This is a genomic window from Paraburkholderia sp. J94, from assembly GCF_905220285.1.
GTDB lineage: Bacteria > Pseudomonadota > Gammaproteobacteria > Burkholderiales > Burkholderiaceae > Paraburkholderia > Paraburkholderia tropica_A.
Genome location: NZ_CAJMZH010000008.1, coordinates 225814 through 339512, shown reverse-complemented (window position 1 = coordinate 339512; position 113699 = coordinate 225814). Strand labels below are relative to the sequence as shown.

Sequence of the window (113699 nt, the reverse complement as noted above, 5' to 3'; positions counted from 1 at the left end):
GCGCGGGGTGATGGCGCACGAACTCGCGCACGTGAAGCACCGCGACATTCTCATTTCGACGATCTCGGCCACCATGGCCGGCGCGATTTCGGCGCTCGCCAATTTCGCGATGATCTTCGGCGGCCGCGACGAGAACGGCCGTCCGACCAACCCCATTGCGGGCATCGCCGTCGCTTTGCTGGCGCCGATCGCGGGCGCGCTGATCCAGATGGCCATTTCGCGCGCGCGCGAATTCGAGGCCGACCGCGGCGGCGCGGAAATTTCGGGCGATCCGCAGGCGCTGGCGTCGGCGCTCGACAAGATCCATCGCTACGCGCAGGGCATTCCGTTCGCCGCAGCCGAGCAGCATCCGGCCACCGCGCAGATGATGATCATGAATCCGCTTTCGGGCGGCGGCATCCAGAATCTGTTCAGCACGCACCCGGCCACGGAAGAACGCATCCGCCGTCTGATGGAGATGGCGTCGGGCCAGCGCTAAGCCGGGCGCGTTCGCGCGCAATCACGAAAAACGCCTCTTTTGAGGCGTTTTTTTATGCCTGCGAGATCCCGATGTGCGGCGGCGGGCTCCTGTGGCCGAGCTTGCGCAAGGCGCGCTGACGCATCGAGATGGCGAGAAAGAGACCGTAGACGCTCAGGATCCACATCAGGTCGAGGAAGAGGAAGACATGCGTGAGCCGCGACATGAACCACGCCGCCGCGAACGCAACCGGCACGACGTAGGCGATCACACGTTGAGCGCGATCCTCGGGCCGCGTGCTCTGGAACAGCGAGATATAGCAGCACGCGAACAGCGCGCCGATGTCGTATTCCTTCAAACGCGGATTCAGGATGATCGCGAAGGCGATCACGTAGAACAGCTTCCCCGATACGTCGTTGAACGCCAGCGTGCGCGGCTCGCGCAGCGGATTGATCCCATAAAGGAATAGCGCGACGACGATGGCTTCGTGGATCAGCACGTCCTCGATCGCCGAGAGGCTCTCGACGCGCTGTTGCAGGATGCCTGAGAGCACGAGGCCGGAGTCGTGCTGCGTGATCACTTGCCAGCGCAGGCGGGTTTCGAACGCGGCCCACAACTGCGGCTCCAGCAGCATTTGCGCGGCGTCCACGCACGCGACGCAAATCGGGATGGCGAAGAAGTAGCGGATGCCGTTCGGCAGAAACAGGAACACGAGCGCGTAAGCCGCGAAGTAAATCTTGATCGACGCGAACAGCACGATGACCAGCGCGGCCACGGCATAGCCGAGCACTGCGCGGCGCTCGCTGCGCGACGCCGAGTACAGCAGCGCGACGATCAGCAGGTGCGAAAAGATCGCGAAATTGGCCGTGAGCAGCGCACCCACGCCGGCGCCGCCCGCGAGAAAGCCCACGGTGGCGGGCCAGACGAAGTCCGACTTGCGCACGCTATAGACCACGTACGCGAGCGTCGCGAGGGTGAACAGCAGATAGACGGTGAGAAACGGCACCTTCGCAAGCAGATTCAGGAAGATCGGCGGATAGACCAGCGGAAACTCGGAGGCGGGCACGCCGTACGGGTCGCCGCCCTGGTTGAAACGCATGAGCGCGGCGCTATAGCTGCTGTAGTCCCAGAATGGCGCGAGCAGCTTTTGGGGGCCTTGCCCGAGCACCGCGAACACCACGACGCCGACCAGGAACACGAGATCGAATTTTTTCCCGAACAGTTTCATGGCGGCCTTCACGGGTCGTGGCGGGGGCGCTTGCCATTTTGCAGCGGAATCTCAGGCGAAATCGGCGGTTCTCTAGTGCTCGACCGCCGCGCTTTACCCGTCCTTCCCGCGTCCCCTGTGCCGCATGATCAGCGTTGCGCCCACGCCACGCTACAATGGCTTGCTTGTGATTTGCTTATGCTCGTACGCCGCACCACGCGGCTCGGATCCGGTTTTCCCATGACATCCAGCCATTCCCGCCGCCCGTCCGGCAAAGCCGGCCAGACTCGCGCAGGCCGTTCCACGCGTTCCGCTTCGCCCGCCCGGCAGTCCGGCGCGCCAGCGGCGCTGCCGCCCGTGCATCTGGCCCCCGACTCGCTCGGCTTCGCGCTCGATCAGGCCGCGCAAGCCGTCGGCGCGGTGCGGGCCGGCGCGGCGTTGCCCGCCGCACTGTCGAGCGTGTTCGCCTCGTTGCCGCACGAGCTGGCCTCGGTCGCGCGCGGCGCGGTGCAGGACATCGCATACCGTACGATGCGCCGCCTCGGCACGGTCGACTGGCTGATCAAGCAGCGCGTGAGCAAGGCGCCGCCGGCCCATGTGACGAACCTGCTGGCCTGCGCGTTCGCCCTGCTCGTCGACGACGAGGCGCACGCCGCCTACACGCCGTTCACGGTCGTCGATCAGGCCGTGCGCGCGGTCGGCGCGCGCCGCGAAACCGGTTTTGCGAAGGGACTCGTGAACGCCGTGCTGCGCGGTTTCCTGCGCGAGCGCGAACAGGCGCTGGCCGCCGCGCAAGCCGACGAAGTCGCGCGCTGGAACTATCCGCAATGGTGGATCGACGCGGTGCGCCGAGCGTGGCCCGCGCAATGGGAAGCGATTCTCGCCACGGGCAACACGCACGGTCCGCTCACGCTGCGCGTGAACGCGCGCCGCACGAGCGCCGCCGACTACGTGCAGCGCCTCGCCGACGAAAACATCGCCGCGACGCAGATCGGCACGCACGCCGTGCGGCTGGCCGCGCCGCTGCCCGTCGATCGCATTCCGGGCTTTTTCGCGGGCGATGTGTCCGTGCAGGACGCGGGCGCGCAGATCGCGGCAGACATCCTCGGCGTGCGCGACGGCATGCGCGTGCTCGATGCGTGCGCGGCGCCCGGCGGCAAGAGCGGCCATCTGCTCGAACTCGCCGACATCGACCTGATCGCATTGGAGAGCGACGCGTCGCGCGCGTCGCGCATCGGCGAAAACTTCACGCGTCTCGGCTTCGCGCAGGACGATGCCGCGCATCCGCTGCGCCACGCGCGCGTGGTGATTGGCGACGCGGGCGAGCCGCAAGCGTGGTTCGACGATGAAGGCGACGGCCAGTTGTTCGACCGCATTCTCGCCGACGTGCCGTGCTCGGCCTCGGGCATCGTGCGGCGTCATCCCGATATTCGCTGGCTGCGCCGCGCGAGCGACATCGCCGCGCTCGCGCAGGAGCAGCGCCGCATCGTCGAGGCGCTGTGGGGTTTGCTCAAGCCCGGCGGCGAACTGCTCTACGTGACCTGCTCGCTGTTCCCCGAGGAAGGCGAGGCGCAGGCGGCCTGGTTTGAAAGCAGCCACGCGGATGCGGTACGATTGGACGCGCCGGGGCAACTGTTGCCCGCTGCGGCCGACGGCGCGCCGGCCGATCGCCCCGCAGATCACGACGGATTCTTCTACGCGCGCTTCCAGAAACGGTGACCATCAAACGCTTCTTCCCGCTGCGCTTCGCGGCCCTGCTCTGGGTCGCGTTGTTCTTTGGCTTCATGGCCGCCGCGCCGGCGCGCGCCGATTCGATCTCGGTGCAGCGCGCCTCGTTGCAGGCCGACGGTTCCGGCTGGAGCCTCGACGCCCGCTTCGATTTCGATCTCAACAGCAGCCTGGAAGACGCGGTCAACAAGGGCATTCCGCTCTACTTCACCACCGATTTCGAACTCACGCGCCCGCGCTGGTACTGGTTCGACGAACAACCCGTGAGCGTGTCGCAAAGCATTCGCCTCTCGTTTCAGCCGCTCACGCGCGAATACCGCGTATCGAGCGGCGGTCTCCAGCTCGGCTTTTCGACGCTGGCGGATGCGCTCGCGGTCATCAAGCACGTCACGTCGTGGCACGTGATCGAGCGTAACCAGGTGCATCCGGGCGAGACCTACACGGCTTCGGTGCGCATGCAGCTCGACGTCGCGCTCATGCCCAAGCCTTTCCAGATCGACGCGGTCAACAACCGCGACTGGAACCTTGCTTCCGACTGGAAGCGCTTCAGCTTCACGGTGACCGAACGTGCTAAATAACGTGCGCCGCGCCACCGGAGGCAGTGTCAGCAGCTTCGTCGTCCGACTGCTGGTGTCGACGGTCGCGTTCACCGCCGCGCTGCTGCTCGTGCTGCTCGCCGCCGCGAGCGCCAACACCGAATTCTTCGACCGCTACTACGGCTGGCTTTACGCGGCCAATATCGGCGTCGCGATCGTCTTCATGTCGGTGGTCACGGCGCTCGTCATCGTGATCGTCGTGCGTTTGCGGCGCGGCAAGTTCGGCACGCGATTACTCGCCAAGCTCGCGTTCTTCTTCGCGCTCGTGGGCGTGGTGCCGGGCGGCATCATCTACATCGTCTCGTATCAGTTCGTGTCGCGCTCGATCGAATCGTGGTTCGACGTGAACGTGGAAACCGCGCTCACGGCGGGCCTCAATCTCGGGCGCGGCATGCTCGACGCTTCGCTGTCCGACCTGCAAACCAAGGCGCGTCTGATGGCCGAGCAGATCGCGAGCGGCGACGCCGCGGGCACGACGCTCACGCTGCTGCGCGCGCGCGACCAGTTCGGCGTGCAGGACGCGACCATCGTCGAGCCGGTGCGCAGCATGTCGGGCGCGGCGCCGGACATGCACGTGGTCGCGCAGGCGTCGAGCAACTTCTCCTCGCTGATGCCGGCCGACTTGCCCACCACGCTGATGATCGATCAGGCGCGCGGGCGCGGCTACGCGGCGATCGAAGGCGAAGTCGACGGCGATCCGCATCTGCATGGCCCGAAGGGCGCGTTGCGGCTGCGCGTGGTCACGCGCATCCCCGATGGCAACACGACCGATCTACAACCCGCCGAACGCTTCCTGCAGCTCGAACAGCCGGTGCCCGCCGCGCTCGCGCGCAACGCCGACGCCGTGCAGCGCGCCTATCGCGAGTACCAGGAAAAGGCGCTCGGCCGCACGGGCCTGCGCAAGATGTACATCGGCACGCTCACGCTCGCGCTGTTCCTCGCGACTTTCGTCGCGATGATGCTCGCGCTCGCGCTCGGCAACCAGCTCGCGCGGCCGCTGTTCCTGCTCGCGCAGGGCACGAAGGAAGTGGCCGAGGGCGACTACACGCCGAAGCGCGAAATCAAGTCGCGCGACGAACTGGGCTTCCTCACGCAGTCGTTCAACGCGATGACGCGTCAGCTTTCCGAGGCGCGCCAGGCCGTGGAGAAGAACCGCGTCGCGCTCGAACATTCGAAGGCGTATCTCGAAAGCATCCTCGCGAATCTCACGGCAGGCGTGTTCGTGTTCGACCGTCAGTTCCGCCTGACCACGGCGAACCCCGGTGCGGAACGCATCTTCCGTCATCCGTTCCAGACGCAGGTGGGCTTGCCGATCGATCATGTGGCCGCGCTCGGCGACTTCGCGGCGATGGTGCGCAAGGCCTTCGCCGATCAGGAAGCGTCGCGCATGGGCGGCGACAACGGCGGCGTCGATCGCGGCCACTGGCAGCAGCAGTTCTCGGTGCCCGTGCCGGGCGAGACCGATCCGCTGACGCTGCTCGTGCGCGGCGCGCGGCTCGTCTCCGACACGGGCCGCGACGCGGGCGACATGCAGACCTCGGGCTACGTCGTGGTGTTCGACGACATCTCCGACGTGATCTCCGCGCAGCGCTCGGTCGCATGGGGCGAAGTCGCGCGGCGTCTCGCGCACGAGATCAAGAATCCGCTCACGCCGATTCAGCTGTCCGCCGAGCGCCTGCAAATGAAGCTCTCGGACAAGCTCGCGCCCTCGGACGCCGAAGTGCTCAAGCGCGGCGCGACCACCATCGTCAATCAGGTCGCGGCCATGAAGCAGATGGTCGACAACTTCCGCGACTATGCGCGCACGCCGCCGGCGGTGCTCGCGAGCCTGCAGCTGAACGAACTCGTGAGCGAAGTGCTCACGCTTTACGGCGCGGAAGAAGGCAAGAGCGCGATCAAGGTCGAGCTCTCTTCGTTGCCCGTGATACGCGGCGACGCGACACAATTGCGCCAGGTCATCCACAACCTCCTGCAGAATGCGCAGGACGCCGTGGCCGATGTGGCGCAGCCGCGTGTGACGCTCGAAACGCGGGCCGTAGAATACGGCGATGCGGATGCAGAGGGCCACACGCGCGTCGCGGTGCGGCTCACGGTCTCGGACAATGGTCCGGGTTTTCCGGCACGCATCCTCACGCGTGCCTTTGAACCCTACGTGACGACCAAGGCCAAAGGAACAGGACTCGGGCTTGCGATGGTCAAGAAGATCGTCGACGAGCACGGCGCGCGCATCGACATTCGCAATCGCATGAAAGCGGGCGATGTGATAGAAGGCGCGCAGATATCGATTCTCTTTCTCCAGCTCGCCGATGACGTCGACCCGGACGCCAACGGAAACGCACGTTCAAGCGTTACAGCTGAGCAGGGATCAAAAGCAACAGTGCAGACAAGGGCAGCGTAAATGGCAACCATCCTGGTGGTAGACGATGAAATGGGCATCCGGGAATTGCTCTCGGAGATCCTCAGCGACGAGGGACACGTCGTGGAGCTCGCGGAGGACGCGCAACAGGCGCGGGAATTCCGTCAGCGTCAGGTGCCTGACCTGGTGCTGCTCGATATCTGGATGCCCGACACCGACGGCGTTACGCTGCTCAAGGAGTGGGCCGCGCAAGGCCAGCTCTCGATGCCGGTCATCATGATGTCGGGACACGCGACCATCGACACGGCGGTCGAGGCGACCAAGATCGGCGCGCTCAACTTCCTCGAAAAGCCGATCGCGCTGCAGAAGCTGCTGAAGGCGGTCGAGCAGGGTCTCGCGCGCGGCACCGCCGCGCCGGTGCCGGCCGGGGGCGCGCCTGGCGCGAAGCCGGTGGCGGGCGGCCCGGCCGTGGTGGCCTCGGCGGCGGCGCTGCCGGTGCTGGGAGCGGACGGCGTGGCGGGCGTCAGCATGGCGCAGACGGCTTCGATCTCGTTCGACATTCCGTTGCGCGACGCGCGCGACGCGTTCGAGCGCGCGTACTTCGAATATCACCTCGCGCGCGAGAACGGCAGCATGACGCGCGTGGCCGAGAAAACCGGTCTGGAGCGCACGCACCTGTATCGCAAGCTCAAGCAGCTGGGCGTCGACCTCGGCAAGAGCAAGGGCGAATAACGCGACCGCCCCGGCTGCTGGCTTCGTGCCCGCCCTTTTTCAGAATCTTTTGAGAAAGGGCTTGCGCAACGCTGGAAAGCTCTCTATAATTTCCCTTCTTCGTTGGCCCGGTAGCTCAGTTGGTAGAGCAGCGGATTGAAAATCCGCGTGTCGTTGGTTCGATTCCGACCCAGGCCACCAGAATGCAGAGCCCCAGGAGATCGTACGATTCCTGGGGCTTTTTCATTGGAGGGCGCGAATCGCCCGGCGTGATTGTGGTCTGTGCGGTTGCACGATGTGCACAGAGCGCGCAGAGACGCACGATCTGCGCCTCGGGCAGACGCCAGCGCGCGCAATCAGGGCTAATGAGCGGTATAAAGTGGCGCCGATACCCCTCGGGAGGGCGCGCCCTATACTGCATGGGCCGGCGCCGGATCGAGCCGGTCCGCCCGGCGGGTTTCGACAGCTTGCGACCGCGCGGAACCTCACACACGGAGTTTCACGGTGACTCGAACAGAAACCAGGAACGGCGCGCTCGTGCTGTTTTCCGGCGGCCAGGACTCGGCAACGTGCCTCGCCTGGGCGCTCGACCGCTACGATACCGTCGAGACGCTCGGCTTCGATTACGGCCAGCGTCATCGCGTCGAACTGGAATGCCGTGAGGGCTTTCGCGCCGCGGTCGCGAGCACGTTCCCCGAGTGGGGCCAGCGCCTCGGCGACGATCACACGATCGACCTCTCCGTGCTCGGCTCGATCAGCGACACCGCCATGACGCGCGAAATCGAGATCGAAACGGCCGCGAACGGCCTGCCGAACACCTTCGTGCCGGGCCGCAACCTGATGTTCATGCAGATCGCCGCCGCGATCGCGTATCGACGCGGGCTCAAGGTGCTCGTCGGCGGCATGTGCGAGACGGATTTTTCGGGCTATCCCGACTGCCGCGACGACACCATGAAGGCGCTGCAGGTCGCGCTCAATCTGGGCATGGACAGCCGCTTCGTGCTGGAAACGCCGCTCATGTGGCTCGACAAGGCCGACACGTGGCGTCTGGCCGAAACGCTCGGCGGCGAAGCGCTCGTCGAGCTGGTGCGCGTGGAAACGCATACCTGCTACGTCGGCGAGCGCGCCGAGCTGCACGCATGGGGCTTTGGCTGCGGCGAATGCCCGGCATGCAAGCTGCGCAAGCGCGGCTACGAGGCTTATCTCGCGGGCGAGAACGTAACGGAAGCGCCGGTCTGATCCGACGACGGGCGCGCGCCGCGCAGGCAGTGCTCTAACAGACTGCGCGGCATTTGGAACGCGGCAAGAGCGAAGCGGCGCACGGGCGGCGCGCCTCGCGACGCGACGAGCGAGCTGAAAAGCTCGATGAGCGCCCGCCATCATGACGGCTCCCCACGAGCCCCGAGTCGATATCAGGCAGCAGCATGACTTACGCGGTAAAGGAAATTTTCTACACGTTGCAGGGCGAAGGCGCGAACGCCGGGCGTCCGGCCGTGTTCTGCCGGTTCGCCGGCTGCAATCTGTGGTCGGGCCGCGAGGAAGATCGCGAGTCGGCGCAATGCCGTTTCTGCGACACGGATTTCGTCGGCACCGACGGTGAGAACGGCGGCAAATTCCGCACGCCCGAGGAACTGGTCGCGAAGATCGCGTCGCTGTGGCCCGAAGGCGAGAACAACCGCTTCGTGGTCTGCACGGGCGGCGAGCCCATGTTGCAGATCGACCCGCCTTTCGTCGATGCGCTGCACGCGGCGGGCTTCGAGATCGCCATCGAAACCAACGGCTCGCTGCCGGTGCTCGACACCATCGACTGGATCTGCGTGAGCCCGAAGGCCGACGCGCCGCTCGTGGTCACCAAAGGCAACGAGCTCAAGGTCGTGGTGCCGCAGGACAACCAGCGTCTGGCCGACTACGCGAAGCTCGATTTCGAGTATTTTCTCGTGCAGCCGATGGACGGTCCGTCGCGCGACCTGAACACGAAGCTCGCCATCGACTGGTGCAAGCGTCATCCGCAATGGCGCCTCTCGATGCAGACGCACAAGTACCTGAACATTCCCTGAATTTGCCCCGGAAGCGCCGTGCTGACGATCACCCGAAAACTCGAATTCGACGCGGGTCACCGCATCCCCGACCACCGCAGCCAGTGCCGTAACCTGCACGGCCATCGCTACGTGCTCGAAATCACGCTGCAGGGCGACACCGTCGAGACGGAAGGCGCGCCCGACCGCGGCATGGTGATGGATTTCGCCGATGTGAAGTCGCTCGCGAACCAGCATCTCGTCGATCTGTGGGACCACGCGTTCCTCGTCTTCGAAGGCGACACGCAGGTGCGCGGCTTCCTCGAAACGCTGCCGGGCCACAAGACCGTCGTGATCGACCGCATCCCGACCGTGGAAAATCTCGCGGCCATCGCGTTCGAGATCCTCGCCAACGTGTACGACGCGCATTACGGCGTGAACCTGCAGCTGCACAAGGTGCGCCTGTACGAAACGCCCAACTGCTGGGCCGAAGTCGTCCGCGACTGATTTTCCGCTGATCCTCCGCTGATCTCCGCCGGCGCCCGCGCGCGCCGCGCAAGACGGGTTTTCCGTCCGTCCCCGCCTACTTTTGTCGCGGTATGATCGCTCCGGCAAGGCCTGCGCAGCTCGCGCGGCCCGACAACACAACGGAGCGAGACTTGCCGGCTGCCGCGCCGCCGGGCCACGAGGCCCGCGCGTGACGCGCGCATCGCGCACGCTCGCCGGGAGCACGGCGATGAGTACCTTCACCAATCCCCTCAAGGAACGCCTCAAGGACGGCGAGCCGCTGTATGGGCTATGGCTGTCGATGGGCAGCGAAACGGCCGCCGAAGCGCTCGCGCACGCCGGCTTCGACTGGCTGCTGATCGACATGGAGCACACGCCCAACGACAGCGGCGACACCATCGCGCAACTGCGCGCGATCGCGGCGGCGCATCTGCCGACCGAGCCCGTGGTGCGCGTGGCGGCGAACGAGCCGTGGCTCGTCAAGCACGTGCTCGACGCGGGCGCGCGCACGGTGATGTTCCCGAATATTGCCTCGGCGGCCGAAGCGGCGCGCGCGGTGAGCACCACGCGCTATCCCGACGCGCAGTCGCCGGACGGTCAGCGCGGCGTCGCGGGCGTGGTGCGCGCGGCGGCCTACGGCATGCGGCGCGACTATCTGCACGGCGCGAATGCGCAGATCGCCACGCTCGTGCAGATCGAATCGGCGGCGGCGCTGGCCGAGGTCGAGCAGATCGCGGCGGTGCCGGGCGTCGATTGCCTGTTCGTCGGGCCTGCGGATCTCGCGGCGAGCCTCGGCCATCTCGGCGACTCGAAGCACCCGGACGTGGTGGCCGCGATGACGCGCATCGTCGCCGCGGCGCGTGCTGCGGGCGTGGCGGCGGGCATCTTCGCGATGGACGCGGCGCAGGCGAAGCAGTATCGCGAGATGGGTTTCTCGTTTATCGCGCTGGCCGCCGACGTGATCTGGCTCGTGCGCGCCACGCGCCAGGCCTTGCAGGAGGCGCGCTCATGAGGCGTCCGAAGGGATGGGGCGAGTGTGCGGCGCGGATCGCGTTGGCGACGTCGGTGATGCTCGCGGTGTCTTGCTTCGGCAGCGCGGCGTTCGCGGCCGATAACGGTGCGAAGGTGGAAGCGAAGCAGGACGCGAAGCAGGACGCGAAGCAGGACGTGAAGCCCGCCACAAAATCCGCAGCAAAGCCCGCGATTTCAACCGCCGCAGCGGGCGCCGAAGACGATCCGCAGACGGCCAGCGCCGTCGCCGACTACAACGCGGGCAATCTCGCGGCCGCGCGCAAGGAGTTCCAGGCCGCGGCGGCGCGCGGCAACCGGCTCGCCGAATTCAACTACGCGATGATGCTCGTGAACGGCGAGGGCGGTCCCGCCGATGTGAGCGAAGGCCGCAAGTGGCTGCGCAAGGCCGCCGACGCGAACATGTCCCACGCGCAATACGTGTACGGAAAAATGTACGACGACGGTGACTTCGTCGAGCGCAATCCGGTGGAGGCGCATCAGTGGTTCCTGAAGGCCGCGAAGCAGGGCCACGTGCAGGCCGAACTCGCGCTCGCGAACCAGTTCCTCGACGGACGCGGCACCACGCGCGACAACAAGCAGGCGTTCTACTGGTACAAGAAGGCGGCCGAGGGCGGCGACATGACCGCGCAATACGTGACCGGCTCGTTCTACGAACGCGGCGGCGACGGCGTGCCGAAGAACCTCAACGTCGCGCGCGCGTACTACGCGGCGGCGGCGGCGCAGGGCGATCCGGTGGCGCGCCTCAAGTTTCAGCAGTTGAGCGAGCAATTGATGAAGTCCGCGCCCGCGCAGCCGCAGTGAAGTCGTCGTGAATCCACGCTAATTCGCGCCCAGAAATGACAAACGCGCCGGTGAGAACCGGCGCGTTTTGCTTTCTGCGTTTTTTGCGGTGCGATCAGCTTTGCATCAACCGCTTCTGGCGCCCGACGCTCATGATCAGCCCGATCGCGATGCCGAGCGTCGTCAGCGCGGTGCCGCCGTAGCTCATGAACGGCAGCGGCACGCCCACCACGGGCAGGATGCCGCTCACCATGCCGATGTTCACGAACGCGTAGGTGAAAAACGCCATCGTCAGCGAACCGGCCAGTAATCGCCCGAACAGCGTCGCGCCGTTGGCCGCGATATAGAGCCCGCGCGCGATCAGACACATGTAGAGCGTGAGCAGCACGATGCCGCCCGCCATGCCGAATTCTTCCGAGAACACCGCGAAAATGAAGTCGGTGTGCTTCTCGGGGATGAACTCCAGGTGCGACTGCGTGCCCTTGAGCCAGCCCTTGCCGAGCGGCCCGCCCGAGCCGATCGCGATCACGGCCTGAATCGTGTGGAAACCCTTGCCGAGCGGGTCGGAGGTCGGGTCGAGCAGCGTGCAGATGCGGTGCTTCTGGTAGTCGTGCATCAGCGGCCAGTTGACCTGCGGCTGGCAGATCTTGTCCTGGAACGCCGCGATCGAGGCCACCGCGATCACGCCCGCGATCAGCACCGGCACGATCAGCTTGAACGAGAGCCCCGCGAAATAAATCACGAACACGCCCGAGGCGAACACCAGCACGGCGGTGCCGAGGTCGGGCTGCTTGGCGATCAGGGCGACCGGCACGAGCAGGATCGCGAAACCCACCACGAAGTCGTACCAGCGCGTGACGCCCTCGCGGCGCTGGTAATACCAGGCGAGCATCAGCGGCGTGGCGATCTTGAGAATCTCCGACGGCTGAATGACCACGCCCACGTTGATCCAGCGTTTCGCGCCCTTGCGGGTGAGCCCGAATAGCGCGACCGCGATCAGTAACGCGATGCCGAAGGTGTAGATCGGCACCGCGAAACGCATCAGCGTATTGGGCGGCACGTTGGCGAGCACCCACATCAGCACGAAGGTGAGCATGATGTTGCGCAGCTGGTCTTCGACGCGGCCCGGCACATCGAGACTCGCGCTGTACAGCGTGACGATGCCCACGCACAGCAGCAGAAACACCGTGAGCGCGAGCGGGCGATCGAAGCCCAGGAACATCTTGCGCAGCGTGTCGAGCACGGCGCGCTTGTCGATCTTGTCGAACTGGAGGAGAGGCATGGTGTGTCCTTACTCGTCGGCGTTGCCCGTGGCGGCCTTGGGCGGCGGCGCGAGCGTGGCGTTGCCGGACTCGCCCGCATGGCGGCGCGGACGATGCGGGCCGGGGCCGAAATGGCGCGGCAGCGAGGCGGCGGCGGGACGCGCGGCGGCGCCGTCGTCGGCGACCGAGGTGCCGCCGTTCACGGCGTCGGCGCTATTGACGCTATCGGCGTTCGTGCCGGTGCCTGCGCTGTTGCCCGCGCTATTGCCTGCATTGGCGCGCGGGCTGGCGGTGTTGCCGGGCGCGGCGGGTTTGGCTTGCGGCGCGGCCGGCGCGCGCGCGCCGCTCGCGGCGGAGGCGTTCGACGCCGTCTCGGCGCTGGCGGCAGCCGAAGCCGCCGCAGCGGCCGATGCCGCTTCAGCCGCCGACGCCGCGCCGGGGAAGGGCAGCGGCGTGAAGCCTGCGGCCACCTTCACGCTCGACACGGGCGCGCTGGCGGGCGCGGCAGCCGAAGCGCCGCTCGCGCCCGAGGCGGCGGCAGCGCCGGATGCACCCGCGGCGCCCGCGACACCCGACGCCTCTTGCGCCTCGCCGCCGATCACGGGCGCGGACGCGTCCTGCGTCGCCGACGCGGCAGCGGCCACGGCCGCCTGTTCCGCACCCGGCTTCAGGCGGTCGACGAGCCAGTAATCGAGCACGCGGCGCGCGATCGGACCCGCCGACTGCGCACCCCAGCCGCCGTTTTCGACGATCAGCGCGAGCGCGATCGTGGGCTTGTCGGCGGGCGCGAAGGCCGTGAACAGCGCGTGGTCGCGCAGATGCTCGGCGACCGCGTGCGCCTGATACTTCGCGCCTTGCAGCGAGTACACCTGCGCCGTGCCGGTCTTGCCCGCCGAGGTGTACGGAGCGTTGCGGAACAGCTGATACGCGGTGCCCGACGGGTTCATCGTCACGTTTTCCATGCCGCGCTTCACGACGTCGATATCGGCCTGCTTCACGTCGAGCCGTCCGCTTTCGGCGGGCACGGTCAGATGTTCGGCCTTCGTGATCGGGTTCTCGATGGCCTTCACGAGGTGAGGCTTCATCAGAATGCCGTTATCGGCGAGCGTGGCCGTGGCGTGCGCGAGTTGCAGGATCGTGAACGAGTTGTAGCCCTGACCGATGCCGAGGCTGACGGTCTCGCCTTCGTACCACTTCTGCTGCTCGGGCTTGCGATAGGCCTTCCTCTTCCATTCGGTCGAGGGCAGGATGCCGCGCGCCTCGCCCGAAATGTCGATGCCGGTGAGCTGGCCGAAGCCCAGCGGCTTCATGAAGTTGGCGATGGCATCCACGCCCAGGTCGTGCGCGAGCATGAAGAAGTAGGTGTCGTTCGACACCATGATCGCCTTGTTCATGTCGACCCAGCCCTGGCCGGAGCGCACGTCGTTGTTGAAGCGGTGGCCGCCGAACATGTAGTAGCCCGGGTCCGAGAAACCCCATTGCGGCGTGCGCTTGTGCAGCGTGAGCGCGGCGAGCGCCATGAACGGCTTGTAGGTCGAGCCCGGCGGATAGGTGCCGTGCAGCGGACGGTTGAGCAGCGGGTGATCGGGCGAGTTGTTGAGTTCGTCCCAGGTTTGCTGGTCGATGCCGTCGACGAACGAATTCGGATCGAAGCTCGGCGCGGAAACGAAAGCGAGAATGTCGCCCGTCGACGGCTCGATCGCCACGAGCGCGCCGCGCTTGCCCGCGAAAGCCTGCTCGGCCACCTGCTGCAAGCCGATATCGATCGACAGCACGAGGTTGTTGCCCGGCGTGGCCTGGGTGCGCGAGAGCGTGCGCACCGGGCGGCCGCCCGCCGTCACTTCCACTTCCTCGAAGCCGGTCAGGCCGTGCAGCTCGGTTTCGTAGCTCTGCTCGACGCCGATCTTGCCGATGTAATCGGTGCCGTTGTAGTTGTTCGCATCGAGACGCGGATCGTAATGCTCGGGATCGCTGTCGTTCTTGTCGCTCATGTCGTCGATCCGTTCCTGGTCGCGCTGCGAGATGCGGCCGATATAGCCGATCACGTGCGCGGCCGTCGGACCGAGCGGGTATTGGCGGAACAGGCGCGCGCGCACTTCCACGCCGGGGAAGCGGAAGCGCTGCGCGGTGAAGCGTGCGACTTCGTCGTCGGTGAGGCGCGTGCGGATCGGCAGGCTCTCGAAGTTCTTCGAATCTTCGAGCAGCTTCTTAAAGCGGCGGCGGTCGCGCGCGTCGATCGGGATCACGGTCGAAAGCTGGTCGATCGTGTTGTCGAGCGTATCGGTGAGCTTCGACGGCGTGATTTCGAGCGTGTACGCGGAGTAGTTCTTCGCGAGCACGACGCCGTTGCGGTCGGTGATGATGCCGCGGTTCGGCACGATCGGCGCGACCGAGATGCGGTTTTCGTCCGCTTGCAGCGAGTATTTGCTGTGGTTCCAGACCTGCAGATAGAGGAAACGGAACGCGATCAGCCCGAAGCAGACGAACACGAACAGGCCCGCCGCCGCAACGCGCAGGCGGAACTTCGTGAGCTGCTGCTGAGTGTCCTTGAATTCGGTCATGCGATCAGGCGACGAGGCCCGCGCCTCGCGCGAGCGCTGCGGCGGGCCGGTAAGAAGAGTGAGTCATCGGGCGTCTTGCAACGGCGAGCGGCGCGCGGCCGCTCAGATGGGCCGCGTGTCGTCGGGATCGACGGGGCGGCGCTGCGGCAGCAGCAGCAGCACGCTCGTGACCGGCCACAGCACGGCCTCCACGAAACCGCTGATCAGATAGCCCCAGCCGGGGAACGACGCGCCCATCAACAGGCGGATCACGAACGGCACGACCTGCGCGCCCACGAGCAGCGGCGTGACGGCGAACATCTGCAGGCCGATCGACATCCACAGCACGCGGCGGTGGATCGTGATCGCGCCGAACGAGAGCAGCGTGTAGGCCAGCGCGTGTTCGCCGAGCAGATTGGCGTTGTGCACGTCCATCAGCAGGCCGAGGCAGAACGCGATGCCCATGCCGACCTTGCGCGGCTGATGGATGTTCCAGAACAGCAGCACGAGCGCGACGAAGTCGGGCACGCCGGGCAGCTTGCCCCACGGCAGCAGGTTCAGCAGGAACGCCGCCGCGAGACTGAACGCGATGAAGTACGGATTGACCGGTTGAAGAATGTATTGCGGACGCGGCATCAGTGACTGCCCCCTTGTGCGGCAGGCTTGGCCGGCGCGGGTGCCGGCGATTTCGCAGGCGCGGGCGCGGGTGCTGACGATTTCGCGGGCGCGGTGTTGCTCGTGGCGGCCGCCGCACTTGCGCCCGCGCCGGCGTTGGCGGCGGGCTTGGTGTCGGCTTTCTTGTCAGCGCCCTTGGCGGCCTTCTTCTTCGCTTCCTTGGCTTCCTTCGCGGCTTCGGCGGCAGCGGCATCGGCGGCTTCCACCGGATTCGGCGGCAGTTGCGCCGTGACATGCAGCACCAGCACCTGACGCGCGCCGCGCACGGCCGCGAGCGGCACGCACACCACGCGCGCGAAGGCCGTATCGGCCTGCTTGTCGACGCGCAGCACCTTCGCGACCGGCAGACCTTGCGGATACACGCCGTCGAGGCCGCTCGTGACGAGTTCGTCGCCGGCCTGCACGTCGGCGCTGATCGGCACGAAACGCAGATCGAGCAGATCGCCGCGCGCCGTGCCGTAAATCACGCTGCGCAGGCCCGTGCGGACGATTTCCACCGGCACGGCCTGATCCTTGTCGGTCACGAGCGTGACTTCGGATTGCATCGGGAACACGCGGGTGATCTGGCCGATCACGCCGTCTTCGGTCACCACGGGCGAGCCGTTCTGCACGCCCTGTTGCGAGCCGCCGCCGATCACGACCTTCTGCGTGAACGGATCGCGCGTGTCGTACTGGATTTCAGCGGGCGTGGTCTGCGCGCCGATGCGCTGCGACAGTTGCAGCAGCGCGCGCAGATGCGTGTTTTCCGCCGCGAGCGAGGCCGCCTCGTTGGCTTGCTGGGCGAGCTGGAGATTGCGCGTGTGCAGCTGCGTGTTGTCCTGACGCAGCGAGGCGCTCGTGACCGCGAGGTCGGCGGCGCCCATGAACAGGTCGCGCGGCACAAGCGCGGCGCGCTGCAACGGATAGAGGCCCGCGCCGAGCACGCCGCGCACGACTTCGAGCGTCTTGAAGCGGGCGTCGGAGACGAGCAGCGCGATCGACAGCACGACGAAGAACAGCAGTCGTGCGAGTGCCGATGGGCCTTGTTTGAACAGAGGCGGCGGACTGTATTCCATGGTCGGCGCCGGGGGCGTGAGCGGTTCGGTGAAACTAACGGTGAAACTGGCGGCGCGACGGCCGGGCCGTGAAGCGCGGCGCGAACGCCGCCTCAACACGGGCGGCGCGAACGGCACGGTCAGCGCGGACGGTGGAACGGGGCAGGGGCTGCCGCCACCGAACCGTCAACCGAGCGACAGTTTCACCCACTGCGGCGCGATAAGTCGCACCAGATGCGGCGCCAGATGTGACACCACATTCAGCGCCAGGTTCCAGAGCTGGGGCGCCGGATCGCAAATGCGCCGTTGCGCCCGCAGCGTAGGGCTGCACGCTTACTCGTACGAGAAGATGCTGCCGAGCTTGTCCATGCGCTCGAGCGCCATGCCCGAACCGCGCACGACGCAGGTGAGCGGATCTTCCGCCACCAGCACCGGCAGGCCCGTTTCTTCGGCCAGCAGACGGTCGAGGTCGCGCAGCAGCGCGCCGCCGCCCGTGAGCATCATGCCGCGCTCGGCGATGTCGGCGCCCAGTTCCGGCGGCGTTTGTTCCAGCGCGATCTTCACCGACGACACGATCTGGTTCAGCGGATCGGTGAGCGCTTCGAGGATTTCGTTGCTCGAAATCGTGAAGCTGCGCGGAATGCCTTCCGACAGGTTGCGGCCCTTGACTTCCATTTCCTTGACTTCGGAACCCGGGAAGGCCGAACCGATTTCCTTCTTGATGGCTTCGGCCGTTTGCTCGCCGATCAGCATGCCGTAGTTGCGGCGGATGTAGTTGACGATGGCTTCGTCGAACTTGTCGCCGCCCACGCGCACCGAACCCTTGTAGACGATGCCGCCCAGCGAGATCACGCCCACTTCGGTCGTGCCGCCGCCGATGTCGACGACCATCGAGCCCGTGGCTTCCGAAACCGGCAGGCCGGCGCCGATTGCCGCGGCCATCGGTTCTTCGATCAGGTAGACCTGCGAGGCGCCCGCGCCGTGCGCGGCTTCCTTGATCGCGCGGCGCTCGACCTGGGTCGAACCGCAGGGCACGCAGATGATGATGCGCGGCGACGGCGAGAACATGCGCGATTCGTGTGCAGTCTTGATGAACTGCTTGATCATCTGCTCGGTGACGGTGAAGTCGGCGATCACGCCGTCCTTCATCGGGCGGATGGCCTCGATGTTGCCCGGCACCTTGCCGAGCATCTGCTTGGCTTCCTTGCCGACTGCCTGAATGGTCTTTTTGCCGTTCGGGCCGCCTTCCTGGCGGATGGACACGACCGAGGGTTCGTCGAGGACGATGCCCTTGCCGCGCATGTAGATCAGGGTGTTGGCGGTGCCGAGGTCGATCGCGAGATCGTTGGAGAAGTAGCTACGCAGAAAACCGAACATTCAAAAATCCTGTCTCGCTGGTGGCCGACCTGTGGGACGAGCGGGTCACGGGCGGCAGCGGAAAAAATAACAGCCTCAGGACGGGCGGAAAGTGCCGCCGCGAGGAGCCTGAAACTGCGGGAATGGTGACCGGAGGCAACCCCGTTGCGCGCCTGCTGAGCACAAATTGCTGCGATCAGGGTTGAAAGGCGGGCGCAAGGCGGTCCGGGTTTGAGTCGAACGCGTAATGATACCTTATAATTTTGCCTGTTTTGCAGGATCCGAAGGTCAGTTTTTGACCGCGTCGAAGCTTTCTTCCACTGCCGGATCCGGCGCGATAAACCGCTGTTGCAGCACCGAATTTTCCGCACTGCTTCAGCCTCATTTTTTCCGGTGACCGCATGGCCCTGACCCTGACCGATGTGAAGCGCATCGCGCATCTCGCGCGCCTCGAACTGGCCGAAGCCGAGGCTGGCAATACGCTCGAGCGCCTGAATAACTTCTTCGGGCTCGTCGAGCAGATGCAGGCCGTGGATACCACGGGCATCGCGCCGCTCGCGCACCCGATCGAGCAGATCGAGGATGTCGCGCTGCGCCTGCGCGAGGACGCCGTGACCGAAACCGTGGACCGCGACGCCTTCCAGCGTCCCGCGCCCGCGGTGCAGGACGGACTGTACCTCGTTCCGCGCGTGATTGAGTAAACACGCTGGCATTTAGCGTCAATTTCGAAGAAATCCGAGTTATCGGACTTTAACTTCGCGGACTTTAACTTCGCGGACAGTCAGTTCCGCGAACGGCGGCACACCCGAAAGGCCGGGCGCGAGGCGCACCGGCGCGCAGCGCCCTCGCGGCGCGGCACGGAATGCGAAGCGCCGCCACGTTCTTCCAGGAATCACGCAATGCATGACAAAAGCTTGACCGAACTGCGCGCCGCGCTGGCTGCGAAGGAGTGCTCCGCAGTCGAACTGGCCCAGCATTTTCTGGGCCGGATTGAGGCGCATCAAGACCTGAACGCTTTCGTCGACGTCAATCCCGACGCGACGCTCGCCCAGGCCAAGGCCGCCGACGCGTTGCTGCATTCGGGCCACGCAGGCCCGCTCGCCGGCATTCCGCTCGCGCACAAGGACGTGTTCGTCACGCGCGGCTGGCGCTCGACGGCCGGCTCGAAGATGCTTGCAAACTATGTGAGCCCGTTCGACGCCACCGTGGTCGAGCGCCTCGAGCGCGCGGGCATGGTGACGCTCGGCAAGACCAACATGGACGAATTCGCGATGGGCTCGTCCAACGAGAACTCGCACTTCGGCGCCGTCAAGAACCCGTGGGACAAGAACGCGGTGCCGGGCGGCTCGTCGGGCGGTTCGGCCGCCGCCGTGGCCGCGCGTCTCGCGCCCGCCGCAACGGGCACCGACACCGGCGGCTCGATCCGTCAGCCCGCGTCGTTCACCGGCATCACGGGCATCAAGCCCACGTATGGCCGCGTGTCGCGCTACGGCATGATCGCGTTCGCCTCGTCGCTCGACCAGGGCGGTCCGATGGCGCAGAGCGCCGCCGACTGCGCGCTGCTGCTCAATGCGATGGCCGGTTTCGACGAGCGCGACTCGACGAGCCTCACGCGCGACGACGAAGACTACACGCGTCACCTCGGCCAGCAGTGGGGCGCGAACGCGAGCGCCGACAAGCCGCTCGCGGGCCTGCGCATCGGTCTGCCGAAGGAATACTTCGGCGCGGGCCTCGCCGACGACGTGCGCGCCAGCATCGACGCCGCGCTCAAGACCTACGAGTCGCTGGGCGCGACGCTCGTCGAAGTCACGCTGCCCAAGACCGAACTGTCGATTCCCGTTTATTACGTGATCGCGCCGGCGGAAGCCTCGTCGAACCTCTCGCGTTTCGACGGCGTGCGCTTCGGCCATCGCGCGGACCAGTACACCGACCTGCTCGACATGTACAAGAAGTCGCGCGCGGAAGGCTTCGGCCCCGAAGTGAAGCGCCGCATTCTGGTGGGCACTTACGTGCTTTCGCACGGCTACTACGACGCGTACTACCTGCAAGCTCAGAAGATCCGACGCATCATTGCGCAGGACTTCCAGGAAGCGTTCAAGCAGTGCGACGTCATCATGGGTCCGGTCGCGCCGAGCGTGGCGTGGGATCTGGGCGCGAAGGGCGACGATCCGCTGCAGATGTACCTCGCGGACATCTACACGCTGTCGACCAGCCTCGCGGGCCTGCCCGGCATGAGCGTGCCGTGCGGCTTCGGCGCGGGCGCGAACGCGCAACGTCCGGTCGGTCTGCAGATCGTCGGCAACTATTTCAACGAGGCCCGCATGCTGCAGGTCGCCGACGCTTTCCAGCGCGCGACCGACTGGCATCGCAAGGCGCCGGCAGGGGTGTGAACATGGCAACACAATGGGAAGTCGTTATCGGTCTTGAGACGCACGCGCAGCTGTCGACGGTCTCCAAGATCTTCTCGGGCGCTTCGACGCAATTCGGCGCGGCGCCCAACACGCAGGCCTGCCCCGTCGATCTCGCGCTGCCGGGCGTGCTGCCGGTGATGAACCGCGGCGCTGTCGAACGCGCGATCCAGTTCGGCCTCGCGATCGGCTCGACGATCGCGCCGCGCAGCATCTTCGCGCGCAAGAATTACTTCTACCCGGATCTGCCGAAGGGCTATCAGATCAGCCAGTACGAGATTCCGGTCGTGCAGGGCGGTCAGATCACGATCCAGGTTCCGGCCAACGAAAAGGCCGGCAAGGAAGCCTACGAGAAGACCGTCAACCTCACGCGCGCGCATCTGGAAGAAGACGCGGGCAAGTCGCTGCACGAAGACTTCGCGGGCATGACGGGCATCGACCTGAACCGCGCGGGCACGCCGCTGCTCGAAATCGTCACGGAACCTGAAATGCGCAGCGCGGCGGAAGCCGTGGCCTACGCGAAGGCGCTGCACACGCTGGTCGTGTGGCTCGGCATCTGCGACGGCAACATGCAGGAAGGTTCGTTCCGCTGCGACGCGAACGTGTCGGTGCGTCCGGTCGGTCAGAAGGAATTCGGCACGCGCGCCGAAATCAAGAACCTGAACTCGTTCCGCTTCCTCGAAGAAGCCATCCAGTACGAAGTGCGTCGTCAGATCGAGCTGATCGAAGACGGCGGCACGGTGGTGCAGGAAACGCGCCTCTACGACCCGGACAAGCGCGAAACGCGTTCGATGCGCAGCAAGGAAGACGCGCACGATTACCGCTATTTCCCCGACCCCGACCTGATGCCGCTCGTGATCGACGCGGCGTGGGTCGAGCGCGTGAAGGGCGAGATGCCGGAACTGCCGGAATCGATGCAGGCGCGCTTCGTCGAGCAGTACGGCCTGACCGCGTACGACGCGAACGTGCTGACGTCGAGCAAGGCGATGGCCGCGTACTTCGAGGCCGTGGTCGCGAAGGCCGGCGCCGCGCAGGCGAAGGCCGCCGCGAACTGGCTGATGGGCGAAGTCTCGTCGCAGCTGAACCGCGAAGACCTGGGAATCGGCGAGTCGCCGGTTTCGGCCGCGCAGCTGGCGCTGCTGCTCGCGCGCATCGCCGACGGCACGATCTCGAACAAGATCGCCAAGGAAGTGTTCCAGGCGATGTGGGACGAGAAGGCCACCGACGAAGCCGCGGCCGACCGCATCATCGACGCGAAGGGTCTCAAGCAGATTTCGGATACCGGCGCGCTCGAAGCGATCATCGACGAGGTGCTCGCCGCGAACCCGAAGTCGGTCGAGGAATTCCGCGCGGGCAAGGAAAAGGCGTTCAACGCGCTGATCGGCCAGGCGATGAAGGCCACGAAGGGCAAGGCCAATCCGCAGCAGGTCAACGAGCTGCTCAAGAAGAAGCTCGGCTGATCGTCTTGCGGCCTGTCGGCTGAAACGCGGGCGCACGGGCGGATCGAATCGCCCTGCGCCCGCGCCTGTCTTGACGACGCGTCTGTCACGGCGCACGAATCCAGCAGCGGTCACCCGAACCACGAGGAGAGCAGAGCATGGCGAAGTCACCGTCCCCGTCCCCGAGTCTCGACGATTACCGCGTGCCGTACTTCGGCGACAAGAAAGCCGACAAGTTTTCGCTGACCGATTTCGATCCGTCCGCCAAGCCGTTTTCCACGGGCAGCAAGGAAGGCGACCGCGACCATCTCACCGAGGTCGGCGAGAAGATCGACGTGCAGCAGGAACGCCTGCATGCGCAGCGTCACGACCGCGTGCTGCTGGTCCTGCAAGGCATGGACACGAGCGGCAAGGACGGCACGATCCGCGGCGTGTTCCACGAAGTCGATCCGCTCGGCCTGCGCATCGTGGCGTTTCGCGCGCCCACGCCCATCGAGGCGTCGCGCGACTTTCTCTGGCGCGTGCATCTGCAGGTGCCGGGCGCGGGCGAGCTGGCGATCTTCAACCGCAGCCATTACGAGGACGTGCTGGTGCCGCGCGTGCTCGGCCAGATCGACGCGGACGAATGCGAGCGCCGCTACGCGCAGATCCGCGACTTCGAGCGCATGCTCGCCGAGACCGGCACGACCATCATCAAGTGCATGCTGCACATCTCGAAGGACGAGCAGAAGCGCCGCATCCAGGCGCGCATCGACGATCCCACGAAGCACTGGAAGTTCGATGTCTCCGACCTCGAAGCGCGCAAGCATTGGGACGCGTATCAGGCTGCGTATCACGACGCGCTCGCGGCCACGTCCACCGACTACGCGCCGTGGTACGTGATTCCCGCCGACTCGAAAACGCATCGCAACGTGATGGTGGCCGAGCTGCTGCTGCGTCTGATGGACGGCCTCAAGCTCGAATTTCCGCCCGCCAAACCCGAACTCAACGGCATGAAGATCGAGTGAACTCGACTGAGCGCCCGCAACGCCAACAACGCAAACTTCAAGGAAACACAACATGCTGCGTGTGATCACCGCGAACCTCAACGGCATCCGCTCGGCGGCGAAGAAAGGCTTCTTCGAATGGTTCGGCGACCAGAAAGCCGACGTGCTCTGCGTGCAGGAAATCAAGTGCTCGCAGGACGACATGACGCCCGAATTCCTCGCGCCGCACGACTTCAAGGGCTATTTCCAGCACGCGGTGAAGAAGGGCTATAGCGGCGCGGGCGTCTACACGCGCCACGAGCCGGACGACGTGATCATCGGCTTCGGCAGCGAGGAATTCGACGCCGAAGGCCGCTACGTGGAAGCGCGCTTCGGCAAGCTTTCCGTTATTTCGGTGTACGTGCCGTCGGGTTCGAGCGGCGAGGAGCGCCAGGCCGCCAAGTACCGCTTCATGGACGCGTTCATGCCGCATCTGGCCGAACTCAGCCGCGAGCGCGAAGTGGTCGTATGCGGCGACGTGAACATCGTCCACAAGGAAATCGACATCAAGAACTGGAAGGGCAACCAGAAGAACTCCGGCTGCCTGCCCGAAGAACGCGCGTGGCTCACGCAGCTGTTCGACGACGTGGGTTACGTGGACGTGTTCCGCACGCTCGACCAGCGTCCCGAGCAGTACACGTGGTGGAGCAACCGCGGCCAGGCGTACGCGAAGAACGTGGGTTGGCGTATCGATTACCAGATCGCCACGCCGGGCATCGCGGCGACGGCGAAAGACGTGTCGGTGTTCAAGGAGATCAAGTTCAGCGACCACGCGCCGCTGACGATCGACTACGACTGGAAGATGAAGAAGTAAGCGCGCGTCGTTACGCGATTGTCGTTAATCGCGGGCAAAAAAATGGGCGCTTCGGCGCCCATTTCGTTTTGCAGATGCAGAGGATCACGCGGATCAAGCGCGCGCCGCGCTCAAGGCGACGCCACCACCTTGCGCTTCTGCACCGCCGGCATGCCCTCGTAATCGGGCAGTGCAGCGAGCGGCTTGCCGATGGCCTTGGCGTAGAGCGGCATCATGTCGGCCAGACGCTTGGCGATGTCGGCGCGCCGCGCGGGCGTGTACGGATGCACGTAGATGAAGCCCTGATCGCGATCGGCGCGCGTGACCATCGCGAGCTTGTCCCAGAGCGTGAGCGCGGCGCGCGGATCGAAGCCCGCGCGCGCGGCGATGTCGCTGCCGATCACGTCGGCTTCGGTTTCGTCGGCGCGGCCATAGTGCATCTCGACGAGCCGCGAGCCGATGCCGAGCGGGAACATGCCGAGATCCGCGAGACCGAACAATTGCGGCACTGCGCCCGATTCGATCTGCGCGGCCTGCTGTTCGCCGAGGCGCTCGCGCACGTGCTCGCGCACCGCATGCGCGATCTCGTGGCCGAGCAGCATGCCGAGTTCGTTGTCGTTGAGCTTCACGCGGTCGAGCAGGCCGCCGTACACGACGATCTTGCCGCCCGGCAGGCAATACATGCGGATGTCGGGCGAGCGCACCACGGCCACTTCCCACTTCCACGATTTGACGCGGTCGCTCCACTTGAGCGCGTAGGGCGCGAGCTTGTCGACGAGCTGGCGCACGTGCTGCACGTGCGGATCGCTATCGGGATAGAGGCGGTTCGAATGGGCCGCGCCGCGCACGATCTCGTTGTATTCGGCGGTGGCCTGCGCTTCGAGCATCGGCGACGGAATCAGGTTGCGGAACACCGCGATGTTGCCGAAGCGGACCACGCGGCCGGTGTTCGGCGCGCCGTTTTGCGCGCTGCCCGATGTGACGTTCGGCGCGGCGCTGCCCGCGCTGGCGCCAGCCGATGCGCCGCTGGTCGCCGCGCCCGCCGAGGCGTTCGGCTCCGCTGCCGGCATGGACGTGGCGCTGGCCGAGTTCGCGGCGGGATTCTCCGCGGCGTGCGCCGCCTGGCCGAAACTCGCCTGCAGCGCGGCGGCGAGCGTCAGCGCGAGCGCGCGCAGCGCGGTGCGAAGGTGTGGACGCTGTCGATCCGCCGCGCCGCGCGCATCGCTTCCTCCCGGACGGCATGGCGTCGATCGGGAAGCGAAAACTGCTGGCTGAAGCGGGGTCACGACCGGTTTCTCCACGGGGCGATACGAATGAGCAGGAGCATACCCGGTACGGCGAGCAGCGTGCAGACGACGAAGTAATCGAACCAGCCAATTTTAGCGACGACATAACCGCTTGCGGCGGACGCGAGCGTGCGCGGAATCGAGGCGAGGCTCGTGAACAGCGCGAACTGCGTGGCGGTGTAGCGCGGATCGGTGGTGCTGGCGATATAGGCCGTGAACGCGGCGAGCGTGAGCCCGGTCGCGAAGGTCTCGAAGCCGTAGACGAGCGCGAGCGCCACCGCGCGCGGATCGAGCGTGAGCTGCGTATGCGCGCCGAACACGCTCGTGACCTGCGCAACGCCGTGGCTCACCGCGACCACCACGTCGTAGATCGCCGCGAGCGAGGGCGAGCCCGGCCCGAGCTGCGCGAGCCACGCGAAGCCGAGCGTCGAGACCATCTGCAGGAAACCGAAAATCCACAGGCCGCGCCCGATGCCGATCTTCACCAGCGCGATGCCGCCGAGAATGCCGCCCGCGAGACTCGCGCCGAACGCGGTCATCTTGGCGATCACGCCGATCTCGGTGCGCGAATAGCCGATGTCGAGAAAGAACGACGTCGAGAGCGTGGTCGCCATCGTGTCGCCGAGCTTGTAGAGGAAGATGAACGCGAGCACGAACAGCGCGGCGGCGAGGCCGTCGCGGTTCACGAATTCGGCGAACGGCTGCACGATGGCTTCGCGCAGATTCTTCGGCGGCGCGCCGTGAATCTCGGGTTCCGTCACGACGAGCGAGAGGATCATGCCCGGAATCATGAACGCGGCCGTGACCACGAACACCGTGCTCCACGGCAGATGATCGGAGAGGATCAGCGCGAGCGAGCCGGGCACGAGCGCCGCGATCTTGTACGCGTTCACGTGGACCGCGTTGCCCAGACCCTGTTCGGTGTCCTTGAGCAGTTCGCGCCGGTAGGCGTCGACCGAAATGTCCTGGCTCGCGCCGAAGAACGCGACCAGCGCGGTGAGCGCGGCGACGGTCCAGATCGAGTCTTTCGGGGAGACGAAACCGAGCGCGGCGATCGCGCCCGCCACGAGAATCTGCGTGACCAGCATCCAGCCGCGCCGACGGCCCGGCTTCCAGCCCGGCAGGCGCGGCACGTAGCGGTCCATCAGCGGCGCCCAGACGAATTTCCACGTATAGGGAAACTGGATCAGCGCGAAGAGGCCGATTTCCTTGAGATTGACGCCCTCGGAGCGCAGCCACGCCTGCACGAGATAGACGAGCGTGAACAGCGGCAGCCCCGAGGTGAAGCCCAGAAACACGCAGATCAGCATGTGCCGGTTCAGGTACGCGCGCCAGCCCGGATGATCCTCGTGAGCGTCGACGTCGTGCGCCTCGTGGGCGTCGTGCGCTTCGTGCAGTTGCGCTGCGGGCGCGTGGCGCGCCTCGTTTGCGTCCTGAGTGGTGGCCTCTTGGGGCGGATTCGGCATGTCGTCGGGCGGCGGCGCGGGTGTGTCGGGAAGGATTCGGCGAGAAACGCGCGGCGCCGGTCCCGGCGTCAGCGCTTCTTCACGCGATAGACCGCAAGACTACCACGCCAGTTCACACCCCATCGAACGGTCTGGCCCCCGTGCAGCACGGCGCGATCGAGAATTTCGATGCCGACTTCGGGCGCGAGCGCCTCGAAATCCTTTACCGTGAGCACGCGCACGTTCGGCGTGTTGTGCCATTGGTAGGGCAGTGACTTCGAGACCGGCATGCGTCCGCGCAGCACCGAAAGCCGATGCGGCCAGTAGCCGAAATTCGGGAACGAGACGATGCACTCCTTGCCCACGCGCGCGGTCTCGCGCAGGATCGCGGCGGTCTGGTGAATCGTCTGCAGCGTCTGCGAAAGAATCGCGAAATCAAAACTCGCGTCTTCGAACAGGCGCAGGCCGTCTTCCAGATTCTGCTGGACCACGTTGATGCCGTTCTTCGTCGAGGCGAGCACGCCCGCGTCGTTGATCTCGATGCCGTAGCCCGTGCACTCCAGCTCCTCGCCGAGCAGCGAGAGCAGCGCGCCGTCGCCGCAGCCGAGGTCGAGCACGCTCGAACGAGGCTCGATCCAGCGCGCGATGGTGCGAAAGTCGGGACGGGCGGAAAGACTGTCGAAAGCGCTCTGGTTCATGCGCCCACCTCAGCAGCAATGCGTTCGTAATAGGCGCGCACGACGTTGTGATAGCGCGCGTCGTCGAGCAGGAAGGCGTCGTGGCCGTGCGGCGCGTCGATCTCCGCGTAGGTCACCTGACGTTTGTGGTCGAGCAACGCCTTCACGAGTTCGCGCGAACGCGCGGGCGCGAAACGCCAGTCGGTCGAGAAGCTCGCCACGAAGTACTTCGCTTTCGTGTGCGCGAGCGCGCGGGTCAGATCGCCGTCGAAGGTGCGCGCGGGATCGAAGTAATCGAGCGCGCGCGTGATCAGCAGATAGGTGTTGGCGTCGAAGTAGTCGGCGAACTTGTCGCCCTGATAGCGCAGATACGACTCCACTTCGAACTCCACGTCGAAGTTGAAGTTGTACTCGTTCTGCGCGCCCTCGGCGCGACGCAGCGCGCGGCCGAATTTCTCGGCCATGTCGTCGTCGGAGAGATAGGTGATGTGGCCGATCATGCGCGCCACGCGCAGGCCGCGCCTGGGCTTCACGTTATGCGCGTAGTAGTCGCCGCCGTGGAAATCCGGGTCGGAGAGGATCGACGAGCGCGCCACTTCGTTGAACGCGATGTTCTGCGCGGAGAGCTTGGGCGTCGAGGCGATCACCAGACAGTGGCCGAGGCGGTCCGGGTAGCGCAGGCTCCAGGCCAGCGCCTGCATGCCGCCGAGGCTGCCACCCATCACCGCCGCGAACTTCTCGATGCCGAAGCGATCGGCCACGCGCGCCTGCGCGTCGACCCAGTCTTCCACGGTGACGACGGGAAATTTCGCGCCCCACGGCTTGCCCGTGGCGGGATCGATGCTCATCGGGCCGGTCGAGCCGAAGCACGAGCCCAGATTGTTCACGCCGATCACGAAGAAGCGGTTGGTGTCGAGCGGCTTGCCCGGCCCGACCATGTTGTCCCACCAGCCGACGTCCTTGGGGTTGTCCGCGTAGACGCCCGCGACGTGATGCGACGCATTGAGCGCGTGACAGACGAGCACCGCGTTGCTGCGCGCGGCATTGAGCGTGCCGTAGGTCTCGACCACGAGGTCGTACCCGGCCAGCGCCGTGCCGTTCTGCAGTTGCAGGGGCTCGTCGAAATGCAGTGTTTGAGGAGCGACGATGCCGATCGATTCCATTCGTTCCGCCTGTGTTTTTCGGGCGGCTAAACGGTGTCGGCGAGCGCGGAGTGCGAAAGAGTTGGCGCAGCTGACGACCTCTTTAGCCGCATTTATATCGAACTCCGCCGGACCCATGTCCCGGGAGTTCACGCGCCCGCAATCGAGTCAGCAAATCGGCGCGTGGGTGAAGCAAGTGAACGCAGAGTATAACGGAAAACGCTGGCGTCAATGCGGCGGACGGGCGGCTGCAGGAGCGGCGGCGCGCGAGGCCGCCGCCCGCGTGCCGCCGGGCTCACGCAAGCTCAGACGCCGTGCGGATGCGCATTGCGCCAGCGTCGCAGCCCGAAGGCGGCGACGATCATCAGGATGCCGTAGAGGACGGCGTAAGCGGCGATCACCCAGATCAGCGAGAGTGCGCCCGCGCCCGGAAACATGACGATGAAGAAGCCCACGGCCGCCGACAGCAGTCCCGAGAGGCCGACCGCCCACGGATGCGCGATCGCGCGGCGGTACTGGAACGCGTAGATGATTTCGAAGATGCCGACCGCGAGCGCCCAGAAGCCGATGATCATCACGAGCACGATGGCCGTTTCGCCGGGCCAGAAGAACGCCACGAGGCCCGCGATCACGCCGATCAGGCCGACCACGACGTAGGCCCAGCGCCGCGTGCCGCCGCCGCGCGCGCCGTAGAGCAGCGCGAAGGCGCCGTCGACGATCGCGTAGGCGCCCCAGACGATGGCGAGCGTGATGACGGTGAAACCCGGCCACATGAAGGCGAGCACGCCGAACACGATGGCGGCGATGCCGCGCGCGAGCAGCCAGCCCCAATGGGCGGACAGTCCCGCGAGGATGGGCAGGGCGGCCGGGGGAATCGGCGGAATGGAGGAAGTCGGGCGGACGTCGGGTCGGTTCATGCGTGCTTCTCCTTGCGAAAGGAAGCGAAGCGCACGGCCGCGCTGGGCGAAACGACGCGCCCGGACCTGCCGACAACACCGGAAAAGCCCGCCTCGCCGCGAAAAGGACGAACAAGGACGAAAAAAGACGAAACGGGCGGGCGCGGCCGCGCTACTGAAGAATCACGCGAATCTGTTCGTCGGCGTGCTCGCTGGGCGAGCGCGTGAAGCCGCTTTGCGCGTAACGGTGCCAGCAGCCGATCACGTAGCGCACCACCAGATTCGCGCGCACTGCCGGATCGTAACCCTTTGGCGCCGCCGCTGCGCCGGGGTTGTCCGCCGCGCTTTCCGCGAGTTCGGCGATGCCCACGCGCAGGCACTGGCGCAGCGTGGCCTCGATGCGGTCGAGCATCTGGTTCACGCGTTCGGCGAGGCGTTCGTGCTCGCCCACCAGCGCCTCGCAGGTCAGCACGCGCGTCATGCCCGCGTTTTTCGCCGAGAACTGGACCAGCATCAAGGCGATGGCGCGGGCCTGGAGCACGCCGCTCGGCTCCTTCGCGACGATCTGGTTCACGAGCGCGAACAGGGTCTGCTCGATGAAGTCGATCAGCCCTTCGTACATCTGCGCCTTGCTCGCGAAATGGCGATACAGCGCCGCTTCGGAGACGCCGAGCTTCGCCGCGAGCGCGGCGGTGGTGATCTTCTCGCCGCGCGGCGCTTCCAGCATGGAGGCGAGCGTCTGGAGAATGTGCACGCGGCGCTCGCCCGGCTTCGGACGGCTGGCGCGGCGCGGCGGTGCATCGGGTGAGTCCGGTGATTCTGCTGCTACGACTGCGTCACGCGTTTCGGTCGGCTGCATGAATGTCGCCCCTGAGTCCGGCTCGCGGCCCGTGGCGAGGCCGCCGGGCCGTCGAATCTTGCGGTGTGTTGTGCGTCTGGATGCGTGCCGACTCCCGCGCTCGCTCCAGATTCGTGTGCTGCGTGCTGCACGGCGCGCCCGTGGTCCGTCGGGCGCGTCGGTCGTGATGTGCTGATGTGCTGATGTGCGTTAGCGCGTTCAGCCGCGCGGTTCGTCGCGCAACTGCCCGCGCAGTTGCCCACGCAGTTGCCCACGCAGTTGCCCAGTACGCAGGCCGCGTCCCAGCGATTTTAGCGAACGAATGCGATGGTCGACATAGTGAGGCCGTCCGCCCCGCGCGAGCGCGACGGGCAGATGGCCGGTGATCCATACCGTCTGGATGCCGAGGCGCCGGTAGCGCTTCAGATGCCCGCGCGTGTCCTCGACGAGAATGGCGTCCTCGAAGGCGACGCCGATGTCGCGCAGCGTCTTGCGCAGCATCGACGCATCGGGCTTGGCGCGCCAGCGCTCGCGCGTGCGCATGTGTTCGATGGCGAGCACGCGCTCGAAGATCCGCTCGATGCCGAGCGCGCCGAGCACCGCGTGCGCGTAGTCGGTCGGGCCATTGGTCAGCACGATCTTGCGGCCGGGCAGCGCGCGCAGGATGCGTGCGAGGCCGCGTTCGGCGTGCAGCATGGCGGGCAGATCGTCGAAGGTATGGACGACCTTGAGGAAGTCGTGCGGGTCGATCGCGTGATGACGGAGCAGGCCGAGCAGCGCCGCGCCGTAGCGGTGCGTGTAACTCGTGCGCAGATGGTTAGCGACGTCGCGGCTCACGCCGAGCGAGTCGATGATGTACTGCGTCATGCCGCGGTTGATGGCGGGAAAGACCGCGCGCGACGCGCCGTGGAGCGTGTTGTCGAGGTCGAACAGCCAGACCGGTCGATGCGCGGCGCGCGTCGGCCGACGGCGCGGCGGGCTGCGACGGGTGCGGATGGCGTTCATCGAAGCAAAACGGGGGGAGACAGCACAGGCGGCGCGTCCAGCGCCGCCTGCGCAGAGGGGGGCTAGTGGGAGCGGATCATCGTGCCGAACGGCTGTTCGGTCAAAATCTCCAGCAGCACCGAATGCTCGATCCGCCCATCGATGATGTGCACGGACCGCACGCCGCTCTTGGCCGCGTCGAGCGCCGACGAAATCTTCGGCAGCATCCCACCCGAAATCGTGCCGTCCTCAAACAGCGCATCGATCTCACGCGCCGAAAGATCGGTCAGCAGATTGCCCGACTTGTCCATCACGCCGGGGATGTTCGTCATCATCACGAGCTTCTCGGCGTTGAGCACGACCGCAAGCTTGCCGGCCACGAGGTCGGCATTGATGTTGTACGACAGACCATCCTCACCGAAACCAATCGGCGAAATCACCGGAATAAACGCGTCGTCCTGAAGCGCCTTCACGACGGCCGGGTTGATCGCCTCGACTTCGCCCACCTGGCCGATGTCGATGTACTGACCCGGGTTGTCGCGGTCCGGCATCATCAGCTTGCGCGCGTGGATCAGGCCGCCGTCCTTGCCGGTGAGGCCGACCGCGTGGCCGCCGAAATGGTTGATCAGCGTGACGATGTCCTGCTGCACCTCGCCGCCGAGCACCCACTCGACGACTTCCATGGTTTCCTCGTCCGTGACGCGCATGCCCTGGATGAAGGTACCTTGCTTGCCGATCTTCTTGAGCGCCGTGTCGATCTGCGGGCCGCCGCCGTGCACGATGACCGGGTTGATGCCCACGAGCTTCAGCAGGATCACGTCGCGCGCGAAGCCTTGCTTGAGCCGCTCCTCGGTCATGGCGTTGCCGCCGTATTTGATGACCACGGTCTTACCGTGGTACTGACGGATATAGGGCAGCGCTTCAGCCAGGATTTCGGCTTTCAGGGTGGGCGCGATCTGCGTGAGGTCGATGGGCTCGGACATGGCGGCGGAGACTGGACAGAAAACGGGACAAAAACGAGACGGAAAGCGCGGGAAGGATCCGGCGAAACCGGCCGCGCGGGTCAAACAGGCCGAATTGTACAGGACTGGCGCGGCGCAACAGGGTTTGCGGCAGGGTTTTCGCGAGGGTGCGCGGCGGTGCGGCGTAGTCGATGGCTGGGGCGGGAAATCGGGAAAGATATACTGATTTCGCAGGGATTATTGGTGAAATATCCTGCGTTTCGGCGATTGCGCGGTAGCGTGCAGATGAAAATAGGCGAGCGCGGACGCGTGCGGCGTTGTCTGCATCCAACGCGCAGGAACACCGCCCGGCGCCGCGCCGCACTGTGGCATCATTTCCTTACCGCCGACGCCGGCTCACGAGGAGCGCGCCATGACCGCCTCCAAGCCCCACGCCGCCAAGCAGGGCGCGGCCCGGGGCGCAACTTCGGACGCGAAATCGGATGTGAAATCAGCCGAACTTCGCGATGCGACGCGCAGCGTCCGCTGCCCGCGCTGCGGCAGCCGCTTCGACTGCGGCCGCCACGCCGAGCCGTTCGACTGCTGGTGCAAGTCGATGCCCGCGCTGCCGGCGAGCCAGCTCGATCCGCGCGGCCGCTGTCTGTGCCCCGAATGCCTCGCCGCTGCCGTCGCGACGGGCCATGTGCCGGCTGGCGGGCCGCAGGACGGCTGAATCGCCGCTGAGCGTCGCGCTTGCCCCTTACGCGCCGGCCGCCTCGCGAGATTCGCGCGCGAGCGCCGCCAGATCGGCGCTCACCGCGTCGAGTACCGGCGTCCAGTCGCGGAACTGCTTCTGCCGATACAACGTGGTGTTCGGATACCACGGGCTGTCACGGCGATCGAGCTGCCAGACCCAATGCGGATTCACGTCGAGCAGCACCCACGCGCGCTTGCCGAGCGCGCCCGCCAGATGCGCCGCCGACGTGCACACCGAAATCACCAGATCCAGCCCGTCGACGAAGGCTGCGGTTTCGTCGAAGTTCGGCCATTCGGCGCTGTAGTCGGCGATGGCGAAGCCCGCCGCGCGCGCCGCCTCGACATCGGCTTGCGCGCCCGGCTGCAGCGAGTAGAACGCGACGTCGGACGCCATGCCCGCGAACGCCTGCGCGAAACGTTCGAGCCCGACGCGCCGATACGGATTGCGCTGATGCGTGAGGCTGCCGGTCCACGCGAGGCCGACCTTCAGTCGACGCGGACCGGCGTCGGCCGCGAGCCGCTCGCGCCAGTACGCGGCGCGCGCCGGGTCGGCCGTGAGATAGCCGGTCGGGCCGGGAAGGGTGTCGTCGCGGGTATCGAAGAGGAACGGCAGGCTCAGCAGCGACACTTCGCAGTCGTGCGGCGGCAGCGCTTCGACCGGGCCGCCCGAGCAATAGAGATCGACCTGGCCGGCGAAGCTGCGCGAGAGCAGCGCGCCCATTTGCGGAAACGAATTCCAGACCAGCTTGCCGCCTTCGCGATGCACGCGCTCGGCGAGCATCGGCACGTAACGCGCGAATTGCAGCAGGTCGCCCATGCCCTGTTCGCCCCAAAGCAGCAGCGTGCGTCCGGCGAGCGGTTCGCCGTGCCATTGCGGCTTCGCAAACGCGGGCCGCCCCGACGCAAGTTCGCGCGAACCTCGCCAGCGCAGTTCGTGGCCGGCCCAGCCCTCGGCATAGTCGCCGCGCAAGAGCTGCAGGATCGCCAGATTGAAACGCGACGAGGCTTCGTTGGGCGCATACTCGCAGGCGGCGCGCGCCGCGCGCTCCGCTTCGTCCCAGTCTTGCGCTTCCTTGCACACCATCGCGTAGTTGTTGATCGCGAGCGGGTCGTGCGGCGCGAGCGCGAGGGCGCGACGGGCTGCGTCATGAGGTCGCGCAAGATCGGTGTCGGTCGGGCGCAGCAACGCGAGATTGATCCACGCGCGGCTGTTGCCGGGGTCGGCCGCGACGGCATCTTCGAGCAGCCGATCAACCTCGCCTCTCTCTGATTTGATAAGCATCAAAGAGATTGCAAGATTGTTGCGAAGATTTGGAAACGTCGGGTCGATTGCCAGCGCGCGGCGGTATGGTTCGACGGCATCGGCGTGACGATTGGCGAATTGCAGCGCGAGTCCGGCGGCGAATTGCGCCGTCACGCGAGCGGGCGCGAGACGCGCCGCGGCCAGCGCGAACCGCAGTGCGGCAGGCGCTTTGGCGGGTTCCTGCACCTGGGCCGCGATGCGCATCAGCGCGTCGTCGTCGAGTGAGAGCAGGGTCGCGCGCGCCTTCGTCAACAGCGCGTGCGCTTCGTTTTCCGCCTCGCGGTCAGCAGCCGGCGCCGGGTCCGTTCGCGCGGCGGCATCGACGAAATCGAGAAAGAGATTCCACATTGGCGGAAGCAAATTGTGGGCGTCCGTTTGCATAGGTTTATCGGCCTTAGATGAATAACGCGGCTTCAGGCAAATCTATTTCGAGCAGATTCGACTATGAGCAATATTCAAACAAAGCTGCTCAGGTTAAGGAATCGGACAAGTACGAACAGGTAAACTGACAGCATGCATCGAATAACCGTCAGTGCTAGCGTCAATCTCAGCCATCTGTTCTGGCTGCGCAGTCTCGCCATCATCGGCCAGCTCTGCACGATTGCGTTCGTACAATTTTTCTTCGGCGTGCAACTGCCGCTGCCTGCCATGCTGTTCGTGATCGCCCTCGAAGTGGCGTTCAACGGCGTGACCTGGCTGCGCGTCACGCAGGATCGTCCCGAGTCCAATCTCGAACTGTTCGGCCAGATCTGGGTCGACCTCGGCGCGCTCTCGGCGCTGCTGTTTCTCTCGGGCGGCACCACCAATCCGTTTGTCTCGCTCTATCTGCCCTCGCTCGCCATCGCGGCGGCCGTGCTGCCGTGGTATCTCACGGCGTGGCTCGCGTGCTTCGCGGTGGCCTGCTACGTGCTGCTCGGTTTCGACAACGTCCCGCTCAATCTCGACAACCCGTCGAACCTGTTCGACTACTACCGCGCGGGCACGTGGGTGAACTTCATGGTGAGCGTGGCGCTCATCGTCTGGTTCGTGGCGCGCATGTCGCGAGCGCTGCGCCAGCGCGAGAACGCGCTCGCCGACGCCCAGCAGCGCCTCCTGCGCGACGAACGCGCGGTCGCGCTCGGCGTGCAGGCGGCCACGGTTGCGCACGAGATCGGTACGCCGCTCTCCACGATTTCCATGCTGACCGAAGAGTTGCGCGACATCGCGCGCACGGACAAGGGCCTCGCGCCCTACGGCGCCGACCTCGAACTGCTCGACAGGCAGATCACGCTCTGCACCTCGGCGCTCGCGCGTCTGCGCAGCCGTGCGTCGTCGGCGGGCAGCCGTCAGCCCGTGGGCGAATGGCTCGATCCGTTCGTCGAGCAGTGGCGTCTGCGCCAACCGCACGTGAAGTTCGAACTGCTCGGCGAGCCGCCTGCGGACCTCTGCCTCGAAGACACCGTGGCGGTCGGCCAGATCCTCACCATTTTGCTCGACAACGCCGCGCGCGCGAGCCGCGATTTCGTTTCGCTGCGCGCGTACCCATCGCCGCGCGTGGCGGGCTTCATCGATTTCGAAGTCTGCGACGCGGGGCCGGGCATTCCGGCGTCGCTGCGCGCCTCGCTGGGCGCCGCGCCCGTGGAGAGCACCCAGGGCGGCCACGGCGTGGGGCTGTATCTGGCGTTTTCGTCGGCGGCGCGGCTGGGCGGTTCGATCGAACTGACCGACGCGGCGGCGGGCGGCGCGGCGTCCGAAGGCGGCGCAGCCGAAGGGAGCAGTGGAGCAGTCGCAGCACATGCTGCGGCCGCGGTGGGCGGCGGCACGCGCGCGCGCAAGGCGCGCGGGACGCGTGCGGTGCTCCGGGTGCCCGTGAAAACGGGCGACCAGGCACAGGCGCCGGCATCGCCGGGCGAGACGGACCAGGCTGCGGGCTCGCGCGATGGCGCGGCGGCCAAGGGTTCGGATATTGAATCAGGCGAGGGGCCGGCCCGGCCCGACGCGGCCTAAACAACACGGAGAAAGTGGCATGAGCGATATGAATTTTCTGGTGATCGACGACGACGAAGTCTTCTCCGACATCCTGGCGCGAGGCCTCACGCGGCGCGGCTATCAGGTCCAGCAGGCGCACAACGCCGACGAGGCGGTGCGTTTCGCCAACCAGCAGAAGTTCTCGCAGATCACCGTCGACCTGCATCTGGGCAACGACTCGGGTCTCTCGCTGATCGCACCGCTGCGCGACCTGCAGCCCGACGCGCGCATGCTCGTGCTCACGGGCTACGCGAGCATCGCCACGGCGGTGCAGGCGGTGAAGGACGGCGCGGACAACTATCTGGCCAAGCCCGCGAACGTCGAAATGATTCTGTCGGCACTGCAAAGCGACGCGAGCGCGCTGCAAGCCGAAGCGGCCATCGAGCATCCCACGCCGCTGTCGGTCGCGCGTCTCGAATGGGAGCACATCCAGCGCGTGCTGGCCGAGCACGGCGGCAACATCTCCGCCACGGCGCGCGCGCTCAACATGCACCGCCGCACGTTGCAGCGCAAGCTCGCGAAGCGCCCGGTCAAGCAGTAACGCCGCCGCCATGAAAAAAGCCCTGCATTGCAGGGCTTTTTTTGTTGGCGAGGCGCGCGGCCGTTACAGCACGTAGCGCGACAGATCTTCATCCTGCGCGACTTCGCCGAGCGCCTTGTCGACATACGCGGCGTCGATCGTCACGCTCTGGCCCGCATGGTTGCCGGCCGCGAACGACACGTCTTCCAGCAGCTTTTCGATGACCGTGTAAAGGCGGCGCGCGCCGATATTCTCGGTCTTCTCGTTGACCGAGTAGGCGATTTCCGCGAGGCGGCGAATGCCGTCTTCCGCGAAATCGAGCTGCACGTCTTCGGTCGCGAGCAGCGCCTGATACTGCTTGACGAGGCTCGCGTCGGTCGAGACCAGAATCGCTTCGAAGTCCTTCACGGAGAGCGATTCGAGTTCCACGCGGATCGGGAAACGGCCTTGCAGTTCGGGGATCAGATCGCTCGGCTTCGACAGATGGAACGCCCCGCTCGCGATGAACAGGATGTGATCGGTCTTGATCATCCCGTACTTCGTGTTGATGGTGGTGCCTTCCACGAGCGGCAGCAGATCGCGCTGCACGCCCTGGCGCGAGACTTCGCCGCCACCGCTGCCTTCGTTGTTGCGCGACGCGATCTTGTCGATTTCGTCGAGGAACACGATGCCGTTCTGCTCGACGTTCTGCACGGCCTTCTGCTTGACCTCTTCGTCATTGAGCATCTTGGCCGCTTCTTCGTCGGTGATCAGCTTGAGCGCTTCCTTGACCTTCACCTTGCGGCGCGTTTTCTTGCCGCCGCCCAGATTGGCGAACATCGAGCGGATCTGCTCGGTCATGTCTTCCATGCCCGGCGGCCCCATGATGTCCATGCCGGCTTGCGGCATCTCAACGTCGAGTTCGATTTCCTTGTCGTCGAGCTGGCCTTCGCGCAGGCGCTTGCGGAAGGTCTGGCGCGTGGCATTGTCGCCGCCTTCGGCCGGGGCCGCCGCGTCGGACGTACCGAAGCCGACCGGGCGCGCGCCCGGCAGCAGGATGTCGAGAATGCGGTCTTCGGCCTGATCGGTGGCCTTGCTGCGCACCTTGCGCATTTCCGTTTCGCGGGTCTGCTTGACGGCGATTTCGATCAGATCGCGCACGATGCTGTCGACGTCGCGGCCCACATAGCCCACTTCGGTGAACTTGGTGGCTTCGATCTTGATGAAGGGCGCGTCGGCGAGCTTCGCCAGACGGCGCGCGATTTCGGTCTTGCCGACGCCCGTCGGCCCGATCATGAGAATGTTCTTCGGCGTGATTTCCTGGCGCAGCGGGTCGGCGACCTGCTGGCGGCGCCAGCGGTTGCGCAGCGCGACGGCCACGGCCTTCTTCGCTTTCGCCTGGCCGATGATGTGCTTGTCGAGTTCCGAGACGATCTCGGCGGGGGTCATGGTGCTCATCCTGATTCCTTCTCGTCGGTTCGGTCTGGGTACGCTTACTCGATCGTCTCGATCACGCGGTTGTGATTCGTGTAGATACACATGTCGCCCGCGATTTCGAGCGACTTTTCGACGATCTCGCGCGGCGAGAGGTCGGTGTTCAGCACGAGCGCGCGGGCCGCGGCCTGCGCATACGCGCCGCCCGAACCGATCGCGCAGATGCCTTCTTCGGGATCGAGCACGTCGCCGTTACCGGTGATGACGAGCGTGGTGGTGGCGTCGGCGGCGATCAGCATCGCTTCGAGACGGCGCAACATGCGGTCGGTGCGCCAGTCTTTCGCGAGTTCGACGGCCGCGCGGGTGAGATTGCCCTGATGCTTTTCGAGCTTGGCTTCGAAGCGGTCGAGCAGCGAGAACGCGTCGGCGGTGCCGCCGGCGAAGCCGACCATCACCTTGCCGCCGTAGATGCGCCGGACCTTCTTCGCGCCACCCTTCATGACGATGTTGCCGAGGGTGACCTGACCGTCGCCGCCGAGGGCGACCTTGTCGCCGCGTCGCACGGATACGATGGTCGTGCCGTGATATTGCTCCATGTGCGTTCCTTTTTACCGTTGATGCCAGCGTGTTGCGTGGACTTCGCGCGGCGGCATGCGCGCCGCGCCTGCGGATCCGGTTACGCGCCGTACGCGGCGCGAGGCGCGCGAGCGGGCGTGTCGGTAGAAGTTTAGGGCGGCGGCGGGCAGTTCAAGGTCTGACAGCGCAGAAAAGCCGCGACGGCGTTTGCGGCGGTGCGCACACGCGGGGCAGAGGAGAGAAAGGGGGGAGCAAATGAAAAAGCGCACGGGACTCCGTGCGCTTCGAAAGAAGGCAGTCGATCGGCACGCGCCGCGAGGCGGCGCCGGCGGCCAATCAGTCGCCGAACAGCTTCTGGCGCAGTTCGCGGCGCTCTTGCGCTTCGAGCGAGAGCGTGGCGGTCGGGCGCGCGAGCAGACGCGGGATGCCGATCGGCTCGCCCGTTTCCTCGCACCAGCCGTAGTCGCCGGAGTCGATGCGCGCGAGCGACTGCTGCACCTTCTTCAGCAGCTTGCGCTCGCGGTCGCGCGTGCGCAGTTCGAGCGCGTGCTCTTCTTCGATCGTCGCGCGGTCGGCCGGATCGGGAACGATCACGGTTTCGCGCAGATTCTCGGTGGTCTGGCCCGCATTGCGGAGGATTTCCGCCTGCAGCTGTTCGAGCCGGTTCTTGAAGAAGGCGAGCTGATCCTCGTTCATGTAATCCTTGTCGCTCATCTTCAGGATTTCGGCTTCGGTCAAGAGTCGTTTCGTCGTCATCTGGCTTGCTTCTTCAATGAGTGAGGCAAAACTGGCACATCTTGCCTGCACTTGGGTGTTGCCCGCAGTGGCTGACACCACGATTGCGCGCGCTGATTGCGCGCCAAACTGCGCGCCGGCGGGCACGGACGATGCATTGTCGGTGACGCCTTAGCGCCGCTGCGGGGCCGAACTCCTCTGGAAACCGTTCTTCAGATGCTCCTGAGGCATATTTCGTACCGGCTGCGCGCTGCGACGCGATGCGCGGCCGGGGAGGCGCGTTTTTCCGGGATAGCCTGTCAGGCCATGTCCGGGTGGCGCCCTGTATTCCAGTGGGGCCGTATTGTAACCGAACCGCAAACTCGCGCTGTAAGCGGGAAATCCCTGCGTCGGCGGCTTTCGTCTGCGCTCGATATCCAGAAAATATAACGCGCCAATCGTGAAAAAGCGATGGTCGGGTACGTTATTTGACGCCTTATGCGTGAATCGTCGCGAGAAAGGCGGCTTTAAGGCCGTTGTGCGCCGCTTTTCGTGTGCTTCGAGTCGGTTTTAGTCCGTTGCGCGCCAGTTTTGTGCCAGCTTCGGGCCAGTTTCGACGTGGGCCTCAAGGCGTGTTTCAAAACCGCGATCGTGGCGCGCGCAAACAAAAACGCCCGGCGCGAAGCCGGGCGTGATGCGGCGCGCACGACGAAAACGCCGTGCCGGAGTCCGTGCTTACTTCACGAGACAGGCGTCGAGGCCGTCGGTGATCAGATCCTGCGGCAGTTCGATGCCGATGAACACCATCTTGCTGGTCTTCTTCTCGATCGGCAGCCACTTGGCCGCGAGGTCGCTGCCCATCATCTGGTGCACGCCCTGGAACACCACCTTGCGGTCCACGCCCTTCATGTAGAGCACGCCCTTGTAGCGCAGCAGGCGCTCGCCGTAGATCTGCAGGATGCCGCCGAGGAAGTCTTCGAGGCGGTTCGGATCGAACGGCTTGTCGCTGCGGTAGACGAACGACTTGATCTTGTCGTCGTGATGCGCGTGGTGATGGTTGTGATGGCCGTGGTCGTGGCCTTCGTGCGTGCACTTGCCGTGATCGTGATCGCAATCGGCGTGGTCGCCGTGATCGTGATGATCGTGCGCGTGGTCGTGCTCGTCTTCGGCGAGGAAGTCCGGGTCGATTTCGAGCTTGGCGTTCAGGTTGAAGCCACGCAGATCGAACACTTCCTTGATGTCGGTTTCGCCGAAATTCACCTGGCGCACCTGCGCCTTCGGGTTCATGTGCAGCACGCGGTGACGCAGGTCGGCGACTTCCTTCTCATCGACGAGGTCGGCCTTCGTGATGAACAGGCGATCGGCGAAACCGACCTGGCGCTGCACCACTTCGTGCTCGTCGAGCTGCTTGTTGCCGTGCTTGGCGTCGACCAGCGTGATGATCGCGTCGAGCAGGAATTCGTCGGCGATCTCGTTATCCATGAAGAAGGTCTGCGCGACCGGACCCGGATTCGCGAGGCCCGTGGTCTCGATCACAACGCGCTCGAAGTCGAGCTTGCCGTCGCGCTTTTGCTGCGCGAGGTCGGCGAGTACGCGCGAGAGGTCGCCGCGGATCGTGCAGCAGATGCAGCCGTTGCTCATCTGGATGATCTGCTCGTTGCTGTCCTGCACGAGAATTTCGTTGTCGATATTCTCTTCGCCGAACTCGTTCTCGATCACGGCGATCTTCATGCCGTGGTTTTCGCCGAGGATGCGCTTGAGCAGCGTGGTCTTGCCGCTGCCGAGGAAGCCGGTCAGGATCGTGACGGGAATCATGCTGTTTGCCATGCTTTTTGCCTGGTAAGTGTCTCGTGTGGGCGCGGCGCCGCGCGGACGCCCGCGTGCCGGAGTCTCGCGGTGTTACAACATAACTATCTATTGAAACATATCTGCGGCGAGGGCGCTGGCGCGGCTTCGAATCGGGGTCGAAACCGCATCGAGGCTGCCATTAAAGCGCCGCTAAGCGCCGCTCGCGAACTCAAGCGCAGATAAGGCCGCCTCAGGCGATTTGCAACAGCAGACCCTTCAGATACTCGCCTTCCGGGAACGCCGTGAGCAGCGGATGATCGACGCCCGCGCCGAGGCGCTTGACGATGCGCGCATCGACCTTCGCATCGGCGGCCGCGCCCGCGACGATCTTCTGGAACAGCTCCGCGTCGATCGCGCCCGAGCACGAGTACGTGAACAGCAGGCCGCCCGGACGCAGCAGCTTGAAACCGGTCAGATTGATGTCCTTGTAGGCGCGCGCGGCGCGGTCCACGTGCTCGCGCGACGCCGCGAACTTGGGCGGATCGAGCACCACGAGGTCGAAGCGCTCGCCTTCCTCGTGCAGTCGGCGCAGCGTCTTGAAGGCGTCGGCGTCGAGCCAGGTCGCGCGGTCGGCGTCGAAGCCGTTGGCCTGCACGTTCTTTTGCGCCGTGTTCAGCGCCTCGCCCGACGAGTCGATCGACACCACGCGCTTCGCGCCGCCCTTCATCGCCGCGAGCGAGAAGCCGCCCGTGTAGCAGAAGCAGTTGAGCACGTCGCGGTCTTGCGCCCAGGTCTGCACGAGCGCGCGGTTGTCGCGCTGATCGACGTAGAAGCCGGTCTTGTGGCCGTTGCGCACGTCGACGTGATAGCGCACGCCGTTCTCGCTCGCAATGATCGTCTCGGGCGGTTCGTCGCCGGCGAGCAGGCCGGTGATCTGTTCGAGCCCTTCCTTGTCGCGGATCGAGACGTCCGAGCGCTCGTAGACATTCGGGCAGCCGGTGACCGAGGTCAGCGCGTTGACGATGGCGTCCTTCCACGCCTCGACGCCGGCCGCCATGAACTGGCAGACGAGCTGGCCGCGCGCGTTCTGCGCGACATCTTCGGTGTACCAGTCGACGATCAGGCCGGGCAGGCCGTCGGCCTCGCCGAAGATCAGGCGCACGGCGCCGGTGTCGCGCACCATCGCCTGACGATGGGCGAGCGCGCGCTGCACGCGGCGCTTGAAGAACGCGTGATCGATGGGTTCGTTTTCGTCGAAGCTCCAGACGCGCGCGCGGATCTGCGAATGCGGGCTGTAGGCGGCGCGCGCGAGGAAGCGGCCGTCGTGGGCGCGCACGATCACCGTGGCGCCGGACGCGGGCTTGCCTTCGACGCGCTCGATCGCGTTCGCGTAGACCCACGGATGGCGGCGCAGCAGGGATTTTTCTTTCGACGGCTTGAGGGTGACGATATTCATGATGGCTTCGCTAAAGGTGATGCGGCGGCGGGCGTTGCGCCTGCCGCTTGCGGGCGCGCCGCGTGGTCGTTGAGGATCACGCGCGCGCCGGAGTTTCTGGACCGGCCGAGCCGGAGGTGCCAATCGCCGCCTAGTCCCGCTTTTTCGCGCGTGGATGGGCGGTGTCGTAGACCTTGGCGAGATGCTGGAAATCGAGCGACGTGTAGACCTGTGTGGCCGAAATGCTCGCATGGCCCAGCAGTTCCTGCACCGCGCGCAGATCGCCGCTCGATTGCAGCAGGTGCGTGGCGAACGAGTGCCGCAGCACGTGCGGATGGACGTTCGCCGGAATGCCCGCCGCGAGCGCCGCGCGCTTGACGCGCTCGCGCACCACGCCGGGCGCCATGCGGTTGCCGCGCACGGAGATAAAGAGCGGCGCGTCGTCGTGCTTGATCCACGAATCGCGCACCGCGAGCCAGGCGTCGAGCGCGGCGAGCGCCTTGCTGCCCACCGGCACGATGCGATGGCGGTTGCCCTTGCCGTGCACTTCGACTTCGGCGGCGTCGCGCTTGAACCAGCTCGCCGACTCGTAGCCGTCGCGGCGGATATAGCGCACGTCGAGCCCGACCAGTTCCGCGAGGCGCAGGCCCGACGAGTAGAACAGTTCGAGCATCGCGTGATCGCGCAGCGCTTCGATGCTGTCCGCGCCGGTGCTGGCGGGCGGCGGCGCTTCCATGAGGCGCGTGGCGTCGTCGACGGAGAGCGCCTTCGGCAGCGTCTTCGCGCGCTTGGGCGCGCGCACGGCCGCCACGGGATTCGCGTCGAGGTCGACGCGTCCCGCGTACCAGCGGTAGAACGCGCGCCACGCCGACAGCCGATGCGCGATCGAGCGCGCCGCGAGCCCGCCCGCGTGCGCGCGCGCAACTGCGCCGCGCACCTCGGCGGCTTCGACGCGTTCGAGCGGCCGGCCGTTGGCGAGCTTCTTCAGCTCGTCGAGTTCGTGCGCGTAGGCGCGCAGCGTGTGTGCCGACAGGCGGCGCACGTGCTCTAGCTCGGCGAGGTAGTCGGCGATCGGATCGGACGCGTTCACGGCTTCAGTGCGGTTGCGGTGCGGTTGCAGCGCGGCCGCGTCAGTGCGGCAGCAGGCGCGAGAGCGCCGAGCTTGCGAGCGTGCCGATCTGGCGCAGGAAATCGGTCGCCATGCCGTCGTGGAAGCGGCGCGGATCGGGCGAACCCATCACGATCAGGCCGAAGGCGTCGCCGCTCGGATCGTCCTCTTCTTCGTTCGCGCGGCGGCGCAGCGCGACGATCGCGACCGACTGCGGCGGCTGCTCCTCGCCTTCCGCGCCGGGCGCGGCGGCGAGCCATTGCGCGGCTTCGAAGCCGGTGTTCGCGCCGCAGTACGGCACGTCGAGGCTGTTGGCGAAGAGGCGCACTTCCTCGCCCGTGTGCTTCGCGAAGCTCGCTTGCGCGTAGGCGTCGGCGACGTCCCAGACGCGCAGCGCCGCGAGCGGCACGTCGAATTCGGCACGCAGTTGCCCGGCGATCGTGCGCGGCAGCGCGTGCGGATCGCGCTCGGCGACGACCTGCGAGGTCCAGCGCACGAATCGCGCGGCGATGCTGTCGTTCTCGTGGCCGTAGCGCAGCAGCTCGGCCAGACGCAGTTCGAGATGCTTGTTCTTTTCGCGCAGCATTTCCATCTGGCGCTCTTGCAGCGACACGGCGGCCTTGCCGTGCGGATTGCCGAGCTTGATCGTCGCCAGCAACTCGGCGTGCTCGACGAAGAAATCAGGGTGGGCGAGCAGATAGTCGGCGACTTCGCGATCGTTCATGTTGTAGGCGCTTTCGGTGAAGAAGCGGCGCGCGGCGGCGCGCCATGCGTGATGCGATGCTGCGGTGTTGCTGCGTGGTTACTGCTGATGAGTGATGCGTGTTCCCGCTGCGCCTCAAACGAAGTCGATCGGGCGCGCGCGGGTTCGGGCAAACTCGCGCCGACTCAGACGGTCAGCTCGATTTCGCCTTCGAAGACGGTCGTGGCCGGACCGGCCATAAAGAGCGCCGAGCTTTCGTCGCGCGCGCCGTTCCAGTCGATCGTGAGCGTGCCGCCGTGCGTGTGGACCTTCACGGGCGAGTCGAGCAGGCCGCGGCGAATGCCCGCCGCCACTGCCGCGCACGCGCCCGTGCCACACGCGAGCGTCTCGCCCGCGCCGCGCTCGAACACGCGCAGACGCACTTCGTTGCGCGACACGATTTCCATGAAGCCGGCGTTGACCTTGTTCGGGAAGCGCGGATGCGTTTCGACGAGCGGACCTTCGGCGAGCACCGGATACGCTTCGACGTTCTCGACCACCTGCACCGCGTGCGGATTGCCCATCGACACCGCGGAGATCCAGCGCGTCTGGCCGTTCACGTCGATCGGCCAGAGCGTGTCGTTGCCTTCGCGACGGCCGTCGAGACCGCTCGCGTCGAAGGGCACGCGCGCCGGTTCGAAGATCGGGCTGCTCATGTCGACCACGACTTCACCGTTCGGCTGCATGACGAGCGTGAGGACGCCGTTCTGCACCTGCACGCGGATGCTGTCCGCGCTCGTGAGCCGGCGATCACGCACGAATTTCACGAAGCAGCGCGCGCCGTTGCCGCAATGCTCGACCTCGCCGCCGTCGCAATTGAAGATGCGATAGCGGAAGTCGACGCCGTCGATCGTCGGCTTTTCGACCAGCAGCAGCTGATCGGCGCCCACGCCGAAGTGGCGGTCGGCCAGCGCGCGCACGCGCTCGGGCGTGAGCGCGAGGTCTTCGGTGTAGCCGTCGAGCACGACGAAGTCGTTGCCCGCGCCGTGCATCTTGGTGAATTTGAGTTTCAAGATATTGCAGGCCATCGTTTGACCTGTACTCGATGAGTAGACGCTGATACCAATGTCCCACTAATCCGTCACGCGATCTGCGAGCGGGACCCGACCGCGGATCATACATGCTTTAGAGGTCCGAGTCGTAGGCGATCGGGAGGGTGACGGCCTCCTTCGCGTCTCGATTGTACTCCTTGCCCTCAACAGCAAGTTTCCCATTGGATTTGCCAAGCTCAGTCGAATTTTAACTTCGTTAGAAGATGTGGTCTGAGGGGTTTGGGGATTAACTTTGGGGCGAGATATTAATATCTCAGGTTGATTTGTGACGAAATGTTGTTGATTTATGTGGGGCGGGCGACGTGCTATGAGGTCATATTGAAGTACTCGAATACAAGATAATTCTTAAATCCCGCTTGGAGGATCCCCTGGTGTCGGAGTGTTGATGGACTTTGCTAGCTTGTTATGGCGTTTCTCTGAGCTCGGTGCATCGATTATTTCGACATGATAAACGCGTATCTTTGTTAGATGGCGGTGGATTGTCGCCAAATAAAGATATTTGTAGCCCCATTCAGTTAGTTTTCCTAAATTAATAAATTGGTGAATAAAATGAAATTTCCGAATTGGCCGTGCTTTGCAGAGCAAACCTTGGGGGATATTCAACAACCTTTGCTATCTGGAAAAGTGAATTATTGGACTGGCAGCCGAGGAATGGAGTTTGAAGAAAACTTCGCCAGTTGGGCGGGGTCTGAAATGGCGATAGCCTGTAACTCAGGCACGTCAGCAGTACATATTGCTTTGGGGGCATTGAATATTGGTCCAGGGGATGAGGTGATTGTCCCCTCATATACATTCATTGCGACGTCATTTGCGGTGCTGCAGGCTGGTGCAATTCCAGTATTTTGTGACACAACAGACGATCACACAATTGATCCTTCGAAGATAAGGTCGCTGATAAGCGGCCGCACTAAAGCGATTATCGTGGTCCATTTGTATGGTGTGGTGTGCGATATGGATCCCATTTTAGACATCGCACGGAAATTTAATTTGAAGGTAATTGAAGATGCTGCCCAATGTTTGGGAGGGAAATATAAGGGGAGGGCAGTCGGGACAATCGGTGATGTTGGAACATTCAGCTTCTGTCAGGGAAAGCATTTCACGACGGGTGGCGAGGGCGGCATGGTAATAACCAGCGATAGTGATTTGGGTTGGGAATGTCGCGCTTTTCGCGATCATGGTTTCGATGTGCGCAGGAAATTTGATCTCTTAGCCCTCGAAGAGGTGTCGTGGCATGTACACAACAGGGTGGGCTTTAACTATCGCATGACTGAGATTCAATCAATTATCGGAATTAATGAGTTAAAGCGCTTCGATGGCTGGAATATGGTGCGTCGAAGGAAGTTTGCTCATATCTACGACACTATGTTGGCGGCCATTCCTGAGATTAGTAAGCTCCCGTTTGATAGTGGCGATAGAGAAAATGCTTACTGGTTATATCCAATTATTTTAAATCTCGAAAACTTAGACTGCATCGCCGAAGATATTTTGCGTGATTTGAAGATCGCAGGTGCACCCGCGTTCAAGATACAGTGGCCGGAGGCCTATGGAGAAAAGGCATTTCGGGAACTTAGGGGGTTCGGAAGCGTTAATTTTCCGTTTCATTCTGAAGAGTATACCTCTCCCGATTCGGTTAATTATCGGGATGTGGTATGTGAGGTCGCCCGTTCGCTTCTTCCCCGCACAATTAGCCTTTATCTGCATCCTAGCTGGAATGAAGAACATATTGTCTTTTGTGCAGAAAAATTAATTGAAGTTCTACGAAGACATCGCGTGTAACCGCGAGTTTTCAATTATTTGTTTATTAATTTTTTGAATGTGAGGAAGTGTGAAAAATTATCTTAGAAGCTGGAATGAAGACGGTTACATAGTTTTGCCTAAGGTTGTACCAATGGAGCAGGTAGGGCGCACTGTTGATGCAATATTTGAATTCCTGGAAATGGATCCACTTCGTGCGGATACTTGGTATGACCCTCTAATTCGCAATCGTTCCGGGATAGACAAAATGGGGCGGATACCGTTTTATCATCACCAAACTCTTTGGGATAACAGGCAAAACGAGCTTATTTATCAGATTTATCGGGAATTATTTTCAGATGATGATTTATTGGTTAGCGTTGATCGTGTTAATTTAAACCCTCCGGTCACCGATAATTGGGTTTATGAGGGGTTTGTTCATTGGGATTTCGAGGTCGCGAAACGCCCATCGGTTTTCAAGCCACAAGGTCTCCTTTGTTTAAGCGACGATAATGGTGATGCGGGAGGGTTTCAATGCGTACCAGGTTTCCATTTAATTATCGATGATTGGCTATCCAGGCAACCGCCTGATTACAATTCTCGATTTCCCGATGTGACGGGAATGGAAATAAAAAATATTAATCTCCGGGCGGGTGACTTTGTTATTTTTCATGGTGCGTTGCCTCATGGTAATCGCCCAAATCGGTCAAAAAAGCCTAGGCTCGCGCAGTACTTCACTATGTTTCCTGAGCGAGATATTAGTGCTCGTGAGCGACGTGATCGTATTGAGGCTTACAGATGTGGACTGCCAACCACTTCGATAACCGGAAAACCATTTCCAGTTATGAAAGAGAAGTCGCAGGATACTTCTGAAATAAAATTATCAGAAATTGGAAGAAAATTATTGGGAATCTGAAATTTTTATCATAAAAAGGTTTTCGATGAATCAATTTCGCAAGAAAGGCGCGGACATTTCCATCATTCTTCCCCGCTATAACGAAAGCTCTGCGGTAATGCTGTCGACAATTAGAAAAATAAATGAAATAAGACGGCATTGCGACGTGCAATTGATAATTGTTAATGATTGTTCTGTGAATGATTATTATGATATTCAGATGCGCGAGATCCGCGGGATGGACGAAGGCGTGACTTTGATTTCCAATGGAGGGAATTTCGGCAAAGGTTATAGCGTAAGGCGTGGTGTAGACCTTGCTAGTGGAAATTTCATATTTTATTCCGATATTGATTTTCCCGTTGGCGTTGATGATTTTCTTGTGGCCTACAAGCGGATGCGTGATAACGCCGTCGATATGATAATCGGGGAGCGATATTCCTTAAACTCTATTCGCGCAAATTCGTATCGTTCGGTTGGAAGTCGAGTATTTTTGAAATTGTACAATAAATTATTTGATTCTTCTATTCTCGATACGCAGTGCCCGTTCAAAATATTTAAATGTGAGGTCGCGAAGGAAATATTTGCAAATCAGCGTCTTAATGGTTATGCATTTGATGCGGAAATTTTGTATCTCGCCAAAATTTTTCGGAGAAAAATTGGTCAAATCTCGATAAATTGGCAGGATACGCGGGAGAATTGGCGCTTTATAAAAACGTCGGTTAATTATGGAAAAATGATATTTGATCTTCTGTTTGTGAGGATGTATTGGGGTGTAAAGGGAGGTTTATTGAATATGGGGGTAAATTCGGGAGGGGAGAGGTGATTTCAATTAATGCGAAATCGATTCTTCTGGATATGGATGGCACCTTAATCCAGTCAATAGATGATGTTGAGCTTGTTTGGCGTCTTTGGTGCGAATTTCATAATATCAATCTGCAGGACGTTCTGAAGATTTGCCACGGTGTCCGTTCTCGAGATGTTATTGAAAAAGTGGCACCTCATCTCGATCCGATAAATGAGATTCAGCGACTTGATAATCTGGAAATCAAGTACTCGAAATCAATATGCAGTGTAATCGGTGCATCGGATTTTTTGAGCGGGTTAGGCGGAAGTCCTTGGGCGCTCGTGACATCGGCTAGTCGAAAGGTCGCGTTGCATCGAATGAATTTTTGCAACTTGCCGCTACCAAAGATTCTTATCTCGTCAGAGAGTGTTGTTCAAGGCAAACCGTCTCCAGAACCTTATCTAAATGCTGCACGGAGATTGCAAATGCACCCGCAAGAATGTCTTGTATTTGAGGACGCCGCTGCTGGGATTGAAAGTGCTTTAACGGCGGGTTGCAAAGTAGTACAAGTGGGCATGTTTGGGCCGGATATCCCAGGTATCGAGGCAAGAATCGCGGACTGGCGACAAGTGACGCTTAATGCACAAACAGGCAGTTTGAGCGTTACGGTTGCATCGCTTGCTTCGCGGCGCAACATTGGCTAATGGTCCTGAAGAGTTACGTCGAAATTTTCGACGTAACTCTTCATCGCATTCGACGTCGGAAATAAATCTTCAGCGACGCTAACTATTTACGGCGATTTTTCGTCGCAAGTATCGTGCTGTCGATCGCCTCTTAGTACACACTCGGTTCGCCGTCCGGCCGCGTCTTGAAGCGCTTGTGGACCCAGTAATACTGCTCGGGAATGCGCGGAATCTGCTCCTCGAGGAAGGCGTTCATGCGGCGCGCGTCTTCTTCGTCGTTACCCGTGGGGTAATTGTCCCAAGGTTTGAAGATTTTCAGCCGATAACCTTTGTAATTGGGCAGCACCTCGCCGATGAACGGCACGACCTGCGCATGGCCCACTTTCGCGAGACGCCCGACCGCCGTGAGCGTGCACGCGGGCACGCCGAAGAAGGGCACGAAGGTCGAGTTGCGCATGCCGTAGTCCATGTCGGCGCCGAGCATCACGGGTTTCCTGTCGCGCAGCCAGCGCAGCACGGCGCGCGCGCTGTCCGCGCGGCTCACCATTTCGGCGCCGAAGCGGCTGCGGCCGGCCTTCGCGGCGGCCTCGAATTCGGGGTTCGAGAACGGCTGATACAGCGAGCCGCAGGGGCGATGCAGCGAGTAGTTGAGGAACATCGAACCCGCCTCGATGCCGACGAAATGCAGGCCGAGGAACAGCGTGGGCGGCAGGTCGGGATCGGTGAGATCGACTTCGCTGTCGAGCTGGATGAGCTTTTCGAGCTTCTTCGCCGAGCCGAACCACTGGACGCTGCGCTCCATATAGCTGCGGATGGCCTGGCGGAAATGCTTGCCGGCCACGTCCTCGCGCTTTTCGTCGCTCCATTCGGGGAAGCACAGGCGCAGGTTGGTGTGCACGACGCGCTTGCGGCGGCTCGGGATCTGATAAAGCAGCCAGCCGAGGCCGTCGCCGAGACGCGCGACGAAACCATAGGGCAGGATCGCGAACAGTTTGAGCAGACCGATGGCGAAACGGGAGCCTAGCTTGCCGAGCATGATGCGGCTCCCATGAGTGAAATGAACGAACTGGAGAAGGCGATTGACAACACGCGCGGCGACTCTGCGACAAATTAGGGAAGTCGCTATAATACGGGCTTCGCCGAGTTAACTGACAACTTGCGGGGCGAAGCCGGTTTGCCGCACATCGTTCAATCGACCGATCTGCAGGCCCACCGGTCAGGTAATCCGCTAAAGCGTCGCCGCTTCGAGGCCCGAAGCTGGCAACGTGAGTACCACCGTCACCAGCTACAAGGAGCCTTACACGTGGCAAACGACTATTTCTTCACCTCCGAATCCGTTTCGGAAGGCCATCCGGACAAGGTCGCCGACCAGATCTCGGACGCGATCCTCGACGCCATCCTCACGCAGGACAAATACTCGCGCGTTGCAGCGGAAACGCTCTGCAACACGGGTCTCGTCGTGCTCGCCGGTGAAATCACCACGACGGCCAACGTCGATTACATCCAGGTCGCGCGCGACACGATCAAGCGCATCGGCTACGACAACACCGACTACGGCATCGACTACCGCGGTTGCGCGGTGCTCGTCGCCTACGACAAGCAGTCGCCGGACATCGCTCAAGGCGTGGACCGCGCGCACGACAACAACCTCGATCAAGGTGCAGGCGACCAGGGCCTGATGTTCGGCTATGCGTGCGACGAAACGCCCGAGCTGATGCCCCTGCCGATCCACCTTTCGCACCGCCTGGTCGAGCGCCAGTCGAACCTGCGCCGCGACGGCCGTCTGCCCTGGCTGCGCCCGGACGCGAAGTCGCAGGTTACCGTGCGCTACGTCGACGGCAAGCCGCACGCGATCGACACGGTCGTGCTGTCCACGCAGCATTCGCCGGACATCGACCTCGGCACGCTGCGCGAAGCCGTGATCGAAGAAGTCATCAAGCCGGTGCTGCCGGCCGACCTGATCAAGGGCGACATCAAGTTCCTCGTGAACCCGACCGGCCGTTTCGTGATCGGTGGCCCGCAAGGCGACTGCGGTCTCACGGGCCGCAAGATCATCGTCGACACGTACGGCGGCGCGGCTCCGCACGGCGGCGGCGCGTTCTCGGGCAAGGATCCGTCGAAGGTCGACCGCTCGGCGGCCTACGCCGGCCGTTACGTCGCGAAGAACATCGTGGCCGCCGGCCTCGCGTCGCGCTGCCTGATCCAGGTTTCGTACGCGATCGGCGTGGCCGAGCCGACCTCGGTCATGGTCAACACGTTCGGCACCGGCAAGGTCTCGGACGCGACTATCACGAAGCTCGTGCGCGAACACTTCGACCTGCGTCCGAAGGGCATCATCCAGATGCTCGACCTGCTGCGTCCGATCTACGAAAAGACCGCTGCTTACGGCCACTTTGGCCGCGAAGAGCCGGAATTCTCGTGGGAAGCCACCGACAAGGCGCTCGCGCTGGCCGAAGCGGCCGGCACGGAACCGGTCGTCGCGCTGGCGTAAGCACGCCGTCGTTCGATGCCGCGCCAGCGGCGTCGGACGCACATGAAAAACCCCGCAGGGCTCGCGCCTGTGCGGGGTTTTTTGTTTTTAGCGCGGATCGAGCGCGGATTTCAGCGCATCGCGAAGCCGAACCAGCCCTCGCTGCTCGCGCCCATGCGGCGCGGCCGGCGCGTGTTGCGCGCCGTGTGGACGGTCGAGGGCGCGGCGAGCGTGCGCAGCGTCGTGTTCGGACGATAGAGCAGCGTGCGCAGCGAGAAGTGGCGCGAACCGGCGCGCTGACGCAGCACCGAGAAGAACGCGTGGAACCAGGCGCGCATGCCGTCGACGGGCCGCGCTTCGCGCACATGCTGGGCGAGCGCGCGCGTGCGCGCGGCGTGATGGCGCAGCGCGCGCACGACGTGGCGGCGGGGGCGCGCTGCCTTCAGCGCGGCGCGAGTCATACGGCGGGTATCGAAAAGGGTATCCATGGTGTGTGTGGAATCAGGTTCGGTTTGCGCCTCGCGCGACATGATGCTTCGAGCACCAAACGTGCCTGTTTGCGAGGGAGTCACGATAGCGGAATTCGCGCGGCGCAACGCGGGGCGTGCGCAGGGCGTAAAGATGAGCGCCGGGATCGGCCGGGAGAGGCGAGCGCCTTGCTGGGCAAGGCCTGGCTGGCGGTCCGTCCGCGCATTGGAGGTGAAGTGCGATGAAACTGCATGCGCGCAGACTACACGCGAATCGTGACGCCAGAAAGTCGGTTAATACCCGCGTGTGCTCAAGAAAGAGGCATGTCATCGCGCCCTTTCTCGCCATCGCGGTGCGTGTGCGCCATCGGCGTGCTCCGCGCTTGTCCGCCGTTTATCCGCCGTTTATCCGCCGTTTGTTCGACGTTTGTTCGACGCGTGAGCGGGATTTCGTGCGCACTCACATCATCCAGATGGCTAACGCTTGCCTCCGCGCAAGCCCGCACGCTTTACAATCGAACGATCGGCGCGCGCTGGGGCCAGCAGGCCTCGCGGCGCCGCCGCTGCGCACGTCGCGCGTCATCGGAGCCGCTTCGGTGCGCAGCCTTCGCAGGCCTCGAATAACGGAAGTCTCATGTCAGTTCACTCAAAGAAAGAACAGGTGCAGGCGCTGCGCGAGCGCGGCTTCGTGATCGTGCCGGGCCTCGTCGCGCCCGAGCGTTGCGACGAACTCAAGCGCATCGCGCAGGAGCAGTTGAAGGCGGCGCAGGCGCCCGTCGAATTCGAAGCCGACCTGCGCTATCCGGGCGCGCCGGACTCGAAGGACGCGCCGGGCGGCCATACGGTGCGGCGTCTGCTCGACGCTTACGGGCGTCATCCGCAATTCGCCGCGTGGGCCACGTCGCCCGAGATCGCGGGCTGGATGGAGCTCTATTTCGGCGAGGAGCCGGTGCTCTCGCGTGTGCATCACAACTGCATGATGACCAAGCATCCCGCGTACGGCAGCCTCACGGGCTGGCATCGCGACGTGCGCTACTGGTCGTTCGAGCGCGACGATCTCGTTTCCGTGTGGCTCGCGCTCGGGCCGGAAACGGTCGAGAACGGCGGGCTGTGGTTCGTGCCGGGCTCGCATACGGCGCCGTTCACGTCGTCGAGTTTCGATGCCGCGAAGTTCTTCCGTTCCGACGTGCCCGAGAATCAGGCGTGGATCGAGCAGGCCATCTCGCCTACGCTGCAAAAGGGCGACGTGGTGTTCTTCCACTGCAACACGCTGCATTCGGCGGGCCAGAATCAGAGCGAGGACGTGAAGTTTTCGCTCGTCTACACGTATCACGGCGCGAGCAACGTGCCGCTGCCGGGTTCGCGTTCGGCGTCGAAGCCCGAGGTGAAGCTGGTTTGACGTTGCGAAGCCGGCGATAAGAAACGGGCGCGTGCATGGCGCGCATCACGCATCGCGCCCGTGGTGCAGCAGCGCCTGGCAACAGCGCCTGGCAACAGCGCCTGGCAACAGCGCCTGGCAACAGCGCCTGGCAACAGCGCCTGGCAACAGCGCCTGGCAACAGCGCCTAGCGGCGGCGTCCGCTGAGCGCGAGACCGCTGATGCCCGCAATGGTCGCGGCCACGCCGGCTATGATCAGCGTCATCGTGCGGTCGGTGGGCGCGCCCGTCACGAGGCGCGAAACGTCGTTCGAGAACGAGTGAAACGACTGGCCGCCGAAGTACAGCAGCACCACGCCGCAGGCGATCAGCGCGAACGAAACCGCTTTCATCATAAGAGACCTCCCGGGGGTTGGACGGACGCCGCAGTGTAGGCGAGCCGCGCGGCGGCGTCCATGTTCGCATCCCACATGATGGGCCTCTGCACGCATCGCGCGGATTGGCTAACATGGCAGCCCGCGCGGTGTGTCGAGCGGGGCGCAAACCGCTGCTGGAGCGGCGTTCGCGCCCATCTAGCGCCGCCGCTGGACTTCCTGAAAACCTGTTCTCGTCGAGGATTCAAACGATGGCCTACGAAGCAGCTGCTGAACGCTATTCGGAGATGCAATACCGCTTTTGCGGCAAGTCTGGACTCAAGCTGCCGGCGCTCTCGCTCGGCCTGTGGCACAACTTCGGCGACACCACGCCGATTTCGACGCAGCGTGACATCCTGCGCACGGCCTTCGACCTCGGCATCACGCACTTCGACCTGGCAAACAACTACGGCCCGCCGTACGGCAGCGCCGAAACCAATTTCGGCCGCATTTTCAAGGACGATTTCCGCCCGTACCGCGACGAGCTGCTGATCTCGTCGAAGGCTGGCTGGGACATGTGGCCGGGTCCGTACGGCCAGGGCGGCGGCTCGCGCAAGTACGTGCTCGCGAGCCTCGACCAGAGCCTGCAGCGCATGGGCCTCGATTACGTCGACATCTTCTATTCGCATCGTTTCGACGTGGAAACGCCGCTCGAAGAAACCGCCGGCGCGCTCGCCACGGCCGTGCAGCAGGGCAAGGCGCTCTATGTGGGCATCTCGTCGTATTCGGCGCAGAAGACGCGTGAAATGGCGAAGCTGCTGGCCGAATACAAGGTGCCGCTGCTGATCCATCAGCCCTCGTACAACCTGCTCAACCGCTGGATCGAGCACGACCTGCTCGACACGCTCGAAGACATCGGCACCGGCAGCATCGCGTTCACGCCGCTCGCGCAGGGCCTGCTCACGAACAAGTATCTGAACGGCGTGCCGGAAGACGCGCGCGTGAACCGTCCGGGCGGCGGCTCGCTCAAGAGCGAGCACCTGAGCGGGCAGAACATCGAGCACGTGCGCAAGCTCAACGATCTCGCGCAGCGCCGTGGCCAGAGCCTCGCGCAGATGGCGATCGCGTGGACGCTGCGCGGCGGCCGCGTGACCTCGGCGCTGATCGGCGCGAGCCGCGCGGAGCAGGTGCGCGAGAACGTCGCCGCACTGAAGAACCTCGAATTCTCGGCGGAGGAACTGGCCGAGATCGATCGCTACGCGACCGAAGGCGGCGTGAATCTGTGGGAAAAGCCGTCGACCGATCAGCACATCTGATCGTGCGCGCCTGCTTCGCGGGCGCTTGACGCAGCACCCTCGCGCCTCGCTTTCTGCGAGGCGTTTTTTATTCGGCACCGGTGATGTCACGCGAGCGCTGTAATGCGCGGTGACGAGGCTTGCGGCGCTGAAGGCCGCGCGTCCTGGGACTGTCATGGAGCGCTGCTAACGTCGCGGCAGTCTTTGCACTGAGGATTGCCGATGGAGTCGACGAGCGCCGTGCGCACCCTGGGCGAGTTGCCTGCTGCGCCGCCTGCTGTTCAACGCGATGTACCACCTGGTGTACCGCCCGCCGTCAAGCCTTCCACCGCGCCGCGCGCGTCCGCCCGGACGGCCACGCGGCGTGCGCCCGATCTGCGCGCCAACGCCGCGCTCATCGCCGCCGCCACGCTCGCGCTCGCGTATCAACTGTTCGGTTTGCCGCTGCTGCTGCGCGCGGCGGGCGGGCCGTCCTTCGCGCTGATGGCGACGCTCGTGCCGGTCGTGCTCGCCACGCCGATCCACTGGGGCTTGATTCACGAAGGCATCCACGGGCAATTGCTGCGCTCGCGGCGCGCCAACGAGATCGTCGCGCGGCTGCTGGCGATCGGCATGGCGATGCCGTTCGACGCCGTGCGTTTCGGACACCTGATGCATCACCGCTTCACGCGCGAGGCCTTCGATCGTCCCGATGTCGACGATGCGCGCGGCCCGCGCTGGCTGCGCCGCCTCGCGTGGTACGTGCGGCTGCTCGGCGGGCTGTATGTGGGCGAACTGCTCGTGCCGCTGCTCGCGTTCGTGCCGGTGCGTCTCGCGCACGCGCTGGTCGCGCGCGGCGTGGGCACGCCCGGAGAAAGCGCGAGCGCCGAGGACGTGCAGGTGCAGCGTCTCTTCGTGAATCACGCGACCGATCCGCAGAAGCGTCGTCGCGCGCGGCGCGACTGGCTCGGTTCGCTGGCGCTGTATGCGTGCGCGTTCGCGCTGTACGGGAAGGCGTGGCCGGTGCTCGTGGCAGCGATGTTCGCGCGCGGCCTGTGGCTCTCGCTCGCCGATAACCTGCCGCATTACGGCGTCGCGCTCGACGAGCCGGGGCGCTCGCGCGACTTTCGGGTGCCGCGCGTGATCGGCGTGTTGCTGATGAACCATCATCTGCATCGGCAACATCATCTGCATCCGACGCTGCCGTGGGTTGCGCTGCCGGTGCTCGCTAACGCCGAATATGCCGATGTCGACGATCACGGCGACGCCGCGCGCGCGCAGACGCGCGAGCCGTACTGGCGCGCGGCGCTGCGTCAGCTCAAGGGATTGCAGCCGGGAGTCGGTGCGGGCGGTGCGCGCTGAAAACGCGCGGCGCGCGCGTCATCGGCACGCACGCGAAGGCGCGGCGCAATGCACCTGAGCGCGCCTGAACGCACTCAAGCGCACTCAAGCGTACTCAAGCGTACTCAAGCGCCATCAGGCACGCTCAACAAGCACGCGAAACACGCGGAACCCCCAAAAGCCCGCGCGTCCCGCACCGCCTGGATCGCTGCGATGCGCTACATCAGCACAGGCAGCGTTTCGACCAGCGCGACCGCGACCATTGCGCCGATCAGCGCGCCGATCACGCGCAAGGTGTTGTGCCGGAATTCGGTCGCGCAGGGCAAGGCGCCGAGAAAGAGCGCGCCGGCGAGGGCCATCGGGATGATCATCACGAAATCGCCGATCGTGAAATATCCTTGCATGCTCGTCTCCTTTTTTCGTGGGGCGGCAGGGCGCGGCGCGTTCAATCGAGGTTTCTTCTATCGCACGGTGTGCGGCGCTGCGGCTGCGGGCCTGAATCGAGTATAGGTGAGGCTTGCAAACCGGACGCCTCGCGAGCGAGCCGCGTGTGCGCCGCCGCACAGCCGCGCAGGCCCGCGTGGCGGGACTTGGCGGCGTCGCGGCCCACGCCGTGCGGCGCGTGCACGCAGCGCCTTCAGGTTACGAACAGCTTTCGAATCGATGCGGGGTGCTTCAAATACCGCTTAAAACGCCACCGAGGCGCCACCTGAAACGCCGCATTTGAGCGATCACGCCGCTCCGTCGCGTTCCCGTGCGCGCAGCACGCACGCCAGCGCCAGACCTGCCACGAGCAGCACGGCGACCAGACTCGCGACGCCGCCCCAGCCCCAGCCGGCCCAGAAGTGGCCGCCCACCGAACCCATGATGCTCGAACCCAGGTAATAGGCGAGCAAGTAGAGTGCCGCGGCCTGGCCCTTCGCTTCGCGCGCGAGGCGGCCGACCCAGCCGCTCGCCACTGCGTGGCCCGCGAAGAAGCCGATCGTCAGGCATGCGATGCCCGCGGCGATGGCGTACAGCGGCGTGAACATCGTCAGCACGACGCCCGCGAGCATCAGCGCGAGGCTCGCGATCAGCACACGTCCGCGTCCGAAGGTGTCGGCCATGCGGCCCGACCACGGCGAGGCCACCACGCCGGTCAGATAGACGAGAAAGATTGCGCCGATGGCCGCCTGGCTCATGCTGTACGGCGGCGCGATCAGCCGGTAGCCGATGTAGTTGTAGAGCGTGACGAAGCTGCCCATCAGCACGAAACCCATCACGAACAGCACGGGCAGGCCGGGCCGTCCGAAGTGGCGCATGAGCGCCGCGCGGTGATGCGAGAAGCCGAGCCCGCGCTTGGGCACGAAATGGCGCGACGGCGGCAGCAGCGAGCGGAACGCGAACATCGAGCAGAGCCCCAGCACGCCGATCACGGCCACGGCCACGCGCCAGCCGAACAGGTCGGTGCAGATGCCGGTGATCACACGTCCGGCCATGCCGCCGATGGCGGTGCCGCCCACATAGAGGCCCATCGAGAGGCCGAGGCCCTCCGGGTGCATTTCCTCGGCGAGCCAGGCCATCGCGACCGCGGGCACGCCGCCGAGCGCGATGCCTTCGAGCGTGCGCAGCACGAGCAGCGTCTGCCAGTGGGGCACGAACGCGACGGCGAGCGTCAGCAGCGACGAGGCCGTCAGCGAGGCCGTCATCATGGTGCGTCGGCTCCAGCCTTCGGAGAAGAAGCCCGCGACGAAGATCGCGCCCGCGAGCGCGGCCGTGGAAAACGACAGCGAGAGGCTGCTTTGCGCCGGGCTCACGCCGAAGGTCTGCGAAAACGCGGGCAGCAGCGGCTGCACGCAGTAGAGCAGCGAGAACGTGGCGTAGCCCGCGAACAGCAGCGCGAGGCTCGCGCGCCAGAAGGCGGGCGTGCCGCGCTCGATATAGGGAAGGGTCGCGCTGGGAGAAGCGGCGGAGGCGCTGCTGGGCGCGGTCTTGCGGTCGGCGCCCGGTGATGCGGTCACGACTGGAACTCCTGCGGAAAATGGCAAAGGCGCAACGATACGCCTGTTGCACGATCCGTGCCGCGCCGATTTGCAGTGCGCGGCGCGCGGCGCGCGGTGCGCTTTGCGAAAGCGTCAGTCGTGCGAAACAGCGGGCGGGGCGGCGTTCGTCGTTGCGTGCGCCGTTGCGTCTGTCGTTGCGTGGGCAACCGAAGCGGACGCGGGCGTTGCGCCATCGACCGAAGCCAGCGCCACCGCGTTCCAGCCGCCGCCCAGCGCTTTCACGAGCGCGACGCTCGCCGCGAGCCGCCGACGCGCGATCGTCACCGCCTCGCGCTCGTTCGAGAGTGCCGTGGTTTGCGCCACCACCACATCGAGATACGTGATCGCGCCGTTCTTGTAGCGATCCTCGACGATTGCGAGCGTGCGCTTCGCGGCATCCACGGCGCGGTCCTGCGCCACCGCTTCCTGTTCGAGCACGCGCAGCGCCGCGAGGTTGTCCTCGACCTGGCCGAACGCGTCGAGCACGGTTTGCCGATACTGCGCGACGCTGGCGTCGTACTGCGCGCGCGCCTCGTTGCGCACCGCCTCGCGTCCGCCGAAGTCGAGCAGCGTGCCCGCGAGCGCCGGGCCGAGCGACCAGAAGCGCGCGGGCGCGACGAGCCACTGGCTGTAGTTGGTCGCCTCCAGGCCGCCTGTGACCGCGAGCATCAGGCTCGGGAAGAACGCGGCCGTGGCCACGCCCACCTGCGCGTTGGCGGCGGCCACGCGGCGCTCGGCGGCGGCGATGTCGGGGCGGCGCTCCAGCAGCGTCGACGGCACGCCAGGCGGCGACGCGAACGGCTGCGCCGACAGCGGCGCGCCGGGCAGCGCGGCGAGCGTGAACGTGGAAGGCGGCTGCCCGACGAGAATCGCGATGGCGTGTTCGAGCTGCGCGCGCTGCACGCCGAGATCGATCGCCTGCGCTTCGGTGGTCTGCAACTGCGTCTGCGCCTGGCCGACGTCGGCGTCGGTGGCGATGCCGCCGTCGTAGCGATGCTGCGTGAGCGCGAGCGACTCGCGATAGGCAGCGAGCGTGTCGTCAAGCAGGCGGCGCTCGCGGTCGATGCCTCGTAGTTCGAAGTAATCGGTTGCGAGTTCGGCCTGCATCGAGAGCAGCACGGCCTGCATGTCGGCGGCGCTCGCCTGCGCGTTGGCGCGCGCGCTTTCGACGCTGCGCGCCACGCGTCCCCAGACGTCGGGTTCCCAGGTGGCGTCGAGGCCCACGCTGTAGTCGTTGATCGTGCGCCCGGCCTTCGAGGTGTAGGCGAGGTTTTCCGAAGTGCGCGTGCGCGAAAAACCGGCGCCGGCCGTCACGACCGGAAAGAAGCTGGAGCGCTGCTGCGCGACGTTCGCGCGCGCCGCGCGAAAGCGCGCCTGCGCGGCCTGCACGTTCTGATTGGCTTCGCCGACGCGCGTTTCCAGCGCGTCGAGCTGGGCGTCGCCGTAAATCTGCCACCACGCGCCGCGCGACGCGGCGTCGGCGGGCTGGGCGGGCGTCCAGCCGGTGTTGTCGAGTTCTGTGGCGTCGACTTCCTTATACGTAGCAGCAACGTCCGCCGTCGGGCGCACGTAGTCGGGGCCGACCTTGCAGCCCGCGACGAGCGCGCTCAGCGGAACCATCCACGCGGCCATGGACGCGGCGCGCGCCGCGAGATTGAACACGCGCCGCGTCATGATCCTTCCGCCTCCGAACCGGCGGGTTGGGCTGGCTTGGTGTTCGCCTTCGGCGCGACGATCCGCACGGGCGTCCCGTCGACGATCGAATCCTGCGGATTGACGATCACGCGCGCCTGCGCATCGAGCCCGTCGGCGACCGCCACGCGCGTGCCGAAGTCGGTGCCGAGCGTGACTTTCACGAGCTTCACGCGCGCGTTCGCGTCGACGGTCGCGACCATCACGCCGTGCGGGCGGAACAGAAACGCGTTGCCGGGCAGCGTGAGCGGCGTCGCCTCGCCGTCGAGCGCGAAATGCACCTGCGCGTAGGCGCCGGGCAGCAGCGCGCCGCTGGCATTGTTCACGTCGACTTCGACGAGCATCGTGCGCTGCTGCGGATCGACCGCGCCCGCCGTGCGCGCGATCACGCCCGGATAGCGCGCGCCCTGCGTTTCGTTGAGCGTCAGATACGCGTGCGCGCCGGGCTTGATCTGCTGTGCGTAGGCTTGCGGCACGTTTGCGTAGACGCGCAGCCGGTCGGCCTGCGCCACGTGAAAAAGCTCCTTCTGCGGACCGCCCGAACTGCCCGCGTCGATCAGCGCGCCGACGTCCACGTTGCGCGCCGTGACGATGCCGTCGAACGGCGACGTCACGCGCTGATACGACTGCAACTGCGTGAGCCGCGACACGTTGAAACGCGCCGCATCGAGCGTGGCTTTCTTCGCGAGCATGTCGCCGACTTTCTCGTCGGTTTCCTGCTTCGAGACCGAGCGGTTTTGCAGCATCTGCGTCCAGCGGTCGGCCGTGGTTTTCGCGAGCGCGTAGTTCGCTTCGGCGTTCGCGAGATCGGCGCGCGCGGCGCGCAATTGATCGTCGACTTCGGGCGCGTCGATTTCCGCGAGCAGCTGGCCCGCCTTCACGTGTGCGCCGATATCGGCGGTCCACTTGCGCAGATAGCCGTTGGTGCGCGCGTAGATCGGCGTGTCGAGAAAGGCCTGCACGTTGCCGGGCAGCACGAGGTCGAGCGCGTGCGCCGAACGCTGCGGCGAGACCACCTGCACGCTGAGCACGCTGGCCCGTTGCGCGTCTTTTTCGAGCGCCGCGTGCGCGCTATGTCGCGACCAGATGCCTTGCGCCGCGAGCGCGATCACGACGAGCACCGCAAGCGCGAACGGCCAGCGCCGCGCGCGGCGAGTTTCGCCAGGTTCGCGGGAATCGGGAGGCGGCGCTTCAGCGTGCATGGTCGATCCGCGTGAAAGAGAGAAGGGATGAGGTCATCATGGTTTCGGTACGACGTGTTCGATGGCGCGTTGGCGACGTGCGCCGAGCTGGCGATAGACGAGCGAAAACACCACGGGCACGAACACCAGCGTGGCGAGCGTGCCCACGAGCAGGCCGCCGATCACGGCGCGTCCGAGCGGCGCGTTCTGCTCGCCGCCTTCGCCGAGCCCGAGCGCCATCGGCACCATGCCGATCACCATCGCGAGCGCGGTCATCAGCACGGGACGAAAGCGCGTGTAGCCCGCTTCGATGGCGGCGCGCGCGGCGTCGCCATGCTCGCGCAACTGTTCGCGCGCGAAGCTGATGACGAGAATCGAGTTCGCCGTGGCGATGCCGATGCACATGATCGCGCCCGTGAGCGCGGGAATGGACAGCGTGGTGTGCGTGAGGAACAGCATCCAGACGATGCCCGCGAGCGCGCCCGGCAGCGCCGTGATGATGATGAACGGATCGAGCCACGACTGGAAATTCACCACGATCAGCAGATAGACGAGCACGATCGCGAACACGAGTCCGCCGAATAGTCCGGAGAACGAATCGTTCATCGTCTGCACCTGGCCGCGCAGCACGATGGCCGATCCCTTGGGCAGATCGGCGCGCGCGTCGTCGATGATCTTGCGGATGTCGTCGGAGACCGCGCCGAGATCGCGGCCGTCGGCGCTGCCGTAAATGTCGATCGCGGTCTGCGCGTTGTAGTGCGAGACCACGGCCTCGCCGGACTCGCGCCGCATGCTCGCGAGCGCGCCGAGAATATTGCTGCGGCCGTTCGCGGTGAGCGGAATGTTGGCGAGCGACTGTAGCGAATCGATCGTGTATTGCGGCGCTTCCGTGACCACGTTGTAGCTCACGCCGTTCATCGGATTGAGCCAGAACGTGGGCGTGGTCTGCTGGCTGCCCGAGAGCGTGATGAGCAGATCGCTCGCCACGTCCTTCTGCGTGAAGCCCGCCTGTTGCGCGCGCGTGCGGTCCACGTCGATGAAGATGCGCGGCAGGTCGGCGGGCTGCTGGATGCGCGCATCGGCGAGACCGGGCACGCTGCGCAGTTTCGCGAGCAGGCGCGCGGCGAAGGCGCGGTTGGCCGTGGCGTCGCGGCCCGTGATCTGCACGTCGATCGGCGCGGGCATGCCGAAGTTCAGCGTCTGGCTCACGATATCGGCGGGCAGAAACGCGAACTGCACGCCGGGGAATTCGTCGTTGAGCGCGCGGCGCAGTTCGCGCACGTAGTCGGCGGTCGGGCGATGGTCTTCGTTCAGCGAGATCAGCACGTCGGCGTCCGAGGTGCCGATGGTGCCCGTGTTGCTGTACGAGAGATTGATGCCCGACACCGGCAGCCCGATGTTGTCGATGATCGAATGCAGCTCGCGCGGCGGAATCAGTGCGCGAATGCGCGCGTCGACGCGATCGGTGAGCACCGCGGTTTCCTCCACGCGCATGCCGGTCTTCGCGCGCAGATGCAGCGCGATGGTGCCCGCGTCGACTTGCGGAAAGAAGTCGCGGCCGAGAAACGGCATCAGCAGCAGCGAGGCGCCGCAGCAGACGAGAAAGAGCGTGACGAAGCTCACCGGACGCGCGACGCGCGCCGCAAGAAACGCGCGATAGTGCACGCGCGTGCGCTCGAAGCCGCGCTCGAACGCGAGGTGCACGCGCATGAACGGATTGCGCGTGCCTTCGCGATGAAAGTCCTCGCTCTTGTGATGCTGGCGCAGCAGGTATTTCGCGAGCGTCGGCACCAGCGTGCGCGAGAAGAAATACGAGGCGAGCATCGCGAATACCACGGCTTCCGCGAGCGGAATGAACAGATAGTGCGCGACGCCCGTGAGCAGGAACATCGGCACGAACACGATGCAGATCGAGAGCGTCGACACCAGCGTGGGAATCGCGATCTGATGCGCGCCGTCGAGAATCGCCTGTTCGAGCGTCTTGCCCTGTTCGAGCTGCTGGCTGATGTTTTCGATCGCGACCGTGGCGTCGTCCACGAGAATGCCGACCGCGAGCGCGAGGCCGCCGAGCGTCATGATGTTGATGGTTTCGCCGAGCGCCGCGAGCGCGATGATCGAGGTGATCATCGAGAGCGGAATCGACACGGCGATGATCAGCGTCGCGCGCCAGTTGCCGAGAAACAGCAGGATCATCAGCGCGGTGAGCGCGGCGGCGATCAGCGCCTCGCGCAGCACGCCCGTAATCGAGGCGCGCACGAACAGCGACTGGTCCGCGACCGGATCGATGTTCAGCGACGGCGGCACGAGGTTGCGCAGCTGCGGCATCATCGCCTTGATACGGTCGACGATATCGAGCGTCGACGTGTTGCCGCTCTTGTTGATCGTGAGCAGCGCGGCGCGCTGGCCGTCCACGCGCACGATGTTGGTCTGCGGCACGAAGCCGTCGCGCACGTGCGCCACGTCGCGCAGATAAATCGTGCCGTTCGCCGTGGTTTTCACGGGAATGTCATTGAGACCGGCGAGGGTATCGGGACTCGCATTCATCAGCACCGAATACTCGGTCGCGCCGATCTTCGCGGTGCCCGACGGCAGGATCAGGTTCTGCGTGCTGATCGCGCTGACCACGTCCATCGGCGAGAGATTGTGCTGCTGCAATTCGCGCTGGTCGATGTCGACCATGATCTGCCGCTGCTTGCCGCCATACGGCAGCGGCGCGCTCGCGCCGGGCACGGTGGCGAGCTGGGTCTTCAGGAAGTTGTTGCCGTAGTCGAACAGCTCCTGCTCGGTGAGCTGCGCGGAAGACAGCGAGAGCCGCAGGATCGGCACGGTCGAGGCGTTGTAGCGCAGGATCGACGGCGGCGTGATGCCGGGCGGCAGCTGGCGCAATTGCGTCTGCGAGAGCGCGGTCACTTCGGCGAGCGCTTCCTGCACGTTCGCGTGCGGCTGGAAGAAGATCTTCACGACCGCGATGCCGTTGAGCGAAGTCGATTCGGTGTGCTCGATGTCGTTGACGGCCACCGAGAGACCGCGCTCGTAGTTGAGTGCGATGCGCCGCGACATCTCGTCGGCGGGCAGGCCCGTGTAGGTCCAGATGACCGAGAGCACGGGGATGTCGATATTCGGGAAGATGTCCGTGGGCGTGCGCACGATCGTCAGAGGTCCGACGATCAGCAGCAGCAATGCGAGCACGACGAACGTATACGGGCGCTTGAGTGCGAGCCGGACGATCCACATGGAACGGCGATTCCTTCGCTCTGGGGCGATGCGCCGCGCCGTGGCGTTTCGGGCGGCGGATGTTTATCCGATTGATCCGATCGCTATCGGGGTGCTCGGTGGCGGCTCGCCGGGCGGCGCGCCGTTTGTCTCCTTGGGACTGGACTATAGCGCCTGAGCGCGCCCGTGTGCAGGGGTTGCTTCATTCGTGCGCGTCGCCGACGGCCGCGCGATGGCGCGCAACGCCGTGCCGGAAAGGCGAAAAGACAGGCGCGGATTCACCATCTGGTACAGTCAGCGTTTCGTAAGTGGCGCGGATTGATGAATGATTCGCGCTCGATTGGCGCCTGATTCACGCGCGAATCGTGCTGGATCGACGTGTCGGATCGATGCGTTGGCGACGCAACGGCCGTTCGCGCGGCGCGCGCTGGATTGGCCGAACAGCGCCATGGAATGCGCTGTATTCGACGCTGCACGAACACGCGCGGCGTGCGAAAGTAGTGCGAAATGACCAGCATGCCTGTCTTTGACGGGCTTCGCCATTGTTCGGCCCCCCTATTTTTTTGCTTTGCGGGCGTGCCCAAACAGGCAACAATGGGGAAACCGGTGGGTGCAAGCGGGCCGCCGGAGCAGGTTGGATGCATGCGCAACCTGGTGGTGTGCGCAGCGGTTTTTGTCAGTACACTGACCGGCTTTTCCTGCGAGAAAGCCGGCAATGGGAACGGGGAAACATCATGCAAATCGGTTCTATCGTCCGCACCGTCCATATCGCCGTGCCTAACGGGGCACGCGGCATCGTGCAACGTATTCTCGGCGACATGGCCATGGTCACGTGGTACACCGGCGAGCCCGGCGCGTCGAAAGAGCTCAATACCGAGCCCTTTTTTCTCGAAGACCTGATCGACACGGGCGAGCACGTCATGCCCGCCGGCGCGAAGGTGCATTGAGCCTCGCGGGGCGGCTTGCGCCTGCCTGCGCCTGCTCGCGTCCGCTCTCCACGCTGTTCACGCCGTCCACGCTGCACACGTCCTTCCTCGAAGCGGGGCTCGTCCCCGCTGCCTGCCTGAGCGCCCGGTTTAACGTTTGACTGCGAGGCTGCGCGCCGCACACGGCGCGCGCGGCCACGGCAATCCGGGTCGGCTTGCGATCCGCTTTCGGCGCGCGTCAAATCCCGCGTTTGCGGCTCGCCGCCGCGCCCCGCACGATGCACAATGCGGGGATGAACGACGATACCTCCTTCCCCTCCGACGACCCGCAATCGGCAGAATCGGCACACGCCGGCGCGCAGCCCGCGCCGTACGCGCGCCTGACGCCCGAGTGCGTGCTCGACGCCGTCGACAGCGTGCTGATGCCCGCGGGCGAGCGTACCGATGGCCGCATGCTCGCGCTCAACAGCTACGAAAACCGCGTCTATCAGGTCGGCGTCGAGGACGTGCAGCCGCTGGTGGCGAAGTTCTATCGGCCCGAGCGCTGGAGCGACGAAGCGATTCTCGAAGAACACGCCTTCGTGGCCGACCTCGCCGCGCGCGAGATTCCGGCCGTGCCCGCGCGCGTGCTGGAGGGCCGTTCGCTGCATGAATTCGAGGGTTTCCGCTTCGCGCTGTTCGAGCGGCGCGGTGGCCGCGCGCCCGAACTCGACCGCAGCGACGTGCTCGAATGGATCGGCCGATTCATCGGACGGATTCACGCCGTGGGCGCGACGCAGCCGTATCGCGCGCGGCCGTCGATCGACATTCAAAGCTATGGCTACGAGCCGCGCGACTGGCTGATCGAGCACGACTTCGTGCCCGCCGACGTGCGCAGTGCGTGGCAGACCGCGATCGGACTCGCGCTCGAAGGCGTCGAGGCGGCGTTCGAGCGCGCGGGCGACGTGCGCCAGTTGCGTCTGCATGGCGACTGCCATCCGAGCAACGTGCTCTGGACCGACGCGGGTCCGCATTTCGTCGACTTCGACGACAGCCGCATGGGTCCCGCCGTGCAGGATCTCTGGCTGCTGCTGCCCGGCGACCGCGAAGGCGCGTCGCGCGCGCTCGCCGATCTGCTCGCGGGCTACGAAGATTTCAGCGAGTTCGATCCGCGCGAGCTGCATCTGATCGAAGCGCTGCGCACGCTGCGTCTGATTCACTATTCGGCGTGGCTCGCGCGCCGCTGGCACGATCCCGCGTTCCCGGCTGCGTTTCCGTGGTTCAACACGCAGCGCTACTGGGAGGAGCGCATTCTCGAATTGCGCGAGCAGATCGGCGCGATGCAGGAAGGGCCGCTCTGGCCGGTTTGAAGCTCGCGGTTAATCCGCGCCGGGATTGGATATCGCATCGGGCGGCGCATCGGGCATCGTTCCGGGTATGGATGCCGGTTTCGATGCGGGCTTCACGATCAACTGCGCGCGCAGGTCGCGCGCCATCGTTTCGAAGGCCGGGCGCATCTGCGTGAAGTCGTCGGCGCTACAGACGTCGCTCGCGAAATGCGTGCGCCCGGTGCGCGTCACGCGCAGCACGTTCGCCTGCGCGTCGAGCCGATACTGCGAGCGGTAATCGACGAACGCGTTGCCCGTCTGTTGCGGCGACGGCACGTCGAGCACGCGCAGGCTCGCGGGCAGCGCGATGCGCGCGCGCTCGGTCACCTCCACGTTGCGGCACACGAACGGCTGCGTGCGGCGCGTTTCGCCGAGCCAGTAGCGCAGATTCGCGTCGAGCCCGCCCACGAGGCTCGTGAGCGTCGGCACCGGCGTGGTCATCTGCGGATCGACGAAACTGTCGAGCGTGCCCGTCAGCGTGACGACGAGCGGCCCGCCTGTGGCGTCGAGCGGACTCGACGCGAGCGTGGCGCTGCCGCGCAGATTCGCGTTGCGCAATTCCCATTGCAGCGATTCCTCGCGTTGCGCGGGCGTTTGCAGACGTAGCACGCTGCGCGTCTGCTCGGCGGCCCAGCCTTCCGATTGCAGCCGATAAACGAAGCGCGCCGAGCCGTCGGGCGCGACGGTGATGTCGAGATCGCTGTCGCGCTGGGTGATGGCGGTGGCGGGCGTGCTCATCAGCGTGCCGTCGCCGGCCAGCACGGTCTGACGGTTCATGTCGGTCGACGGCAGATAGCCGAACTCGACGTTGCTCGCGGTGGAGTCGGCGAACATCTGCAAATCGGGCAGCCACGTGATGACGTGATTGATCACGCCGAAGCCGGGCACGGCGGGCAGCGTGTAGATCGTGCCGCTGTTGAGCAGCGCGGGCGTGTTGCGCACGCCCACGGCGTCGAGCAGCGCGCCGTAGAGCGCGACGTGATCCTTGCAGTCGCCGTAGCGGTTCGCGAGCACCTCGCTCACGCGGTGCGGCACGATCTCGCCGCGGCCGATGTTCATCGCCACGTAGCGGATATTGCGGCGCACCCAGTCGTAGAGCGTCTGTGCTTTCGCGCGCTCGGAGGTGTCGCGCGCGGTGAGCGTCTGCGCGAGCTGCACCACAGCGGGGTCGCGCGCGCTCGCGTCGATGGCGGCCTCGCGATAGACGCGCGCGAACGCCGCGTAGTCGGGGAAGGTGGAGACCATCAGCCGGTCGCCGTAGCTTACGTAGGAAACCGAACCATATTCGAGGCGGCCGAAACTGCTCTTGTCGTAGCGGAATTCGTAGCGCGTGCGGCCGTGCGCGGTCACTGGTTGGATCGACGTGAAGCCGCGTGCGTCGGCGTAAAGCGGCACGCTGGCGGGCAGGTCGTAGATCACACGGAAATGGTGCGTGGGCGCCATGTCGGGCGGCGTGAAGTCGCTGAACCAGCCGGGCACGAGCGGCACGCGCTGGGTCTTGCGCCACGTGAGATGCACGCGCGCGCCGGGCTCGACGGCGGGGAACACGATCACCTTGTCCTGCACGTCCTGGAACATCGGCGCGTCGAACGAACGCACTTCCTGGACGTCGCGGATCTGGTCGGGACGCACGTCGTGGCGGCCGCCCCGGGCGTCCTCGGTCCACGCTTCGAGAATCTCGACGTGCGCCATCTCGCGGTTGAACCACACGTAATACTGGCCCGCGCGCGCGATGCCCGCCTCGGTGTTCACGCGCAGCGTGAGCGTGTCGGTCTTGGTGTACGAGCCGTCGGCGTTGATGACGAAGGTCTGGGTTTCCGCCTCGTTGGTGTAGGGCGCCTGGCTCGCCGAACCGGATGTCGAAGCCGGAGCCGAAACCGGCGCGCCGGCCGTCGCGAGAACGGCGCTCGCGCCCGCTTCGAACGGCGCGCGCAATTCGGCCGCGCGCGTGCCGCCAGGCGCCGCGAGCAGGGCAAGGCAAATAACGAGGACGTAGCGCATGGCGGCCTTCTCGGGGGCTTCGCTGCGGTTGAGGGGGATTGCCTGCTTGTGCTTGTCGGTTGTGCTTGTCTGGTGCCCTTGCTGGTCTCTTCTTTGCCGCCCTGGCGTGTTTGCGCGCCACCCCTCACTTAAAAGTCATGCTATTCGCTTGTCAAGCGGCGCCCCCGCACAAGCGAGCGGATGGCCGCACGGCGGGTTTCGTCGCGGGCCGGCTTTCGAATATGTAATAATAACTATTCTCATTTGTAAGCTTGGCTGCGGCGCATGGCGCGGCGCCGTGTCTGGAGTTTTGCCGTGAATGCCCGTCTCGACGATGCCGCGATCGAATCGCCTCCCGTCCGTTCCGCTGTCAACGCGTCTGCCCAACCTTCAGCCCAACCGTCCGCGCAACCGCTGAACGCCGCCGATCTGGCCGCGCGTCGCCAGCGTTCGCGCCGCGCGACCTTCATCAAATGGCTGCGCAAGGTGCACGGCTGGGTGGGCCTGTGGGGTGCAGTGTTGGGCCTGCTGTTCGGCGTAACCGGTTTCCTGCTGAACCATCGCGCCGGGCCGATGAAGATCTCGTCGGGCGCGCAGCAGGTCAAGGAGATGCAGGTGGCGCTGCCCGAGGAACGGCCGCAGTCGCCCGAGGCGCTCGCGCACTGGCTGCAGCGCGAGCTCGCGTTCGACGGCAAGCCCGGCAAGATCCGCCGCGAGAAGGCGCATCCGGTCGCGTGGGGCGATCGCAGCGTGGTGCAGCCCGAATCGTGGCAATTCGCGCTGATGGGGCCGCGCCAGAGCCTCGCCGTCGAGTACTGGGTGGGCAACACCACGGTCTCGGTGCGGCGCACGCAGAGCGCCTTCTTCGCCACGCTCAACAATCTGCATCGCGGCGTGGGCATGGGGATCGGCTGGGTGCTGCTGATGGACACCATCGCGGGCAGCCTGATCCTGCTCTCGCTGACCGGCGTGCTGCTGTGGACCGAACTGAACAAGCGCCGCACGATCGGCGTGGTGTTGGTCGCCGGTTCGGTGGCCGCCGCGTTCGCCGTCGGGTTGCTTTGACGCCACGGATCGCTAACGATTAACCCTGAGCCGCGCGGCGTCGACGCGGCTCGAATCACCCTCGGCCCGCGCTCGCAGGGCCGCAGTCAAGCGCTTTTGTTCGCTCTCCTGTCCTCCGTCATGGGCCTGTTCGGCCCATATGCATTTCTGTCTCATATTGCCAACACTCGCGCTGGGCACTAACGTTCGGGCGTGCCGAACTTTCGGCATGTAAGCGCTTCGTGCGTGCACGCAGGAAAACCATCGCTACGGGGACCCATTCAGCGATTGCCGGCCGCCTTCGAGGCGGCGCAGGCACGTGTGCGCACGACATGACGGACATAGCTTCCCAAGGAGACCGACCAATGAGCAGCGTTGCGGATTCGACGCGCGGCACCGCACCCGCACCCTTCTTCTCTAAGGAGGCCACCATTGCACCGCCCGGCTTTTCACGCTGGATGGTGCCGCCCGCCGCGCTTGCGGTGCATCTGTGCATCGGGCAGGCGTACGCCTTTTCGGTGTTCAACTCGCCGCTGACGAAGGTGATCGGCGTGACGCAGTCGTCGCCGGACGACTGGACGCTCACCTCGCTCGGCTGGATCTTCTCGCTCGCGATCGTGTTCCTCGGCCTGTCCGCCGCGTTCGGCGGCAAGTGGCTCGAACGCGTCGGCCCGCGCCGCACGATGTTCACGGCGGCCTGCTGCTTCGGCGGCGGCTTCCTCGTCTCGGCGCTCGGCGTCTATCTGCATCAGATCGTGCTGCTGTATCTCGGCTATGGCGTGATCGGCGGCATCGGGCTGGGCCTCGGCTACGTCTCGCCGGTTTCGACGCTGATCCGCTGGTTCCCGGACCGCCGCGGCATGGCGACCGGCCTCGCGATCATGGGCTTCGGCGGCGGCGCGATGATCGCCGCACCGCTCTCCGTGATGCTGATGAAGCACTTTTCGAGCGACACGAGCGTGGGCGTCGCGCAGACCTTCGTGGTGCTGGGCATCGCCTATTTCATTTCGATGACGATCGGCTCGATCGCGATCCGCGTGCCCGCGCCGGGCTGGCAGCCCGCAGGCTGGACGCCGCCCGCGACGAGCGGCAAGCTGGTTTCGCGCTCGCACGTGCATATCGACCAGGCGCTCAAGACGCCGCAGTTCTACCTGATCTGGCTGGTGCTGTTCCTGAACGTGACGGCCGGCATCGGCATTCTCGGCCAGGCGTCGGTGATGATCCAGGAAAGCTTCAAGGACACCGTGACGGCGGGCGCCGCAGCGGGCTTCGTCGGCCTGCTCTCGCTTTTCAACATGGGCGGACGTTTCGTCTGGGCCTCGGCGTCGGACTGGGTCGGCCGCAAGAACACGTACTTCATCTTCTTCGTGTTCGGCGCGGTGCTCTACTACGCGGTGCCGCAGTTCGCGCAGAGCGGCAACATCGTGTTCTTCGTGCTCGCGTACTGCCTGATCCTCTCGATGTACGGCGGCGGCTTCTCGACCGTGCCCGCGTATCTCGCGGACATGTTCGGCACGGCTTTCGTCGGCGGCATTCACGGCCGTCTGCTGACCGCATGGGCGGCGGCGGGCGTGGCGGGTCCGGTGCTCGTGAACTACGTGCGCGCCTACCAGGTGGCGCATGGCGTGGCGAAGGCCGATGCCTACACGATGACCGTGCACATCATGGCTTCGCTGCTGGTGGTGGGTTTCCTCTGCAACCTGCTGGTGCGCCGCGTCGACGAGAAGCATCACATGAGCGACGCGCAACTCGCGGCCGCCGGTAAATAAGGAGTCGACCATCATGACGAACGCAACCGTGCAAACCGCGAAGTCCTCGAACAAGGCGCTGATGGCCGTGTTCTGGCTCTACGTGCTGGTGCCGCTCGTGTGGGGCGTGACCAACACGCTCGCGCAGGCGATGAAGCTGTTCGGCTAAAGCGCCGATCGCGACATAAGCGCGACACGACAACGATGACAAGCGCCCGCCAAGGGCGCGAAATCCGCAGCACCCTACGGGCCGCCGGCGCAAGCCAGCGGCCCGTTTTTCATGCGCGCGTGCGCCTCACACGTGACACGATCCCGCGCTGGCGGCCTGCTCGCGCGCGGCCTTCGCGCCTTCCACCTGGAGGATCGTCGGCAGCGAGACACCGTTCTTCGCAGCCGTCACTTCCGCGAGAATCGACACGGCGATCTCCGGCGGCGTGCGGCTGCCGATATAGATGCCCACCGGCCCGTGCAGCCGCGCGAGTTCCGCGTCGCTGAGATCGAATTCCTTGAGCCGCTCGCGCCGCGCCGCGTTGTTGCGCCGCGAGCCCAGCGCGCCCACGTAGAACGCGGGCGTCTTGAGCGCTTCCATCAGCGCGAGGTCGTCGAGCTTCGGGTCGTGCGTGAGCGCGATCACGGCGCAGCGTTCGTCGAGCTTCATGTCGAGCACGGTGTCGTCGGGCATGGTGCGCACGAGCGTCGTGCCGGGCACGTCCCAGACGTCGGTGTATTCCTCGCGCGGGTCGCACACGGTCACCTGATAGTCGAGCCCAACCCCGATCTGGCAGAGATAGCGCGAGAGCTGCCCCGCGCCGATCACGAGCATGCGGTAGCGCGGGCCGTGAATGGTGAGCAGACGGCGTTCGTCGAAATCGATGCCGTCGGTGGCGCTCGCGGGACCGAGCGTGGCTTGGCCGCTCGCGATGTCGAGCGTGCGCGCGACGAGTTCGCCGCGCTCCACCGCGTCGAGCAGCGTGCGGATGCCGGACGCCGCGCTGAGCGGTTCGAGCACGAGCTGGATCGTGCCGCCGCAGGGCAGGCCGAAGCGGTGCGCCTCTTCGGCGCTGATGCCGTATTTCACGGTTTCGGGCTTCGTGATGTGGACGCCTTCGCGGCGCACGCGGTCGATCAGATCGTCCTCGATGCAGCCGCCGGAGACCGAGCCGGCCACGAGGCCGTCGTCGCGCACGACGAGCATCGCGCCTTCGGGACGCGGCGACGAGCCCCACGTCTTCACCACCGTCACCAGCAAGGCGCGGTGGCCTTCGTCCAGCCAGCGAACGCTGGATTTCAGGACTTCGAGATCCACGCTGTCCATGATCGTTTCCTCTTTTGCGTTTCCTCGCCGCTCGCCGATGGGTCGTCGGCGCTTGCGGCTTCCGTATTCGTGTTCGCCGCCTCGCCGGGCGCGGCGCTTTCGTTGGCTTGCGCGTTCGCATCGCCACTCGCATTGCCTCCGAGCTGCTCGCCGAAGCGCTTGAAGAACTCGGCGGCGATCTTGCGCGCGGCGCCGTCGACGAGCCGCGAGCCGATCTGCGCGAGCTTGCCGCCGACCTGCGCGCTGGCGGTGTAGCTGAGCGTGGTGGCGTCGTCGCCGGCGGGTTCGAGCGTCACGCGCGCGTCGCCCTTGCCGAAGCCCGCTGCGCCGCCCTGGCCTTCGAACTGGATCGTATAGCTGCGCGGCGCGTCGATATCGGCGAGCTGCATGCGGCCTTTGAAGCGCGCCTTCACCGGCCCGACGGCGGCGGTCAGCGCGACAGCATACGCGTTTTCTCCGTCGGCCTCGATGCTCTCGCAGCCCGGAATGCACGCCTTCAGGATGGCCGTGTCGTTGAGCGCTTCCCACGCGCGCTGCTGCGGCACCGGCAGCGAGTGGGTTTCGGTCAGCTCCATCGTGTGGCTCCTTGATGTGGGGCGCGCGGCGGCGGCGCCTCGCGCAGGCTGCGCCCGAGCGCGTCGAGGCAGTCGAGGTTGTGGACCGGATAGTGCGCGTCGACGTGCGGCAGCATCGCCTGCACGCCGCGCGCTTTCGGTGCGAAATCGCGGTAACGCAGCAGCGGATTGAGCCAGATGATGCGATGCGCGAAGCGGTGCAGGCGCGCCATTTCGTCGTCGAGCGCGGCGGTGGCGTCGTGGTCGAGACCGTCGGTGACCATCAGCACCGTGGCGCGGCCGCCGAGCATGCGGCGCGCCCAGCGCCGGTTGAATTCCGCGAGCGTCGCGCCGATGCGCGTGCCGCCCGACCAGTCGGCGACCTGCGCGGCGAGTTGCGCGAGCGCGATATCGGGATCGCGTTCGCGCAGCGCGCGCGTGGCGTAAGTGAGGCGCGTGCCGAACAGGAACACCTGCAGGCGTTCGCGCGACTGCAGCAGCGCGTGGCAGAAGTAGAGCACGGCGCGCGAGTAGGCGCTCATCGACCCGGAGATGTCGAGCAGCAGCACGAGCGGCAGCTTGCGCTCGACGGGCGCGCGGTATTTCCACGCGGTCCAGTCGCCGCCCGAGCGCACGGCGTGGCGCGCGCTCGCGCGCAGATCGGCGTGCGTGCCGCGCGACGAAGTTTTGAGTCGCCGCGTGCGCCCGGTCGCGAGCGGCAGGCGGCGCGCGCGGATCAGATGGCGCAGCGTGCGCCATTCGTCGGCGGTGAGCGTGTCGAAGTCGCGATGACGCAGCCGCTCCTCGGCGCTGAACGTGGCGTGCGCGCGCAGTTCGTGCTGCTCGTGCGTTGTGGGCGGCGGCGTGCCCGCGCGCGCGGCGGGCCGTGCCGCGAGCGCATCGGCGAGACGGTTGTTGCGGCGTGGCGGCGGCAGGCCGCCGCGCACCTTCGGCAGCAGCAGCGCGCGCAGCTTGCCTTCCCAGTCGGGATCGCGCCAGAACAGCGCGAACGCGGCGTCGAACAACTCGCGCTCGTCGGGCGCGGCGGTTAGCAGGGCGGCCAGCGCCGCGCGCACGTCGTCGCGGCGCGCGAGGTCGATGAAGGTGAGCGCCTCGATCGCCTCGGCGGCGCGCGCGCCGGACATCGGCAAGCCCGCGCCGCGCAGCACGCGCACGAAGTGCACGACGTTGCGCGCGAGCATGGGCGGGCCGTCGTGGACGTCCGACGCTTGAGAAGCCGCAGCGAAGACGGGCGGGCGCGGCATCGGCATTACTCCGCGAGCGCGAGCGTCTCGGCGATCCGCTGCGCGTCGAGCCGCGCGAGATCGTCCTGATACTTGAGCAGCACGCCGAGCGTGTCCTGCACCGATTGCGGATCGAGTTCGGTCACGGACAGCGCGTGCAGCGCGCGGCACCAGTCGATGGTTTCGGCGATGCCCGGCGCCTTGAACAGATCCATCGTGCGCAACTGATGCACGAAGGCGACGGCGCGGCGTTGCAGATCGGCCGAGGTCTCGCTCGCGCGCGCCGCGACGATCGCGAGTTCGCGCGCGCGCTCGGGATAGCCGAGCCATTGATAGAGGCAGCGCCGCTTGAGCGCGTCATGCACCTCGCGCGTGCGGTTCGACGTGATGACGACGAGCGGCGGCACGCTCGCGCGCACCGTGCCGTATTCGGGGATCGATACCTGGAAGTCCGAAAGAAGCTCCAGCAGGAAGGCTTCGAACGGTTCGTCGGCGCGGTCGATTTCGTCGATCAGCAGCACGCGGCGCGCGCCGGGATGATGCGGATCGGCCTGGAGCGCCTGTAGCAGCGGGCGCTTGAGCAGGAATTCGTCGCGATAGAGCGTGTCGCTGCGCGGCGTTTCGCCCGCGGCTTCGGCGAGGCGCAGCGCCATGATCTGACGCGGATAGTCCCATTCGTAGAGCGCGCTCGCGGTGTCGAGACCTTCGTAGCATTGCAGGCGCAGCAGCGTCGTGCCCGAGAGCGCGGCGGCGGCTTTCGCCAGCTCGGTCTTGCCCACGCCCGGCTCGCCTTCGAGAAAGAGCGGGCGCTGCATCTTGAGCGCGAGAAAGAGCGCCGTGGCCAGTTCGCGGCTCGCGAAATAGCCCTGCGCTTCGAGTTGCGCGAGCGTGTCGTCGATGGTGGCGGGGAGCATGGCGGGCCTTTGACTGCGCGTGCGATTTCCGTGATGGCGACGAAACACCCGCGTCCGCTCGCGCACGACTTCGCGCGAACGGACGCCGATGCGGCTGATGCGCCTAATCGCGCAATGAGTCGCGCAACTGATCGCGCAACTAAGCGAGCGCCTTCGTCACTGCGCGCGCCGCGAGCACCGGTATCAGGTGCGCCCGATATTCGGGGCTCGCGTGCAGATCGGCGTTCAAGCCCTCCGCGCCGATCGTCACCGCGCGCGCCGCTTGCGCCGTGAAGCTCGCCGTGAGCGCTGTTTCAAGCGCGGCCGCACGAAACACCGACGCCGCCGCGCCCGTCACGGCCACGCGCACGCCCGTGGCGAACTGCGCCACGAACACGCCCGTCAGCGCGAAGTGCGAGGCCGGATTGCGAAACTTTTCGTAGGCCGAACGTTCCGGCACCGGAAACTCGACGGCCACGATCAGCTCGTCGGGTTCGAGCGCGGTCTCGTACATGCCGAGGAAAAAGTCGTCGGCGGCGATGCGTCGCCGGTCCGTCACCACCGTCGCGCCGAGACCGAGCACGGCGGCGGGATAGTCGGCGGCCGGATCGTCGTTGGCGAGCGAGCCGCCGAGCGTGCCGAGCGCGCGCACCTGGCGGTCGCCGATATGCGCGGCCAGTTGCGCGAGGCCCGGCAGCGCGTTCTGGACTTGCGCGTTCGCGGCCACGTCGGCATGGCAGACTGCCGCGCCGATCTTGACCACCTTGCCGTCGACCTGGATCGTCTTCAGCTCGGGAATGCGCGTGACGTCGACGAGCGTGGACGGCTGCGCGAGCCGCAGCTTCATCGCCGCGAGCAGGCTCTGGCCGCCCGCGAGAAATTTGGCGTCCGCGTCGGCGGCGATGGCTTTCACGGCGCCTTGCGCGTCGCCCGCGCGCTGGTATTCGAATGCGTACATGGTGCGCCTCCGCTCAAGGTTGCTGCGACGTGGAAGATGAAGCCGCCTGCATCGCCTGCCACACGCGATGTGGCGTGGCGGGCATCTGCAGGTCCTTCACGCCGAGCGGCGCGAGCGCGTCGAGAATCGCGTTGATGACGGCGGGCGGCGAGCCGATCGCGCCCGCCTCGCCGCAGCCCTTCACGCCGAGCGGATTGTGCGTGCAGGGCGTGCCTTTCGCGGTCTCCACGTTGAACGAGGGCACGTCGCTCGCGTGTGGCATCGCGTAGTCCATGTACGAGCCGGAGAGCAACTGGCCGCTATCGGTGTCGTAGACACAGCGCTCCAGCATCGCCTGGCCGATGCCCTGGCCGAGCCCGCCGTGCACCTGGCCTTCGACGATCATCGGATTGATGACGTTGCCGAAGTCGTCGACGGCGGTGAAGCGCTGGATGCGCGTCTCGCCGGTATCGGGATCGACTTCCACTTCGCAGAGGTACGCGCCCGACGGATAGGTGAAGTTGGTCGGGTCGTAGAAGGCGCTTTCGTCGAGCCCCGGTTCGAGCGTCTCCAGCGGATAGTTGTGCGGCACGTAGGCCGCGAGCGAGATTTCGGCGAAGGTCTTGCTGCGGTCGGTGCCCGCGACGCGGAACACGCCGTCGGCGAATTCGATGTCTTCCACGCCCGCTTCGAGCATGTGCGCCGCGATCTTCTTCGCCTTCGCCTCGATCTTGTCGAGCGCCTTCATGATCGCCGAGCCGCCCACCGCGATCGAGCGCGAGCCATACGTGCCCATGCCGAACGGAATGCGCGCGGTGTCGCCGTGCACGATTTCGATCTGCTCGATCGGCACGCCGAGGCGGTCGGCGACCACCTGCGCGAAGGTCGTTTCATGCCCCTGGCCGTGGCTGTGCGAGCCGGTGAAGACCGTCACCGAGCCGGTCGGATTCACGCGGATCTCGCCCGCTTCGAACAGGCCCGCGCGCGCACCGAGCGCGCCCGCGATGTTCGACGGCGCGAGGCCGCAGGCCTCGATGTAGCACGAGTAGCCGAGGCCGCGCAGTTTGCCTTGCGCCTTCGATGCGTCGCGCCGGGCGGGGAAGCCCTTCACGTCGGCGATTTCCAGCGCGCGCGAGAGGCAGGCTTCGTAGTCGCCGGTGTCGTAGGTGAGGCCCACGGGCGTGGCGTACGGGAAGCTCGTGATGAAGTTGCGGCGGCGGATGTCGGCGGGATCGATCTGCATCTCGCGCGCGGCGGTCTCGACCAGACGCTCGACCACGTAGGTCGCCTCGGGGCGTCCCGCGCCGCGATACGCGTCGACGGGCACCGTGTTCGTGAACACGGCCTTCACCTCCGCGTAGATCGCGGGCGTGGCGTACTGGCCCGCGAGCAGCGTGGCGTAGAGGATGGTCGGCACGCTCGACGCGAAGGTCGAGAGATACGCGCCCATGTTCGCCGTGGTGTGCACGCGCATCGCGAGGAACTTGCCGTCCTTGTCGAGCGCGAGTTCGGCCTTCGTCACATGATCGCGGCCGTGCGCGTCGGAGACGAAGGACTCGCTGCGCTCGGCGGTCCATTTCACCGGACGGCGGATCTGCTTCGAGGCCCACGTGAGCGCCACGTCCTCGGCGTAGAGGAAGATCTTCGAGCCGAAGCCGCCGCCCACGTCGGGCGCGACGATGCGCAGCTTCGTTTCCGGCAGCCCGAGCACGAACGCGGCCATCAGCAGACGCTCGACGTGCGGATTCTGGTTCGCCACGTAGACCGTGTAGCTGTCGTCGTGCTGCGCGTAGCTCGCGTTGACGGCGCGCGGCTCGATCGCGTTCGGCACCAGCCGGTTGTTGACGATGTCGAGCGTGGTGACGTGCGCGGCCTGGGCGAAGGCGGCGTCGGTGGCCGCCTTGTCGCCGTGGCCCCAGGTGTAGCAGGTGTTGTTCGGCACGCTGTCGTGCACGAGCGGCTGGCCGTCGTCGGCGGCGCGGGCCGTGTCGACGATGGCGGGCAGCTCTTCGTAATCGACATCGATGAGTTCGGCGGCGTCCTTCGCTTCCTTCAACGATTCGGCGATCACGAGCGCGACCTGGTCGCCCACGTGCAGCGCCTTCTCGTGCGCGATCACGGGATGCGGCGGCTCGTGCATCGGCGAGCCGTCGATGCTGTGGATCAGCCAGCCGCACGGCAGGCCGCCCACGCTGGCGGCGGCCACGTCCGCGCCGGTGAACACGGCCACCACGCCGGGCGCGGCTTTCGCGGCGCTCGTATCGATGCTGCGGATGCGCGCGTGCGCGTGCGGCGAGCGCACGAACACGGCGAAAGTCTGCTGGGGAAGGACGACGTCGTCGGTGTACTGGCCCGCGCCGGTGAGGAAGCGATAGTCTTCCTTGCGCTTCACCGAGGCGCCGATCATGCGCGGCTGGGAGTCGGGTGCGTTCATGGCGGCCTCCCTCGTCAAGCCGCCGAAGCGGTGGCGGGTTGCGCGGCGCCTTGCTCCGCGGCCTGCATCGCTGCGGCGCCCTGGACCACGGCCTTCACGATGTTGTGATAGCCCGTGCAGCGGCACAGATTGCCGTCGAGGTTCGCGCGCACGTCCGCTTCGGTGAGGCCCGGACACGAGTCCGCGAGCGCCACCGCGCTCATCACCATGCCGGGCGTGCAGAAGCCGCATTGCAGGCCGTGGCAGTCGCGGAAGGCGGCCTGCATCGGATGCATCGCGCCGTTGGCGGCGAGGCCTTCGATGGTCGTCACGTTCATGCCGTCGCACTGCACGGCGAGCGTGTTGCACGATTTGACCGCGCGGCCGTTCAGATGCACGGTGCAGGCGCCGCATTGGGCCGTGTCGCAGCCGACGTGCGTGCCGGTGAGGCGCCGCTGCTCGCGCAGGAACTGGACCAGAAGCGTGTGAGGTTCGATCTCGGCGGTCACGGGCTGGCCGTTGACCGTGAGGCTGAGGCTGATCGCCATGAACTGTCTCCTTTCGCCCCGGACCGACGCGCGCGCATCGCGCCCGGGTTCCACACTCGGTGAGGATCGGATACCGGCCTGGCCCCGCATTCACCACTTGCCCCGCGATGCCGCCTGCGATCTTTCGTCCGGCGCGCCAGAAAGCGCGAAGGGTGCGAGGACGCACCTGCCGCGCGGCGCGGATTCGGCGCGCGCGGCCAGGACGAAAGCGGGGACGAGGGTCCGGCTGGTGCTGTGTTGTTCAGTGTCTGGGATGCGTGCTGCGTTGCTGCTGCTGTGTTGCCGATGCGTTGCTGCTGTACTGCCGTTCCACTGGCTGACGCGATGATGCTCGGCACAGTAAAGCACACTTTGCCGTTTTACGCTGCGCGGGCTTTTACTCGCCATTCGCGGCGTTTTTCGGCGATTTTCCGCGTGTTTTCGACGTTTTTTGCACTGCGGCTGTTTTGTGCGCGCGCATGAAAAACGGCCCGTTCGGACAAGCCGGAACGGGCCGTTGCAGCGCAGCGAAAGCGCGCCGTGTAGTGCGCCGTGAAGCGCGTGTGCTTACTGTTCGTGCGGCTGATGCGCGAGGCGCGAATGGCGGCGCGAGTAGCCGAAGTAAATCGCCATGCCGATCAGCAGCCAGACGACGAACGCGATCCACGTGACGCGCGCGAGGTTCAGCATCAGGAACAGGCACGAGCCGACGGCGAGAATCGGCACCACCGGCACGCCGGGGCAGCGGAACGCGCGCGGCAGATGCGGGTGCGTCTTGCGCAGCACGAGCACGGCGATCGACACCATCGAGAACGCGGCGAGCGTGCCGATGTTGATCAGCTCGGCGAGCACGTTCAGCGGCACGAGCGCGCCGATCAGGCCGAAGAAGATGCCCACGAGCCAGGTCGTGAAGAACGGCGTGGCGAAACGCGGATGCACCTTCGAGAGCTTCGCGGGCAGCAGGCCGTCGCGCGACATCGCGTAGATGATGCGGGTCTGGCCGTAGCTCATCACGAGAATCACGGTGAGCATGCCGAGCACGGCGCCCAGATCGATGAAGCCCGCGACCCACGGCTGGCCCGCCACCTGTAGCGCGTACGAGACCGGGTGGCCGATGTTGGCGAACTGCGCCGACGGCACGATGCCCGTGACCACGGCGGCGACCGCCACGTAGAGCACCGCGCAGACGGCCAGCGAGGCGATGATGCCGGCGGGCAGATCGCGCTTCGGATTTTTCACTTCCTCGGCGGCGGACGAGACCGCATCGAAGCCGATGAAGGCGAAGAACATCACCGCGGCCGCGCCGAACACGCCGTTCCAGCCGTTGGGCATGAACGGATGCCAGTTCTCGGGCGTGACGTGGAACGCGCCCACGGCGATCACGAGCAGCACGACCGTGACCTTGATCGCGACCATGATGTTGTTGATGCGCGTCGATTCGCGCACGCCGATCGCGAGCAGCGCCGTGATGCCCATCATCACGAGGAAGGCGGGCAGGTTGAACAGCGTGTGCACGCCCGGCACCGCGCCCGGCGCGGCCGTGAGCGCGGCGGGCAGATGCACGCCGAAGCCGCCGAGCAGCGATTGCAGATAGCCCGACCAGCCGACCGAGACCGCCGAGCTGGCGAGGCCGTATTCGAGCATCAGATCCCAGCCGATGATCCATGCGATCAGCTCGCCGAGCGTAGCGTACGAATAGGTGTAGATCGAGCCGGCGACCGGAATCGTCGAGGCGAATTCGGCGTACGAGAGCGCCGCGAAGCAGCAGGCCACGGCGGCGATCAGGAACGAGACCATCAGCGCGGGGCCGGCCTGCACGGCGCCGGTGCCGGTCAGCACGAAAATGCCGGTGCCGATGATCGCGCCGATGCCGAGGAAGGTGAGGTCCAGAGCGCCGAGGGCCTTCTTCAGGCCGGCGCCCTGCGCGCTCGCCTTCAGCATGTGTTCGACGTTCTTCTTGCGAAAGAGGGACATTTGGCGGGGAACTCCAGGTAGAACGCGCGGGGCGCCGATCGGATGGGATCGCGCCCGCGTGCCGTATGTCGGGGAAACCTGTAATTTTATCCGATTGCGGTGTCGGAACCTGCTCAATCGGGTCGGAAGCGGCTCAGAAGCCGCCCGAAGGCGCGGTCGATTCCGCCGCAAACGGTCGCGGGCGCGCGCGATCCTTGCCGGGGCATCGGCGAATCGGCGAATTCATTACTGAATCAAGGGCTTATGGCGAGAAGCCTGCCTGAGTGCGGCTGTGCGCGCTGGAACGTGGAGGCGTGCGGCGGGCGCGGCGCGGTGCGGTGAGCGCGGGGTGCGGCAAGCCGCCGCCGCACCTCGGTGGCGAATCCGCGCCGCTCAGAAGCTCGCGGTCGGCGCGAGATCGACGAGCTGGTTGCTCATCGCGTAGAAGGTCAGCTCGGCGTTGTTGTTGAGCTTCATCTTTTCGAGCAGGCGCGTGCGGTAGACGCTGACCGTCTTCACCGAAAGCGAGAGCGTGTGCGCGATGTCGGTCAGGCGCTTGCCCGAGGCGAGCATGCAGAGCGTCTGATACTCGCGGTCCGAAAGCTTCTCGTGCGGCAGCTGCTCGGCGTCGACCAGCACGTAGTCGGCGAGCGCTTCGGCCATCGCCGGGCTCACGTACTTGCGGCCGCTCGCGACCTGCTGGATCGCGGCCGTCATCTGCGCGGCATCCACGGTCTTCGACAGATAGCCCGACGCGCCGGCCTTCAGCGCGCGCACCGCGTATTGATCCTCGCGATACATCGAGAACATCAGCACCGGCACGCGCGGCGCCTTTTTCTTCGCGCGCTTGAGCACTTCGATGCCGCTCATGTCGGGCAGCGAGATGTCGAGCAGGACCACGTCGCAGGCGTGGCGCGCGAGCGCGACGAGCGCCTCGCTGCCGGTCTGCGCTTCGATCACTTCGGTGGCGATGCCGCGGTCGATCAGCAGCTGGCGCACGCCCTGGCGCACCACGGCGTGATCGTCGACGAGCAGGATGCGCAGGGTCATGAGCGGGCGTCCCAGGCTGAATTCTGAAGGGAGGTCGGGGCGGCGGCCGGGTCGGCGCTCGCGCCCGTGCAGAGCGTGTCCCAGACGAAGCGCGCTTCCACGGTCGTGCCGGGGCGTGGCTGGCCCGGCTGCGCCGTGGCGGCGCGCAGCGTGCCGCCGAACGCGGCGCAGCGCTCGCGCATGCCGGAGACGCCGTAGTAGCTGCGGCTGGCGGCGCCGTGGGCGTCGTCGCGCGCGTGCTGGGTGTGCGGGGTGTCCTGCTGGCGGCTCTGGCGCTTCACGCGCCGTGCGGCTTCGCGCGACAGGCCCACGCCGTCGTCGGTGACGGTGAGGATCAGCTCGCGTTCGGTGCTGTCGAGGCGCACTTCGACGTGCGCCGCCTGGGCGTGGCGCGCGACGTTGGTGAGCGCTTCCTGGGCGACGCGGAACACGGCCAGCGCGGCCTCGGCGGGCAGCGCCGCGAGGCGCGCGTCGCAGCTGCCGCCGGCGAAGCGCGCGCTCAGACCGGTGCGCGAGGCGAAGCCGCGCGTCCAGCGCTTGAGCGCCGTCGCGAGGCCCGCGTCCAGTTCGGGCGCGTGCAGGCCGTCGAGCACGTGGCGCACGGCGTTGGCGGCGTCGTCGAGCGAGCGGGCGACCAGCGCGAGCGCGTCGGCGCATTGCGGCGGCGCGTCGGCGGGCAGCCAGGTGTAGACGTTGGCGATGGCGAAACGGGTGGCGGCGAGTTCGGCGCCCACGCTGTCGTGCAGCTCGCGCGCGAGGCGATGGCGCGCCGCCTCGTCGGCATGCACGCGCGCGGCGCCCGCCGCAACAATCTGCCGCTGCACGCGCGCGATGGCGTCGAGCGCGGCGCGTGCGCCGTCGGCGTTGGCCAGCAAGGAGAGGCCGCCGCCCGCGTGGCTGGCGCGCGCCGCGGGCGCGTCCGCGCCAGGCGCGCACGCGTTGCCCGCGGCGTAAATCGACGTATCCATCCTTCCCCCGTAGAGGAACCGGTCCCGCGTGGTTCCCTGCTCTGCGCCTGTCGGCCCGGCGGTCCCGTCGCGTCGGAAAGCGGGACCCCGAATAGCTCGGCGCAGCGTAACGAAATTTACATCCGGTAACAACCTGACGAGACTCTGTCAGGCGTGCCGAAGTGGCCGATGTTGCGCCGCGATATTATCCCAAAAAAAGAAAAAATACAGTCGGGAAAGGCTTTAGCGGCGAAACCTGAGAGCTGGCATGAAGTCCGGCCCGGGTGCGATTCTCCGATTTCTGTCAGAAAAACACTGACAAGAAAGCTACGCGAATTCGGCGAAAAATGTAACTGCCAAGCTAGTTTATGCGCAGTGCTGTTGCGTGCAAACCGCGAAAAAAAACCGGAGCGCGAGGCTCCGGTTCTTTGTGGGGCGCTGCGGCCTTTCGCCGCTGCCGTCGACGCAATCAGCCGACGAATGCCTTTTCGATCACGTAGTGACCCGGCTCGTTGTTGCTGCCTTCCTTCAGGCCGGCCTTTTCGAGGAGTTCGACCGTGTCGCGCAGCATGTGCGTGCTGCCGCAGAGCATGATGCGGTCGCGTTCCGGCGTGAATCCCGGCAGGTCGAGGTCGGCGAACAGCTTGCCGGTGTCGATCAGCTCGGTGATGCGGCCGCGGTTGTCGAACACTTCGCGCGTGACGGTCGGGTAGTAGACCAGCTTTTCGCGGACGATCTCGCCCAGGTACTCGTGCTCGCGCAGTTCTTCGGTGATGAACTCCTTGTACGCGAGTTCATCGACGAAACGGCAGGTGTGCGTGAGGACGATCTTGTCGAAGCGGTCGTAAATGTCCGGGTCCTTGATGATCGACATGAACGGCGCGAGGCCCGTGCCGGTCGAGAGCATCCACAGCACCTTGCCGGGCAGCAGGTTGTCGGCCACCAGCGTGCCGACGGGCTTCTTGCCGATCAGCACCTTGTCGCCGACCTTCAGATGCTGAAGGCGCGACGTGAGCGGGCCGTCCGGCACCTTGATGCTCAGGAATTCGAGGTGTTCCTCGTAGTTCGCGCTCGCGAGCGAGTAGGCGCGCATCAGCGGCTTGCCGTCCACTTCGAGGCCGACCATCGTGAACTGGCCGTTGTCGAAACGCAGGGCCTGGTCGCGCGTGCAGGTGAAGCTGAAAAGCGTGTCGGTCCAGTGATGGACGCTCAGAACGGTTTCTTCGGTGTGTTTGCTCATGGTTCCTGATGATGCGAAACGAGGTCCGCCGGACGGGGCGTTCCTTCCGGCCGTGCATGACGGTGCATGACTGGCCCGGTATGACGATGCGCGGCGCGCGGCTCGGACATCCGGTTGCTACGCGGTATGCCGCTGCGAGCCCGCAGCCTCGATGCGAACGAGGCGCAATCCGCCATTTTACCGCGTGCGCGCCTCGTGGGCGGCGCCGCGTCGCAAGGGGCGGGTGGCCCGCGTGAGGCGAGGCATCGTGCTGGCGCCCGCACGCGCGCGGCGTGGCGGGTGACGCTGGCAATCGCCTGGCAATCGACTGGCCATCGCTTGGCATTTCCGGCGTTGGCTGGCAATCGACTGAAATCGGCGGGCGCTGGCGGCGCCGTGGCGCGCCGGGCCGAATTTGACCCGATTTAGTCCGGTTTCGATTCGATTCGAAGCGAATCCGGCCGTCCTGCCCGTTCCGCCGGGAGCGGGCGCGCTTGCCGCGAGCGGCGCGCGTCGTGAACGAGGCGCGCCTGCGAATGTTCGCCCCAGATGATACCGGAACGTCTGACAGGCCGCACCATTGACCCTGATGGCGGGGCAGATTCGCGACGGTCTAGAGACCGCTTGAAACCGCTCAGGATGCCTCAGCAGACGTTGGCGGGTTTTAGCGGACGTCGCTGCTTTTCAGCGGTTGATCGGCGGTTGATCGGCGGTCGATCAGCGGTTGATCAGCGGTCGGCGGCGAGCTTGGCGGCGAGACCGATCAGCGCCGTGCCGCAGAACGCATCGATCGGGCGGCGCAGGCGCTGATAGCCGCGCTGCGTGCGTTGATCGGCGAACAGCAGCGCGAGGCCCGCGTGCCAGCCGAACGACATCGTCGCCACCAGCGCGAGCGCCGCGCCGTAGAACCACGTCGGCGGATGCGCGGGAAAGACCGCCGCGAACACGCTGGTCCAGAACACGCAGGATTTCGGGTTGGTCAGGCAGGTGAGAAAGCCCGCGCGCCAGGTGCGCAGCCACGCGCGGCGGTCGGGCGGCGGCAGCGGTGCAACGGGAGCGCTGGACGCGGCGGGCTGCGATGCGGTGTCGCGGCGCATGCCCGCGCGCAGCAGCTTGAGGCCGAACCACAGCAGATACAGCGCGCCGCCGATACGCACGCCCTGATAGAGCCAGTCGATGTGCTGAAGCACGGCGGCGAAGCCGAGCATCGCGAGCGCGGCCCAGAGCGTGGAGCCCGTGCCGACACCGAACGCCGACGCAATGCCGAGACCGCGCCGCCCGGCGAGCGAAAGCTGCGTCACCATGAAGAAGTTCGGGCCGGGGCTGATGAGCGCGAACAGGTAGACGACGGCGATCTGGAGCAGGGTGGCGAGGTGATGCACGCGAGGCCTCGGAAGCGGAAAACGCACCATCGAGGCGCGCGACGCGACATATTAACGCGCTTGCTTCGCAGACCCTGGGAAGTTTTTCGACTGTCGCGCGCGTGCCGCGCTGGCGGTTCGCCCCGCACGCGACCGACGCGCCGACGCGACCGACGCCCCGTCTCGCGTCACTCCAGCCGCAGCCGCGCCATATAAGGCAGGTGATCGGAGAGCCACGCCGTTTCCTGCGGCGGCGTGATCAGCTCGACGGGCTGGAGGCCGCGCACGAACATCTTGTCGAGCGCGAGCGCGGGCGAGAACGCCGGGAACGTGCGCGCGGGCTCGCCGAGCAGCGTCGCCACTTCCTGCAGGCCGTGTTCGGCGAACAGCGGCACCGAGTCGTTGCGCCAGTCGTTGAAGTCGCCCGCGAGCACGAGCGGTCCTTGCGGCGCTTCCTTGGCGATCCAGTGGGCGATCCAGTGCATCTGCTTGAGGCGCGCGCTGCGCGTGAGCGCGAGGTGCGCGCACAGCAGCGTCACCTGCTGGCCGGCCACGCTCGCGCGCGCGACCAGCAGGCCGCGCCGCTCGAAGCGATGCGCGGAGATGTCCCAGCGTCCGCCCAGATCGAGCGGATGCGGCGACAGAATGGCGTTGCCGTGCCGCCACGACGGCTTGAACACATTCGGCCCGAGCGCGATCTGCAATTCGAGCGCGTGGGCGATTTCGGTGGCCTGGCATTCCCAGACATCCTCGATCGGATCGCCGAGCGGCGCGCCGAAGGTGGAGGCGAGCACCGGCTGCGGCAGACGCCGCGCCATCGCTTCCTGAAGGAACCAGGCGTCGGCGTGGGTCGACTGGACCCAGCGCCGCATGGCTTCCCAGGCCTGAAAGCCAAGCGGTGAGCGGCCCTTGTGCAGGTTCCAGCTCACCGCGACGAAGTCCCCGGCGTGGGCCGGGTCCATGTCGATGAGAGGTTGTTCGAGATTTCGCATGCGTGTGTTGCCGAGTGTTGCTACGCGTTCTGAGGCGGGGATGAGGCGGCAGCCGAAGGGGGGGCCGAAGGGGGGCGCCGCGCTCCGGTTCGTGGCGACCGGCGCGCCGTCAGGGCCCCGCGGCGGGCGGCGCGAGGTTCGCGCGCACGCGGTAGACGAGCTTGGGATCGTGATCGACGATCGGCCAGCTCACCCACTGGCCGGCGGGCACGTTCAGGCCCGGATGGCTCGCGTTGACCTGGCGCGGCTGCGGCGGCAGCTTGCAGCCGTCGGTCGTTTTCGGCGCGACGTTGTTTTCCAGCGTTTCCTGGGCGTCGATGGCGAGCACCACGCCGCTGGCGTTGGCTTGCAGCGGCGAGACCGTGATCGTGCGTTGCAGGTCGATGCTGCCCGCGGGCTGATCCTTGCAGCCCACGTTGTGCGTGACGACCTTGTGGTGCGTGTCCGTGCGCGCCTGGCCGACCGTGGTCGAGCCCTCGAAACTGTCGATCTTCTGGCCGTCGCGGTCCACTTCCAGCGTCCAGTTGACGACGCCTTGCGGCGCGAGCGGCGCAGCCGAAGCGGACGCGGCGGGCGCAGCCGATGCAGCGGACGCGGGCAACGTGCCCGATGCGCCCGATGCGGCCGCCGTGGGCGCGGGATTCGTCACCGTAATCGACGCGGCGACCGGCGGCGGCGCGGTTTGCGCGGTTTGTTGGGCCTGCGCGTTCGCAGCCAGCGCGCAGGCGGCGACGAGTGCGGCGCTCAGGCCGTTCTTCCATAACGTCATCTCGACAGGCTCCATGCTCGGCAGGGTTCGTTATGACCTTCGATCCTATACCGGGTTCGCGAACACCGCGCTTGCGGCCGCCGGATTCTGGCGCCATCGCGCGGCTTTTCCGATGCTCTCCAGCGTCCCGGTGCGCGCGGCGACCCCCGTATTTCCTTGATGTGGGGACAAGGGCGGCGCGTTTCCATCGCTAATTACGAGAAAACTGTTACAGCAAATGGAGTGCCGGAGCCGCCGTTCAAAATCGATTCGACCCCGCTCAACCTGGCCCCGATAACCCTGCCGCTGCCCATGTACGCCAGCGCGCCTTCGCCATGCACGCGCGCCGATGCCGTCCGGCGCGCGGCGTACAATTTTTGGACAAGCTCGGAGCGAGCGGGAGGCGGACGCAGCGTCATGGACCAGATCGAATGTGTGGTGATCGGCGCGGGCGTGGTCGGCCTCGCCGTGGCGCGCGCGCTGGCGGCGCGCGGACGCGAGGTGATCGTGCTGGAGGCCGCCGACGCCATCGGCACCAGCACCAGTTCGCGCAACAGCGAGGTGATTCACGCGGGCCTCTACTATCCGCGCGGCTCGCTGAAGGCGTCGCTGTGCGTGCGCGGGCGCGAGATGCTCTACGACTACTGCGCGTCGCGCAACGTCGCGCACGCGCGCTGCGGCAAGCTGCTGGTCGCCACCGCGCCCGCGCAGATCCCGCAACTGGAGGCGATCCTCGCGCGCGGCAAGGAAAACGGCGTGTTCGACCTCACGCGCATTACCGGCTCGGAGGCGCTCGCGCTCGAACCGGCGCTCGAATGCGTGGCGGCCGTGTATTCGCCGCAGACGGGCATCGTCGACAGCCATCAGCTGATGCTCGCGCTGCAAGGCGACGCCGAGCGCGACGGCGCGGTGATCGCGCTGAAGTCGCCGGTCGAGTCGATCGACGCGAGTCCGAACGGCTTCGTGATCCGCACCGGCGGCGACGCGCCCACGGCGATCCGCGCCGCCGCGCTCGTCAACAGCGCGGGGCTGCACGCGACGCGGCTCGCCAAACGCATTCGCGGTCTCGATCCGCGCCACATTCCGCCGCTCTATCTCGCGCGCGGCAATTACTTCAGTGTGACGGGGCGCGTGCCGTTTTCGCGGCTCATCTATCCGATGCCGAACGAGGCGGGGCTGGGCGTGCATCTGACGCTCGATCTGGGCGGCCAGGCGCGCTTCGGTCCCGACGTCGAATGGATCGAGTCGATCGATTACGACGTCGATCCGCGTCGCGCCGACGCCTTCTACGCGCAGATCCGCAGCTACTGGCCCGCGCTGCCCGACGGCGCGCTGCAGCCCGCCTACGCGGGCATTCGTCCGAAGCTCTCGGGTCCGGGCGAGCCCGCCGCCGACTTCGTGATCCAGGGCGGCGCCTCGCATGGCGTGCGCGGGCTCGTGAACCTGTTCGGCATCGAGTCGCCGGGGCTCACGGCGTCGCTCGCGATCGCGCAGCGCGTGTGCGAGATGACCGGACCCGGTTGATGGCGCGGCGCGCAGGGTTGCGATGATGCGCGTCTCTTATCTCCAGCATTGCAGGCTCACGCGGCGCGGCATCGTTGCTATGCTTCTCGCGCGCCGTCGTCAGAACGGCGTTGCCCACAATACTGGAGTAAGTCCCATGAAATCGTCCCGCCGCAGCTTTCTGATCACGAGCCTTGGCGTCGCCACGACCGTTGCGCTGTCGCGCCAGGCCTTCGCCGATGCGCCGAAGGCGTCCGAATCCGATCCCACTTCGCAGGCGCTCGGCTACAAGCTCGACGCTACCAAGGTCGACAAGGCCAAGTTCGCGAAGTACGCCGCCGGCCAGGATTGCAGCAACTGCACGTTCTACCAGGGCAAGGCCACCGACGCGTTCGCGCCGTGCCCGATGTTCGGCGGCAAGCAGGTCGCGGGCAAGGGCTGGTGCAGCGCCTATAACAAGAAGGCTTAAGCGCTTTTCGCGGCACTCAGGCCAAACGCGGCGCGCGAATCTAGACGCGCGCCATCAGCAGAGGCGGACGCTTGCCGAACCACGGCCGCGCCGCCTCCAGCTGCGCGGCGAGGCGCAGCAGCAACGCGTCGTGGTTCTCGCGCGCCGCGAACTGCACGCCGATCGGCAGGCCGCGCGCATTCCACATGAGCGGCACCGTCATCGCCGGCTGCCCGGTCATGTTGAAGATCTCGGTGCAGCCCGCCCACGCGAACGCCTTGTTCGCGGCTTCCGTCAGCAGTTTCCTCATCAGCGCCTCGACCGGCATCGCGGTGACGGCGCGCATCTGCAAGCGCTCCGACTGCGTGGGCTTCAGTTCGCCGATCTTCACGGGCGGCCTCGCGAGCGACGCGCACAGGATCACGTCGAAGCGTTTCATCAGATCGTCGAAGCGCGCCGTGATGCGCTGCTGCTCCTCGAGCGCGGCGGGCAGTTCGCGCTCGCCGAACTTGCGGCCGATGTGCGCCATCGCCCACGTCGAAATCTCGAAGTCCTGGCGGCGCGGCTTGATGCCCGTGATGCTGTCGGCGTTCAGCACGTATTGCTCGGCGACGATCGACCAGATCATCAGGAAGGCTTCGCGTGTGGCCGTGAAATCCATGCCCAGTTCGATCGGCTCGACGATATGGCCGAGCGAAGACAGCAGCTTCGCGGCGTCGTCGAGCGCGTCGCGCGCGTCGGGCGAGAGCACGTCGGCGAACAGCGGATCGGTGATGTAGGCGATGGCCAGCGGCTTGCCGCCGCCGAGCGGCGCGCGCGCGGCCGCGAGAAAGCTGCCCGGCGCGCCGGGCGCGAGACCGGGATCGCCTGCGAGCAGATCGAGCATCAGCGCGCTGTCACGCACGCTGCGCGAAATCGCGAGATCGACGCCCAGTTCGCCGGGCGGGCGCGCCAGATCCGTGGTCGGCTGGTTGCCGCGCGAGGGCTTGAAGCCGAACAGGCCGCAGCACGAGGCCGGAATGCGGATCGAGCCGCCGCCGTCGGATGCGTGCGCGAGCGGCAGGATGCCGGCCGCGACCGCCGCCGCCGCGCCGCCGCTCGAACCGCCGGGCGTGTGATCGAGATTCCACGGATTGCGGCACGGGCCGAACAGCTCGGGCTCGGTGTAGGGCATCTGCCCGAGTTCGGGCGCGCTGGTCTTGCCGAAGATGTTCAGGCCCGCCGCGCGGATGCGCTGGACCACGGGCGCGTCGGCGGCCGGAATGTAATGGCGATAGTGGCGGCTGCCGAGCGTCATGCGCAAGCCGGCGACGGCCGCGCCCAGATCCTTGACGAGAAACGGCACGCCCGCGAGCGGACCTTGCGCGAGCGCATCGACGCCGTCGCCGTCGCGCTCGATGCGCTGGGCGCGTTTGCGCGCGCTGTCGTAGTCCTTGAGCACGATCGCGTTGATCGCGGGATTGGCGGCCTCGGCGCGCGCGATGGCGGTGTCGAGCAATTCGCGCGCGCTCACGTCGCGGCGCTGCACGAGTTCGGCGAGGCCGATGGCGTCGTATTCCAGATAGTCGGACTGCAAGGCGCGCGCTCCCGGTTGGCGTCGTGAGTGAAGTCGGCGGATATCGGCCATGGCCGGGCTGACGCATCGCCCCAAAAGAAAAACGGCCATTGCAGCGATTCTGCCGCAATGGCCGTCATCAGGCGATGGATGCGATCGAAGCGATCGAATCCGTCGCGCCGATCAGCGAGGCTCGCTTAGAGAGGCTCGCTCAGAGATGCTCGGCGAGGAAGCTCAGCGTGCGGCCGTGCGCGAGCACCGACGCGTTCTGGTTGTACGACGCGCGCACCGAGCAGTTGAAGCCGTGATCGGCGCCCGGGTAGATATAGACGTCGGCGTTGTCGCGGCCCGCGAAACGCTCCTTCACCTGGCCGACCTGATCGAGCGGAATGCCGTGATCGAGTTCGCCGTAGTGGAACAGGATCGGCTGCTTGATCTTGTCGGCGAGATCGAGCTGCGTGTGGATGCCGCCGCCGTAGTACGACACGGCCGCGTCGACCGAGCCGTTGCCCGCCGCCATATACGCGAGACGGCCGCCGAGGCAGTAGCCGATGGCCGCGACCTTGCCCGTGCACTCGGGCAGCTTGCGCAGCGTGTCGGCGGTCGCCGCGATGTCCTGCACGACGAGGTTGAAATCGGTGGCCTTCATCAGCTCGATGCCGCGGTCGCGGTCGGCGCCCGTGTATTCGAGTTCGACGCGCGGCGCGCTGCGCCAGAAGATGTCCGGCGCGATCGCGACGTAGCCGTCGAGCGCATATTGCTCGACCACGTCACGGATATGGCCGTTCACGCCGAAGATCTCCTGGATGATGACGATGCCGGGGCCCTTGCCGCCTTTGGGCAGGGCGAGATAGGCGCCGAAGCTGTCTTTGCCGGCGGGAATATCGATCCATCGAGTCGTTACGCTCACGTTGCTCTCCTTCTTCGCGAATGGGGTGCGGCCAGGTTCGTGCGGCCCGGGCCGTTAAAACGGGGAGCCAGTTTGCCATAGGCGCGACTCAGTCTGCAGCGTGCGTCGTTTGCGCAAGCGGATCGTAATATTTTCGCCGATTAGCGGTGAGGGTTTGGGCGAACTCCGCGCGCGTCCATCCATGCGCGGACAACATCAATCCCATTCGCCATTGACCCGCATGGATGACCGAAACGGTTCCCCTGTTTGTTCAATTCCGTTGTCATCCGCGCGTCATCAATTAAACGAAGGCTGACTTTAAAGACGCGCATATAGCGAGGAATCCGAACTCATTTTCGCGCGATGAAAATGCGCAAACGTTGGCCTCTCCCGGCGCTTGAAGATTCATTGTCGTCAAGCAGTCAAAAATACCGTCTGCCTAACTCGCCAAAAATCTCAAAAAAATATTCGGGCGCACCCTGGAAGGGGCTTTCTAAAGGATTGCAAACATATTTTGAAAGCCTTGCGGAGCAAGGCGCAGCGGGCTTTTTGAGGATTTCGCGCGGGGCTCCGGTGAAAACCTATTGGTACTCGCCCCGATATCTGAAAAAAGTCCCCCAAATTAATTTGATCACCTACACTTGCGCGCAAGTATGGTGCGCGAACGCTGTCACAAACGGCATTCGAAACCATACTGGCCAGGTGCATCAAGGATGCATCCTGCGTGGTCGTCCGACGGGGAGCGACACGTTCGGGGCGCGGGGGCACAGGGCGATTACGTTGCTTTTGGGTTCGAAACTGGAGACTTACATGAATATCAAGCTTCACAAGCTGTTGCCGATCAGCGCCGCAGCCATGCTGTTCGCGTCGTTCGCAACGGTGGCGAGCGCCGACGTCACGGTCAAGATTGGCCACGTTGCGCCGTTGACGGGCGGGATCGCTCACCTGGGCAAAGACAACGAAAACGGCGCGCGTCTCGCAGTCGAAGAGATCAACGCGAAGGGTCTGACGATCGGCGGCCAGAAGGTCACGCTCGCACTCGACGCGCAGGACGACGCGGCCGACCCGCGTACGGCCACGCAGGTCGCCCAGAAGCTCGTCGACGACAAGGTCGTGGCAGTCGTTGGCCACCTGAACTCGGGCACGTCGATTCCGGCTTCGAAGATCTATAGCGATGCGGGCATCGTGCAGATCTCGCCGTCGGCAACGAATCCGGCGTACACGCAACAGGGCTTCAAGACGACGTATCGCGTGGTGGCGACGGACGCGCAGCAAGGTCCGGCACTCGCGAACTACGCGTCCAAGAGCCTGAAGGTCAAGAGCGTCGCGATCGTCGACGACTCGACGGCTTATGGCCAGGGTCTCGCGAACGAATTCGAGAAGACCGCCAAGGCGCTCGGCATGAACGTGCTGTCGCATGACGCGACGAACGACAAGGCCGTCGACTTCCGCGCGATTCTCACGAAGATCAAGGGCGAAAACCCCGACGCGATCATGTACGGCGGCATGGACGCCACGGGCGGCCCGTTCGCCAAGCAAGCCAAGCAGCTTGGCCTGCGCGCGAAGGTGCTCGCGGGTGACGGCGTCTGTACCGACAAGCTGGCCGACCTCGCCGGCGACGCGACCGACAACATCGTGTGCTCGGAAGCGGGCATGGCGCTCGAAAAGATGCCGGGCGGCAAGGAATTCGAAGCGAAGTTCGAGAAGCGCTTCGGCCAGCCGATCCAGATCTACGCGCCGTTCACGTATGACGCGGTGTACATCATCGTCGACGCGATGAAGCGCGCGAACTCGACCGATCCGGCCAAGATCCTCGCCGCAATGCCGACGACGGACTACAAGGGCGTGATCGGCGAGACGACCTTCGACTCGAAGGGCGACCTCAAGCACGGCGTGATCTCGCTGTACAACTACAAGTCGGGCAAGAAGTCGCTGCTCGACGTGGTGAAGATGTAAGAGCCATGCGCACGGCGCGGCCTTCGGGCGGCGCCGCGTGACGTGCTGTTCATCGATCATCGATCATCGATGAAAAAAGCCCGCGGGTCTTTGGACTCGCGGGCTTTTTGTTTTGAGGCGGCGGAGCGCGCCTAGCGATCTTCGCGCGTATGCCACAGACGCAGAATATAGATCGTCGACTGCTGGATCTCGTAGCGCATTTCGTAGTGGCCGACGAGCAGGCGGCGCACTTCGCGCGGCTCGAATTCAAACAGTTTCTCGCCGATGCGCGGATTGGCGATCAGCAGATTGGGCGCTTCGACGAGCGAGCGGACGAGACGCGCGGCCGCAGGCTGGTTGACCGGGGCAAGGAAGTCATAGAGCCGCGTCAGGTCCGAGAGGCCCTTGCCGGTCCATTTCAATTCCATCAGCGCGGCGCCGGCAGCGGTTGATCCGTAGTCAGACTATCGGCCCAGGCTCGCACCGCCTGGTGGTCGATGACGTGGCCGGCATCGACGTCGGCGAGCGCTTCGCGCGTCAGCCGCTCGCGTTCTTCTTCCTGATCGATCCACGCCGAGAGCGCCTGCTTGACGATCCACGCGGGCGAACGCTCGAGGCGTTCGGCCAACTGGTCGACTTTCTCGGCGAGCGGCATGGGCACGTTTGCGGTCAGCGTGCGGGTTTCAGCTTGTGTCATGGGCAACTCCCCATCAGAGAATCCATCTTCGATCATACCGAACCCCGGCGCTGGCGACGCGCGCGCACGTCGGCGCGCCAGTCGCAACATTTGATCGCACAAAAGTCGCGATGCTGCCGCACGGCTCAAATCCCCAGCCTTCTCAACACCTTCGGCGCGGCGAACGCCACCAGCGCGGCGCACAGCGCGACCACCGACAGCCCGACGGTGAGATTCGTCACCTGCGTAATGCCGCCGATCACCACCGGCCCGAACAGCAGCCCGAAATACGCGATGCCCGCGACGTGCGCGAGCCCTTCGGCCGCGTGGATGCCCTTCACGCGCGCGGCGGCCGCGAACAGCACCGGCATCATGTTCGCGAGGCCGAGGCCCATCAGCGTGAAACCCGTGAGCGCGGTGAACGAGAACGGCAGCAGCAGCGCGCCGATCATGCCCGCGCAGGCGAGCGACGCGCTCACCATCACGAGTTGCGGCGCACCGAAACGCGCGCGCACGGCGTCGCCGGCGAAGCGCGCGATCGCCATCCCGCCCGAGAACGCCGCGTAGGCGGCGCTCGCGAGCGCGGGCGTCGAGAGCACCACGTCGCGCATGTAGACGGTCGCCCAGTCGTACATCGCGCCTTCGGCGATCAGGGCGATCAGCGCGATTGCGCCGAGCGCCCACAGCGCGGGCGTGCGCCAGCGGTTGCCGGTTTTCGCGTGCTCGCCATGCGCGGCATGCGGCACGTGCGGCAGCACGGCCGGGCACGAGACGGCCAGCACCAGCGCGGCCAGCGCCGACGCCAGCAGCAGATGCAGCGCGGGCGCCATGCCGCGCGCGAGCAGCGCGCCGCCGATCGCCGCGCCCGCCATGCCGCCCAGGCTGAACATGCCGTGCAGCCCCGACATGATCGGCTTGCCGACGGCTTCCTCGACGGCGCTCGCCTCGGCGTTCATCGCGACGTCGAGCGTGGCCATGCCGATGCCGAACGCCGCGAGCACGACGATCAGCATCCAGTAGTACGGCACGACGAGAATCAGCGCGCCGCAGACGCTCATCGTGATGCCGCCCGCGAAGCAGGCGCGGCGCGAGCCCACGCGCGCGATCCACGTGCCGATCGAGGTCATCGCGGCAATCGAGCCGCCCGCCACCGCAAACAGCGCATACGAGAGCATGGCGGCGTTCAGGTGGAACTTGTCGCGCACCGTCGGCACGTGCACGCCCCACGAGGCGTACATCATCCCGGCGACGAAAAAGAGCGCCATGGTCGCGATACGGGCGCGATGACGCCTGGCGGCGGGCAGGGCGCGATGGACGGCGGCGGGCTGCGCGTGGAGCGCGGGATCGGTGGCGTGGTTGGACACTGGAAAATTCCGGCGGAGGGTGGCGGCTATCTATAGAAAGGGCGGCAGGCTGCGGCAATAAGCCGTCTGAAAGCCAGGCGATGATTTTAGCCAACGCGCGCGCAGGCTGCTCGCCGCGCCGTGGCCTGCTCTAATAGTGGAATCGTGGAACGCGCCGCCGCTGTTTTTACCTCGCGCTTTCCACTTATTAACATTGATTGCCGCCGCCGCCCGGCAAACCCATCGTCCGAGGACACCGCCGTGAAGATTCCCGCTCATGCCCCGCTGCATCTGCTGCATCAGGTGTCCGTCGGCGCGCTCGCCACGCACGCGCGCGAGCCGCACGGCTTTCCGTATCCGACGCTGCTGCCGTTCGCCGTCGACGCGCGGCACCGGCCCGTGATCCTCGTGAGCCGCCTCGCCGAGCACACGCGCAATCTGCAAGGCGATCCGCGCGCGGGGCTGCTGATCGCGCAGTCGGGGCCGCTTTCCGGCCAGGCGGGGCAGGCCGGCTCGCGCGGCGAGGACGCGCTGAGCGCGGCGCGCATGACGCTGCTCGGCCTGTTCGAGCCCACCGATGCCGACGCGCAATCGCCGCTCGCGCGCCGCTATCTGCGCTATCAGCCCGACGCCGCGCGTTATCTCGAACTCGGCGACTTCACGTTCTGGGTGATGCACGTCGAGCGCCTGCGCTATATCGGCGGTTTCGGCGCGATGGGCTGGCTCGACGGCAACGACATCGACGAACTCGAACCGCTCGCCGCCGGGGACGAAGACGCGCTGATCGACGCCTTCGAGGCGCATCCCGCGCGCCGTGCCGGACTCGAATTGCTGGGCGTGGACCGTTATGGCGCCGATCTCACCGTGGATGGACTGCGTACACGCTTCGTTTTCGAGGAACCGCAAACCGATACGCCATCCTTGCATGCTGTGCTAATCGACTGCATTGAGCGCCATGCCACCTGAATAATCCTTCTAACTGCGTGCCGCCGCGTGTGGGATTTTGTCGATTGTTGCGATGCGCCATTGTCAGATAAATAGGGCATCAGACGAAAAGTTCTCATGGCATGAAATGTTTTGCGAATTCTTACCATTTAATTTTCATAAGCTGCCAGTTGTGTGAATCGGAATTATCTGGAAAAAGCGGCATTCAGTAAAAATACTGATTTGCATGCAATGAAAGCGTCTTTATGACTTGCGGCGGCGCAGAACACTTCGAAATCTGTTTTAATTATTTTTATTGCGCGCGCTTTTCCGGGGATTCATTTCTGTGTTAATCTCGCCTCCAATTTCCGAGGCGAATCACCTGTCAATCGGCATACTGGCGCAAGATCGGTAGCCATTATCAACGAACCATCAAGGCACCTTTACTCATGTCGTCATACAAGGAACTTCTCGCACAGCGAGAGAAGCTGGAGCAGCAGATTGAAGAGGCGAAGGCGCGTGAATATGCCGAAGTCCTCGACGAAATCAAGCAGAAAATGGCCGATTACGGCATTACGCTCGCCGAACTCGGCGGCGGCCGTGCAGCGGGCAAGGCAGCGAAGCAAGCCAGCCGCTCGCGCGCCAGCGTCGCGCCGAAATACCGCGATCCCGACAGCGGCAGCACGTGGTCGGGCCGCGGCAAGCCGCCGCGCTGGATCGCCGGCAAGGATCGCGAGAAATTCCTGATCCAGAAGTAAATCGCCTGAAAGTGGTTCAAGGGCGGACCATAAAGTCCGCCGGCCAGAAAAGCCGCGCAGTCACGGGGAATGACGCGCGGCTTTTTTGTAGTCGTTTATGTCGCCTTCCTTACGTATTCTTACGTTCCGTTTCACTATTCTGATTCGTCAATCGCCCTGCCTGGCGGATTAAGCCATGCCGCATTGAATAGGCACGCCGACTTCATATCCTGAATGCGAATGCGACGCCTTCTCGTAGTCGCCTGATTTAAAAGAAGAATCCAGGGTTATCTCCAATTAGGGACGGCATCGCCATTACAATCGCGATATTCTGACCTCGCTGTTCCAGACATGGCTTCCTCTGTCGCCGAGACGTTTTCCGATAAACAGCGCGTGGCGCGCAAGACCACGCTGGTCAGTGTCGCCCTCAATGCGGTGCTGGTGGTGCTGCAAATCATCGTCGGCGTGATTGCGCATTCGCAGGCATTGATCGCGGACGGCGTCCATTCGCTTTCCGATCTGGTCTCGGATTTCGTCGTGCTCATCGCGAATCGCCATAGCGGCGCAAAGCCGGACGCCGATCACAATTACGGCCACAGCCGTTATGAAACCGTCGCTTCATTATTTCTCGGCGCCATATTGATTACGGTCGGCGTGGCGATGCTCGCGCGCGCCGGCACGCGTATCGCGAATCTCGACGATATTCCGCCCGTGCATGCGAGCGCGCTTGCGGTGGCGGTGCTCGTGCTGATTTCGAAGGAAGGGCTGTTCCGCTACATGCTGCGCGAGGCGCAGCGCGTGCGCTCGGCCATGCTGATCGCGAACGCGTGGCATGCGCGTTCGGACGCGGCGTCGTCGCTGGTGGTGGCGCTCGGCATCGTCGGCAGCTTGATGGGCGTGCGGCTGCTCGATCCGATCGCGGCGGCCATCGTCGGCTTCATGGTCGCGCGCATGGGCTGGGTGTTCGGCTGGGACGCGCTCCAGGATCTCTCCGACCGCGCGCTCGACGAGGCCGCCACGGCCGATCTGCGCGCGCTGCTGCTGTCCACGCCGGGCGTGCTCGACGTGCATGAGATGCGCACGCGCAAGACCGGCGACCTCGCGCTGGTCGACGCGCATATTCTTGTCGATCCGCTGATTTCCGTGTCCGAGGGGCATTACATCGCCGAGATGGCGCGCGAGCGCGTGCTCACCGATGCCCGCGTGCTCGACGCGCTGATCCACGTCGATCCCGAGGACGACATGCTCGCGCGCTCGGTCGCGAGCCTGCCGCCGCGCGACCGGGTGGCCGCGGCGCTGCGCGAGGCGCTGGCGGCGCGCGGCGTGGCGGTGGAGTCGGTGACGCTGCACTATCTGAGCACGGGCCTCGAAATCCAGGCCGTGATCGCACCGGGCGGCGAGGCGCGCGCGCTCGACGCCGCCGATCTCGACGCGCTCAGGCGCGAACTCGGCGCGAGCCGGCTGGAAGCGGTGCAGTCGCTTGGCGGGCGCGCCTGAGGTTTAACGGCGCTTTAACCGGGCGCGACTAATCTGTGAAGCTCACTATGAAGCGGGCTAAAAGCGGACTTTAAAGCGAACCGCGCAGCAGACCGGCAAGCGCCATTGCGGCGCGCTCAAAGCGGCAACTGCGTATCGAACTTGATTTCGCGCAGCACGACGCTCGTGCGCACCTGGGCGACCGCGGGGATGCGGAAGATGCGTTCGTGCAGGAAAGTGTCGTAGGACTTGATGTCGGGCGCGACGATCTTGAGGATGTAATCCGACTCGCCCGTGGTGCTGTAGCACTCGGTCACTTCGGGGCAGGTGGCGATCTCGCGCTCGAACGCTTCGACGCCGCCTTCCGTGTGACGCGTGAGGTGGATATGCGCGAGCGCGCAGACATGCAGGCCGAGCTTCTCGCGATCGAGCAGCGCCGTGTAGCGCTGGATCACGCCCGACTGCTCCATGTCCTTGATGCGGCGCCAGCACGGCGTGCTGGACAGGCCCACCTGATCGGAGATTTCCTGCACCGAGCGGCGCGCGTCGAGCTGCAGCAGGCGCAGGATCTTCTGGGAGAAGGTATCGAGTGTCAAATGCGCCTCCATGTGCGTCGCCGGATTCCCAAATGGTAGAGGCCGGGAAAACGAAACGCAATGCAAACCGCAGATGACGAGGGAATTTCCCTAAGTTAGTGCTCAGGCGGCGGTATTTTGCCCCGACGCGTCCCCTTCTGCGACCGTCGCGGCGGCCTGCTGCGCGCGCAGGTCGGCCAGCATGTTGCAGAACAGGGCGCCTTGCTCGATGGCGTCGTCGAGCGCGACGTGCGTGTGCGGGTGATCGTCGAACCAGTGCTTCGGAAAGCGCGGCTTGATGCACTTGCGGTACGGCAGGCCGGTCATCGCGAACGCCAGCGTCTTGATGTCGAGCGCCGACCACGAGAACGGGCAGCGCCCCGCGAAACGCATCATGTACCAGAACATGAAGGTGAAATCGAAGCCCGCCGGCATCGCCACGAACACGGGCTTGCCGGGCAGCTTCTCCACCCATTCGACGTAGGCCACGAGCGCGGCGGCCGGGTCTTGCAGATCGGTGCGGCAGGCGGCCCACGCCTCGGGCTGCGTTTCCCACCAGGCGGCCTGCACCGGATGCGGCGCGGCGCCTTCGAGCGTGGCGAGATTCGCCGAGAAGGTGGCGATCAGGCGCTTGTCGGCCGTGTAGGCCGCCGACGCGAAACTCAGCATCGAATGGGGACCGGGGATCGGACCGTCGGCCTCGACATCGGTGCTGACGTAAATTTCCTCTATGGCTGCTTGATTCATCGCTTCGCTTGGTTGATTCGCTTCGTTGGGTGCATCGATCGTTCGGCGGCTGCGGTCGTCTCCGCAGTCGTTCCCGCGGTCGTTCCCGCAGTCGTCCCCGCAGTCGTTCCCGTGGTCGTTCCCGCAGTCGTCCCCGCAGTCGTTCCCGTGGTCATCTCCGCCATCAGCCCCACTGCGCCTGGCCCGTCGCGCCGGGCACGCCATCTGCGACATAGGGATTCGAGCGGCGCTCCTCGCCGAACGTCGACACCGGACCGTGGCCCGGCACGAACGTGACGTCGTCGCCGAGCGGCCAGAGCTTTTCGCGGATCGAGCGGATCAGGTCCGCGTGATTGCCGCGCGGAAAGTCGGTGCGGCCGATCGAACCGGCGAACAGCACGTCGCCGACCAGCGCGAGCCGGTGCGGCCGGCTGAAGAACACCACGTGGCCCGGCGTGTGCCCGGGGCAGTGATAGACCTCCATCTCCTCGTCGCCGAAACGCACGGTTTCGCCATTGGCGAGCCAGCGATCCGGCTCGAACGCCTGCGCGTGACCGAAGCCGAAGCGCACGCTCTGTTCCGGCAATTGATCGATCCAGAAGCGTTCGTCTTCCTGCGGGCCTTCGATGGGCACGCCGAACTTGTCGGCCAGCGCCTTCGCGCCCGCGCAGTGATCGAGGTGGCCGTGCGTGAGCAGGACCTTTTCGAGCTGCACGCCCTGGTTCGCGATCTCGGCTTCGATGCGTTCGAGGTCGCCGCCGGGATCGACGACGGCGGCGCGGTTCGTCGCTTCGCAGACGAGCAGCGAGCAGTTTTGCTGGAACGGCGTGACGGGAATCAGCGTGACTTTCATGCGCTAACGCGGGGATGGAGTGTTGTGGGGCGGCTGGGCGCATCGCGCGGCGCGGGCGGTGAGCAAGACGGACTGAAACGTACCGAAACGTCGCTCACCTTCGCGGCGGCACGCTGCGCCGGCCAAAGATTCGATTGTACCGGCGTCCCCGGAGCGCCGCCGAGGGCGCGCTGCGATCGGCTGAATCCCTTGTCAGACAAGGGATCGAGGTGTGTCGGAAGATCGTCCTTTATTACACCAATGGTGAGAAATGATCAGGTTTTCGATAGGAAACGGATGACAAGAATAAGTTTTGGGTATAATGCGACCCATCAAGCACGTTTCACGTGCATTCACTGGGCGATGTGACCCGCGGTAAAAAATGGGTCGCGAATACATCGCCGTCAAGCAGTGCCGTCCTTCGAGGCCAGCTCACCAGGCTGCCTTACAAGACGGCAAATCAGGTGCCGATCCGTTCGGCACCGCACGTCTTGCCCAGCCAGGCGCCGCGCGCCTGCCACGGACTTGCTGCCGTGACGCTGGGTGGGGCCTACGCCGCCGTTCCTGTGCGCCGTGTGTATCCGGCGCGCCTGAATGCAGCCCATCGCGTTCGATGGCGGCATGTGGGGTCTGGTCAGGCTGCCGGGGACAGGTTGCGCCAGACGTGAAAGAAAACCAGCGGTAGCGGCTCAGGAGCTGCATCCGGGTATCGGCTTTCGTCCGTTTTTCACGGACGGGGAGTCCTTTTACCTGCGACCGCCGAGGCTATCCGGCAACGCGCAACCAAGGCGCGGGACGGCCTCGAAACGTGATGACTAGCTTATGAAACTCGGACTTTCTCGACGACGATTCGGGAGTCTCGCAGCCGTGTCCGTGCTGGCCGGTTGTGCCATGCCGCCTGGCCCGCAGGACCAGGCGCAGGGCAACGCGCTCAGCACCAGGGACGCGCACACTGCGTTCGCCACGCCGCAGAGCTACGGCTCCGCGCTGGCCGCGCTGCCTGCTTCGGGCGCGAACAAGGACAAGTCGCTCGCCGACGCTCAGCCGATCGACGACGACAGCCCGGACGTCGGCTCGTTCCACCAGACCGGCCGCGCCTCGTGGTACGGCCGTGCGTTCCACGGCCGCAAGACCGCGAGCGGCGAGCGCTTCAATATGGAGGCGCTGACCGCCGCGCACCGCACGCTGCCGCTCGGCTCGTACGTGCGCGTGAGCGTGCCCTCGACCTCGAAGTGGGTCGTGGTGAAGATCAACGACCGTGGCCCGTACGCACGCGGCCGCGTGATCGACCTGTCGTATGCGGCCGCGAAGATGCTCGGCCTGCAGTACGCGGGCACCGCCAAGGTGAAGATCGAAGGCCTGTCGCGTCAGGAAGCGAAGGCCGCGCAAGCGGAAATGCTGGCCGCCAACTCGAACGCGAGCGGCGAGCGCTGATCCTCCGCGGGGTTGGTCCGCGAGTTTGTCCAGGATTCTGTCTGTGTTGGCGCGTGGCGCGCACCGGGCGGGATCCGCGAACTGAACCGCCGATTGAATCCGCTGATCGAATCCGCAGGCTGAATCCGCACCGGTCACCCGACCTGGTCCCGATTCCGGCACAAACAAGAAGGGCCGCACGCTCACGCGTTGCGGCCCTTCTGCTTTTCAGGCGACTCTGCGATGGCGGCTCAGTCCGCCTCGTCTTCCTCTTCGTCGCCTTCCCCGTCTTCGTTCTTCAGTTCGAGCGCGCGCGCGTAGAGCGTGTTGCGCGACGCGCCCGTGAGCGCCGCCGCGAGCTTCGCCGCGCCCTTCACCGGCACTTCCTGCAAGAGCAGGCGCAGCAGCGCGTCGTGATTCTCCTCGCCCGATGTCTGCGCGGGCGCGCCTTCCACCACCAGCACGAACTCGCCGCGTTGACGATTCGCATCCTCGGCCAGCCACGTTGGCCCTTCGGCCAGGGTGCCGCGCCACAGCGCTTCATGTAGCTTGGTCAACTCGCGGGCGATGAGAATCCGGCGCGCGGGGCCGAACGCATCGGCGAGCGCCTGCACCGTCTCCACGATGCGGTGCGGCGCTTCGTAAAACACCATCGCGTGCGCATGCGCGCCGAGCGGCTGCAACGCGCTCGCGCGCTGCTTCGCCTTGGGCGGCAGGAAACCGAAAAACGTGAACGTCGAGACCCAGTCGCCCGCCACGCTCAGGGCGGTCGCGAGCGCGCTGGCGCCCGGCATCGGCACGACCTGGAAGCCGGCTTCGCGCACGGCGTCCACGAGTTTCGCGCCGGGGTCGGAAATGCCGGGCGTGCCCGCGTCGGACACGCAGGCCACGCGTTCGCCCGCGCGCAGATGCTCGATCACGCGCTGCGCCGCCTCGCGCTCGTTGTGCTCGTGCACGGCGATCATCGGCTTCGAGATGCCGTAGCGCGCGAGCAGCTGGCCCGTGTTGCGCGTGTCCTCGGCGGCGATGCGGTCGACGAGGCCGAGCACGTGCAGCGCGCGCAGCGTGATGTCGGCGGTGTTGCCGATCGGCGTCGCCACGACATAGAGCGTGGCGGCGGGATAGTGCTGGGCCTGGGCGAGTTCGAAGGGGGACGAGAGGGACGTCATGACACGGAACGCGCGAACGCAAGCAAAGAGGCCGACATTGTGCCATGTGGGGCAGGCCGCAGCGCCGCCGCAAGCGGAACGCGGCGCCTGCGAAGGCGACAACTTTTCTGTGGCGGGCCGGTCGAATGCCGGAACGCGCGCGGACCTTCGCGCGGAGAACGAGCGTGGTGCTTCGAAGGCAGATGATGTTTTGAAGGCACGCGAGGTGCGCGAGGCACGCGATGCTTCAACGCCACGCGAGGCGCACGCCGCGATGTCGCGCGCAGACGAACGCCGTGCCCGCCGCGAGACCGGCGCGCGTTTCGAGCAGCACGCGCTCGTTTATCTGCAACGTCAGCGGCTCGTGCTGGTGGCGCGCAACGTGCATTGCCGCGGCGGCGAACTCGACCTCGTGATGCGCGATCGCGACGGCACGCTGGTGTTCGTCGAAGTGCGCGCCCGTGCGCGACGCAGTTACGGCGGCGCGGCGGCGAGCGTGGGCTGGCACAAGCGGCAGCGTCTGCTGCTCGCGGCGCGCGACTATCTCGCGGCGCGCGCGCAGGCGCAGGAAGCGATGCCGAGCGCGTGCCGTTTCGACGTGGTGACGTTCGAAGGCGGGCGTCTCACCTGGCTGCGCGATGCGTTTCGCGCCGACGATGAATGAGTCGATCAGTGAGCAGCGAAAGAGCGCACGCCAATCAGCCCAACGCGCGCGCGACTCGCAAGCAGGTGAAAAAAGCCGCGAAAGAAGCCGCGAAAAAAGCAGCAAAAAGCGCGAAAATCGCGCGCATCGAAAAAGAACGCCGGAAGACAACGCGCGCGATTGCGCTAAACTTGCGGCACGCCGCAACCCAGCGGAAATTTTGCGATACCCGCAGTACAGATTAGAGAGTCGATGTCCGTCGAACGCATTCAACAGCACTTTCGCGATAGCGCAGCGCTCCAGCTCGCCGCGATGGAAACCCTGGCGGTGCCGATTGCCGCCGCGGTCGATACCATGTTCGCCGCGCTGGCGAACAGCAACAAGATCCTCGCTTGCGGCAACGGCGGTTCGGCCGCCGCGGCCCAGCAATTCGCCGCCGAACTGATCGGCCGCTTCGAGCGCGAGCGTCCGGGCCTGCCCGCGCTTGCGCTCACCACCGACGCTTCGGTGCTCACCGCCGTCGCGAACGATTACGCGTACGAGCAGGTGTTCGCGAAGCAGGTGCGCGCGCTCGGCCATCCCGGCGACGTGCTGCTCGCGATCACCACGTCGGGCAATTCGGCGAACGTGCTGGCGGCCATCGAGGAAGCGCACGAGCGCGAAATGATCGTGATCGCGCTGACCGGCAAGAACGGCGGCCAGATCAACGGCGCGCTCGCCGACACCGACATTCAGCTGTGCGTGCCGTCCGAGCGGACTGCGCGCATTCAGGAAGTTCACCTGTTGACGATCCACTGCCTGTGCGACGGCATCGACGCGATGCTGCTGGGCGACGACTGACACCCGAAGGACGAAGGAGAGGCACTTGATGATCAGAACCGGCATGACGCGCGCGCTGGCACGGACCACGCTGACGATCGGCTTCGCGGCTTCGCTGTGCGCGAGCCTGCAAGGCTGTTTTCTCGCGCTCGCGGGCGCGGCGGGCGGCACGGCGCTCGTGGCGACCGACCGACGCACGGTGGGCTCGCAGACCGAGGACCGCGAGATCCAGGTGAAGGCGCTCTCGAACGTGACCAATGCGCTGCCCGAGACCGCGCACATCAACGTCGCTGTGTTCAATCAGCGTGTGCTGCTGACCGGCGAAGTGCCCGACGAAGCGTCGAAGCAGAAGGCCGAGAGCATCGCGCGCGGCGTCACGAACGTGGAATCGGTCGTCAACGAACTGGCGGTCATGCCGGCGAGCTCGTTCTCGTCGCGCGCCAACGACTCGTATCTCGAAGGGCGCGTGAAGGCCGAACTGGTCGCGTACAAGAACATCTCGGCGAACAACTTCAAGGTCGTGGCCGAGCGCGGCAACATCTATCTGATGGGCCTCGTGACGCCGGAGGAAGGCCGCATCGGCGCCGACGCGTCGAGCACGGTGATGGGCGTTTCGCAGGTCGTGAAGTGCTATCAGTACATCAGCCCGCAGCAGGCGGTGGCCGCGAACACGTCGGCCGCGTCGAACCCGCAGGCACCCGCCGCGACGGCCGATGCGCCGACCGTGGGCGCCGTGCCGGATTCGGGCGTGAGCGCGCGTCCGATCGACCAGCAGGCGCCCGCGCCCGTGACGGAGTCCGCGCCGCGCTCGTCCAGCAGCGGAGCGACGATGTGATGATGGGTCGTACCGTGGTGGAAATTCGACGTGGCGTGATGGGGTTGGCAGTGGCCGTGGCGGGCGTGGCCGCAACGCTGGGCACGGCGCCGGCATTCGCGGCCGGCGATGGCCAGGCCATCGCCCGCAGCAACGCGTGCATGGGTTGTCATGCGGTCGATCGCCGGCTCGTGGGGCCGTCGTTCAAGGACATCGCTGCGAAATACAAGGGCGATGCGAGCGCGCAGGCCAAGCTCGAAAAGAAGGTGCGTGACGGCGGCGCGGGCGTGTGGGGCGCGATTCCGATGCCTTCGCATCCCGCGATGAGCGCCAACGACATTCACGATGTCGTGGCCTGGATCCTGGTCGGGTCGCCTTCGAAATAGTTTTGCGCCAGCTCAAATTTGACGCTTGGCACAAGCAAATTTAGCTGTGCTAGAATCATTTTCGTTGTGGGGGGGTAGCTCAGCTGGGAGAGCGTCGCGTTCGCAATGCGAAGGTCGGGAGTTCGATCCTCCTCCTCTCCACCAAACGAATTCAAAGGGTTACAGGTGCTTGCCTGTAACCCTTTTTCGTTTCTGGCGCGGGTTTCGGTATGCGCTTCGACACACGCTTGCGGCGCGCTACGCGCGAGCCTCCGCTTCCACCAGCAAGGTCAGCAGCGCCAGCGCTTCCTGCCATCCGAGATAGCACGCCTCGAGCGGAATTGCTTCAGGAATCCCTTCCTGCGTCACCTCCATCTCCGTGCCGCAAAACACCTCGCGCAGTTCGACCGTGGTGTGCATCACGCCAGGCAGATTCGGATCGTCGAAGGACGCTGAATACTTGAGCCGCGCACCGGGCACCAGCTCCAGATACTCGCCGCCGAACGCATGGCTCGCGCCCGTCGCGAAGTGCGTGAAGGACATCCGATAGCGTCCGCCGACCACGGCATCGAGCTCATGCACGGTGGCTGTGAAGCCATGCGGCGGCAGCCATTTCGCGAGCGCGGCGGCATCGAGAAACGCGCGATACACGCGCTCGGGCGCGGCGCGCAACACGCGATGATGGCGCACGGTGTTCGTCGGCATGGGGTTCCTCCGTTTGGCAATCGGGGCATCGGTTCATCCCATTCTAGGCGACGGGTCGCGCGGTGCCGTGTTGGCGGCCGCGCATCGCCTACACTTGATCCATCACCGGGCCACCAGCCCGGCACACCCCGGAGAAGGGAGGCCATCATGTCCGCCGCCGAACAGCCGACGCCCATTCCCTCGACCCAAAAAGTCGACTACGAAGGCTTCGAAATCCACATCAAGTCGATGCCCGCGGATGCCGGCGGCGCGCGCTACACCTACACCGCGTATGTCTGCCATCCGGGCGCGAATGCTGCGCTGCCGGGCCACACGGTCCCGTATCACCCCGACGGCGACGAAACTTTCCGCAGCGATCAGGACGCGAAGGACGAAGCCACGCACGTCGGTAAAAGCATCATCGATGGCACGCATCCCGATCTGTCGGTGCTGGGGTTGGTGACGCAGGGGTTTTGAGCGGCATTGGACGTGGTTGCGGCAGGGGGCTGAATCGCAACTAACAGCCGCGGCGTGTGCGTTGCCACAGGTGCGTGCAGGCGTGTCCAGGTCCGTCCCACGCGTCGAGCGACGCGCGGCGGACTTCGGACGAGACAGGCCTTACTCTGTGTGCCGCACGCCGCACGCCGCACGCCGCACGCCGCACGCCATACGCGATACGCGATTCGCCATCGCCATCGCCATCGCCATACGCCATACGCCATACGCCGCACGCCGCACGCCGCACGCCATACCCCGTACTACATAAGCCATACCCCATCCACCCACACCGGTCCCCACAACCCCCGGACCGCGCCGCTGCTACCATCGACGCTTCCCATCACCTTCCCGCCGCCCAATGCTCGCGCTCAAGCTCACGCTCGTTCCGCTGTTTCTGCTGTTCGTGTCGATGTCGGGCAAGCGTTGGGGGCCGAAGATAGCCGGCTGGCTCGCGGGGCTGCCCGTCGTCGCGGGGCCGATTCTCTGGCTGCTGACGATGGAGCACGGCGCGGCGTTCGGCGCGCGCGCCGCGACGCTCTCGCTCTACGCAATCCTCGCGTCCGAATCGTTCAATTTCGCCTATGCGTGGACCTGCCGTGGCGGGGCGACCGGCGCGCGTCCGTGGTGGCTAGCGTTGAGCGCGGGCCTGGCCGCGTGGTTCGCCGCGGCCTGCCTGCTCGCGCAATTGCCGGTGTCCTGGCCGTGGGCGCTTGGCGCGGCGCTCGCCGCCACGCTGTTCGGTCAGACCTTCTTGCCGCGCAGCACGGCGGTCGCCGCGGGCGCGCCGCTCACACGCACCGATCTCGCCACACGCATGATCGCGGGCGCCGCGCTCACGCTGGCCGTCACGACGCTGTCGGCGCGTCTCGGACCCGCGTGGAGCGGGCTGTTCGCCGTGTTTCCCTTGCTCGGCAGCGTGCTGGCGGTGTCGTCGCATCGCGCGCACGGCGCGCCGTTCGTAATCGCGCTGCTGCGCGGCATGGTGCTCGGGCGTTTCGGCTTCGCGGCGTTCTGTCTTGCGCTGACGCTCGGGCTCGCGCGTCAGCCGACGGCGCTCGCGTTCGTCGAGGCGTCGCTGATCGCCATGCTGGTTCAGGTCGCGAGCGCGCGCATCGCGCGTTTGGGGCGCCCGCCCGCGCATCCTCGCGACGAGGCCCACACGAATGCCATCGCGGCCGACTGATCCACCGATCGGCTAAAGCACACAAAGGGAAAAAGCGAGGCGCTGCGATTCGCATCCCCGGAACGCAGACGCGAACCGGAGCGCGGGAAGAGGAAAAAGGCCCGGACGCCGAAGAGCCCGGGCAAGCCGCCGGATTTCCGGCGACGGAGGTTGCTGCAGACGCCTCGCATGAGCTGCGCGGCGCCGATGTCTGGGTATGTCGATATCGAAACTGCGCCCGGTATCGCGGCCGAAGCGCCGATCGCGCAACGACCGACGGGCCCGCGCTCGAAACGAATCGAGCGCGGGCCCGTCTGCGTGCTCAGGCGGCGAGCCGTCTCAGGGACGGCAGGACGCCGGATCGCACGGAATCACTGGCCGAAATAAACCGGCTTGATGTTCGGCTGCGCGTGGCTGCCGGCTTGCGTCGAACCGTTGGTCGATGCGCCGTAGGCCGTGGCTTCAGCCGTGGCGTTCTGTTGCGCGACGCGCGCTTGCGCGGCTTGCAGGTCTTCCGGGTAGTACGGGCTCGACAGGCCCGGGCGATAGCCGGCCTTTTCGAGCTGCACGAGTTCGGCGCGCACCTGAGCGCGGGTCAGCGGCTGGTTCGTGCTCTGTTGAGCGAACGAGAGCGCGGGAGCGGCGAGAACGGTAGCAGCGAGTGCTGCAGCAATCAGGGACTTCATGGTCAACAACCTCCAAAGATTATGTTTCGGACCGTAACAATCGTCTTGCTCGATCCGTTGATGTGACTTTATTGCAGTGCACTTCAAAGATAAATATTGAGATGTGGCAAACATCGTTGCGGGAAATGAGATAGTCGAGCGTATTTCGGTGCCAGATCGGCGATATTTCATCGGATTCCCTGCGCGCAATGCAACGAAAGCGTGCCGCCTGCGCTCCGGCCTTTTCGGTGAGGCAAAATAGTGCGCATCCGGTCGTGCACTGCAGCGACGGCCCCATCCCTATCCCCATGCCGTTCGAAACCGGCATCGCTCAAGGAGAGCCACATGAAAAACGCACTCGGCCGCCAGGCGCTGATCGCCGCCGCGCTCGCGGGTCTCGCGACGGCGGGCGTCGCGCACGCGGACGATACCGTCAACTGCTACGGCGTCGCCAAGGCCGGCAAGAACGATTGCTCCAGCAAGACCGGCGTGCACGACTGCGCGGGCCAGGCCAAGGTCGATCACGACAAGGGCGACTTCAAGACCATGCCGAAGGGCACCTGCGAAAAGCTCGGCGGCACGCCGGAGCAATAAGGTGCGCTGGACCGCGAAGCCGGCGTGCGGCGTCGGCATCGGCTTGCGGCATGCGCATTACGGCGCGTTCATGCGGGCGTCGGCGGGTGAGGGCGATGGCGTCGATGGCGCGGAAGGTGCGGAAGGTGCGGAAGGTGCGAATAGGGCCGATTGGCTCGAAGTCCACAGCGAGAATTATTTCGGCGACGGCGGCTACGATCTGCACGTGCTGGAGACGCTGCGCCGCGACTGGCCTGTGAGTTTGCACGGCGTGGGCCTCGGACTCGGCAGCGCCGCGCCGCTCGACGAATCTCACCTCGCGCGTCTGACGCGTCTCGTTGAGCGCATCGAACCGGCGCTCGTTTCCGAGCATCTGTGCTGGGGCGCGACGCCGCATGCGGCGCTGCACGATCTGTTGCCGATGCCGCTGACTCAAGCCTCGCTCGATCACCTGTGCGCGCGCGTCGCGCGTCTGCAGGACGTATTGCGCCGCCGCGTGCTGATCGAAAACGTCTCGACCTACGTGCGTTTTCGCGGCGACGCCTACGGCGAGACCGCGTTCCTCGCGGAGCTGGCGCGGCGCACCGGCTGCGGCGTGCTGCTCGACGTGAACAATCTCTATGTGAACGCGCACAATCACGGCGAAGACGCGCTCGACGCGATGGCCGCGCTGCCGCGCGAGGCGGTCGGCGAACTGCATCTCGCGGGGCATCGCGTGACGCCCGCCGCCGTGATCGACGATCACGGCTCGCGCGTCGCGCCCGAAGTGTGGGCGCTGTACGAAGCGGCGTTGCAGCGCTTCGGCGCGGTGCCGACCTTGATCGAATGGGACACCGACGTGCCGCCGCTCGACATCCTGCTCGACGAGGCGCGCATCGCGCGCGAGCACATGATGCGTGGCGAAAGCGATGCGCACGCGCATACCGAATTGCCTGCAACGGTGCGCCCATGAGTACGCCCATGAGTACACCGATGAGCGCCGACCGCCCCGACGCCGATATCGACCCCGACACCCCGCTGGCCTCGCTGCAAGCGGCGTTCGCCGACGCGCTCGACGATCCCGCCGCCGACGCTGCGCTCGCGGCGCATCTGCGCGCGTGCCATGGCACGCATGAGGTGAGCGCCGCGCGTCTCGGCCTCTATCGCGGCAACGTGCGCGCGGCGCGCCGTCATGCGCTTGCGAGCGCGTATCCCGTGCTCGCCGCGCTCACGGGCGACGCGTATTTCGACGCGCTCGCGCTCGCCTACGCGCGTGCGCATCCGTCGCGCGACGCCGATCTGAACCGCTTCGGCGCGGCGCTGCCCGAGTTCGTCGAGCGCTACGAAAGCGACGCGCGTTACGCGTATTTCGGCGATGTCGCGCGCCTCGAATGGGCGCTGCATCGCGCGGCCTATGCCGCCGACGCCACGCCGCTGAGCGCCGCGCAATGGCAGGCGATCGGCGCCGAACGTCTGATGGGCGCGCGGCTTGCGCTGCATCCCGCATGCACGGCGTTGGCCTCGCGTTTTGCCGCGCTGGCGATCTGGCGCGCGCATCAGCGAGACCCGCATGAACCTGCGCGCGAACATGAACCCGCGCAGAACGCAGCATGGCCCGAGCGCATCGACGAACCGGGCTGGATGCTCGTGGTGCGCCCGCGCTGGCATGCGCAGCCGCTCGCGCAGACGCACGCCGCGCACGCAGCGTTCGTGGCGCTGCAACACGGCGCGACGCTCGACGAAGCGCTCGAACGCGCGTTCGCCATCGACGCCGGTTTCGATTTCGCCGCGCAATGGCGCATCTGGATCGAGACGGGCGCGGTGACGGGTCTGCGCGATCCGGCACGAATCGACTAGCGGCTAGCGCACACAAAACCGCTTGTTTTGCGGCGCGAAACAGAAGCAAAGGAATCCGAACCAAGATCCAAAGGCAAACGCGGCGCTCGATTGTTCAGTCGATACAAAAAAGCCCGCGCGCGTGCAGCACAACGTACCGCGCCATGCGCGGCAAACCCCACACGCGGCGCGAATCGCGGACTACACTCGATTGCAAACGGCCTCGCCCGCGCGCCACACCGCCATGATGACCCGCCGACCGAACGTGATGATCGTCATCAGCATCGTGCTGGCCGCCGTGCTCACGGCGGTGGCGGGCTGGGTCATGGCGCAGATGCGCGAGGACGCGCTCGCGAGCGCGCGCGCCTCCGCCTACAACATGGCGCTGCTGTTCGAGCGCGATACGGCGCGCAATCTGGAGATCTACGAGCTTTCGCTGCAGGCCGTGATCGATGCGCTCGACGATCCGCGCCTCGCCGCGCTGCCCGACGACATCCGCCACAACGTGCTGTTCGACCGCTCGGCCACGGCGCAACATCTCGGCGTGATCCTCGTGACGAACGAGGCCGGCGACGTGATCTTCGACTCGCGCGCCTCGCCGCCGCGCGAGGTCAACGTCGCGGACCGCGATTACTTTCTCGTGCAGCGCGACTCGCCGCGGATGGGGCTCTACGTGAGCCGTCCGTTCATTCCGCGCGACGGCCCGGCCAACGCCACCATCGGCCTGAGCCGCCGCATCTCGAAGCCCGACGGTTCGTTCGCGGGCGTGGTGGTCGGCACCATGCGGCTCGACTATTTCCGGCAATTGATGAGCGGCGTGGAGATTGGCGCGAACGGCGTGGTCACGCTCGCGCTCGCCGACGGCACGCTGCTGATGCGCCGCCCCTACGCGCCCGCGATGATCGGCAAGAGTCTCGCCGATTCGGCGCTGCTCCATCGCTTCGAGCACGTCGAGGCGGGCGGGTTTTTCGGCGTCGGGCCGCTCGACGGCGTGCGGCGCTGGTTCGCGTTCCGGCGCGTCGACGGCTATCCGCTGGTGTTCAGCGTCGCGGTGGCGGCGGGCGACATCTATACGGAATGGCGAGCGCGGGCGTGGATCATCGGCTCGCTGACGGCGCTGCTCGACGTGTCGCTGATCGCGCTCGCGATGGTGCTTACGCGACAGTTGCGCCGCCGCGTGCTGCTGGAGGACGAACTGCGCGCGCTCGCGGGCACCGACGCGCTCACGGCGCTC

General features: G+C 65.7%; 106 protein-coding genes and 2 tRNA genes (2 of these 108 only partly in view). 51 read left to right on the top strand and 57 right to left on the bottom strand.

The genetic code is table 11. The features are described from left to right. Window positions 1-478 carry the 3' portion of a zinc metalloprotease HtpX gene (htpX, locus tag U4Y88_RS19535; RefSeq protein ID WP_310633541.1) on the top strand. Its footprint begins 374 nt before the window's first position, so 478 of the gene's 852 nt are visible here — the last part of the coding sequence; the start codon falls outside the window, past its left edge; its stop codon occupies window positions 476-478. 52 nt (window positions 479-530) lie between these two features. On the opposite strand, the gene U4Y88_RS19530 is transcribed toward htpX, so the two are convergent. Then, complete coding sequence (locus tag U4Y88_RS19530; RefSeq protein ID WP_321785735.1) at window positions 531-1685, bottom strand: hypothetical protein; 1155 nt, start codon at window positions 1683-1685, stop codon at window positions 531-533. 219 nt (window positions 1686-1904) lie between these two features. Between U4Y88_RS19530 and rsmB the strand changes: the two genes are divergently transcribed. From rsmB to U4Y88_RS19480, 10 genes are all read left to right on the top strand, one after another. Further along, window positions 1905-3383: a 16S rRNA (cytosine(967)-C(5))-methyltransferase RsmB gene (gene rsmB, locus U4Y88_RS19525; protein ID WP_321785733.1), complete on the top strand. Its 1479-nt coding sequence runs from the start codon at window positions 1905-1907 to the stop codon at window positions 3381-3383. Beyond that, a complete protein-coding gene (locus U4Y88_RS19520) occupies window positions 3380-3970 on the top strand; it encodes a DUF4390 domain-containing protein (protein WP_065061831.1) in 591 nt (196 codons plus the stop codon). Before rsmB ends, U4Y88_RS19520 begins: the two co-directional genes overlap by 4 nt. Then, on the top strand, window positions 3960-6386 hold the full coding sequence (locus tag U4Y88_RS19515; RefSeq protein ID WP_310631642.1) for a PAS domain-containing sensor histidine kinase: 2427 nt from the start codon (window positions 3960-3962) through the stop codon (window positions 6384-6386). Before U4Y88_RS19520 ends, U4Y88_RS19515 begins: the two co-directional genes overlap by 11 nt. Next, entirely contained in the window at window positions 6387-7076 is a 690-nt protein-coding gene (gene esaR, locus U4Y88_RS19510) for a response regulator transcription factor EsaR (RefSeq protein ID WP_224012362.1), read from the top strand. A gap of 104 nt (window positions 7077-7180) precedes the next feature. Further along, window positions 7181-7256 (top strand) — tRNA-Phe (locus tag U4Y88_RS19505). A gap of 303 nt (window positions 7257-7559) precedes the next feature. Then, the gene (gene queC, locus U4Y88_RS19500; protein WP_224012363.1) at window positions 7560-8294 is read left to right on the top strand and encodes a 7-cyano-7-deazaguanine synthase QueC; all 735 of its coding nucleotides are present in this window, start codon (window positions 7560-7562) and stop codon (window positions 8292-8294) included. Between the two features lie 185 nt (window positions 8295-8479). Beyond that, window positions 8480-9112: a 7-carboxy-7-deazaguanine synthase gene (gene queE, locus U4Y88_RS19495; protein ID WP_321785731.1), complete on the top strand. Its 633-nt coding sequence runs from the start codon at window positions 8480-8482 to the stop codon at window positions 9110-9112. A gap of 21 nt (window positions 9113-9133) precedes the next feature. Further along, entirely contained in the window at window positions 9134-9577 is a 444-nt protein-coding gene (gene queD, locus U4Y88_RS19490) for a 6-carboxytetrahydropterin synthase QueD (protein WP_110325590.1), read from the top strand. A gap of 229 nt (window positions 9578-9806) precedes the next feature. Beyond that, window positions 9807-10589: an HpcH/HpaI aldolase family protein gene (locus tag U4Y88_RS19485; protein ID WP_321785729.1), complete on the top strand. Its 783-nt coding sequence runs from the start codon at window positions 9807-9809 to the stop codon at window positions 10587-10589. Continuing rightward, a complete protein-coding gene (locus U4Y88_RS19480) occupies window positions 10586-11410 on the top strand; it encodes a tetratricopeptide repeat protein (RefSeq protein WP_321785727.1) in 825 nt (274 codons plus the stop codon). The genes U4Y88_RS19485 and U4Y88_RS19480 overlap by 4 nt, the downstream gene beginning before the upstream one ends. A gap of 94 nt (window positions 11411-11504) precedes the next feature. Here U4Y88_RS19480 and rodA read toward each other — a convergent pair whose 3' ends face one another. From rodA to U4Y88_RS19455, 5 genes are all read right to left on the bottom strand, one after another. Beyond that, a complete protein-coding gene (gene rodA / locus U4Y88_RS19475) occupies window positions 11505-12671 on the bottom strand; it encodes a rod shape-determining protein RodA (RefSeq protein WP_065061839.1) in 1167 nt (388 codons plus the stop codon). Window positions 12672-12680: 9 nt separating this feature from the next. Then, the gene (gene mrdA / locus U4Y88_RS19470) at window positions 12681-15212 is read right to left on the bottom strand and encodes a penicillin-binding protein 2 (protein WP_321785725.1); all 2532 of its coding nucleotides are present in this window, start codon (window positions 15210-15212) and stop codon (window positions 12681-12683) included. Window positions 15213-15314: 102 nt separating this feature from the next. Next, window positions 15315-15827, bottom strand: coding sequence for a rod shape-determining protein MreD (gene mreD, locus U4Y88_RS19465; RefSeq protein WP_065061841.1), 513 nt, complete (start codon window positions 15825-15827; stop codon window positions 15315-15317). Further along, the gene (gene mreC / locus U4Y88_RS19460) at window positions 15827-16921 is read right to left on the bottom strand and encodes a rod shape-determining protein MreC (RefSeq protein ID WP_321785723.1); all 1095 of its coding nucleotides are present in this window, start codon (window positions 16919-16921) and stop codon (window positions 15827-15829) included. The genes mreD and mreC overlap by 1 nt, the downstream gene beginning before the upstream one ends. Before the next feature lie 312 nt (window positions 16922-17233). Then, window positions 17234-18277, bottom strand: coding sequence for a rod shape-determining protein (locus U4Y88_RS19455; protein WP_004189550.1), 1044 nt, complete (start codon window positions 18275-18277; stop codon window positions 17234-17236). A gap of 380 nt (window positions 18278-18657) precedes the next feature. Here U4Y88_RS19455 and gatC point away from each other — a divergent pair, with 380 nt between their 5' ends. From gatC to U4Y88_RS19430, 5 genes are all read left to right on the top strand, one after another. Next, window positions 18658-18957: an Asp-tRNA(Asn)/Glu-tRNA(Gln) amidotransferase subunit GatC gene (gene gatC, locus U4Y88_RS19450; RefSeq protein ID WP_028217261.1), complete on the top strand. Its 300-nt coding sequence runs from the start codon at window positions 18658-18660 to the stop codon at window positions 18955-18957. Between the two features lie 198 nt (window positions 18958-19155). Next, the gene (gene gatA, locus U4Y88_RS19445; protein WP_310632859.1) at window positions 19156-20646 is read left to right on the top strand and encodes an Asp-tRNA(Asn)/Glu-tRNA(Gln) amidotransferase subunit GatA; all 1491 of its coding nucleotides are present in this window, start codon (window positions 19156-19158) and stop codon (window positions 20644-20646) included. A gap of 2 nt (window positions 20647-20648) precedes the next feature. Beyond that, window positions 20649-22124, top strand: coding sequence for an Asp-tRNA(Asn)/Glu-tRNA(Gln) amidotransferase subunit GatB (gene gatB / locus U4Y88_RS19440; RefSeq protein WP_224012370.1), 1476 nt, complete (start codon window positions 20649-20651; stop codon window positions 22122-22124). 137 nt (window positions 22125-22261) lie between these two features. Beyond that, a complete protein-coding gene (locus tag U4Y88_RS19435; RefSeq protein WP_321785721.1) occupies window positions 22262-23110 on the top strand; it encodes a PPK2 family polyphosphate kinase in 849 nt (282 codons plus the stop codon). A gap of 52 nt (window positions 23111-23162) precedes the next feature. Further along, window positions 23163-23942: an exodeoxyribonuclease III gene (locus U4Y88_RS19430; RefSeq protein WP_224012372.1), complete on the top strand. Its 780-nt coding sequence runs from the start codon at window positions 23163-23165 to the stop codon at window positions 23940-23942. 110 nt (window positions 23943-24052) lie between these two features. Here the strand turns inward: U4Y88_RS19430 and U4Y88_RS19425 are convergent, their stop codons facing one another. The 8 genes from U4Y88_RS19425 to argB all read right to left on the bottom strand — a co-directional run bounded on the left by U4Y88_RS19425 (window position 24053) and on the right by argB (window position 32172). Next, window positions 24053-25207, bottom strand: coding sequence for a M48 family metallopeptidase (locus U4Y88_RS19425; RefSeq protein ID WP_321785719.1), 1155 nt, complete (start codon window positions 25205-25207; stop codon window positions 24053-24055). Continuing rightward, window positions 25204-26673, bottom strand: coding sequence for an AmpG family muropeptide MFS transporter (locus tag U4Y88_RS19420; RefSeq protein WP_321785717.1), 1470 nt, complete (start codon window positions 26671-26673; stop codon window positions 25204-25206). The genes U4Y88_RS19425 and U4Y88_RS19420 overlap by 4 nt, the downstream gene beginning before the upstream one ends. A gap of 68 nt (window positions 26674-26741) precedes the next feature. After that, complete coding sequence (gene metW, locus U4Y88_RS19415) at window positions 26742-27350, bottom strand: methionine biosynthesis protein MetW (RefSeq protein ID WP_321785715.1); 609 nt, start codon at window positions 27348-27350, stop codon at window positions 26742-26744. After that, complete coding sequence (gene metX / locus U4Y88_RS19410; RefSeq protein ID WP_321785713.1) at window positions 27347-28492, bottom strand: homoserine O-succinyltransferase MetX; 1146 nt, start codon at window positions 28490-28492, stop codon at window positions 27347-27349. Before metX ends, metW begins: the two co-directional genes overlap by 4 nt. A gap of 284 nt (window positions 28493-28776) precedes the next feature. After that, window positions 28777-29388, bottom strand: a complete 612-nt coding sequence (locus U4Y88_RS19405; RefSeq protein ID WP_321785712.1) for an HdeD family acid-resistance protein — start codon at window positions 29386-29388, stop codon at window positions 28777-28779. 151 nt (window positions 29389-29539) lie between these two features. Beyond that, window positions 29540-30226 carry a nucleoid occlusion factor SlmA gene (gene slmA, locus U4Y88_RS19400; RefSeq protein ID WP_321785710.1) on the bottom strand — a complete coding sequence of 229 codons (687 nt, stop codon included), beginning with the start codon at window positions 30224-30226 and terminating at the stop codon, window positions 29540-29542. Between the two features lie 198 nt (window positions 30227-30424). After that, window positions 30425-31210 carry a pyrimidine 5'-nucleotidase gene (locus U4Y88_RS19395; protein ID WP_321785708.1) on the bottom strand — a complete coding sequence of 262 codons (786 nt, stop codon included), beginning with the start codon at window positions 31208-31210 and terminating at the stop codon, window positions 30425-30427. Between the two features lie 62 nt (window positions 31211-31272). Further along, on the bottom strand, window positions 31273-32172 hold the full coding sequence (argB, locus tag U4Y88_RS19390; RefSeq protein WP_224012380.1) for an acetylglutamate kinase: 900 nt from the start codon (window positions 32170-32172) through the stop codon (window positions 31273-31275). Window positions 32173-32635: 463 nt separating this feature from the next. Between argB and U4Y88_RS19385 the strand changes: the two genes are divergently transcribed. Then, window positions 32636-32863 carry a cysteine-rich CWC family protein gene (locus U4Y88_RS19385; RefSeq protein WP_321785848.1) on the top strand — a complete coding sequence of 76 codons (228 nt, stop codon included), beginning with the start codon at window positions 32636-32638 and terminating at the stop codon, window positions 32861-32863. A gap of 27 nt (window positions 32864-32890) precedes the next feature. Here U4Y88_RS19385 and U4Y88_RS19380 read toward each other — a convergent pair whose 3' ends face one another. Then, the gene (locus tag U4Y88_RS19380; protein ID WP_321785706.1) at window positions 32891-34549 is read right to left on the bottom strand and encodes a hypothetical protein; all 1659 of its coding nucleotides are present in this window, start codon (window positions 34547-34549) and stop codon (window positions 32891-32893) included. Window positions 34550-34702: 153 nt separating this feature from the next. Here U4Y88_RS19380 and U4Y88_RS19375 point away from each other — a divergent pair, with 153 nt between their 5' ends. After that, a complete protein-coding gene (locus tag U4Y88_RS19375) occupies window positions 34703-36175 on the top strand; it encodes an ATP-binding protein (protein ID WP_415774465.1) in 1473 nt (490 codons plus the stop codon). Window positions 36176-36194: 19 nt separating this feature from the next. Continuing rightward, the gene (locus U4Y88_RS19370; protein ID WP_224012383.1) at window positions 36195-36737 is read left to right on the top strand and encodes a response regulator transcription factor; all 543 of its coding nucleotides are present in this window, start codon (window positions 36195-36197) and stop codon (window positions 36735-36737) included. A 63-nt stretch (window positions 36738-36800) separates the two neighbouring features. Here the strand turns inward: U4Y88_RS19370 and hslU are convergent, their stop codons facing one another. The 8 genes from hslU to dapF all read right to left on the bottom strand — a co-directional run bounded on the left by hslU (window position 36801) and on the right by dapF (window position 45505). After that, window positions 36801-38153 carry an ATP-dependent protease ATPase subunit HslU gene (gene hslU / locus U4Y88_RS19365; RefSeq protein ID WP_224012384.1) on the bottom strand — a complete coding sequence of 451 codons (1353 nt, stop codon included), beginning with the start codon at window positions 38151-38153 and terminating at the stop codon, window positions 36801-36803. A gap of 35 nt (window positions 38154-38188) precedes the next feature. Next, window positions 38189-38725: an ATP-dependent protease subunit HslV gene (gene hslV, locus U4Y88_RS19360; protein ID WP_224012385.1), complete on the bottom strand. Its 537-nt coding sequence runs from the start codon at window positions 38723-38725 to the stop codon at window positions 38189-38191. A 316-nt stretch (window positions 38726-39041) separates the two neighbouring features. Then, window positions 39042-39461, bottom strand: a complete 420-nt coding sequence (gene dksA / locus U4Y88_RS19355; protein WP_028203189.1) for an RNA polymerase-binding protein DksA — start codon at window positions 39459-39461, stop codon at window positions 39042-39044. Between the two features lie 693 nt (window positions 39462-40154). Further along, complete coding sequence (locus U4Y88_RS19350) at window positions 40155-41246, bottom strand: GTP-binding protein (RefSeq protein WP_321785704.1); 1092 nt, start codon at window positions 41244-41246, stop codon at window positions 40155-40157. Between the two features lie 211 nt (window positions 41247-41457). After that, entirely contained in the window at window positions 41458-42663 is a 1206-nt protein-coding gene (locus tag U4Y88_RS19345) for a class I SAM-dependent rRNA methyltransferase (RefSeq protein ID WP_224012387.1), read from the bottom strand. 130 nt (window positions 42664-42793) lie between these two features. Then, window positions 42794-43732 carry a tyrosine recombinase XerC gene (gene xerC, locus U4Y88_RS19340; protein ID WP_224012388.1) on the bottom strand — a complete coding sequence of 313 codons (939 nt, stop codon included), beginning with the start codon at window positions 43730-43732 and terminating at the stop codon, window positions 42794-42796. Between the two features lie 40 nt (window positions 43733-43772). After that, window positions 43773-44474, bottom strand: coding sequence for a DUF484 family protein (locus U4Y88_RS19335; protein WP_224012389.1), 702 nt, complete (start codon window positions 44472-44474; stop codon window positions 43773-43775). A 164-nt stretch (window positions 44475-44638) separates the two neighbouring features. Beyond that, window positions 44639-45505, bottom strand: a complete 867-nt coding sequence (gene dapF / locus U4Y88_RS19330) for a diaminopimelate epimerase (protein ID WP_321785702.1) — start codon at window positions 45503-45505, stop codon at window positions 44639-44641. A gap of 588 nt (window positions 45506-46093) precedes the next feature. On the opposite strand from dapF, the gene U4Y88_RS19325 reads away from it, so the two are divergent. The 4 genes from U4Y88_RS19325 to U4Y88_RS19310 are packed head-to-tail and all read left to right on the top strand — an operon-like array spanning window position 46094 to window position 49661. Further along, window positions 46094-47320 carry a DegT/DnrJ/EryC1/StrS family aminotransferase gene (locus U4Y88_RS19325; protein ID WP_321785700.1) on the top strand — a complete coding sequence of 409 codons (1227 nt, stop codon included), beginning with the start codon at window positions 46094-46096 and terminating at the stop codon, window positions 47318-47320. A gap of 49 nt (window positions 47321-47369) precedes the next feature. Next, entirely contained in the window at window positions 47370-48194 is an 825-nt protein-coding gene (locus tag U4Y88_RS19320; protein ID WP_321785698.1) for a phytanoyl-CoA dioxygenase family protein, read from the top strand. Between the two features lie 25 nt (window positions 48195-48219). Further along, window positions 48220-48996 (top strand): glycosyltransferase, encoded by a 777-nt coding sequence (locus tag U4Y88_RS19315; protein ID WP_321785696.1) that lies wholly within the window; start codon window positions 48220-48222, stop codon window positions 48994-48996. Further along, a complete protein-coding gene (locus tag U4Y88_RS19310; RefSeq protein ID WP_321785694.1) occupies window positions 48993-49661 on the top strand; it encodes an HAD-IA family hydrolase in 669 nt (222 codons plus the stop codon). Before U4Y88_RS19315 ends, U4Y88_RS19310 begins: the two co-directional genes overlap by 4 nt. A 130-nt stretch (window positions 49662-49791) precedes the next feature. On the opposite strand, the gene U4Y88_RS19305 is transcribed toward U4Y88_RS19310, so the two are convergent. Continuing rightward, a complete protein-coding gene (locus U4Y88_RS19305; protein WP_321785693.1) occupies window positions 49792-50676 on the bottom strand; it encodes a lipid A biosynthesis lauroyl acyltransferase in 885 nt (294 codons plus the stop codon). Window positions 50677-50943: 267 nt separating this feature from the next. Here U4Y88_RS19305 and metK point away from each other — a divergent pair, with 267 nt between their 5' ends. After that, window positions 50944-52131, top strand: a complete 1188-nt coding sequence (gene metK, locus U4Y88_RS19300) for a methionine adenosyltransferase (RefSeq protein ID WP_065061891.1) — start codon at window positions 50944-50946, stop codon at window positions 52129-52131. A 110-nt stretch (window positions 52132-52241) separates the two neighbouring features. Here the strand turns inward: metK and U4Y88_RS19295 are convergent, their stop codons facing one another. Then, window positions 52242-52571 (bottom strand): hypothetical protein, encoded by a 330-nt coding sequence (locus U4Y88_RS19295; protein ID WP_405044957.1) that lies wholly within the window; start codon window positions 52569-52571, stop codon window positions 52242-52244. Window positions 52572-53211: 640 nt separating this feature from the next. On the opposite strand from U4Y88_RS19295, the gene U4Y88_RS19290 reads away from it, so the two are divergent. Continuing rightward, window positions 53212-53976, top strand: coding sequence for a phytanoyl-CoA dioxygenase family protein (locus U4Y88_RS19290; RefSeq protein ID WP_321785691.1), 765 nt, complete (start codon window positions 53212-53214; stop codon window positions 53974-53976). A 166-nt stretch (window positions 53977-54142) separates the two neighbouring features. Here U4Y88_RS19290 and U4Y88_RS19285 read toward each other — a convergent pair whose 3' ends face one another. After that, a complete protein-coding gene (locus U4Y88_RS19285; RefSeq protein WP_321785689.1) occupies window positions 54143-54349 on the bottom strand; it encodes a DUF3185 family protein in 207 nt (68 codons plus the stop codon). A gap of 230 nt (window positions 54350-54579) precedes the next feature. On the opposite strand from U4Y88_RS19285, the gene mgrA reads away from it, so the two are divergent. Then, a complete protein-coding gene (mgrA, locus tag U4Y88_RS19280; RefSeq protein ID WP_224012395.1) occupies window positions 54580-55623 on the top strand; it encodes an L-glyceraldehyde 3-phosphate reductase in 1044 nt (347 codons plus the stop codon). Between the two features lie 201 nt (window positions 55624-55824). Further along, window positions 55825-56943 (top strand): fatty acid desaturase family protein, encoded by a 1119-nt coding sequence (locus U4Y88_RS19275; RefSeq protein WP_321785687.1) that lies wholly within the window; start codon window positions 55825-55827, stop codon window positions 56941-56943. A 197-nt stretch (window positions 56944-57140) separates the two neighbouring features. Here U4Y88_RS19275 and U4Y88_RS19270 read toward each other — a convergent pair whose 3' ends face one another. From U4Y88_RS19270 to U4Y88_RS19250, 5 genes are all read right to left on the bottom strand, one after another. Next, entirely contained in the window at window positions 57141-57326 is a 186-nt protein-coding gene (locus U4Y88_RS19270) for a hypothetical protein (RefSeq protein ID WP_224012397.1), read from the bottom strand. Window positions 57327-57653: 327 nt separating this feature from the next. Beyond that, window positions 57654-58922: an MFS transporter gene (locus U4Y88_RS19265; protein WP_321785685.1), complete on the bottom strand. Its 1269-nt coding sequence runs from the start codon at window positions 58920-58922 to the stop codon at window positions 57654-57656. Between the two features lie 114 nt (window positions 58923-59036). Further along, the gene (locus tag U4Y88_RS19260) at window positions 59037-60617 is read right to left on the bottom strand and encodes an efflux transporter outer membrane subunit (protein WP_415774464.1); all 1581 of its coding nucleotides are present in this window, start codon (window positions 60615-60617) and stop codon (window positions 59037-59039) included. Further along, a complete protein-coding gene (locus U4Y88_RS19255) occupies window positions 60614-61837 on the bottom strand; it encodes an efflux RND transporter periplasmic adaptor subunit (protein WP_224012399.1) in 1224 nt (407 codons plus the stop codon). The genes U4Y88_RS19260 and U4Y88_RS19255 overlap by 4 nt, the downstream gene beginning before the upstream one ends. 36 nt (window positions 61838-61873) lie before the next feature. Then, the gene (locus tag U4Y88_RS19250) at window positions 61874-65050 is read right to left on the bottom strand and encodes an efflux RND transporter permease subunit (protein ID WP_321785684.1); all 3177 of its coding nucleotides are present in this window, start codon (window positions 65048-65050) and stop codon (window positions 61874-61876) included. A gap of 713 nt (window positions 65051-65763) precedes the next feature. Here U4Y88_RS19250 and U4Y88_RS19245 point away from each other — a divergent pair. Then, window positions 65764-65976 (top strand): hypothetical protein, encoded by a 213-nt coding sequence (locus U4Y88_RS19245; RefSeq protein WP_205994888.1) that lies wholly within the window; start codon window positions 65764-65766, stop codon window positions 65974-65976. 272 nt (window positions 65977-66248) lie between these two features. Further along, window positions 66249-67304, top strand: a complete 1056-nt coding sequence (locus tag U4Y88_RS19240) for a serine/threonine protein kinase (protein ID WP_415774463.1) — start codon at window positions 66249-66251, stop codon at window positions 67302-67304. A 9-nt stretch (window positions 67305-67313) separates the two neighbouring features. On the opposite strand, the gene U4Y88_RS19235 is transcribed toward U4Y88_RS19240, so the two are convergent. Beyond that, window positions 67314-69323, bottom strand: a complete 2010-nt coding sequence (locus tag U4Y88_RS19235) for a DUF3857 and transglutaminase domain-containing protein (RefSeq protein WP_321785680.1) — start codon at window positions 69321-69323, stop codon at window positions 67314-67316. A 321-nt stretch (window positions 69324-69644) separates the two neighbouring features. Between U4Y88_RS19235 and U4Y88_RS19230 the strand changes: the two genes are divergently transcribed. The 3 genes from U4Y88_RS19230 to U4Y88_RS19220 all read left to right on the top strand — a co-directional run bounded on the left by U4Y88_RS19230 (window position 69645) and on the right by U4Y88_RS19220 (window position 72263). Next, window positions 69645-70367 (top strand): PepSY-associated TM helix domain-containing protein, encoded by a 723-nt coding sequence (locus U4Y88_RS19230; protein WP_415774472.1) that lies wholly within the window; start codon window positions 69645-69647, stop codon window positions 70365-70367. Between the two features lie 344 nt (window positions 70368-70711). Then, window positions 70712-72115: an OFA family MFS transporter gene (locus U4Y88_RS19225; RefSeq protein WP_224012402.1), complete on the top strand. Its 1404-nt coding sequence runs from the start codon at window positions 70712-70714 to the stop codon at window positions 72113-72115. A gap of 13 nt (window positions 72116-72128) precedes the next feature. Further along, window positions 72129-72263, top strand: a complete 135-nt coding sequence (locus tag U4Y88_RS19220; RefSeq protein ID WP_224012403.1) for an MFS transporter small subunit — start codon at window positions 72129-72131, stop codon at window positions 72261-72263. Between the two features lie 126 nt (window positions 72264-72389). Here U4Y88_RS19220 and U4Y88_RS19215 read toward each other — a convergent pair whose 3' ends face one another. From U4Y88_RS19215 to U4Y88_RS19150, 14 genes are all read right to left on the bottom strand, one after another. After that, window positions 72390-73409 carry an XdhC family protein gene (locus U4Y88_RS19215; RefSeq protein ID WP_321785678.1) on the bottom strand — a complete coding sequence of 340 codons (1020 nt, stop codon included), beginning with the start codon at window positions 73407-73409 and terminating at the stop codon, window positions 72390-72392. Beyond that, window positions 73382-73984 carry a carbon monoxide dehydrogenase subunit G gene (locus U4Y88_RS19210; protein ID WP_321785676.1) on the bottom strand — a complete coding sequence of 201 codons (603 nt, stop codon included), beginning with the start codon at window positions 73982-73984 and terminating at the stop codon, window positions 73382-73384. The genes U4Y88_RS19215 and U4Y88_RS19210 overlap by 28 nt, the downstream gene beginning before the upstream one ends. Beyond that, window positions 73975-75228 (bottom strand): VWA domain-containing protein, encoded by a 1254-nt coding sequence (locus U4Y88_RS19205; protein WP_321785674.1) that lies wholly within the window; start codon window positions 75226-75228, stop codon window positions 73975-73977. The genes U4Y88_RS19210 and U4Y88_RS19205 overlap by 10 nt, the downstream gene beginning before the upstream one ends. A gap of 5 nt (window positions 75229-75233) precedes the next feature. Next, window positions 75234-76121 carry a MoxR family ATPase gene (locus U4Y88_RS19200; RefSeq protein ID WP_321785672.1) on the bottom strand — a complete coding sequence of 296 codons (888 nt, stop codon included), beginning with the start codon at window positions 76119-76121 and terminating at the stop codon, window positions 75234-75236. A gap of 139 nt (window positions 76122-76260) precedes the next feature. Further along, window positions 76261-77058 carry a xanthine dehydrogenase family protein subunit M gene (locus U4Y88_RS19195; protein ID WP_321785671.1) on the bottom strand — a complete coding sequence of 266 codons (798 nt, stop codon included), beginning with the start codon at window positions 77056-77058 and terminating at the stop codon, window positions 76261-76263. 13 nt (window positions 77059-77071) lie between these two features. Further along, entirely contained in the window at window positions 77072-79471 is a 2400-nt protein-coding gene (locus U4Y88_RS19190; RefSeq protein ID WP_321785669.1) for a xanthine dehydrogenase family protein molybdopterin-binding subunit, read from the bottom strand. A gap of 14 nt (window positions 79472-79485) precedes the next feature. Beyond that, on the bottom strand, window positions 79486-79998 hold the full coding sequence (locus U4Y88_RS19185) for a (2Fe-2S)-binding protein (RefSeq protein WP_224005240.1): 513 nt from the start codon (window positions 79996-79998) through the stop codon (window positions 79486-79488). Window positions 79999-80544: 546 nt separating this feature from the next. Beyond that, on the bottom strand, window positions 80545-81951 hold the full coding sequence (locus U4Y88_RS19180; RefSeq protein ID WP_224005243.1) for an amino acid permease: 1407 nt from the start codon (window positions 81949-81951) through the stop codon (window positions 80545-80547). A gap of 372 nt (window positions 81952-82323) precedes the next feature. Next, a complete protein-coding gene (rqpR, locus tag U4Y88_RS19175) occupies window positions 82324-82980 on the bottom strand; it encodes a response regulator transcription factor RqpR (protein WP_224005246.1) in 657 nt (218 codons plus the stop codon). Continuing rightward, complete coding sequence (locus U4Y88_RS19170; protein ID WP_321785667.1) at window positions 82977-83948, bottom strand: sensor histidine kinase; 972 nt, start codon at window positions 83946-83948, stop codon at window positions 82977-82979. The genes rqpR and U4Y88_RS19170 overlap by 4 nt, the downstream gene beginning before the upstream one ends. A 448-nt stretch (window positions 83949-84396) precedes the next feature. Beyond that, on the bottom strand, window positions 84397-85167 hold the full coding sequence (locus U4Y88_RS19165; protein ID WP_224018287.1) for a ferredoxin--NADP reductase: 771 nt from the start codon (window positions 85165-85167) through the stop codon (window positions 84397-84399). A gap of 707 nt (window positions 85168-85874) precedes the next feature. Continuing rightward, window positions 85875-86558 carry a LysE family translocator gene (locus U4Y88_RS19160; RefSeq protein ID WP_415774462.1) on the bottom strand — a complete coding sequence of 228 codons (684 nt, stop codon included), beginning with the start codon at window positions 86556-86558 and terminating at the stop codon, window positions 85875-85877. 137 nt (window positions 86559-86695) lie between these two features. Continuing rightward, window positions 86696-87499 (bottom strand): endonuclease/exonuclease/phosphatase family protein, encoded by an 804-nt coding sequence (locus U4Y88_RS19155; RefSeq protein ID WP_405045075.1) that lies wholly within the window; start codon window positions 87497-87499, stop codon window positions 86696-86698. A gap of 109 nt (window positions 87500-87608) precedes the next feature. After that, window positions 87609-88100 carry a hypothetical protein gene (locus tag U4Y88_RS19150; RefSeq protein WP_321785842.1) on the bottom strand — a complete coding sequence of 164 codons (492 nt, stop codon included), beginning with the start codon at window positions 88098-88100 and terminating at the stop codon, window positions 87609-87611. A 327-nt stretch (window positions 88101-88427) separates the two neighbouring features. Between U4Y88_RS19150 and U4Y88_RS19145 the strand changes: the two genes are divergently transcribed. Together U4Y88_RS19145 and U4Y88_RS19140 are read left to right on the top strand one after the other, a co-directional pair. After that, the gene (locus U4Y88_RS19145; RefSeq protein WP_415774461.1) at window positions 88428-89771 is read left to right on the top strand and encodes an NAD(P)/FAD-dependent oxidoreductase; all 1344 of its coding nucleotides are present in this window, start codon (window positions 88428-88430) and stop codon (window positions 89769-89771) included. Window positions 89772-89907: 136 nt separating this feature from the next. Next, on the top strand, window positions 89908-90219 hold the full coding sequence (locus U4Y88_RS19140; RefSeq protein WP_224018279.1) for a high-potential iron-sulfur protein: 312 nt from the start codon (window positions 89908-89910) through the stop codon (window positions 90217-90219). A gap of 40 nt (window positions 90220-90259) precedes the next feature. On the opposite strand, the gene U4Y88_RS19135 is transcribed toward U4Y88_RS19140, so the two are convergent. Together U4Y88_RS19135 and U4Y88_RS19130 are read right to left on the bottom strand one after the other, a co-directional pair. Continuing rightward, window positions 90260-91774, bottom strand: a complete 1515-nt coding sequence (locus U4Y88_RS19135) for an amidase (RefSeq protein WP_321785663.1) — start codon at window positions 91772-91774, stop codon at window positions 90260-90262. A 190-nt stretch (window positions 91775-91964) separates the two neighbouring features. Further along, entirely contained in the window at window positions 91965-92663 is a 699-nt protein-coding gene (locus U4Y88_RS19130) for a dienelactone hydrolase family protein (protein WP_224018276.1), read from the bottom strand. Between the two features lie 789 nt (window positions 92664-93452). Between U4Y88_RS19130 and U4Y88_RS19125 the strand changes: the two genes are divergently transcribed. Beyond that, the gene (locus tag U4Y88_RS19125; protein WP_224018275.1) at window positions 93453-94598 is read left to right on the top strand and encodes a branched-chain amino acid ABC transporter substrate-binding protein; all 1146 of its coding nucleotides are present in this window, start codon (window positions 93453-93455) and stop codon (window positions 94596-94598) included. Between the two features lie 131 nt (window positions 94599-94729). Here the strand turns inward: U4Y88_RS19125 and U4Y88_RS19120 are convergent, their stop codons facing one another. The 3 genes from U4Y88_RS19120 to U4Y88_RS19110 form a co-directional block, all read right to left on the bottom strand. Beyond that, window positions 94730-95005 carry a type II toxin-antitoxin system RelE/ParE family toxin gene (locus U4Y88_RS19120; protein ID WP_321785661.1) on the bottom strand — a complete coding sequence of 92 codons (276 nt, stop codon included), beginning with the start codon at window positions 95003-95005 and terminating at the stop codon, window positions 94730-94732. Continuing rightward, window positions 95005-95274, bottom strand: a complete 270-nt coding sequence (locus U4Y88_RS19115) for a CopG family ribbon-helix-helix protein (protein ID WP_321785841.1) — start codon at window positions 95272-95274, stop codon at window positions 95005-95007. The genes U4Y88_RS19120 and U4Y88_RS19115 overlap by 1 nt, the downstream gene beginning before the upstream one ends. Before the next feature lie 125 nt (window positions 95275-95399). After that, on the bottom strand, window positions 95400-96617 hold the full coding sequence (locus U4Y88_RS19110) for an MFS transporter (protein ID WP_415774460.1): 1218 nt from the start codon (window positions 96615-96617) through the stop codon (window positions 95400-95402). Window positions 96618-96857: 240 nt separating this feature from the next. On the opposite strand from U4Y88_RS19110, the gene U4Y88_RS19105 reads away from it, so the two are divergent. From U4Y88_RS19105 to U4Y88_RS19095, 3 genes are all read left to right on the top strand, one after another. Continuing rightward, entirely contained in the window at window positions 96858-97562 is a 705-nt protein-coding gene (locus U4Y88_RS19105; RefSeq protein WP_321785659.1) for a HugZ family protein, read from the top strand. A 407-nt stretch (window positions 97563-97969) separates the two neighbouring features. Continuing rightward, a complete protein-coding gene (locus U4Y88_RS19100) occupies window positions 97970-98278 on the top strand; it encodes an H-NS family nucleoid-associated regulatory protein (protein WP_205996037.1) in 309 nt (102 codons plus the stop codon). A 330-nt stretch (window positions 98279-98608) separates the two neighbouring features. Next, complete coding sequence (locus tag U4Y88_RS19095) at window positions 98609-99754, top strand: cation diffusion facilitator family transporter (RefSeq protein WP_224018267.1); 1146 nt, start codon at window positions 98609-98611, stop codon at window positions 99752-99754. A gap of 116 nt (window positions 99755-99870) precedes the next feature. Here U4Y88_RS19095 and U4Y88_RS19090 read toward each other — a convergent pair whose 3' ends face one another. From U4Y88_RS19090 to U4Y88_RS19080, 3 genes are all read right to left on the bottom strand, one after another. Beyond that, a complete protein-coding gene (locus tag U4Y88_RS19090) occupies window positions 99871-100341 on the bottom strand; it encodes an Lrp/AsnC family transcriptional regulator (RefSeq protein WP_173816881.1) in 471 nt (156 codons plus the stop codon). A 90-nt stretch (window positions 100342-100431) separates the two neighbouring features. Beyond that, window positions 100432-101055 carry an exonuclease gene (locus tag U4Y88_RS19085; protein WP_224018266.1) on the bottom strand — a complete coding sequence of 208 codons (624 nt, stop codon included), beginning with the start codon at window positions 101053-101055 and terminating at the stop codon, window positions 100432-100434. A gap of 163 nt (window positions 101056-101218) precedes the next feature. Next, entirely contained in the window at window positions 101219-101887 is a 669-nt protein-coding gene (locus tag U4Y88_RS19080; RefSeq protein ID WP_321785657.1) for an MBL fold metallo-hydrolase, read from the bottom strand. 801 nt (window positions 101888-102688) lie between these two features. On the opposite strand from U4Y88_RS19080, the gene U4Y88_RS19075 reads away from it, so the two are divergent. Beyond that, window positions 102689-103300: a septal ring lytic transglycosylase RlpA family protein gene (locus U4Y88_RS19075; RefSeq protein WP_224018262.1), complete on the top strand. Its 612-nt coding sequence runs from the start codon at window positions 102689-102691 to the stop codon at window positions 103298-103300. Between the two features lie 230 nt (window positions 103301-103530). Here U4Y88_RS19075 and rsmI read toward each other — a convergent pair whose 3' ends face one another. Then, window positions 103531-104448 carry a 16S rRNA (cytidine(1402)-2'-O)-methyltransferase gene (gene rsmI, locus U4Y88_RS19070; RefSeq protein ID WP_321785655.1) on the bottom strand — a complete coding sequence of 306 codons (918 nt, stop codon included), beginning with the start codon at window positions 104446-104448 and terminating at the stop codon, window positions 103531-103533. Window positions 104449-104653: 205 nt separating this feature from the next. Here rsmI and U4Y88_RS19065 point away from each other — a divergent pair, with 205 nt between their 5' ends. From U4Y88_RS19065 to U4Y88_RS19040, 6 genes are all read left to right on the top strand, one after another. Then, the gene (locus U4Y88_RS19065; protein WP_415774471.1) at window positions 104654-105091 is read left to right on the top strand and encodes a YraN family protein; all 438 of its coding nucleotides are present in this window, start codon (window positions 104654-104656) and stop codon (window positions 105089-105091) included. Between the two features lie 8 nt (window positions 105092-105099). Further along, on the top strand, window positions 105100-105315 hold the full coding sequence (locus U4Y88_RS19060) for a hypothetical protein (protein WP_321785653.1): 216 nt from the start codon (window positions 105100-105102) through the stop codon (window positions 105313-105315). 7 nt (window positions 105316-105322) lie between these two features. After that, complete coding sequence (locus U4Y88_RS19055) at window positions 105323-105910, top strand: phosphoheptose isomerase (protein ID WP_224018246.1); 588 nt, start codon at window positions 105323-105325, stop codon at window positions 105908-105910. A gap of 28 nt (window positions 105911-105938) precedes the next feature. Next, window positions 105939-106724: a BON domain-containing protein gene (locus tag U4Y88_RS19050; RefSeq protein WP_224018291.1), complete on the top strand. Its 786-nt coding sequence runs from the start codon at window positions 105939-105941 to the stop codon at window positions 106722-106724. A 2-nt stretch (window positions 106725-106726) separates the two neighbouring features. Next, window positions 106727-107089: a c-type cytochrome gene (locus U4Y88_RS19045; RefSeq protein WP_415774470.1), complete on the top strand. Its 363-nt coding sequence runs from the start codon at window positions 106727-106729 to the stop codon at window positions 107087-107089. A 68-nt stretch (window positions 107090-107157) separates the two neighbouring features. Further along, window positions 107158-107233: transfer RNA gene (locus U4Y88_RS19040), tRNA-Ala, on the top strand. A gap of 93 nt (window positions 107234-107326) precedes the next feature. Here U4Y88_RS19040 and U4Y88_RS19035 read toward each other — a convergent pair. After that, window positions 107327-107773: an SRPBCC family protein gene (locus U4Y88_RS19035; protein ID WP_224018242.1), complete on the bottom strand. Its 447-nt coding sequence runs from the start codon at window positions 107771-107773 to the stop codon at window positions 107327-107329. A 147-nt stretch (window positions 107774-107920) separates the two neighbouring features. Between U4Y88_RS19035 and U4Y88_RS19030 the strand changes: the two genes are divergently transcribed. Both U4Y88_RS19030 and U4Y88_RS19025 read left to right on the top strand, forming a co-directional pair. Beyond that, window positions 107921-108229, top strand: coding sequence for a hypothetical protein (locus U4Y88_RS19030; protein WP_224018240.1), 309 nt, complete (start codon window positions 107921-107923; stop codon window positions 108227-108229). 379 nt (window positions 108230-108608) lie between these two features. Next, on the top strand, window positions 108609-109433 hold the full coding sequence (locus U4Y88_RS19025; protein ID WP_321785649.1) for a hypothetical protein: 825 nt from the start codon (window positions 108609-108611) through the stop codon (window positions 109431-109433). 350 nt (window positions 109434-109783) lie between these two features. On the opposite strand, the gene U4Y88_RS19020 is transcribed toward U4Y88_RS19025, so the two are convergent. Next, window positions 109784-110098 (bottom strand): DUF4148 domain-containing protein, encoded by a 315-nt coding sequence (locus U4Y88_RS19020; RefSeq protein ID WP_224018238.1) that lies wholly within the window; start codon window positions 110096-110098, stop codon window positions 109784-109786. 324 nt (window positions 110099-110422) lie between these two features. On the opposite strand from U4Y88_RS19020, the gene U4Y88_RS19015 reads away from it, so the two are divergent. The 4 genes from U4Y88_RS19015 to U4Y88_RS19000 all read left to right on the top strand — a co-directional run. Then, complete coding sequence (locus U4Y88_RS19015) at window positions 110423-110671, top strand: DUF2282 domain-containing protein (RefSeq protein WP_224018236.1); 249 nt, start codon at window positions 110423-110425, stop codon at window positions 110669-110671. Between the two features lies 1 nt (window position 110672). Next, window positions 110673-111602, top strand: coding sequence for a DUF692 domain-containing protein (locus tag U4Y88_RS19010; RefSeq protein ID WP_321785648.1), 930 nt, complete (start codon window positions 110673-110675; stop codon window positions 111600-111602). Between the two features lie 8 nt (window positions 111603-111610). After that, a complete protein-coding gene (locus U4Y88_RS19005; RefSeq protein WP_321785646.1) occupies window positions 111611-112486 on the top strand; it encodes a DNA-binding domain-containing protein in 876 nt (291 codons plus the stop codon). A 223-nt stretch (window positions 112487-112709) separates the two neighbouring features. Further along, window positions 112710-113699, top strand: partial view of a sensor domain-containing diguanylate cyclase gene (locus U4Y88_RS19000; RefSeq protein WP_321785644.1) — the 5' portion only. It continues 516 nt past the right edge of the window; the window shows 990 of its 1506 coding nt (coding positions 1-990); its start codon is at window positions 112710-112712; the stop codon falls past the right edge of the window.

Bases quoted from the DNA above. Each gene is read 5' to 3' on its own strand.
- U4Y88_RS19530 (WP_321785735.1), bottom strand. From the start codon at position 1,685: ATGAAACTGTTCGGGAAAAAATTCGATCTCGTGTTCCTGGTCGGCGTC.
- rsmB (WP_321785733.1), top strand. From the start codon at position 1,905: ATGACATCCAGCCATTCCCGCCGCCCGTCCGGCAAAGCCGGCCAGACT.
- esaR (WP_224012362.1), top strand. From the start codon at position 6,387: ATGGCAACCATCCTGGTGGTAGACGATGAAATGGGCATCCGGGAATTG.
- queE (WP_321785731.1), top strand. From the start codon at position 8,480: ATGACTTACGCGGTAAAGGAAATTTTCTACACGTTGCAGGGCGAAGGC.
- U4Y88_RS19485 (WP_321785729.1), top strand. From the start codon at position 9,807: ATGAGTACCTTCACCAATCCCCTCAAGGAACGCCTCAAGGACGGCGAG.
- U4Y88_RS19480 (WP_321785727.1), top strand. From the start codon at position 10,586: ATGAGGCGTCCGAAGGGATGGGGCGAGTGTGCGGCGCGGATCGCGTTG.
- rodA (WP_065061839.1), bottom strand. From the start codon at position 12,671: ATGCCTCTCCTCCAGTTCGACAAGATCGACAAGCGCGCCGTGCTCGAC.
- mrdA (WP_321785725.1), bottom strand. From the start codon at position 15,212: ATGACCGAATTCAAGGACACTCAGCAGCAGCTCACGAAGTTCCGCCTG.
- mreD (WP_065061841.1), bottom strand. From the start codon at position 15,827: ATGCCGCGTCCGCAATACATTCTTCAACCGGTCAATCCGTACTTCATC.
- mreC (WP_321785723.1), bottom strand. From the start codon at position 16,921: ATGGAATACAGTCCGCCGCCTCTGTTCAAACAAGGCCCATCGGCACTC.
- U4Y88_RS19455 (WP_004189550.1), bottom strand. From the start codon at position 18,277: ATGTTCGGTTTTCTGCGTAGCTACTTCTCCAACGATCTCGCGATCGAC.
- gatC (WP_028217261.1), top strand. From the start codon at position 18,658: ATGGCCCTGACCCTGACCGATGTGAAGCGCATCGCGCATCTCGCGCGC.
- gatA (WP_310632859.1), top strand. From the start codon at position 19,156: ATGCATGACAAAAGCTTGACCGAACTGCGCGCCGCGCTGGCTGCGAAG.
- gatB (WP_224012370.1), top strand. From the start codon at position 20,649: ATGGCAACACAATGGGAAGTCGTTATCGGTCTTGAGACGCACGCGCAG.
- U4Y88_RS19435 (WP_321785721.1), top strand. From the start codon at position 22,262: ATGGCGAAGTCACCGTCCCCGTCCCCGAGTCTCGACGATTACCGCGTG.
- U4Y88_RS19430 (WP_224012372.1), top strand. From the start codon at position 23,163: ATGCTGCGTGTGATCACCGCGAACCTCAACGGCATCCGCTCGGCGGCG.
- U4Y88_RS19420 (WP_321785717.1), bottom strand. From the start codon at position 26,673: ATGCCGAATCCGCCCCAAGAGGCCACCACTCAGGACGCAAACGAGGCG.
- metW (WP_321785715.1), bottom strand. From the start codon at position 27,350: ATGAACCAGAGCGCTTTCGACAGTCTTTCCGCCCGTCCCGACTTTCGC.
- metX (WP_321785713.1), bottom strand. From the start codon at position 28,492: ATGGAATCGATCGGCATCGTCGCTCCTCAAACACTGCATTTCGACGAG.
- U4Y88_RS19405 (WP_321785712.1), bottom strand. From the start codon at position 29,388: ATGAACCGACCCGACGTCCGCCCGACTTCCTCCATTCCGCCGATTCCC.
- slmA (WP_321785710.1), bottom strand. From the start codon at position 30,226: ATGCAGCCGACCGAAACGCGTGACGCAGTCGTAGCAGCAGAATCACCG.
- U4Y88_RS19395 (WP_321785708.1), bottom strand. From the start codon at position 31,210: ATGAACGCCATCCGCACCCGTCGCAGCCCGCCGCGCCGTCGGCCGACG.
- argB (WP_224012380.1), bottom strand. From the start codon at position 32,172: ATGTCCGAGCCCATCGACCTCACGCAGATCGCGCCCACCCTGAAAGCC.
- U4Y88_RS19375 (WP_415774465.1), top strand. From the start codon at position 34,703: ATGCATCGAATAACCGTCAGTGCTAGCGTCAATCTCAGCCATCTGTTC.
- U4Y88_RS19370 (WP_224012383.1), top strand. From the start codon at position 36,195: ATGAGCGATATGAATTTTCTGGTGATCGACGACGACGAAGTCTTCTCC.
- hslU (WP_224012384.1), bottom strand. From the start codon at position 38,153: ATGAGCACCATGACCCCCGCCGAGATCGTCTCGGAACTCGACAAGCAC.
- hslV (WP_224012385.1), bottom strand. From the start codon at position 38,725: ATGGAGCAATATCACGGCACGACCATCGTATCCGTGCGACGCGGCGAC.
- dksA (WP_028203189.1), bottom strand. From the start codon at position 39,461: ATGACGACGAAACGACTCTTGACCGAAGCCGAAATCCTGAAGATGAGC.
- U4Y88_RS19350 (WP_321785704.1), bottom strand. From the start codon at position 41,246: ATGGCAAACAGCATGATTCCCGTCACGATCCTGACCGGCTTCCTCGGC.
- U4Y88_RS19345 (WP_224012387.1), bottom strand. From the start codon at position 42,663: ATGAATATCGTCACCCTCAAGCCGTCGAAAGAAAAATCCCTGCTGCGC.
- U4Y88_RS19335 (WP_224012389.1), bottom strand. From the start codon at position 44,474: ATGAACGATCGCGAAGTCGCCGACTATCTGCTCGCCCACCCTGATTTC.
- U4Y88_RS19325 (WP_321785700.1), top strand. From the start codon at position 46,094: ATGAAATTTCCGAATTGGCCGTGCTTTGCAGAGCAAACCTTGGGGGAT.
- U4Y88_RS19315 (WP_321785696.1), top strand. From the start codon at position 48,220: ATGAATCAATTTCGCAAGAAAGGCGCGGACATTTCCATCATTCTTCCC.
- U4Y88_RS19305 (WP_321785693.1), bottom strand. From the start codon at position 50,676: ATGCTCGGCAAGCTAGGCTCCCGTTTCGCCATCGGTCTGCTCAAACTG.
- U4Y88_RS19295 (WP_405044957.1), bottom strand. From the start codon at position 52,571: ATGACTCGCGCCGCGCTGAAGGCAGCGCGCCCCCGCCGCCACGTCGTG.
- U4Y88_RS19290 (WP_321785691.1), top strand. From the start codon at position 53,212: ATGTCAGTTCACTCAAAGAAAGAACAGGTGCAGGCGCTGCGCGAGCGC.
- U4Y88_RS19285 (WP_321785689.1), bottom strand. From the start codon at position 54,349: ATGATGAAAGCGGTTTCGTTCGCGCTGATCGCCTGCGGCGTGGTGCTG.
- mgrA (WP_224012395.1), top strand. From the start codon at position 54,580: ATGGCCTACGAAGCAGCTGCTGAACGCTATTCGGAGATGCAATACCGC.
- U4Y88_RS19275 (WP_321785687.1), top strand. From the start codon at position 55,825: ATGGAGTCGACGAGCGCCGTGCGCACCCTGGGCGAGTTGCCTGCTGCG.
- U4Y88_RS19270 (WP_224012397.1), bottom strand. From the start codon at position 57,326: ATGCAAGGATATTTCACGATCGGCGATTTCGTGATGATCATCCCGATG.
- U4Y88_RS19260 (WP_415774464.1), bottom strand. From the start codon at position 60,617: ATGACGCGGCGCGTGTTCAATCTCGCGGCGCGCGCCGCGTCCATGGCC.
- U4Y88_RS19255 (WP_224012399.1), bottom strand. From the start codon at position 61,837: ATGCACGCTGAAGCGCCGCCTCCCGATTCCCGCGAACCTGGCGAAACT.
- U4Y88_RS19250 (WP_321785684.1), bottom strand. From the start codon at position 65,050: ATGTGGATCGTCCGGCTCGCACTCAAGCGCCCGTATACGTTCGTCGTG.
- U4Y88_RS19245 (WP_205994888.1), top strand. From the start codon at position 65,764: ATGCAAATCGGTTCTATCGTCCGCACCGTCCATATCGCCGTGCCTAAC.
- U4Y88_RS19240 (WP_415774463.1), top strand. From the start codon at position 66,249: ATGAACGACGATACCTCCTTCCCCTCCGACGACCCGCAATCGGCAGAA.
- U4Y88_RS19235 (WP_321785680.1), bottom strand. From the start codon at position 69,323: ATGCGCTACGTCCTCGTTATTTGCCTTGCCCTGCTCGCGGCGCCTGGC.
- U4Y88_RS19225 (WP_224012402.1), top strand. From the start codon at position 70,712: ATGAGCAGCGTTGCGGATTCGACGCGCGGCACCGCACCCGCACCCTTC.
- U4Y88_RS19220 (WP_224012403.1), top strand. From the start codon at position 72,129: ATGACGAACGCAACCGTGCAAACCGCGAAGTCCTCGAACAAGGCGCTG.
- U4Y88_RS19215 (WP_321785678.1), bottom strand. From the start codon at position 73,409: ATGGACAGCGTGGATCTCGAAGTCCTGAAATCCAGCGTTCGCTGGCTG.
- U4Y88_RS19210 (WP_321785676.1), bottom strand. From the start codon at position 73,984: ATGGAGCTGACCGAAACCCACTCGCTGCCGGTGCCGCAGCAGCGCGCG.
- U4Y88_RS19205 (WP_321785674.1), bottom strand. From the start codon at position 75,228: ATGCCGCGCCCGCCCGTCTTCGCTGCGGCTTCTCAAGCGTCGGACGTC.
- U4Y88_RS19200 (WP_321785672.1), bottom strand. From the start codon at position 76,121: ATGCTCCCCGCCACCATCGACGACACGCTCGCGCAACTCGAAGCGCAG.
- U4Y88_RS19195 (WP_321785671.1), bottom strand. From the start codon at position 77,058: ATGTACGCATTCGAATACCAGCGCGCGGGCGACGCGCAAGGCGCCGTG.
- U4Y88_RS19190 (WP_321785669.1), bottom strand. From the start codon at position 79,471: ATGAACGCACCCGACTCCCAGCCGCGCATGATCGGCGCCTCGGTGAAG.
- U4Y88_RS19185 (WP_224005240.1), bottom strand. From the start codon at position 79,998: ATGGCGATCAGCCTCAGCCTCACGGTCAACGGCCAGCCCGTGACCGCC.
- U4Y88_RS19180 (WP_224005243.1), bottom strand. From the start codon at position 81,951: ATGTCCCTCTTTCGCAAGAAGAACGTCGAACACATGCTGAAGGCGAGC.
- rqpR (WP_224005246.1), bottom strand. From the start codon at position 82,980: ATGACCCTGCGCATCCTGCTCGTCGACGATCACGCCGTGGTGCGCCAG.
- U4Y88_RS19170 (WP_321785667.1), bottom strand. From the start codon at position 83,948: ATGGATACGTCGATTTACGCCGCGGGCAACGCGTGCGCGCCTGGCGCG.
- U4Y88_RS19165 (WP_224018287.1), bottom strand. From the start codon at position 85,167: ATGAGCAAACACACCGAAGAAACCGTTCTGAGCGTCCATCACTGGACC.
- U4Y88_RS19160 (WP_415774462.1), bottom strand. From the start codon at position 86,558: ATGGTGCGTTTTCCGCTTCCGAGGCCTCGCGTGCATCACCTCGCCACC.
- U4Y88_RS19155 (WP_405045075.1), bottom strand. From the start codon at position 87,499: ATGCGAAATCTCGAACAACCTCTCATCGACATGGACCCGGCCCACGCC.
- U4Y88_RS19145 (WP_415774461.1), top strand. From the start codon at position 88,428: ATGTGGGGACAAGGGCGGCGCGTTTCCATCGCTAATTACGAGAAAACT.
- U4Y88_RS19140 (WP_224018279.1), top strand. From the start codon at position 89,908: ATGAAATCGTCCCGCCGCAGCTTTCTGATCACGAGCCTTGGCGTCGCC.
- U4Y88_RS19125 (WP_224018275.1), top strand. From the start codon at position 93,453: ATGAATATCAAGCTTCACAAGCTGTTGCCGATCAGCGCCGCAGCCATG.
- U4Y88_RS19120 (WP_321785661.1), bottom strand. From the start codon at position 95,005: ATGGAATTGAAATGGACCGGCAAGGGCCTCTCGGACCTGACGCGGCTC.
- U4Y88_RS19115 (WP_321785841.1), bottom strand. From the start codon at position 95,274: ATGACACAAGCTGAAACCCGCACGCTGACCGCAAACGTGCCCATGCCG.
- U4Y88_RS19100 (WP_205996037.1), top strand. From the start codon at position 97,970: ATGTCGTCATACAAGGAACTTCTCGCACAGCGAGAGAAGCTGGAGCAG.
- U4Y88_RS19095 (WP_224018267.1), top strand. From the start codon at position 98,609: ATGGCTTCCTCTGTCGCCGAGACGTTTTCCGATAAACAGCGCGTGGCG.
- U4Y88_RS19090 (WP_173816881.1), bottom strand. From the start codon at position 100,341: ATGGAGGCGCATTTGACACTCGATACCTTCTCCCAGAAGATCCTGCGC.
- U4Y88_RS19085 (WP_224018266.1), bottom strand. From the start codon at position 101,055: ATGAATCAAGCAGCCATAGAGGAAATTTACGTCAGCACCGATGTCGAG.
- U4Y88_RS19080 (WP_321785657.1), bottom strand. From the start codon at position 101,887: ATGAAAGTCACGCTGATTCCCGTCACGCCGTTCCAGCAAAACTGCTCG.
- U4Y88_RS19075 (WP_224018262.1), top strand. From the start codon at position 102,689: ATGAAACTCGGACTTTCTCGACGACGATTCGGGAGTCTCGCAGCCGTG.
- rsmI (WP_321785655.1), bottom strand. From the start codon at position 104,448: ATGACGTCCCTCTCGTCCCCCTTCGAACTCGCCCAGGCCCAGCACTAT.
- U4Y88_RS19055 (WP_224018246.1), top strand. From the start codon at position 105,323: ATGTCCGTCGAACGCATTCAACAGCACTTTCGCGATAGCGCAGCGCTC.
- U4Y88_RS19050 (WP_224018291.1), top strand. From the start codon at position 105,939: ATGATCAGAACCGGCATGACGCGCGCGCTGGCACGGACCACGCTGACG.
- U4Y88_RS19045 (WP_415774470.1), top strand. From the start codon at position 106,727: ATGGGTCGTACCGTGGTGGAAATTCGACGTGGCGTGATGGGGTTGGCA.
- U4Y88_RS19035 (WP_224018242.1), bottom strand. From the start codon at position 107,773: ATGCCGACGAACACCGTGCGCCATCATCGCGTGTTGCGCGCCGCGCCC.
- U4Y88_RS19030 (WP_224018240.1), top strand. From the start codon at position 107,921: ATGTCCGCCGCCGAACAGCCGACGCCCATTCCCTCGACCCAAAAAGTC.
- U4Y88_RS19025 (WP_321785649.1), top strand. From the start codon at position 108,609: ATGCTCGCGCTCAAGCTCACGCTCGTTCCGCTGTTTCTGCTGTTCGTG.
- U4Y88_RS19020 (WP_224018238.1), bottom strand. From the start codon at position 110,098: ATGAAGTCCCTGATTGCTGCAGCACTCGCTGCTACCGTTCTCGCCGCT.
- U4Y88_RS19015 (WP_224018236.1), top strand. From the start codon at position 110,423: ATGAAAAACGCACTCGGCCGCCAGGCGCTGATCGCCGCCGCGCTCGCG.
- U4Y88_RS19005 (WP_321785646.1), top strand. From the start codon at position 111,611: ATGAGTACACCGATGAGCGCCGACCGCCCCGACGCCGATATCGACCCC.